The sequence below is a fragment of the Pseudovibrio sp. Ad46 genome (assembly GCF_001623065.1).
In the GTDB taxonomy this organism is placed as follows: domain Bacteria; phylum Pseudomonadota; class Alphaproteobacteria; order Rhizobiales; family Stappiaceae; genus Pseudovibrio.
On sequence record NZ_LMCG01000068.1, the window covers coordinates 1 to 115343 of the forward strand.

General features: G+C 52.0%; 109 protein-coding genes and 2 tRNA genes (1 of these 111 running past the window's edge). 79 read left to right on the forward strand and 32 right to left on the reverse strand.

From position 1 onward, the window contains the following. Window positions 1-818 precede the first annotated feature (818 nt). Window positions 819-1130 (forward strand): hypothetical protein, encoded by a 312-nt coding sequence (locus PsAD46_RS17250; RefSeq protein ID WP_063292269.1) that lies wholly within the window; start codon window positions 819-821, stop codon window positions 1128-1130. Window positions 1131-1455: 325 nt separating this feature from the next. Here PsAD46_RS17250 and PsAD46_RS17260 read toward each other — a convergent pair. Then, window positions 1456-1531, reverse strand: a tRNA-Lys gene (locus PsAD46_RS17260). Between the two features lie 575 nt (window positions 1532-2106). On the opposite strand from PsAD46_RS17260, the gene PsAD46_RS17265 reads away from it, so the two are divergent. The 6 genes from PsAD46_RS17265 to PsAD46_RS17290 are packed head-to-tail and all read left to right on the forward strand — an operon-like array spanning window position 2107 to window position 9821. Continuing rightward, window positions 2107-4314, forward strand: a complete 2208-nt coding sequence (locus tag PsAD46_RS17265) for a NosR/NirI family protein (protein ID WP_063292270.1) — start codon at window positions 2107-2109, stop codon at window positions 4312-4314. 35 nt (window positions 4315-4349) lie between these two features. Further along, window positions 4350-6257, forward strand: a complete 1908-nt coding sequence (gene nosZ / locus PsAD46_RS17270) for a TAT-dependent nitrous-oxide reductase (RefSeq protein ID WP_057463908.1) — start codon at window positions 4350-4352, stop codon at window positions 6255-6257. Window positions 6258-6270: 13 nt separating this feature from the next. Beyond that, window positions 6271-7545: a nitrous oxide reductase family maturation protein NosD gene (locus tag PsAD46_RS17275; protein WP_063292271.1), complete on the forward strand. Its 1275-nt coding sequence runs from the start codon at window positions 6271-6273 to the stop codon at window positions 7543-7545. After that, window positions 7542-8462 carry an ABC transporter ATP-binding protein gene (locus PsAD46_RS17280; RefSeq protein ID WP_063288739.1) on the forward strand — a complete coding sequence of 307 codons (921 nt, stop codon included), beginning with the start codon at window positions 7542-7544 and terminating at the stop codon, window positions 8460-8462. The genes PsAD46_RS17275 and PsAD46_RS17280 overlap by 4 nt, the downstream gene beginning before the upstream one ends. A gap of 4 nt (window positions 8463-8466) precedes the next feature. Then, on the forward strand, window positions 8467-9297 hold the full coding sequence (locus PsAD46_RS17285; RefSeq protein WP_057463905.1) for an ABC transporter permease subunit: 831 nt from the start codon (window positions 8467-8469) through the stop codon (window positions 9295-9297). Continuing rightward, window positions 9294-9821, forward strand: coding sequence for a nitrous oxide reductase accessory protein NosL (locus tag PsAD46_RS17290; protein WP_063292272.1), 528 nt, complete (start codon window positions 9294-9296; stop codon window positions 9819-9821). The genes PsAD46_RS17285 and PsAD46_RS17290 overlap by 4 nt, the downstream gene beginning before the upstream one ends. A gap of 89 nt (window positions 9822-9910) precedes the next feature. Here the strand turns inward: PsAD46_RS17290 and PsAD46_RS17295 are convergent, their stop codons facing one another. Together PsAD46_RS17295 and PsAD46_RS17300 are read right to left on the reverse strand one after the other, a co-directional pair. Then, on the reverse strand, window positions 9911-10207 hold the full coding sequence (locus tag PsAD46_RS17295) for a hypothetical protein (RefSeq protein WP_153040777.1): 297 nt from the start codon (window positions 10205-10207) through the stop codon (window positions 9911-9913). Window positions 10208-10883: 676 nt separating this feature from the next. Further along, window positions 10884-11303, reverse strand: a complete 420-nt coding sequence (locus PsAD46_RS17300; protein WP_063292274.1) for a helix-turn-helix transcriptional regulator — start codon at window positions 11301-11303, stop codon at window positions 10884-10886. Between the two features lie 339 nt (window positions 11304-11642). On the opposite strand from PsAD46_RS17300, the gene speA reads away from it, so the two are divergent. From speA to speB, 4 genes are read left to right on the forward strand one after another with little or no spacing between them, the layout of a single operon-like run. Continuing rightward, a complete protein-coding gene (gene speA / locus PsAD46_RS17305) occupies window positions 11643-13532 on the forward strand; it encodes a biosynthetic arginine decarboxylase (RefSeq protein ID WP_084404451.1) in 1890 nt (629 codons plus the stop codon). A 21-nt stretch (window positions 13533-13553) separates the two neighbouring features. Beyond that, window positions 13554-14765 (forward strand): saccharopine dehydrogenase family protein, encoded by a 1212-nt coding sequence (locus PsAD46_RS17310; RefSeq protein WP_063307469.1) that lies wholly within the window; start codon window positions 13554-13556, stop codon window positions 14763-14765. Further along, window positions 14737-15945, forward strand: a complete 1209-nt coding sequence (nspC, locus tag PsAD46_RS17315) for a carboxynorspermidine decarboxylase (protein WP_208981897.1) — start codon at window positions 14737-14739, stop codon at window positions 15943-15945. Before PsAD46_RS17310 ends, nspC begins: the two co-directional genes overlap by 29 nt. A gap of 9 nt (window positions 15946-15954) precedes the next feature. Then, window positions 15955-16815, forward strand: coding sequence for an agmatinase (gene speB / locus PsAD46_RS17320; RefSeq protein WP_063292278.1), 861 nt, complete (start codon window positions 15955-15957; stop codon window positions 16813-16815). Window positions 16816-16901: 86 nt separating this feature from the next. Here speB and PsAD46_RS17325 read toward each other — a convergent pair whose 3' ends face one another. Next, window positions 16902-17231, reverse strand: a complete 330-nt coding sequence (locus PsAD46_RS17325) for a hypothetical protein (RefSeq protein WP_063292279.1) — start codon at window positions 17229-17231, stop codon at window positions 16902-16904. A gap of 374 nt (window positions 17232-17605) precedes the next feature. Here PsAD46_RS17325 and PsAD46_RS17330 point away from each other — a divergent pair, with 374 nt between their 5' ends. Beyond that, complete coding sequence (locus PsAD46_RS17330) at window positions 17606-18943, forward strand: tyrosine-type recombinase/integrase (protein ID WP_063307471.1); 1338 nt, start codon at window positions 17606-17608, stop codon at window positions 18941-18943. Here PsAD46_RS17330 and PsAD46_RS17335 read toward each other — a convergent pair. From PsAD46_RS17335 to PsAD46_RS17345, 4 genes are read right to left on the reverse strand one after another with little or no spacing between them, the layout of a single operon-like run. Continuing rightward, window positions 18907-19131: a hypothetical protein gene (locus PsAD46_RS17335; RefSeq protein WP_063307472.1), complete on the reverse strand. Its 225-nt coding sequence runs from the start codon at window positions 19129-19131 to the stop codon at window positions 18907-18909. The two genes, PsAD46_RS17330 and PsAD46_RS17335, sit on opposite strands and share 37 nt — an antisense overlap. Next, window positions 19118-19294 carry a hypothetical protein gene (locus PsAD46_RS28170; RefSeq protein ID WP_193776963.1) on the reverse strand — a complete coding sequence of 59 codons (177 nt, stop codon included), beginning with the start codon at window positions 19292-19294 and terminating at the stop codon, window positions 19118-19120. Before PsAD46_RS28170 ends, PsAD46_RS17335 begins: the two co-directional genes overlap by 14 nt. Continuing rightward, window positions 19252-19698 carry a GapR family DNA-binding domain-containing protein gene (locus tag PsAD46_RS28830; protein WP_084404452.1) on the reverse strand — a complete coding sequence of 149 codons (447 nt, stop codon included), beginning with the start codon at window positions 19696-19698 and terminating at the stop codon, window positions 19252-19254. Before PsAD46_RS28830 ends, PsAD46_RS28170 begins: the two co-directional genes overlap by 43 nt. Window positions 19699-19706: 8 nt before the next feature. Then, entirely contained in the window at window positions 19707-19922 is a 216-nt protein-coding gene (locus tag PsAD46_RS17345; RefSeq protein WP_063307473.1) for a hypothetical protein, read from the reverse strand. A gap of 419 nt (window positions 19923-20341) precedes the next feature. Between PsAD46_RS17345 and PsAD46_RS28630 the strand changes: the two genes are divergently transcribed. The 7 genes from PsAD46_RS28630 to PsAD46_RS17385 all read left to right on the forward strand — a co-directional run bounded on the left by PsAD46_RS28630 (window position 20342) and on the right by PsAD46_RS17385 (window position 25595). After that, entirely contained in the window at window positions 20342-20572 is a 231-nt protein-coding gene (locus PsAD46_RS28630; RefSeq protein WP_244271763.1) for a hypothetical protein, read from the forward strand. A gap of 588 nt (window positions 20573-21160) precedes the next feature. Then, window positions 21161-22048, forward strand: a complete 888-nt coding sequence (locus tag PsAD46_RS17360) for a helix-turn-helix domain-containing protein (RefSeq protein WP_063307475.1) — start codon at window positions 21161-21163, stop codon at window positions 22046-22048. A gap of 4 nt (window positions 22049-22052) precedes the next feature. Beyond that, window positions 22053-22706, forward strand: a complete 654-nt coding sequence (locus tag PsAD46_RS17365) for a hypothetical protein (RefSeq protein ID WP_063307476.1) — start codon at window positions 22053-22055, stop codon at window positions 22704-22706. Further along, window positions 22693-23466, forward strand: a complete 774-nt coding sequence (locus tag PsAD46_RS17370; protein ID WP_063307477.1) for a hypothetical protein — start codon at window positions 22693-22695, stop codon at window positions 23464-23466. Before PsAD46_RS17365 ends, PsAD46_RS17370 begins: the two co-directional genes overlap by 14 nt. A gap of 26 nt (window positions 23467-23492) precedes the next feature. Then, window positions 23493-24077 carry a hypothetical protein gene (locus PsAD46_RS17375; RefSeq protein ID WP_063307478.1) on the forward strand — a complete coding sequence of 195 codons (585 nt, stop codon included), beginning with the start codon at window positions 23493-23495 and terminating at the stop codon, window positions 24075-24077. 106 nt (window positions 24078-24183) lie between these two features. Next, a complete protein-coding gene (locus PsAD46_RS17380; protein WP_063307479.1) occupies window positions 24184-24810 on the forward strand; it encodes a hypothetical protein in 627 nt (208 codons plus the stop codon). Window positions 24811-24971: 161 nt separating this feature from the next. Continuing rightward, window positions 24972-25595, forward strand: coding sequence for a DUF1441 family protein (locus tag PsAD46_RS17385; RefSeq protein WP_063307480.1), 624 nt, complete (start codon window positions 24972-24974; stop codon window positions 25593-25595). A gap of 41 nt (window positions 25596-25636) precedes the next feature. On the opposite strand, the gene PsAD46_RS17390 is transcribed toward PsAD46_RS17385, so the two are convergent. Further along, the gene (locus PsAD46_RS17390) at window positions 25637-25918 is read right to left on the reverse strand and encodes a hypothetical protein (RefSeq protein WP_063307481.1); all 282 of its coding nucleotides are present in this window, start codon (window positions 25916-25918) and stop codon (window positions 25637-25639) included. Window positions 25919-25937: 19 nt separating this feature from the next. Next, window positions 25938-26522, reverse strand: a complete 585-nt coding sequence (locus PsAD46_RS28635) for a hypothetical protein (RefSeq protein ID WP_206599633.1) — start codon at window positions 26520-26522, stop codon at window positions 25938-25940. Between PsAD46_RS28635 and PsAD46_RS17405 the strand changes: the two genes are divergently transcribed. The 15 genes from PsAD46_RS17405 to PsAD46_RS17465 all read left to right on the forward strand — a co-directional run bounded on the left by PsAD46_RS17405 (window position 26513) and on the right by PsAD46_RS17465 (window position 38840). After that, on the forward strand, window positions 26513-28753 hold the full coding sequence (locus PsAD46_RS17405; RefSeq protein ID WP_063307482.1) for a terminase gpA endonuclease subunit: 2241 nt from the start codon (window positions 26513-26515) through the stop codon (window positions 28751-28753). The genes PsAD46_RS28635 and PsAD46_RS17405 overlap by 10 nt on opposite strands. Before the next feature lie 3 nt (window positions 28754-28756). Then, window positions 28757-29335: a hypothetical protein gene (locus PsAD46_RS17410; protein ID WP_063307483.1), complete on the forward strand. Its 579-nt coding sequence runs from the start codon at window positions 28757-28759 to the stop codon at window positions 29333-29335. After that, window positions 29335-30735: a phage portal protein gene (locus tag PsAD46_RS17415; protein WP_063307484.1), complete on the forward strand. Its 1401-nt coding sequence runs from the start codon at window positions 29335-29337 to the stop codon at window positions 30733-30735. Before PsAD46_RS17410 ends, PsAD46_RS17415 begins: the two co-directional genes overlap by 1 nt. 13 nt (window positions 30736-30748) lie before the next feature. Continuing rightward, entirely contained in the window at window positions 30749-30907 is a 159-nt protein-coding gene (locus tag PsAD46_RS28175; protein WP_193776964.1) for a hypothetical protein, read from the forward strand. A gap of 7 nt (window positions 30908-30914) precedes the next feature. Next, window positions 30915-32762 carry a phage major capsid protein gene (locus PsAD46_RS17420; protein ID WP_063307485.1) on the forward strand — a complete coding sequence of 616 codons (1848 nt, stop codon included), beginning with the start codon at window positions 30915-30917 and terminating at the stop codon, window positions 32760-32762. A gap of 143 nt (window positions 32763-32905) precedes the next feature. Beyond that, window positions 32906-33109: a hypothetical protein gene (locus PsAD46_RS17425; protein ID WP_063301531.1), complete on the forward strand. Its 204-nt coding sequence runs from the start codon at window positions 32906-32908 to the stop codon at window positions 33107-33109. 77 nt (window positions 33110-33186) lie between these two features. Continuing rightward, window positions 33187-33330, forward strand: coding sequence for a hypothetical protein (locus PsAD46_RS28180; protein WP_193776965.1), 144 nt, complete (start codon window positions 33187-33189; stop codon window positions 33328-33330). Beyond that, window positions 33327-33638, forward strand: coding sequence for a hypothetical protein (locus PsAD46_RS17430; RefSeq protein WP_063289075.1), 312 nt, complete (start codon window positions 33327-33329; stop codon window positions 33636-33638). Before PsAD46_RS28180 ends, PsAD46_RS17430 begins: the two co-directional genes overlap by 4 nt. An 8-nt stretch (window positions 33639-33646) precedes the next feature. After that, window positions 33647-34096 (forward strand): hypothetical protein, encoded by a 450-nt coding sequence (locus tag PsAD46_RS17435; protein WP_063292407.1) that lies wholly within the window; start codon window positions 33647-33649, stop codon window positions 34094-34096. Window positions 34097-34211: 115 nt separating this feature from the next. Further along, window positions 34212-34604 (forward strand): hypothetical protein, encoded by a 393-nt coding sequence (locus PsAD46_RS17440; protein ID WP_063307486.1) that lies wholly within the window; start codon window positions 34212-34214, stop codon window positions 34602-34604. Between the two features lie 87 nt (window positions 34605-34691). Continuing rightward, a complete protein-coding gene (locus PsAD46_RS17445) occupies window positions 34692-35027 on the forward strand; it encodes a hypothetical protein (RefSeq protein WP_063307487.1) in 336 nt (111 codons plus the stop codon). Window positions 35028-35163: 136 nt separating this feature from the next. Then, window positions 35164-36891 (forward strand): hypothetical protein, encoded by a 1728-nt coding sequence (locus tag PsAD46_RS17450; protein WP_063307488.1) that lies wholly within the window; start codon window positions 35164-35166, stop codon window positions 36889-36891. A 20-nt stretch (window positions 36892-36911) separates the two neighbouring features. Beyond that, window positions 36912-37544 (forward strand): DUF2460 domain-containing protein, encoded by a 633-nt coding sequence (locus PsAD46_RS17455; RefSeq protein ID WP_063307489.1) that lies wholly within the window; start codon window positions 36912-36914, stop codon window positions 37542-37544. Beyond that, on the forward strand, window positions 37541-38434 hold the full coding sequence (locus tag PsAD46_RS17460) for a DUF2163 domain-containing protein (protein ID WP_063307490.1): 894 nt from the start codon (window positions 37541-37543) through the stop codon (window positions 38432-38434). The genes PsAD46_RS17455 and PsAD46_RS17460 overlap by 4 nt, the downstream gene beginning before the upstream one ends. Further along, on the forward strand, window positions 38409-38840 hold the full coding sequence (locus PsAD46_RS17465) for an NlpC/P60 family protein (RefSeq protein WP_063307491.1): 432 nt from the start codon (window positions 38409-38411) through the stop codon (window positions 38838-38840). The genes PsAD46_RS17460 and PsAD46_RS17465 overlap by 26 nt, the downstream gene beginning before the upstream one ends. A 13-nt stretch (window positions 38841-38853) precedes the next feature. Here PsAD46_RS17465 and PsAD46_RS17470 read toward each other — a convergent pair whose 3' ends face one another. Beyond that, window positions 38854-39213 carry a hypothetical protein gene (locus PsAD46_RS17470; RefSeq protein WP_153040778.1) on the reverse strand — a complete coding sequence of 120 codons (360 nt, stop codon included), beginning with the start codon at window positions 39211-39213 and terminating at the stop codon, window positions 38854-38856. Between the two features lie 61 nt (window positions 39214-39274). Between PsAD46_RS17470 and PsAD46_RS17475 the strand changes: the two genes are divergently transcribed. The 8 genes from PsAD46_RS17475 (at window position 39275) to PsAD46_RS17510 (ending at window position 50772) form a co-directional block, all read left to right on the forward strand. Beyond that, window positions 39275-43204 (forward strand): glycoside hydrolase TIM-barrel-like domain-containing protein, encoded by a 3930-nt coding sequence (locus PsAD46_RS17475; RefSeq protein WP_063307493.1) that lies wholly within the window; start codon window positions 39275-39277, stop codon window positions 43202-43204. An 11-nt stretch (window positions 43205-43215) separates the two neighbouring features. Then, window positions 43216-43983, forward strand: coding sequence for a DUF2793 domain-containing protein (locus PsAD46_RS17480; protein ID WP_063307494.1), 768 nt, complete (start codon window positions 43216-43218; stop codon window positions 43981-43983). Window positions 43984-44080: 97 nt separating this feature from the next. Beyond that, entirely contained in the window at window positions 44081-44857 is a 777-nt protein-coding gene (locus PsAD46_RS17485; protein ID WP_063307495.1) for a glycoside hydrolase family 108 protein, read from the forward strand. 25 nt (window positions 44858-44882) lie between these two features. Next, window positions 44883-45152 (forward strand): hypothetical protein, encoded by a 270-nt coding sequence (locus PsAD46_RS17490; protein WP_063307496.1) that lies wholly within the window; start codon window positions 44883-44885, stop codon window positions 45150-45152. A gap of 102 nt (window positions 45153-45254) precedes the next feature. Beyond that, window positions 45255-45584, forward strand: coding sequence for a hypothetical protein (locus PsAD46_RS17495; RefSeq protein WP_063307497.1), 330 nt, complete (start codon window positions 45255-45257; stop codon window positions 45582-45584). Between the two features lie 175 nt (window positions 45585-45759). After that, complete coding sequence (locus tag PsAD46_RS17500) at window positions 45760-46029, forward strand: hypothetical protein (protein WP_063307498.1); 270 nt, start codon at window positions 45760-45762, stop codon at window positions 46027-46029. A 333-nt stretch (window positions 46030-46362) separates the two neighbouring features. Further along, complete coding sequence (locus tag PsAD46_RS17505) at window positions 46363-48084, forward strand: site-specific DNA-methyltransferase (RefSeq protein WP_063307499.1); 1722 nt, start codon at window positions 46363-46365, stop codon at window positions 48082-48084. Window positions 48085-48087: 3 nt separating this feature from the next. Further along, entirely contained in the window at window positions 48088-50772 is a 2685-nt protein-coding gene (locus PsAD46_RS17510) for a DEAD/DEAH box helicase family protein (protein WP_063307500.1), read from the forward strand. A 640-nt stretch (window positions 50773-51412) separates the two neighbouring features. Here the strand turns inward: PsAD46_RS17510 and PsAD46_RS17515 are convergent. Next, window positions 51413-51502: transfer RNA gene (locus PsAD46_RS17515), tRNA-Ser, on the reverse strand. A gap of 306 nt (window positions 51503-51808) precedes the next feature. Between PsAD46_RS17515 and PsAD46_RS17520 the strand changes: the two genes are divergently transcribed. The 26 genes from PsAD46_RS17520 (at window position 51809) to wecB (ending at window position 82308) form a co-directional block, all read left to right on the forward strand. Then, the gene (locus PsAD46_RS17520; protein WP_063292280.1) at window positions 51809-52954 is read left to right on the forward strand and encodes a septal ring lytic transglycosylase RlpA family protein; all 1146 of its coding nucleotides are present in this window, start codon (window positions 51809-51811) and stop codon (window positions 52952-52954) included. 109 nt (window positions 52955-53063) lie between these two features. Beyond that, window positions 53064-54281, forward strand: coding sequence for a D-alanyl-D-alanine carboxypeptidase family protein (locus PsAD46_RS17525; RefSeq protein ID WP_208981898.1), 1218 nt, complete (start codon window positions 53064-53066; stop codon window positions 54279-54281). 52 nt (window positions 54282-54333) lie between these two features. Beyond that, complete coding sequence (gene tmk, locus PsAD46_RS17530; RefSeq protein WP_063292281.1) at window positions 54334-54999, forward strand: dTMP kinase; 666 nt, start codon at window positions 54334-54336, stop codon at window positions 54997-54999. Window positions 55000-55019: 20 nt separating this feature from the next. Next, complete coding sequence (locus tag PsAD46_RS17535) at window positions 55020-56081, forward strand: DNA polymerase III subunit delta' (RefSeq protein ID WP_063292282.1); 1062 nt, start codon at window positions 55020-55022, stop codon at window positions 56079-56081. A 74-nt stretch (window positions 56082-56155) separates the two neighbouring features. Next, window positions 56156-57709: a methionine--tRNA ligase gene (gene metG / locus PsAD46_RS17540; protein WP_063307501.1), complete on the forward strand. Its 1554-nt coding sequence runs from the start codon at window positions 56156-56158 to the stop codon at window positions 57707-57709. 145 nt (window positions 57710-57854) lie between these two features. Then, on the forward strand, window positions 57855-58637 hold the full coding sequence (locus PsAD46_RS17545; protein ID WP_063292284.1) for a TatD family hydrolase: 783 nt from the start codon (window positions 57855-57857) through the stop codon (window positions 58635-58637). 49 nt (window positions 58638-58686) lie between these two features. Beyond that, window positions 58687-59505 (forward strand): MBL fold metallo-hydrolase, encoded by an 819-nt coding sequence (locus tag PsAD46_RS17550; protein ID WP_063292285.1) that lies wholly within the window; start codon window positions 58687-58689, stop codon window positions 59503-59505. 294 nt (window positions 59506-59799) lie between these two features. Beyond that, window positions 59800-62097, forward strand: coding sequence for a bifunctional salicylyl-CoA 5-hydroxylase/oxidoreductase (locus tag PsAD46_RS17555; protein WP_063292286.1), 2298 nt, complete (start codon window positions 59800-59802; stop codon window positions 62095-62097). 11 nt (window positions 62098-62108) lie between these two features. Then, window positions 62109-62861: an SDR family NAD(P)-dependent oxidoreductase gene (locus PsAD46_RS17560; protein WP_063307562.1), complete on the forward strand. Its 753-nt coding sequence runs from the start codon at window positions 62109-62111 to the stop codon at window positions 62859-62861. Next, window positions 62858-63340, forward strand: a complete 483-nt coding sequence (locus tag PsAD46_RS17565) for a MarR family transcriptional regulator (RefSeq protein ID WP_063292287.1) — start codon at window positions 62858-62860, stop codon at window positions 63338-63340. Before PsAD46_RS17560 ends, PsAD46_RS17565 begins: the two co-directional genes overlap by 4 nt. Further along, window positions 63340-64161, forward strand: a complete 822-nt coding sequence (locus PsAD46_RS17570; protein WP_082830577.1) for an enoyl-CoA hydratase family protein — start codon at window positions 63340-63342, stop codon at window positions 64159-64161. Before PsAD46_RS17565 ends, PsAD46_RS17570 begins: the two co-directional genes overlap by 1 nt. Continuing rightward, window positions 64162-65373, forward strand: coding sequence for an acyl-CoA dehydrogenase family protein (locus tag PsAD46_RS17575; protein ID WP_063307502.1), 1212 nt, complete (start codon window positions 64162-64164; stop codon window positions 65371-65373). Continuing rightward, window positions 65315-66961 carry an AMP-binding protein gene (locus PsAD46_RS17580; protein ID WP_193776966.1) on the forward strand — a complete coding sequence of 549 codons (1647 nt, stop codon included), beginning with the start codon at window positions 65315-65317 and terminating at the stop codon, window positions 66959-66961. The genes PsAD46_RS17575 and PsAD46_RS17580 overlap by 59 nt, the downstream gene beginning before the upstream one ends. Further along, window positions 66958-68097, forward strand: coding sequence for an ABC transporter substrate-binding protein (locus tag PsAD46_RS17585; protein WP_063307503.1), 1140 nt, complete (start codon window positions 66958-66960; stop codon window positions 68095-68097). The genes PsAD46_RS17580 and PsAD46_RS17585 overlap by 4 nt, the downstream gene beginning before the upstream one ends. Before the next feature lie 107 nt (window positions 68098-68204). Further along, the gene (locus tag PsAD46_RS17590; protein WP_063302031.1) at window positions 68205-69125 is read left to right on the forward strand and encodes a branched-chain amino acid ABC transporter permease; all 921 of its coding nucleotides are present in this window, start codon (window positions 68205-68207) and stop codon (window positions 69123-69125) included. Continuing rightward, a complete protein-coding gene (locus PsAD46_RS17595; RefSeq protein WP_063302030.1) occupies window positions 69112-70137 on the forward strand; it encodes a branched-chain amino acid ABC transporter permease in 1026 nt (341 codons plus the stop codon). The genes PsAD46_RS17590 and PsAD46_RS17595 overlap by 14 nt, the downstream gene beginning before the upstream one ends. Then, window positions 70130-70879 (forward strand): ATP-binding cassette domain-containing protein, encoded by a 750-nt coding sequence (locus tag PsAD46_RS17600; protein ID WP_063302029.1) that lies wholly within the window; start codon window positions 70130-70132, stop codon window positions 70877-70879. The genes PsAD46_RS17595 and PsAD46_RS17600 overlap by 8 nt, the downstream gene beginning before the upstream one ends. Next, complete coding sequence (locus PsAD46_RS17605; RefSeq protein WP_063302028.1) at window positions 70879-71562, forward strand: ABC transporter ATP-binding protein; 684 nt, start codon at window positions 70879-70881, stop codon at window positions 71560-71562. The genes PsAD46_RS17600 and PsAD46_RS17605 overlap by 1 nt, the downstream gene beginning before the upstream one ends. Then, window positions 71552-71974: a thioesterase family protein gene (locus PsAD46_RS17610; RefSeq protein ID WP_082827146.1), complete on the forward strand. Its 423-nt coding sequence runs from the start codon at window positions 71552-71554 to the stop codon at window positions 71972-71974. The genes PsAD46_RS17605 and PsAD46_RS17610 overlap by 11 nt, the downstream gene beginning before the upstream one ends. Next, window positions 71971-72390, forward strand: coding sequence for a RidA family protein (locus tag PsAD46_RS17615; RefSeq protein WP_063302027.1), 420 nt, complete (start codon window positions 71971-71973; stop codon window positions 72388-72390). The genes PsAD46_RS17610 and PsAD46_RS17615 overlap by 4 nt, the downstream gene beginning before the upstream one ends. A gap of 4 nt (window positions 72391-72394) precedes the next feature. Further along, the gene (locus PsAD46_RS17620) at window positions 72395-73204 is read left to right on the forward strand and encodes an alpha/beta hydrolase (protein ID WP_063302026.1); all 810 of its coding nucleotides are present in this window, start codon (window positions 72395-72397) and stop codon (window positions 73202-73204) included. A 426-nt stretch (window positions 73205-73630) separates the two neighbouring features. Further along, complete coding sequence (locus tag PsAD46_RS17625; RefSeq protein WP_063302053.1) at window positions 73631-74770, forward strand: CaiB/BaiF CoA-transferase family protein; 1140 nt, start codon at window positions 73631-73633, stop codon at window positions 74768-74770. Window positions 74771-74944: 174 nt separating this feature from the next. Next, window positions 74945-76414: a glycosyltransferase gene (locus PsAD46_RS17630; protein WP_063307504.1), complete on the forward strand. Its 1470-nt coding sequence runs from the start codon at window positions 74945-74947 to the stop codon at window positions 76412-76414. Then, window positions 76411-80103: a tetratricopeptide repeat protein gene (locus tag PsAD46_RS17635; protein WP_084404454.1), complete on the forward strand. Its 3693-nt coding sequence runs from the start codon at window positions 76411-76413 to the stop codon at window positions 80101-80103. Before PsAD46_RS17630 ends, PsAD46_RS17635 begins: the two co-directional genes overlap by 4 nt. Continuing rightward, window positions 80054-81139 carry a DUF4434 domain-containing protein gene (locus PsAD46_RS17640; protein ID WP_208981900.1) on the forward strand — a complete coding sequence of 362 codons (1086 nt, stop codon included), beginning with the start codon at window positions 80054-80056 and terminating at the stop codon, window positions 81137-81139. Before PsAD46_RS17635 ends, PsAD46_RS17640 begins: the two co-directional genes overlap by 50 nt. A 23-nt stretch (window positions 81140-81162) precedes the next feature. After that, window positions 81163-82308 carry a UDP-N-acetylglucosamine 2-epimerase (non-hydrolyzing) gene (gene wecB / locus PsAD46_RS17645; RefSeq protein WP_063307505.1) on the forward strand — a complete coding sequence of 382 codons (1146 nt, stop codon included), beginning with the start codon at window positions 81163-81165 and terminating at the stop codon, window positions 82306-82308. A 170-nt stretch (window positions 82309-82478) separates the two neighbouring features. On the opposite strand, the gene PsAD46_RS17650 is transcribed toward wecB, so the two are convergent. Further along, window positions 82479-83318 carry an SDR family NAD(P)-dependent oxidoreductase gene (locus PsAD46_RS17650; protein WP_084404455.1) on the reverse strand — a complete coding sequence of 280 codons (840 nt, stop codon included), beginning with the start codon at window positions 83316-83318 and terminating at the stop codon, window positions 82479-82481. Between the two features lie 163 nt (window positions 83319-83481). Between PsAD46_RS17650 and PsAD46_RS17655 the strand changes: the two genes are divergently transcribed. After that, window positions 83482-83946: a MarR family transcriptional regulator gene (locus tag PsAD46_RS17655; RefSeq protein WP_063290808.1), complete on the forward strand. Its 465-nt coding sequence runs from the start codon at window positions 83482-83484 to the stop codon at window positions 83944-83946. Between the two features lie 93 nt (window positions 83947-84039). Here the strand turns inward: PsAD46_RS17655 and PsAD46_RS17660 are convergent, their stop codons facing one another. Further along, entirely contained in the window at window positions 84040-85056 is a 1017-nt protein-coding gene (locus PsAD46_RS17660) for a zinc-dependent alcohol dehydrogenase (RefSeq protein WP_063307507.1), read from the reverse strand. A 534-nt stretch (window positions 85057-85590) separates the two neighbouring features. After that, window positions 85591-86436: a CoA ester lyase gene (locus tag PsAD46_RS17665; RefSeq protein ID WP_208981901.1), complete on the reverse strand. Its 846-nt coding sequence runs from the start codon at window positions 86434-86436 to the stop codon at window positions 85591-85593. 123 nt (window positions 86437-86559) lie between these two features. On the opposite strand from PsAD46_RS17665, the gene PsAD46_RS17670 reads away from it, so the two are divergent. The 5 genes from PsAD46_RS17670 to PsAD46_RS17690 all read left to right on the forward strand — a co-directional run bounded on the left by PsAD46_RS17670 (window position 86560) and on the right by PsAD46_RS17690 (window position 91359). After that, window positions 86560-87912, forward strand: a complete 1353-nt coding sequence (locus PsAD46_RS17670; protein WP_063290898.1) for an acetyl-CoA hydrolase/transferase C-terminal domain-containing protein — start codon at window positions 86560-86562, stop codon at window positions 87910-87912. 17 nt (window positions 87913-87929) lie between these two features. After that, window positions 87930-88973 (forward strand): MaoC family dehydratase, encoded by a 1044-nt coding sequence (locus tag PsAD46_RS17675; protein WP_063290810.1) that lies wholly within the window; start codon window positions 87930-87932, stop codon window positions 88971-88973. A 52-nt stretch (window positions 88974-89025) separates the two neighbouring features. Continuing rightward, complete coding sequence (locus PsAD46_RS17680) at window positions 89026-89751, forward strand: hypothetical protein (protein WP_208981902.1); 726 nt, start codon at window positions 89026-89028, stop codon at window positions 89749-89751. Between the two features lie 183 nt (window positions 89752-89934). Then, entirely contained in the window at window positions 89935-90558 is a 624-nt protein-coding gene (locus PsAD46_RS17685; protein WP_063290812.1) for a LysE family translocator, read from the forward strand. Between the two features lie 177 nt (window positions 90559-90735). After that, a complete protein-coding gene (locus PsAD46_RS17690) occupies window positions 90736-91359 on the forward strand; it encodes a LysE family translocator (RefSeq protein WP_063290899.1) in 624 nt (207 codons plus the stop codon). A 33-nt stretch (window positions 91360-91392) separates the two neighbouring features. On the opposite strand, the gene PsAD46_RS17695 is transcribed toward PsAD46_RS17690, so the two are convergent. From PsAD46_RS17695 to PsAD46_RS17765, 15 genes are all read right to left on the reverse strand, one after another. Continuing rightward, on the reverse strand, window positions 91393-92604 hold the full coding sequence (locus PsAD46_RS17695; protein WP_063290813.1) for an ArgE/DapE family deacylase: 1212 nt from the start codon (window positions 92602-92604) through the stop codon (window positions 91393-91395). 139 nt (window positions 92605-92743) lie between these two features. Continuing rightward, window positions 92744-93280: a 2-oxo-4-hydroxy-4-carboxy-5-ureidoimidazoline decarboxylase gene (gene uraD / locus PsAD46_RS17700; protein WP_063290814.1), complete on the reverse strand. Its 537-nt coding sequence runs from the start codon at window positions 93278-93280 to the stop codon at window positions 92744-92746. 4 nt (window positions 93281-93284) lie between these two features. Continuing rightward, window positions 93285-94466, reverse strand: coding sequence for a urate hydroxylase PuuD (locus tag PsAD46_RS17705; protein WP_063290815.1), 1182 nt, complete (start codon window positions 94464-94466; stop codon window positions 93285-93287). A gap of 118 nt (window positions 94467-94584) precedes the next feature. Beyond that, window positions 94585-95658 carry a BMP family ABC transporter substrate-binding protein gene (locus tag PsAD46_RS17710; RefSeq protein WP_063290816.1) on the reverse strand — a complete coding sequence of 358 codons (1074 nt, stop codon included), beginning with the start codon at window positions 95656-95658 and terminating at the stop codon, window positions 94585-94587. A gap of 374 nt (window positions 95659-96032) precedes the next feature. Next, on the reverse strand, window positions 96033-96962 hold the full coding sequence (locus PsAD46_RS17715) for an ABC transporter permease (protein ID WP_082827144.1): 930 nt from the start codon (window positions 96960-96962) through the stop codon (window positions 96033-96035). Continuing rightward, a complete protein-coding gene (locus tag PsAD46_RS17720) occupies window positions 96955-98043 on the reverse strand; it encodes an ABC transporter permease (protein ID WP_057466297.1) in 1089 nt (362 codons plus the stop codon). Before PsAD46_RS17720 ends, PsAD46_RS17715 begins: the two co-directional genes overlap by 8 nt. Further along, complete coding sequence (locus tag PsAD46_RS17725; RefSeq protein WP_063307508.1) at window positions 98033-99625, reverse strand: ABC transporter ATP-binding protein; 1593 nt, start codon at window positions 99623-99625, stop codon at window positions 98033-98035. Before PsAD46_RS17725 ends, PsAD46_RS17720 begins: the two co-directional genes overlap by 11 nt. A 51-nt stretch (window positions 99626-99676) precedes the next feature. Next, a complete protein-coding gene (xdhC, locus tag PsAD46_RS17730; RefSeq protein ID WP_063307509.1) occupies window positions 99677-100660 on the reverse strand; it encodes a xanthine dehydrogenase accessory protein XdhC in 984 nt (327 codons plus the stop codon). After that, the gene (gene xdhB, locus PsAD46_RS17735) at window positions 100660-103005 is read right to left on the reverse strand and encodes a xanthine dehydrogenase molybdopterin binding subunit (RefSeq protein ID WP_063307510.1); all 2346 of its coding nucleotides are present in this window, start codon (window positions 103003-103005) and stop codon (window positions 100660-100662) included. Before xdhB ends, xdhC begins: the two co-directional genes overlap by 1 nt. Then, window positions 102995-104482: a xanthine dehydrogenase small subunit gene (xdhA, locus tag PsAD46_RS17740; RefSeq protein WP_063307511.1), complete on the reverse strand. Its 1488-nt coding sequence runs from the start codon at window positions 104480-104482 to the stop codon at window positions 102995-102997. Before xdhA ends, xdhB begins: the two co-directional genes overlap by 11 nt. A 4-nt stretch (window positions 104483-104486) precedes the next feature. Further along, window positions 104487-104840, reverse strand: a complete 354-nt coding sequence (gene uraH / locus PsAD46_RS17745) for a hydroxyisourate hydrolase (protein WP_063307512.1) — start codon at window positions 104838-104840, stop codon at window positions 104487-104489. A gap of 116 nt (window positions 104841-104956) precedes the next feature. After that, on the reverse strand, window positions 104957-105886 hold the full coding sequence (locus tag PsAD46_RS17750) for a LysR family transcriptional regulator (RefSeq protein WP_063288777.1): 930 nt from the start codon (window positions 105884-105886) through the stop codon (window positions 104957-104959). Window positions 105887-105912: 26 nt separating this feature from the next. Continuing rightward, window positions 105913-106890: a quinone oxidoreductase gene (locus PsAD46_RS17755; RefSeq protein ID WP_063288778.1), complete on the reverse strand. Its 978-nt coding sequence runs from the start codon at window positions 106888-106890 to the stop codon at window positions 105913-105915. 159 nt (window positions 106891-107049) lie between these two features. Continuing rightward, window positions 107050-107745: a CDP-alcohol phosphatidyltransferase family protein gene (locus PsAD46_RS17760; protein ID WP_063288779.1), complete on the reverse strand. Its 696-nt coding sequence runs from the start codon at window positions 107743-107745 to the stop codon at window positions 107050-107052. Between the two features lie 38 nt (window positions 107746-107783). After that, window positions 107784-108689 carry a DUF2182 domain-containing protein gene (locus tag PsAD46_RS17765; protein ID WP_063288780.1) on the reverse strand — a complete coding sequence of 302 codons (906 nt, stop codon included), beginning with the start codon at window positions 108687-108689 and terminating at the stop codon, window positions 107784-107786. A 271-nt stretch (window positions 108690-108960) separates the two neighbouring features. Here PsAD46_RS17765 and PsAD46_RS17770 point away from each other — a divergent pair, with 271 nt between their 5' ends. After that, entirely contained in the window at window positions 108961-110223 is a 1263-nt protein-coding gene (locus tag PsAD46_RS17770; protein WP_063307513.1) for a UbiH/UbiF family hydroxylase, read from the forward strand. Here the strand turns inward: PsAD46_RS17770 and PsAD46_RS17775 are convergent. Continuing rightward, the gene (locus tag PsAD46_RS17775) at window positions 110220-111170 is read right to left on the reverse strand and encodes an AEC family transporter (RefSeq protein ID WP_063290825.1); all 951 of its coding nucleotides are present in this window, start codon (window positions 111168-111170) and stop codon (window positions 110220-110222) included. The genes PsAD46_RS17770 and PsAD46_RS17775 overlap by 4 nt on opposite strands. 201 nt (window positions 111171-111371) lie before the next feature. On the opposite strand from PsAD46_RS17775, the gene PsAD46_RS17780 reads away from it, so the two are divergent. The 3 genes from PsAD46_RS17780 (at window position 111372) to hspQ (ending at window position 114051) form a co-directional block, all read left to right on the forward strand. Next, entirely contained in the window at window positions 111372-112265 is an 894-nt protein-coding gene (locus tag PsAD46_RS17780; protein ID WP_063288783.1) for a lipid A biosynthesis acyltransferase, read from the forward strand. A gap of 203 nt (window positions 112266-112468) precedes the next feature. Beyond that, window positions 112469-113506, forward strand: coding sequence for a CoA ester lyase (locus tag PsAD46_RS17785; protein ID WP_063290826.1), 1038 nt, complete (start codon window positions 112469-112471; stop codon window positions 113504-113506). A gap of 212 nt (window positions 113507-113718) precedes the next feature. Further along, window positions 113719-114051, forward strand: coding sequence for a heat shock protein HspQ (gene hspQ, locus PsAD46_RS17790; RefSeq protein ID WP_057466287.1), 333 nt, complete (start codon window positions 113719-113721; stop codon window positions 114049-114051). A gap of 114 nt (window positions 114052-114165) precedes the next feature. On the opposite strand, the gene PsAD46_RS17795 is transcribed toward hspQ, so the two are convergent. Next, a complete protein-coding gene (locus PsAD46_RS17795; protein ID WP_063307514.1) occupies window positions 114166-114780 on the reverse strand; it encodes an invasion associated locus B family protein in 615 nt (204 codons plus the stop codon). Between the two features lie 300 nt (window positions 114781-115080). Here PsAD46_RS17795 and PsAD46_RS17800 point away from each other — a divergent pair, with 300 nt between their 5' ends. Then, window positions 115081-115343, forward strand: partial view of an extracellular solute-binding protein gene (locus PsAD46_RS17800; RefSeq protein ID WP_063307515.1) — the 5' end (the start) only. The gene runs 1600 nt beyond the window's last position; the window shows 263 of its 1863 coding nt (coding positions 1-263); the start codon lies at window positions 115081-115083; its stop codon lies beyond the right edge, outside the window.

A 115343-nucleotide genomic window follows, 5' to 3' on the forward strand; every position in this document is an offset into this window, starting at 1 on the left:
AAACAGACCGTAAAGAAACATCCAAACCAGCATAGTATTCCATGGTGCTCTCCCATCCTCGCAGCAATATGCTGCGATCTTAACAGGAGCTGACCTCTCGTGAAGGACGAGCCCGATTACGCATGCTATTGGTCATGAGTAATTGCAGATCGCCAATAAGAGCTATTGTAGAAGCCTACAGGTGAGCGCGATTCAGCTCATAATGGGAACGTCCGATGGTCGAATTTTAGCTCATTCTGAATTGCAGGGCTCATAACTTCTTTACTTCATGAAGCTGTTAGGCCTTTTCAGTAAAAACAGGCATTGACTTTAGCTATCCTAAAGAGCGGCAAATGCTCGTTAGGCTGGATATGATCCAATCTCTTCTTCTTCAAGATTTCACGGGTCCTTCCCAGGCCTTTGCTTGCCTGCGGGTAGTTCGGGACCACGGCGCAAGCGGCTATGTGGTTTTCGCAAGGGCTTGATGTTTATGTTCATGTTGTTGTTCTCAGTTTTTAGCCCCGCTAATCCTATGGGTTTGTGGAGGAATTCAGTTTCCTTGCATTGACACCTTGCGCCAATCATCGCATGGTCAACTTGAGGCGTCGAAACCTCGGTAACGCGGCACCGCAGCCGCTTTCTGCGGTCTTTTTGTGTCTGGAGTTAGCTCTCCAAACGCAACTCTCGCTTATGGGCGGGAGGGCGGTGAATACAATACCCTTCACGGGGGAATAAACCCGCCTGTCGTTACCAGGTTTCGAACCTCCCGCTCGCCAGTGGGTTGTCGAAAGCTCTCTGTTGAGTGGTTTGTTCAACAAGCCTGTAACGAGGGTATTTTGATGACTGATACTGGTAAAGAGAAATGCGCCCATACGTCCCTTCGCAATGAAGTGGACCAGCTTCACCTCACAGCCAACCACCTCAAAAATCTAGTCTATTCCATGAGCGTGGTTTTGAGTGAACGCATGGAGCACACACAGGAATATGAAGCGTTGCTGACGCTGTTTGATACTGTGCGCAATCACATTGAAGATGTGCAGGGAAGTAGCGAGAAGATTTCCGAGCTGCTCGAACCTTGCGCGCTAAGACGAATAATACGGAATGAAGAGGGGCATTGCCCCTCACGGAATATTCTGGCTTGGGAAGCGTGAAGCTTCTCAGGCCCTTTTTGTTGGTCGCTTGAAGCGGGCATGCCCTTTATCAAGAAGCATTAAAGTTGCCCCCTGACGGACGTTGACGACCCTCCGACAACTCTCAAGAGTTAAAACCTCAATGAAAGCCTGTGTCCTGACGACTAATGACGACATTAACAGCTTTTTCAGAATTAATTTGAAAGGGTATTTGCAGGAACTAAGAGAGGTAAAATCGCGCTTTCAAACGCTCTCATTTGCTTACATAGTGCTGACACAGGGCACAAAAGCAAAAAGCTCCCGGGAGGGAGCTTTGCTAAGCCTCTTTATATACCATGAGGTTAAATGGTGAGCCCGCACGGGTTCGAACCGTGGACCTACTGATTAAAAGTCAGTTGCTCTACCAGCTGAGCTACGGGCTCTCGACAGGACCGTTAGGTCGCTGCCTGTGAGGGGGCTTCTAAGGATTGCAGGGGCTTAGCGCAAGCGCTTTTTTTTATTTTCCACACAGTGCATTGAATTTGAATCAAGTATGCATCTTACGCCTCTCACAATCATGAGGAGAAGGCGGCTACACTTAAGTGCCTTCAGCAAAGAATGCGCCTCACGCGTACGAGCGCTCAAAGTTAAGAGTGGGAGTTATCATCAGACTTTCCCTCATAGGGCAAATTGTCTCGCTTTCTCCGTAAAACTACAACCTAAAGCTCATTAGACTACGTATTTCCACGCCAATTCATGAGTTTCAAGTGTCCACCACCGATGCTGACTATTCAATTAAATGCAAACAAAAGCAATAAGTTACGATAATAAAAAACCCCACAGCCCAGAGCGTCATCGTGCAAAATCAATCAAAAGTTGTGAAATATCTAAATACTGTGGAGATGCGTGTTTTGATCGATTAGCGGAGTTTGCTTTTTGATCTGCCGCAAAGAACTCACCTCCGAATAAGCGCACCTACTTAATGTATATTTTTCATGCGAGATAAGGTTTCTCGGAAATGCGAGCTCTCAGGTTGCGCACTGTCTTCCTTCTAATATTTACGTTCTTTCTCAGTGCGTCGAACTACGCGATAGCTGCGTCGGACTCTTCAAACCGTGTTCTCGACTTTGCCAAAAAAGTTGAGGTCACAAAGTTCTTTCCTAAGGCCGACAGGTATGGCGCGCTGCACGAGGACATCGCAGTGTTACCAGCAATGGCCGGAGATGACGTTTTAGGTTGGGTCTTCCTAACCACCGATCTCGTTTCCACAACAGGATATTCTGGCAAGCCTATTGATACGTTGGTTGGTATCAATCCTGAAGGCATGCTCACGAGCGTTCAGCTGGTAAAGCACGCAGAACCAATCGTTCTGATCGGTATCCCTGATAGCGAGATCAAAAAGATCACCGAGAATTATGCTGGTCTCGATATCAAGAAAGAAGCAGAGCAGGGCGGGTCTGCTCACGAGCTGGATATCATCTCCGGCGCGACCGTCACCATTATGGTGATTGATGATTCCGTCGTGAGAGCAAGCCTGAAAGTGGCGCGCACCCTCGGACTTGGTGGCCTGAAAGGCGCTGCTGCTGACACTGGTCCAAAATTTGTCATAGATCCAGACAAAGCAGAGGTTTCTGACTGGATGTCAATGACTGGTGATGGTTCTATCCGTCGTCTGACGCTCGATGTGGGCCAGGTCAACGCCGCATTTGTAGAGCAAGGCAATCCCAAAGCCATCAAACGTCCAGAGAAGGGGCCAGAAACCGACTCTTACGTTGATATGTTTATGGCGCTTGCTGACGTCCCAACTGTAGGTCGTACGATCCTGGGAGACGCAGAGTATGCCAATCTGAAAAATCGTCTGAAAGAAGGTGAGCACGCAATCGTGGTCCTCGGTCGTGGTCGTTATTCTTTCAAAGGCACAGGCTACGTACGTGGTGGCATCTTTGATCGTATTCAGCTGATCCAGGATGACATTTCAGTCCGCTTCAGAGACCGTCAACACAAACGTCTCGGCGTTGTGGCTGCAGATGATGCGCCAACGTTTAAAGAACTGGACATGTTCACCATTCCTGCAGACTCCGGTTTCGATCCAAGTAAACCATTCCGGCTGCAGCTTCTCGTACACCGTACAATTGGTGCGATTGAGAAAACCTTCCTGACATTTGATCTGGGCTATCAGTTGCCGCAGCAATACCTGAAGAAGGTAGAGGATGCACCAGTTGCCGCAGCAGATGCAGGAAAGGGAGAAGGCGCAGTTGCCGCTCCTGCAGAAGAAGGCCGCGTAGAGCTTTGGCAGCGCATTTGGAATGATCGTCAGGTTGATATCGCAATACTAGGCATTGCTCTTACAATCCTGACAGGCGTTTTCTTCTTCCAGATGCAGGTTGCCAAATCAGAGAAGTTTACCTTCTGGTTCCGTATTGGCTTCCTAACCTTCGTCTTGGTCTGGTTGGGCTGGATGGAAAACGCGCAGCTCTCTGTTGTAAACGTTCTGGCGCTCTTCTCAGCGCTGACGACAGAATTCAGCTGGACCGCGTTCCTGATGGATCCACTAGTGTTCCTGCTGTGGTTTGCTGTTGCAGCAGCACTCATCTTCTGGGGTCGTGGCGCATATTGCGGCTGGCTCTGCCCGTTTGGTGCACTTCAGGAGCTAACCAATCGGATCGCGAAGTTCTTCAAAGTTCCTCAAATCTCATTGCCTTGGGGTTTGCATGAACGCCTCTGGGCCGTGAAGTACATGATCTTCCTCGCTCTGTTTGGCTTGTCACTCTACTCCTTGGCAGTTGCTGAGCATTATGCAGAGGTTGAACCATTCAAGACCGCAATCATTTTGAAGTTCCAGCGCGGATGGCCGTTTGTCCTGTTCGCCGTGGCACTCTTGACCGCAGGTTTGTTTATCGAGCGGTTCTACTGCCGTTACCTCTGTCCACTTGGTGCAGCGCTCGCCATTCCAGCACGCCTACGCATGTTCGACTGGCTGAAGCGCTACAAAGAGTGCGGCAATCCATGCGCACGTTGCGAGAAGGACTGCATGGTTGGAGCGATCCACCCAGAGGGCAACATCAATCCAAACGAATGCCTGAACTGCCTGCACTGTCAGGTTCTGTATCAGAGCGACGACAAATGTCCGGTCTGCATTAAGAAGCTTGCCAAGCGCAAGAAATTCGAAGCGCAGACGGGTATTTCAAAGACGGAAAAGGGCACTTCCGTCAAACAACCGGCTTAGGCCAAATCTACTAGAAAGTATCAAGGGAGACTTTCATGACTGATAGAAAAGAGACAGGTCTGTCACGCCGCGCATTGCTCGGTGGTACTGCTAAAACAGCCGCTGTTGCGGGTCTGGGCGCAGTGGCAGTTGCTGGCGCTACTGGTGGCATCACTGCTGCACAGGCAGCTGAAGGTAACGACTTCCACGTTGCTCCGGGCGACCTGGACGAATACTACGGCTTCTGGTCTTCTGGACAGGCAGGCGAGCTGCGCATTCTGGGCATCCCATCCATGCGTGAACTGATGCGCGTTCCTGTGTTTAACCGTTGTTCCGCAACCGGTTGGGGCCAGACCAACGAATCCAAAAAAATTCTGACAGAAAACCTGCTGCCAGAAACCAAAGAGTTCCTTGCAGCTCATAATATGGACACATATGACAACGGTGACCTTCACCACCCACATATGTCCTTCACTGACGGCAAATATGACGGCCGCTACCTGTTCATGAACGATAAAGCAAATACTCGTGTTGCACGTATTCGTCTTGACGTGATGAAAGCAGACAAGATCATCGAAGTGCCAAACGCGCACGACATCCATGGTCTACGCCCTCAAAAATGGCCTCGTACAGGTTATGTTTTCGCAAACGGTGAGCACGAAGCTCCACTCGTAAACGATGGTAAAATCCTTGATAAGCCGGAAGAATATACCTGCATCTTTACCGCGATTGACGGCGATACCATGGAAGTGGCATGGCAAGTGATTGTATCCGGTAACCTTGATAACTGCGATGCGGACTATCAGGGTAAATATGCATTCTCAACCAGCTACAACTCAGAAATGGGTACCAATCTGGCCGAGATGACTGCGTCCGAAATGGACCACTGCGTTGTCTTCAACATCAAGCGCATTGAAGAAGGCGTCAAAAACGGCGACTACGAAATGCTGAATGGTGTGCCTGTTCTTGATGGCCGTAAAGGCTCCAAGTACACCGCATACGTTCCAGTGCCGAACAGCCCACACGGCTGTAACACTTGCCCAGACAAAAAACACGTTATGATCGCTGGTAAACTGTCTCCAACAGTTTCCGTTATCGACGTGGACAAGCTGGATGCAGTGTTTGACGGTGCAGATCCACGTTCCGCAGTTGTTGCAGAACCTGAGCTGGGTCTTGGCCCTCTCCACACAGCATTCGATAACCGCGGTTTCGCATACACCACACTGTTCCTCGACAGCCAGATGGTGAAGTGGGACATCGACAAAGCGATCCGTCAGTACGCTGGTGAAGATATCGACCCAATCCATTCCAAGATTGATGTCGCTTATCAACCAGGCCACAACCACACTTCCATGGGTGAAACTCTGGACGCGGACGGTAAGTGGCTTGTTTCCCTGAACAAGTTCTCCAAAGACCGCTTCTTGAACGTTGGTCCTTTGAAGCCTGAAAACGAGCAGCTGATCGATATTTCTGGCGACGAAATGAAGATCGTTCATGACGGCCCAACATTCGCTGAACCACATGACGTCATCATCGTTCACCGTTCTCTCGTGAATCCAGCTTCTGTTTGGGATCGTAACGACCCAACATTCGCTGATGCAGTTGCACAGGCAAAAGCAGACGGTGTTGATCTGGAAGAAGCAGAACACGTAATTCGCGATGGCAACAAAGTTCGCGTTTACATGCACTCTGCAGCTCCAACCTTCTCTCTTGAGAAGTTTACCGTGAAGCAGGGCGATGAAGTCACTGTTTACGTCACCAACATTGATGACATTGACGATCTGACACATGGCTTCTGTATTTCCAACTACGGTGTAGCAATGGAAGTTGCTCCTCAGGCAACAGCTTCTGTGACCTTCATTGCTGAGCGTCCAGGTGTTCACTGGTTCTACTGCCAGTGGTTCTGTCATGCACTGCACATGGAAATGCGCGGCCGTATGTTCGTTGAGCCTCGCGACGCATAAGGGAGCAGCGGGCATGACAAGGTTGTTCTGGCAAACATTGCTGGGAGCGACGGCTTTGGTTGGCGTGAGCGTTTCTGCTCACGCCGCTGAAATCCCTGTTCCTGCACAGCCTGATGCCTTAGCCCGCGCCTTAGAAAAGGCGCAGGACGGAGACGTTTTGCGCCTTTCTGCTGGAATTCATCAGGGACCGATCATCATCGATCGGTCTTTGGTGCTTAAAGGAGAGCCAGGCGCAGAGCTTAAAGGCAATGGCAAAGGCTCAGTAATAACTGTCGAAGCACCAGATGTGGTCGTCGATGGACTGGTCATTACCGGTTCAGGTCTTTCCAACCAAACAATCGATTCAGGCGTGAAGCTGACAAAAAAAGCAGATCGTGCCCGAATTACAGGCAATAAGTTCCTCAACAATCTGGTGGGTGTGGATGCGCACGGCCCAGATGATGCTTACGTTGCCGATAACCTGATTGAAGGACGTCGCGATCTGCGCCCCAACGAGCGCGGAAACGGCATATATGTCTGGAACTCACCACGACTTGTCGTGGAGTTCAACACCATCAAATATGGCCGTGACGGTATTTTCGTAAACACCAGTCCAAACGATACTCTGAGAAATAATTATTTCGAAAACACACGCTTTGCTGTGCATTATATGTATGGCAACAAAGGGACTATCTCCAACAACGTCTCAGTAGACAATCACATTGGCTACGCTCTTATGTTTTCCGACAAGCTCACCATCACAAACAACATCTCTGATGGGGACCGCGACCACGGCTTGATGCTGAACTATGCAAACAATGCCGTAATCACCGGAAATCATGTGAAAGCATCGCCTGAGAAATGTTTGTTTATGTACAACGCCAATAAAAACAAAGTCGACGGCAACACGTTCGAGCGTTGTGAGATTGGAGTTCATTTCACGGCAGGTTCCGCTAAAAACAAGTTTTCCAACAATGCTTTCATCGGAAATAAAACTCAGGTCAAATATGTGGGCACACGTCATCTTGAGTGGACCTATGAAGGTCGTGGAAACTTCTGGAGCGATCATTCAGCCTTTGACATGAACGGAGACGGAGTAGCCGACACCGCCTACCGGCCAAACGACATGGTCGATCAAATTCTCTGGACGCAACCCGCGGCAAAACTGCTTACCGGAAGTCCTGCGGTTCAACTCCTCAGTTGGACGCAGTCTCAGTTCCCGGCGCTTTTGCCAGGTGGAATCGTGGACACAAAACCATTGATGCATGCACCAGAGTTAGCAAAGCCGAAGGTAGGAGCAAGAAGATGAATAATACAGTTCTTCGAGCTGAAAACGTCCGCATGACCTTCGATGGACGGGATGCTGTAAAAGATCTTTCCTTTGAACTGGGAAGCGCAGAGAGGGTTGCGCTCCTCGGACACAATGGGGCAGGAAAAACGACATTCTTTAAGATGTCACTTGGTTTTCTAACCCCAACGGATGGACGGATTGAAGTTTTGGGTGCAGAGCCCGGCAGTGACAAAGCACGCGCATCCACTGCGTTCCTGCCTGAATCTGTTGCCTTTCAAAGAACATTGACAGGTGTCGAAGTTCTCAAATACTACGCACGACTAAAAGGCGAAGATGCAAAGAAAGCCATTGGTTTGCTCGAACGGGTCGGCCTTGCAGAAGCAGGACGCCGCCGCGTTGGGACATACTCAAAAGGCATGCGTCAACGTCTGGGTCTGGCACAAGCATTGATCGGAACACCGAAGCTTGTCCTACTGGATGAGCCAACAAGTGGCCTTGACCCCATTTCTCGGCAGAACTTCTACGATCTGGTGACTGAGATTTCAGGAAACGGAGCAACAGTATTGCTGTCGTCTCATGCCTTGACGGAAATGGAAGCACGTACTGATCGCATCTTGATCATGTCCAAAGGTAAATTGGTGGCAAACGATACGCTCGACCATTTGCGGACTGCAGCAAGATTACCGATCCGACTCAAGGTGAAGTCGAAAGAAGAGCCGGCAGAGCAACTGGCAAACCGCTTGGGTGGTACTCCGGTCAATTGTCGCTCGGTAGAAATCATGTGTGCGCACGAAGACAAAATCGCAAGAATTGCTGCGGTCACCAGCCTTGGCGCGATGATTGAAGACATCGATGTCCATCTGCCAACTCTGGATGATGTGTATAAGCACTTCTCTGAAAAAGCAGATCTCGAAGATAGTGCAGGGGAGGCATAAAGGTATGTTCCAACGTATCCTCACTGTAGCTCACCAAGAATTCCGGATCGGCTTACGAAATCGCTGGATCCTACTTTCTGTTGTGATCCTGAGCGCGTTCTCCATGGCACTGGCCTTGCTCGGTTCAGCTCCTGCGGGCACGCTTGATGTAAGCCGCATGACAATCACTGTAGCTTCTCTATCCAGCCTGTCAGTCTATCTGGTTCCGCTGATCGCACTGCTGCTCGCTTTTGATGCTGTTGCAGGTGAAATCGAACGCGGGACCTTGCTGCTGATCTTCTCTTCACCAATGACGCGAAGCGAGTTCCTCATTGGCAAGGCTGTCGGACATATCTGCGTTCTAATGCTGGCTCTCACACTCGGCTACGGATCAACCGCATTGATGCTGGCAGCAACCGGTGGCGGCGACACCAGTGGTTTCATCGACTTTGCGCGGCTGATCGCAACCTCAGCCATCCTCGGCTTTGCATTCTTGTCCCTTGGATACATCGTTAGTGCACTCGTGCGCCAGGTGACGACAGCAGCAGCAATGGCGATCGGAATTTGGTTGGTACTGATTGTGCTTTACGATTTGGCACTGTTAGGAGCATTGGTCGCTGATAGCGAAGGCTTCTTTGCTTCCAGTGTGTTCCCATTTGCTCTGCTGGCAAATCCAGCGGATGCCTTCCGCTTGTTCAACCTTTCAGCACTTGATGCCAACGCCATGGTCGGCGGTATGGCAGGTGTCGCTGAAAGCCTTCCATTCCCGCCAGTCGTTGCTCTTGCATCCATCTTTATGTTTGCAGGTGCTGCAATGTCTGGTGCAATCCTTCTGCTTAAGAGGGTTTCCCCATGATGAAGAAACTATTCGCAGTCGTTGGTGTCACGTTGCTTCTGGCAGCGTGTCAGGAGAAAGAAGAAGTCGTCAAACCGGTCGCCATGGAACTTAGTGTCGAAGCTGCTGGTTTCTACTGCCAGATGACTGTTTTGGATCACGAAGGACCAAAAGCTCAGATTCACTTGGCAGGTAGCCCGTTTCCACTGTGGTTCTCGCAGGTACGTGATGCAGTCGCCTTCACACGATTACCTGAAGAATCAAAAGATTACGTCGCGATCTATGTGAACGATATGGACAACGCAGTTAGCTGGGAGCAACCAGGCAACAACAACTGGGTTGATGCCGATGCAGCATATTTCGTTATCGAAAGCACACAGAACGGCGGCATGGGAGCACCAGAAGCAATTCCATTCGGCACACAAGCGGGTGCTGAGAAGTTTTCCTCTGAAAACGGTGGTAAGGTTGTGAAACTGACAGAAATTCCTGATGAGTACGTGCTCAAACCAGTTGAATTCGAACTCAGTGATGCGTCAAGCAACTAGCCCAGACTATAAAATCTGAAAAATACAAAACGCTCCAGAAATGGAGCGTTTTTTGCGTCTAAACCAGTTTCACAGAATGGCAAGTTGTTTCAGTACTTGCAACGCTGCGGATAGCCAACCCTCAGATCCGGATCTCCAACCACAATCAGCTCATCAGGATCACACGTCACACTTTCCGTTGGGGAGCTGTCAAAAGGTCTGAATTTGAGTGCACGATGCCCGCAAATGAGTGTGGTTTCACCGCAAATAAACCCAACTTCTTCAGTGCTTCTATGCTTAACGATTGAACCAAGTTCAGGTTCACCAAAAGACATATCCGCAGTCAGCAAGTTCAAAAAATCAACTTCAGGAGTCGCATCCGCAGCATGCATACTCGCCGTTTTCAAGAGATCCTCAAAAATATCATGCCGCGCAGTCGAATGTTGACTATCTACTTCGTTTGAATGTTCAGCGCGATTTAAGTCGATGGGCATAAGAGTTCTTTCAACTAGAGAACTAAAAGCAAATGTAAAAATACCAATTCAGACGAACAATCTGATTATGTCCAATCCTTATGCGCCTTTCACATAATCAGGAAAGGAGCACAAATTAGAGTTGAATTGGATAATAAATCCATATCGTAGATTTCAACAGCTGGAAAGGTAAATAAACTCAAGTTTTAAATAACCTGAGCAATGCACATTAAAAGTCGAAAAACAGAGGCACGACAAAAAAGCAATTTAACCTTTAAGATACAACACCTTAATTAAATAATATATGGGATCGAAAAGACACATTCATGACGTATGCACAATTATTAAGTCAAATTCACTAGGCCAAAAATTGGAGAGAATAACTTCATATCGGCAGATGGAAATTAGGTAATTTCCCCCAACAATAACTGTGAAGCACTCACATTCACTGAGAAGATTAAACTGAAGGAAGTGAACTCGAAACGACATTGTCGAAAAAAGATTGACACGATATTCAATTTAGAGCGTGATATAACAAGTTGTTTGGAAAAAGACTTTGAATTTCTAACAACAGCGCCAAAGTGTCGGCAAGGCCGCAAGTAAATGCGTCTTATTGCTCATTTCGTTTCAGCATCTCGTGATAAATACGAGCAAACATCATGGAAACGAAATTCATAGGTCCTTTGCTACCCGAGCCATACACCTGTGCTTCGATTTCTAATGCCTGGGTCCACGCCTGATCGATTAAATCCAGATCAGTCTGTTTCACATGCCCTTCCATCTCACTTAGAATCTCAGTGTCTTCTATAAAGTCGATATCATTAACACCGTGAATTCCGAAACGAAGAAACTGTTCGTTGACACCGAGTGCTAGTGCCAACTTTCCCAGAGTATCACCACGCGGATTATCTATTAAACCTTTTTCGATCTTATAAAGATTGTCATAACCAACGTTTGCACGTCGAGCTAAATCTTTGACCGTCAGATCATTCTGTTTTCTTAGTTTTTGAAGCCGCTGTTGCCAAGTCATGGTTGCTCTGCAGTCGCTAAAAACATAGTCCCGTGAAGAAGTATTACAGTTAGTGCAATTAATCTATGACTAGATTGGTCGCAAATAAATAAGCAAATGAGATATCCGCAAGAAATAGGGGAGCTGCCTACTGCATTGTCTTTACCCAATCTCCCTCCTCTTTAAAATTGCTGAAACAGCACTCCCACCAAAATTTTAGATTGTAGTTTTAGTTTCAGCAAAAAGTGACTTGTGCACCTGTTCTCCCACCTCTGATGTTTAGAACACCAATATTGGGCTTGTCAGATGGGTAGACCATGAGTAAATGGGGCGAAATTAATTCTGGAAGGGGATAAATGGTTGCCAAATAATCAAGGTACTGCCCATGCCGTCTATGGTATGGGACGCTGGGGTAAAGATCTTCTCTCTGTGCTGCCAAACGGCGATATAGCACTTAGTAATCCTTTGATGCCGGACGCTCCCAAGGTGAGTCTGCCGGAGATCGTTCACGACCTTGAACAACGTGGTATCCATTCTCCACTTTTGCTGCGCGTCAGTTCGTTCCTGCAAAACGAAATCGCTCACATCAACAACTCCATGGCAGATGCGATCAATCGCGTCGGCTATAAAGGCAAATATCGCGGTGTTTTCCCGATCAAGGTAAACCAGCAGGCGCAGGTTATCGATCGTATCGTTGAGTTTGGCCGTCCATACTCCTACGGTCTTGAAGCTGGCTCAAAGCCTGAGCTTGTTATTGCCCTTGCGCACCGCTTGCCCAAAGAAGCTCTCATTGTCTGTAACGGTGTAAAAGACGAAGAGTTCATTCGTCTTGCAATTCTTTCGCGCAAACTGGGTTTTAACACCATCATCGTGCTGGAAAGCCCGAAAGAACTCGACACCGTTATTAATGTGGTTGAGGAGCTGGGCGAGGAGCCTTTGCTCGGTGTGCGCGTTAAACTGACGAACCAGATTGGCGGCAAGTGGGAAGAAAGCTCTGGTGATCGCTCCACATTTGGCATGAACACTGATCAGCTGGTCTCAGTGATTGACAAACTGCACGATGCGAAACTCTTGCACTGCCTGAAGTTGCAGCACTCTCATCTTGGTTCGCAGGTTCCTGATGTCAATGACGTGCGCCGTGCCGTTGGTGAAGCCTGTCGTTACTTTGTCGAGCTGACAAGGGAAGGGGCGGAGCTAACCCATCTTGATCTTGGTGGTGGCCTTGGGGTTGATTACACCGGTGAGAAGAAGGCGATTGAAAACTCCACCAACTATTCGGTTGAGGAATACTGCGCCAACGTGGTGGAGACCGTTGCTTATGCAATGGATGAGGCAGAACTTACGCATCCCACATTGATCACTGAAAGTGGCCGTGCCGTTGTGGCAACCTCTTCAATGCTGCTCTTCAATGTCCTTGAAGCAACGCTGTTTGATGCGCCAACCGCCCCTGAGCCTGAAAAAGACGATCACCACATGGTTGCAGATCTTGCCGCCGTTGAGGGGTACCTTAGCGCAGAACGGCTTCAGGAATGTTTGAACGACGCCTCATTCTACCGCAATGAGCTGCGTGCGCTCTTCCGCCGTGGGTATATCGACCTGCGCCAGATGGGTCGTTCTGAGCGCATTTATCTGCATTTGATGTCCAAAATTAAAGAGCTGGCGCCGCCGACAGGTGTTGCTCCCGAGATTGACGAGCAGCTGGAGAAGGTGGCAGATATCTACCACTGTAACTTCTCTTTATTCCAGTCCCTGCCAGATGTCTGGGCCATCGATCAGCTTCATCCGATTGTGCCGTTACAACGCCTGAATGAAGCACCGGATCGCCGCGCCGTTCTTTCTGACATCACCTGTGACAGTGATGGTAAAGTAGACAAATTCATTTTGGCGGACGGCATCTCACCATCTTTGCCGGTCCATACGCTCGAAGAAGGCAAGCCATATTATCTTGGCGTTTTCTTTGTTGGTGCCTATCAGGAAACGCTGGGTGATCTGCACAACCTGTTTGGCGATACCAATGTGGCAACCATTGACCTGCGCGCTGATGGCGGATTTGATCTGCTTCAGGAAGTTGAAGGTGATACAATCTCGCAGGTTCTTTCCTATGTGGAGTATGATCCACGCGATTGCGTAGACGCTTTCCGCAAGCTTATCGATGAGGCGGTCTCCGCTGGCACACTGAAGAACGCTGATCGACGCACGTTGGTTGCCGCTTACCGCGACAGCATCAACGGCTACACTTACTACGAATAATCCAAGGACCGGGGAATAGGCATGAGTAAGACTCTGGTAATCGGCGCAGGTGGTGTTTCCTCCGCAGCCGTACACAAAATGGCAATGAATTCGGATATCTTTTCTGAGGTCACGCTGGCATCTCGCCGCAAGTTTAAATGCGATGATATTGCAACAAGCGTGAAGGCAAAGACCGACGTTACCATCAAGACAGCTGAAGTTGACGCGATGGACGTTGCCGCAGTTGTTGCCCTCATCAAAGAGAGCGGCGCAGAGCTGCTGGTAAATCTGGCACTGCCGTATCAGGACCTGAAGCTGATGGATGCCTGTCTGGAAGCTGGCATCAACTATCTGGACACCGCAAACTACGAGCCGGAAGACGAAGCCAAGTTCGAATACCACTGGCAGTGGGCCTATCAGGAGCGCTTCAAAGAGGCTGGCCTTACCGCGATCCTCGGCTCTGGTTTCGATCCGGGGGTTACTTCCGTCTTCGCAACATGGCTGAAAAAGCACAAGCTCGACACCATCCGCCAGATTGACGTTCTTGATTGTAACGGCGGCGACAATGGCAAGGCGTTTGCAACCAACTTCAACCCGGAAATCAACATCCGTGAAGTAACAGCAGATGCACGCCATTGGGAAAAAGGCGACTGGGTCAGCTCACCTGCGATGACCCACAAGGTTGCTTTCGACTTCCCGGGCGTTGGCGAGAAAAACATGTACCTCATGTATCATGAGGAACTGGAAAGCATGAAAACGCATTTTCCCGAGATTGAACGTGCGCGTTTCTGGATGACGTTCGGCGATGCTTACATCAACCACGTCCGCGTGCTTGAAGGCATTGGCATGACCTCAATTGAGCCTGTCATGCATGAAGGCAAGGAAATCATCCCGCTGCAATTCCTGAAGTCCGTTCTGCCGGACCCAAGTGATCTGGGCGAGCTGACAAAAGGCAAGACCTGCATTGGCGACATTGCAACCGGTCAGGCCAAAGACGGCTCCGGCGAGAAAACCTTTTACATCTACAACATCTGTGACCACGAAGAGTGTTATGCAGAGGTTGGCTCGCAGGCTGTTTCCTACACCACTGGTGTTCCGGCAATGATTGGTGCGGCACAGATCCTGAAAGGGAACTGGAACGAGCCGGGTGTTTGGAACATGGAGCAGCTGGACCCGGATAACTTCATGGACATGCTGAACGAGCACGGACTACCCTGGCAGGTGCATGAGCTCGACGGCCCGGTACAGTTCTAAGCTGATGGCCGACATGATGCAGACGCAGGCTGGCGATGCGGGAGCGTTCAGGACATTTGACCTCTCCCGGGTCCCAAGTCCCTGTTTCGTCGTTGATGAGGTTGCGGTCCGCCGCAACCTTTCTGTGCTTAAGGATGTGGCTGATTGCTCTGGCGCGCACGTTCTTTCCGCGTTGAAAGCCTTTTCCATGTTCGCACTGGCCCCTGTGGTGCGCGAATATCTGGAAGGCACCTGCGCCTCAGGCCTTTATGAAGCACGCCTTGCCCGCGAACAATACGGCGGAGAAGTTGCAACGTTCTGCGCGGGTTATAAAGCAAGCGAGATTGATGAGATCATTGGCTACACCGACCATATGATCTTCAACTCTCCTGCTCAAAAAGACCGTTTCCTGCCAAACCTCCGAGCTGCCAGACACAAAGTCGATGTGGGCCTGCGCATCAATCCTGAGCACTCGGAAGGCGAGGTTGCGAAATACGACCCATGCGCCCCATGCTCTCGCCTGGGCTTTCCAATCTCGCAATTAAATGCAGAGGTATTGGAGGGCGTCGATGGCATCCATATGCACACGTTGTGTGAACAGGAGTTTGAACCACTCCAGCGCACATGGGAGGCGGTGAAAGATAAGCTTGCGCCGTATTTCAGTCAGCTGAAATGGATCAACTTCGGCGGTGGTCACCACATCACGCGTGAAGACTACGACCGTGAAGCGCTGATTGCCTTCGTTAAGGATGTGCGGGCAACAACCGGCCTGGAAGTTTATCTGGAACCGGGCGAAGCAGTTGCTCTGGATGCGGGCATTCTGGTAGGTGAAGTGCTGGATCTGCCCCAGAACACCATGAATCTGGCAATTGTCGACATTTCCGCAACCTGCCATATGCCGGATGTGATTGAAGCTCCTTATCGCCCGGCCATGCTGGACGAGGCGGAGGAGGGGCACGCATACCGCCTCGGTGGCCCATCCTGCCTCGCAGGTGACGTGATCGGCGATTACACACGGGCAGAGCCGCTGAATATTGGCGATCGCTTTGCGTTCCTCGATCAGGCTCACTACTCCATGGTGAAAACCAACACCTTCAACGGTGTTCCCCTGCCAGCAATCGCGCTCTGGAACTCTGAAAGCGATGATCTTAAAATCATCCGTGAGTTCTCCTACAACGACTTCCTGACCCGTCTTTCCTAAAGGTACGAAATGTCTGTTTTTCTTGACAGTGAGCTGACTGAAGCAGAACGCAAAGCAGAAGACGCCCTCTTCACAATTATCCCGGTCCCACTGGAACGCACCGTCTCTTACGGCTCAGGTACTATCAAAGGCCCCGAAGCTATCATTGAGGCAAGTAATGAATTGGAACGTGGCTGCAATGGCGTTGAGCCATGCGCCTCCGGCATTGCAACGCAAGCACCAGTCGACTGCGATGGACCTCTGCCAGACGTCATGGAGCGCCTCGCTCAGCGTACGGAAGACGCCGTCAAAGCCGGTAAAATTCCAGTCACACTGGGCGGCGAACACTCGCTGTCTTACGGCGCGGTCTCAGGCGTTGCCCGTGCGCTCGGCAAACCGGTTGGCATTGTGCAGGTGGACGCTCACGCAGACCTGCGCATCGCCTATCAAGGCGAAAAACACTCCCACGCTTCTGTCATGAACCTCCTGGTAGAAGAGGGGAATTCCCTCGCACAATTCGGCGTACGCGCACTCTGCCAGCAAGAAATAGACAGCCGGAAAGACAACAAAGTTTTCTTTGTTGATGCGGAAGAGTTGGTCACCAAAGGATTGCATGCCGTCGATCTACCTGAGGATTTTCCAGAGCACATCTACATCTCCTTCGATGTGGACGGTCTCGACCCCTCCCAGATGCCAGCAACAGGCACGCCCGTGCCCGGAGGTCTTGGATATTACCAATCCCTGCATCTGGTAGAGCATGCACTAAAGGGCCGAAAATGCGTTGGCCTTGACGTGGTTGAGCTGGCACCAGATGGAAATGCTGCATGGGACTTCACAGCAGCTCAGATCACCTATCGCTTGATGGCTGCAGCCTTGATCCACCAGGGCTAAAAATACAGCTTACTCAAAATACACAAAGAGCTGCGATTACAAAATTGCAGCTCTTTTTTTATGAAATTATACATGGGGGTTCCAGATCACTTGGCCACCAGGCCCAGCTCTTTTGCTCGCTCACTCAGTTGGATACATACAACCCCGTTCGCATCTTCCTCTGCATCTTCCAGAGTGTGCTGCACTTCTCCAGCAAGTCGAATACTTTCCTGAACCAGCACAATATAATACGGTGTCGCTTTGAGCTTATTGTCTCGAATGTAATCCAGTGTCCGCTGGTGATTGATGCCGATATCACAAAAATTATCCATAGTATCGACGAGAAAAATTTCTTTGATCCTCTCCTCAGCCGTCTGCGCAGCAACAGGCAACACAAACAAGCAGGTGAAGGCACCAGCTAAAATCAATCGCTTCATGTAAAAATCCCCATAGAGAAAATAACAGTCTGGCGTCGCTGTATTCAGCTGTCCATTCAGCAGATCTCGCGGAGGTGTTCTTTAGCCATTCAGAATGTAAGCGCAACCTGCAACAGGCCGTATGGAGCGTGAAATCAGGCAGGTTTTATGGGAAACAGTCTAATCTGGAAGTTAATTTTCAGATTCCGGACAACAAAAAACCCACCATAAAGGTGGGCTCTTTTTGCTTATCTATCATAAAGATAGATGGCGGAGAGGGTGGGCTTCGAACTGCCATGTCAACCATTGAAATCATTAGGATATATCGTGTTTACAAGTCGATATGTTACCCATAATGTTACCCCGCACGGGTAACAATAGGATTCGGTTGTAAAATGGCTAGAACTATCGGCAGCGGGAACCCTGACTATTTGTCCGTCAAGGATGGACGGTGGATATATGTTAGACGTGTTCCGGAGGTTTTCAGAGCATTCGATAAACGCACATTCGCGAGGGCGTCTACGGGGATTCCTGTTTCAGAAGATCCAAAGGGACTACGTGCGGCGAGAAGTGCCGCAAAGATAAATGCTGATACTGAGGAGTATTGGCGCGGCCTTGCAGATGGTCAAGCGAAAGAGGCAAAGAAGCGATATGAAGCCGCAAGGCGACGGGCAAGGGTATTAGGGTTTGACTACGTGACCTCTGATGAAGTGGCCGGGCGACCTCTCAGCGAAATCATGGCGCGGTTAGCAGCTCTTCAGACAACACAACATAGACCTCAAATCGTGGACGTGGCGGGCGCTCTCGGTGGTGAGAAAGCACCCCAGATCCAGATTGAGGATTTATTCTCTGAGTTTGAGAAGACCCAAAAAACATACCTTTCAAATATGTCCAAGGATCAAGTTAGGCGCTGGAGAAACCCGAAGATACTTGCCTTAAAAAGCCTAACTGAAATCACCGGTAACAAACCTCTCCTAGAATTTACACGTAATGATGCCATTGATTTTCGTGAGTGCCTACAAGATCGCGTGGAGGCGGGGCAAATCCAAATTGGAACCGCCAACAAGCAAATCGGGCACATAAATAAAATGATGCGCACAATTATTAATCATTTCAGGCTGGATCTGGTTTCCCCGTTTGGAGAGTTGCGGCTTGAGGGCGAAAGGACAGAACAACGTCATCCATTTGCCCCTGAGTTCGTTCAAAAGAATATCCTAGCTGATGGTGCGCTTGATGGATTGAACGCAAGCGCTAGGTCTATTCTGTACTTAATCGTTGAGACTGGATTACGGTTGTCAGAAGCGGCAAATTTGAGCGAGAACACGATACACCTTGAAGGGAAGGTGCCTTATATTGAGGTTGTTCCAGAAGAGCGTCTTCTGAAGCAAGATCACACGACCAGAACTATTCCACTTGTCGGTGTGTCCTTTATGGCGATGCAGGAGTTTAAGCGAGGGTTCAGCCGCTATCACGACAATGCTGGAAGCCTCTCTGCAACAGTGAACAAATTTCTGCTTGAAAATGACCTAAGGCCGAATCCGCGAAAGCATACGGCCTATTCGTTGCGTCACACATTCGAGGACCGATTGACTGCGGTTGAAGCGCCGGACAAGATTATTGCAATGCTTATGGGGCATAAATTCCAGCGGCCTAAATACGGTCACGGCCCAACCTTGGAGCATAAGCGGGAGTGGCTTCAGCGGATTGCTTTTACGCCACCTACAAGGGTTTGAGGTGGGTTTGATTTCAAGAACTGTTCTGCCCGGTCGCGTGGTGAAAGCTTGTTGAGTTCTGCTTCCAGCCTATCAAAAATGGGGGCGTACTGCTCGCCGTACTCAACAACTATCCATGCTGCAAAGCGCGTTGCCTGTTCCAGTTCTTGATAGGTTGGGCCTTTCTTCATGGTGTCACGCAGCCCCATCTCTATCTTGTGCTGCCAGGAAGGCTGTTTGCATTTGCCAGCCTTGTTCCCATTTTTTGAAGCGCGGATCTTCGGTCATGTAGAGATTGTCCGTGACTGCTTTGCCTGCGCTTGCTGCGTCTATGCCAAGCTGTTGGGCTTCGTCCAGATCGCCTTCCAGCATGCCAAGGGCTGCATGTAGAGGTCCAGCATGGATTCCTTCTCTTCGCGCTCTGATGGCTTTTGCTTTTTGATTTTCAGAATTGCCCGCATGGTGGGCACATCAAACCCGTTGCCCTTGGCTTCTGCGAATACATCTTTGATGTCGTCTGCAATGCCCTTCTTCTCGCCTTCCAGCCGCTCAATGCGATCAAAGAAGCTTTGCAGGTGATCGGCGGCAATGCCGGAGCTGTTAGACCCGGTTTGTGTTTTGGCTGGTGTTGCCTTTTTTGGGGTGGCCTTTGCCGGGGTGACCTTTGCCGGGGTGGTCTTGGCCTTAGGCTTGGTGGTTGCAGCTTTGGTGCTTTGTGCCTGCTTGGTTTCTTCGGATGCTGATTCCGCTTCTGGGGTGGTTTTGCGAGGTGCCATGTTGAACCTCACTGAGTTGGAGCAATGGAAAGGGCGCGACTTGCCCCGCTGGAAAAGCGGATTGCGATAATTTGCGCAAGTTCGCCGCGCTCGCTCAAAGAGAGGGGCGCAGCCTCAACCAACCGTTCGAGGCTGAATATTTCTGGCTGAAGTAAGCCATAATAGCTTGAAAGGCTGTGCTCGCTTTGAGGGCAATGGGTATTCGTCAAATCAAAAGTACGCATGACTACTCCTGTCATTGATGGCAGAGATTAATCTCGTAATCAGGTTCTTGCTTTGCGAAGCAGATTATCCACAAAATGCAGAACATACAGAAAGCATAAATCTACGAAATGTGGATTGTCAATCAATGTAATCCACGAAACGTAGATTTATTAGTTGACCTTCTTTTGATTGATGCAAATATTTGACGCACTCAAGGGTATAGAGCTGTGCACTTAAATAGCTGCTCTTTGTATGGAAAGAATCTTTAGTGTTGAGGAAATTCAGAGTGTTCTGATGAAGGGTGAAAAGAGTTCACTGATGCGTTGGAATTGCTCAACGAGGGTCTTGTGTGCATTGCAATTCTAATTGGTTTATTAACGCCAAGTAAACGAATCATCGTTGTTAAATATCGGACACTTAGGGGATGTGGGAGGTCGTTTTGGACCAAGAAGAACGCTTCCAGTTGTTGTTAAAAGGGGCTCAATCGTCCCCATTATCGTTCGATTTATTAGAGGCATTGTCTCGTAATATGGACATGAGTTCATTGGCCATTTTGGTGGGCAATGCATCAATGTTGCCTAAATATATGAAGTCCATTGAGATCCCATATCGCTCACGCAGCTTTATTGCGCCGGGTATTGAGACGCGGAAGTCTCCGGTTTCCCATTGATTGTAGGATTTGTATTGAATGTCGGCATTTGCCGCGAAATCCTTCTGGTTCATACCGAAGTATTTTCTCACAGCTCTAAGTCGTATTGCGGAATCCGCGTAACGTCCTGAAATCACTCTTCTAGTCATGGATCGCATTCTATCATAATCCAATAAATGTAGACTATGTTGTATTTATGGTGTTGACTATAATCTATGAAACGTTGATTTTTGTCGCATGTGTAACGCACGCGAAATCGCTCAAACGCTTGGCAGGAAGAATATTCAAGATGCTCTCGGGGTTAAGTCGGGCGCTGTAAGCGCTGCCGTTGTGCGAGGGCAATTTCCTGCTTCGTGGTTTCATGAGATGGAACAGTTGGCGCTTGCCGCCAATATAGAACTGCCACGCCATCTCTTCAATTGGAGACGTGGTAACGGGAGACGGAAAGCTATGGGACCGTGACCGCCACAAGCCGCTAGGGCTGTTCTGAGGGTATAGTTACAAGTCACCTTGTTAGCTTCAATCCCTTTGTAATCAGAGCGCGTATTCCGCCACTGATTTTCTAGTTCTCACTTATCCAATTATCCGCACTGCTCAGGAGGTTTTAAAATGCCTAGTCCCGGAGACGGTTCCCGTTTGTCTATTATCCCGGCCGGTGTGTTTGGGGATTTAACTTTGCGGCCTCGCGATATTCAGGTGCTGGGCGTCCTGTGCTGCTCCACTGATGGCAATGGTTTGACGTATCGCAGCCAGGTGAAGATGGCCCGCCAGCTTGGGGTTGTGCGTTACACAATTCAAAAGGCGATCAGCAATCTGGTGGCTGCAGGCTGGTTGAAGATTTTGCGCGGTGAGCGGCCTGACGGCGGCGATTGCTCCCACACCTACAAAGTCATCAATAAGGATCTGATTGACTGTGAAGAGCCGGACTTGATGGAGAGCGGCCCTATTGGTGAACATGTGACTGCCCGGAGGGAGCAAAAACTATGCAAAAATAGGCAGGGGGTGCCTCCAAAATTAGACACCTATAAGAACGAGTCTTTAATAACTAAAGATGAAGAAGAACAAGCGGCTGCGAGTAGGTCTTTTTGCAAAAATGCTGAGGACACCCAACACCCGACTGAGGATGTGGAGGGCATAGGGCAGCGCTTTATCGTGCCTTTGAGGGCGTTTTTACGCAAAATTGGGCTAGATCCGTCTGCAGGGCGCTTGCGGGGCGGGCTTGAACCTGCCTGGGGCTGGGCCGTGAATGGGTGCGATCTTGAATTAGACGTGAAACCCACGTTGCACATGGTTCTTGGGGCCGCGCCGGACCCTGTGAGAAGCTTAAATTATTTCACGCGGGCTGTGTTAGCCGCGAAAAACAGCCGTTTAGCGCAGGGGCAGCTCAATCCAAAGTTCATTCCAGATGGTCGCAAAGCGGCGCAAGTGCGGGCACGAAAATGTGCTGCAGATGAGCGGGCAACCAATGCCGCTATAGATCGCGTTTTTGGAGGGTGAAGCCATGGCAACGCCCGGCGATCTTGTGAAAACCTGCTTTGTTGAGCCGATGCAGGGCAGCTTTAAGAAAACACCCGGCACGAACCCGGAGGCGTATTTTTCCAGCCTCTCGGCAAAGCTCTCGGGGTTTTCTGAGGATGTGTTGAAGGCGGCGGCGTCCAGTCTGATTGAGCGGGCAACCTCTTCAACATGGCCTTATGTGGGAACAATCACAGCGGCTTGCAAATCAGCACAAGAGCGATTGAGTGCCAAGGATTCCGGGCAGTCTAATCCGGTGCGGGCTGGGTATCCGTGGCCGGAGGATGTGGCGGTGCGGGTTTTGATCAATCAGGATGCAAAGCTTGCCACGTCTGCGGCGTTGGCTGGTTGGCATGCTGACCTGATTGATTTTGTGCGCAGAGAAAAACGGGTGCCTTCCATGGAGGAAGTTGAACCGTTTGTGGTGGCCACACTGCAGCGCGATGCCCGCATTGAAAAGCAGATGGAAGAAGCTCTGGACGTTCTCAGAGGTGAGTACAACAGCAAGCTTGAAAAACTACCGGCAAATCATCGCGTTCAACTCATGGCGAGTTCGATAACGAACCGCAGGAACAGGCTTGCCGTAATGATCGCAGAAGAGATTGAGGCACGTGAAGAGGTGGCAGATGACCAGTTGTAAGCCAAGCCGGAAGAAGAGGAAGCCAGCAGAAGATAAGCGCAGCTACACACGTGCAAGCGCGTTGGAGCACATGCGCAGCAAGGGGTTGCTTTCAGACCTGCAATATCGGGTTGCCTGCCAGATCAGCGCTTTGATGATTGAGCAAGGCGGGCAAACAAGATCCATCGACTATGCGCAGCCGGTTGTTGATGGGGGCGGCGCTGATCGTGACTGGCTGATTGTGAGTGCCAGCGATGCCACCCGGAAAATCAAAGAAATTGCTCAGGCGCTTGGTCCAGATCAAGCCGTTGTCGTGTTCTCCATTGCCGGGCGCTCCATGTCCACGAATGAGGTTGCCTTGCTGTTTGAAGAAAGCAGAGAGCACCGGGAGAACGCAAAACCACTTCGCAAAACTCAGGACTATGTGAGGCAGTTGCTACGGGATGGTTTAACCCGTGCAGCCTTTCATCTGGGTTTGGCGGTAACCGCGCCGGATACCCTTGTTGGCAAGCGCCTGCGGATCTGGCGAAACCTGGGAGGTGAACCCATGGAAGAGCTGCAGAATACCCTTTCTGAAAGTGAGTTTGTGAGCTGCATGGCTGCACGATTTATGCAGCGGGCAGGGTTGAGCGAGGTGGAAGCTGAGAAGCATGGCCGGATTATGCTGGATGCATTTTGTGATGCTGAGAAGTGCCAGTTTGGGGCTGAGGATTACGGCTGGGGCAAGTCAGATGCTGAGGATTTGGCTGATGAAGAGCTGGATTGCTGGGGGGATGGCTAGTGTTAGTTGATGCTTAGAGGTGTTGTATGGGCAAGCACTCAGATTTTCCGCGCCGCAAGTTTGATCAGTATTTCACTTGGGATACACGGGCGGGGCAGGCGCTTGCGCCCTTTCTTGAGGGCGTTGAGACATACTGTGAGCCATGCGCGGGGCGTGGGGATCTGATAGGGCAGCTGGACGCTTTAGGGCTTGAGTGTCTGGCTGCCTATGATCTGGACCCAAAGCGGCGGGGGATCATCAAGAAAAACGCTTTCAGGCTGACAAAAGAGGACCTGCAGGGAGCGCAGGCGATCATCACTAACCCACCGTGGACCCGGCGACTACTGCACGCTCTGATACTGCATTTGTGCCAATTGGCCCCAACTTGGCTGCTTTTCGATTCGGATTGGTTGTTTTCTCTGCAATCTCAAAGGTTTATGGGATGTTGTTCTGATGTTGTTCCCATTGGGAAGATGCGTTGGGTTGAAGGAACCCCAGATGATGAGAAAGGAAATTCAGCCTGGTTCAGGTTTGATGCTCAAAACCAGAAACCGACGATATTTCATAGGCGTAGGAAGTTCTATTTCGGGCTGGATCTTAAAGACTACATAGCTGAGCCGGTGTTGTTGTGAGCCGGTGGGGTTGACGTGTGCGCACTCAAAGCACAATACTCCTCTACATTGGAATTTAGCGCCTTCAAGCCTGTACGGCTTGGGGCGCTTTTTCGTTGGGGGCGCTATGATCCGCTACACCGCAAACTTTGATGAGGTCGCCAAGGGCCTGAGCAAAGCGGAACAACAGCAAGTGCCCTATGCGATCAGCTTAGCGCTGAATGAGACGGCGCGGGATATCAAGACCAATTCAGAGAAGGCGTTAAGCAGGCGATTAGATCGCCCTACACCCTTCACCAAACGCGGCCTTGCACTCAAGCGGGCAAGCAAGCGTAACCTATCGGTCGTTGTCTTCTTCAAGGACAGGCAGGCAGAGTATTTAGAGCTGCAGGAGAAAGGTGGAACCAGAAGGCCAAAGCGGAAAGCGCTGGCGGTTCCGTTCTCGCAGCGGCTCAACAAATACGGCAACCTGCCACGGCGCAGTATTGACCGGCTGTTGAAACGCCCGGATGTGTTTCAAGGTGAGATCAACGGGGTTGAGGGGATCTGGCAACGCCCTAGGCGTGGCAAGCGCCGGGATAGCTCACGAGGCACTAAGGGCCGCACGGGTTTAAAGCTGCTGGTCGCCTATGAGAAGAGCGCAGACTATCAACCGCGTCTGCGCTTTGAAGAGGGTGCGCGAAAGACTGCAGACGCCCGGATGAAACGTAACTTCCGGCGTGCGATGCAGAAGGCTCTGAAAACTGCCCGTTAAAACTTGGGGGCGCGTTTCCGTATTCTGAAAAGCTTTGGGTCCTTCCTGGGCACACCCCGGCCTGCGGGTAGTTCGGAACTGCGGGACATTGGTTTGTGTGGTGTGCGGGAGCACTTGGTGTTTTCGTTTCTGTTGTTGTTCCAGATTGATAGGGGGTGTTCATGGAGAATGTTGAACGCTATCCGCTCCCTGACGGTGTGGAAGATGTGGTGGTGAACAAGCGCCACCTTGCTGAAGCTTTTAAGAAGAGCCTGCCGACCATAGATCAATGGATATCTGAGGGGATGCCTTGTGAGAGCAAGGGCACCAACGGGCAGGCCTATGAGTTCCGGCTTTCGGTTTGCTATGCCTGGCAGAAAGAAAGGGAAGCTTCAGAGGCTGCGGAAGAAGAAAAGATCCAAAGCAATATCCGGCAAATGCAGATGGCGTTGCTTGGTGGTGGATCTGGTAGTTCTGAAATGGCGCTCACACCAAGGCAGCGCAAGGAACTTTACGAGACTGAGGCAGCCTATAACAAGCTGGCGCAATCGCGTGGCGAGCTGATCGGCCGTGCTGATGTTGTGGCGTTGCTGGAACGGTCGTTCTCAGCGGTACGCAATGCGGTGAATGGCATGCCTGACCGACTGTCCAGGGATGTTGGTTTGGATGGTCGCCAGTCAGAGGCAGCGGTTGTGGTTGCTGATGATCTGCTGGCGGAACTTCATCGGGAGCTTTCTGAATTTATGCAGACAATGAACGCGGAAGAGGACACGGGGCAGGCTGCCATGATGGAAGCTGCGGAATAAGTGGGTTAGACGATTTGCGCGGAAGTTCTAGTATCAGATCTTTAGCTAGAGGTGCTATCATCTGCCTTAGCAAAAGCATAACCCATAGCTCCCGCGATAAGAGTGGCTGCCTCTCCATTGAGCATTCCATTTAATGCGAGTGTGCCAATTATAGGCAGCGAAATACTAAGCACGATAAAACGAATGAATTGCCAACCGATGCCCTTTTTTGTTTCGTTCCGGTTCTTAATTCCTCCCAAGATAACAATGGGTACTGATATTGCTAAGACTAACGATACGAGCATTGCTCCATTTTGCTGTACGAATGCAGTAATTTCAGCCATTTGAGTTCCTTGATTATAGTTAGTTTGTTGTAATTACTAGCTTTGTTTTCTTGCACGCAGAGCACTCACCTTTTACTCGTTCAAAGTCACTTGAAGTTTTTGCTAAATGCCGTGTCTTGTGATTTGCGTGTTGGCGGGGAGTGATGCCGATTTTGATTGCTAGGCAATCGTCACAGAATTTTTGCCCATGTTGTTGTCTCAAAAAGTCAACAATCCTTTTGAGGACAGTTTCTTGGTTAGCCGTACCAAGAGGATTGAACTTAGGTGCGTATGGTTCGGCACTTTTATCGTGGCGCCATTTCTGAAGCTCAATATTAATCCAATTGTTGAGTTCCTCAATGGTTGGCTTTTGTTGTGAGAGTAACAACTTCTGAACAGCGTGTGCTCCATGCTGATAACCTGCTCGATATTGCTCTTCAGGATCTGGGCGTAGTTCTTCAAAGCTAGGAGGACGCTTAAATAAGCTCTCTGACATTTTCTTACTCCTTTGTTGGGCTGAGACGGTGGAGTTACATTGGCGATAGATCAGATGATTTTCAACAACTTTACCTTCAATAGACGCAAAACCAATATCTAGGATTGCAGGTTTCCACCATGCCCACATTCGAACTTCCGCCCCGTGCGCATGGTTGGCGGCCGCCTGCGTATGCGAGTGCGGCCGGGTGCCTTGCTGATGCTTTGCCAATTCTTGCGCCGGTGCGGCGTATGTCGGTCTCGAACTGGGCGGGTGGTGAGCGCAAGCTGCGGGACAACGGGGCAATCATCGCGTGGGATAACAAGGTAACGCCTTACATGGTGGAGCCTATGGACATGAGTGCATCGCGGCGCTTCCGGGGGACGGTGTTTGCCGGGCCTGCGCGTACTGGCAAAACGGATGCTTTGATAATCAACCGGATCGGGCAGGCGATCTGCTGTGAGCCGTGTGATATGCGCGTGATCCATATGGACAGAAACGCGGCGCGTGAATTTGCTTTGAAAAAAGTAGGGGCGCTGATCAACTACACGCCTTCAATTAAGCGGCGCTTAGGCCGGGGCCGGTTTGATAACAACATATTAGACAAGCGTTTTCAGGGCGGCATGACGCTGGATATCGGTTGGCCGGTGGTCTCCAAAGTGTCTGCTTCTGACCTGCCTTTAATGCTGCTGACTGACTATGACCGTGCGCCGGAAGACATTGAAGGGGAAGGCAACCTGTTTGACCTTGCCTTGAAGCGTACGGAAACTTTCGGTTCCCGTGGGATGGCGATTGCAGAGAGTTCTCCGGGCCGTCTGATTGAAGATAACGACTTCTTGCCGCCTGAGGGTGCGCCGCATATGGCACCACCGGCAACGGGCATTTTAGCGCTTTACAACAGGGGCACCCGTGGGCGCTATTATTGGACTTGCCCGGATTGCTCTGAAGTTTTTGAACCAGATTATGAGTTGCTGCATTTTCCAGATGAAGGCAGCCCGAAAGAGCGCGGCCTTGCTGCGGTGATGGCGTGCCCGCATTGCGGTGCGATCTTTGAACCACGGCACAAGGTGGAGCTAAACCGGGCGGGCCGCTGGTTGCATGAAAGCAAAACCGGTGAGCTGGTGAGCGTTCATGATGAGGCTTTGCGGGAAACGGATCTTGTCACTTACTGGCTGAAAGGGGCGGCCGCTGCCTTCCAGCCGTGGGCGTCCTTGGTTTCCAGATATGAGACTGCCTGGCAGGAGTTCCAGCAAACCGGAGATGAAACCTCATTAAAGACCACTGTGAACGTTGATCAGGGCAAGCCTTATTCATCGCGCATGGTGGAAGATGAAGACGATTTGAGCGTGAAGCAACTGAAGGACAAGGCAGAGCAGTATCTGCTTAAGGTCGCGCCACCGGAAACCCGCTTTCTTACCATCGCTGTTGACGTGCAAAAGGGCCGCTTTGTTGTGCAGGTGGACGCATGGGGGCCGGGGCTGGAACGCTGGTTAATAGATCGCTTTGACGTTCACGCCCCGCCCGCAGGTGCTCCAAGCGCTGATAGCAGGGCGATAGATCCGGCAAAGTACAAGGAAGACTGGGACGCGCTTTTGCCTTTACTGGAAAAGTACTACCCGGTTGCGGGCAGTGGCTACCAGATCAAACCGGCTGCGCTGATCGTGGACAGTGGCGGCGCGGATGGTGTGACGAAGAATGCTTATGCTTTCTTCCGCAAATCGCGCAAGCTTGGCCTGCGCAGGCGGGTGTTTCTTGCCAAAGGGCTGGACCGTTGGGATAGGGACCGGGCAAAGGAAGTCACACCAGAAAAGGAAGAGGGCAAGCGCGTTAAAAAGCGTTCTGATTTGAGAATTGTTCGTGTGGGCACATGGCGGCTTAAGTCCGAAATTACCGCAAGCCTTGCCCGTGAAGATCCCGGCGCAGATGCCTATCACCTGACCCGCAACCTACCAAGTGAAGTGTTTGAAGAGTTTTGCGCAGAGCGGCGCACCCCGAAAGGCTGGGTGCTTCGCAAAGGGCGCAAGCGAAACGAGGCGCTTGATTTGGGCGTTTATGGGCTGGCGTTGGTGCTGGTTCTTAGAGCTGAAGAAATCAACTGGAAGCGCCCGCCCATTTGGGCGCGACGAATGGAAACCAATAGTTTTGCAGCACTCAGGCCAAAGCAAGAGGCAATCCGTGATGCGGGTTCAAAGGATCTTGCCGGGGAAAGTGTGCCTGAAAATCTGCCAGTACCGGCGCAAACTGAAGCGCCGGAGACGCAAGCGGAAGACAAGGAACAGGCGGTGCAAACAACGGTGAAGCCGAAACGGGCACCTACCAGAAAAGCCCGGAGAAAACCAAGGCGCAGAGGCAACGGTTTAGTGGCCGGGCTGCGGGGGTGATGCATGGCAGTAAATGGATTTGATGAACCGCTGAATCGGGCACCTGCCCAAATTAGAGCGGGTGATTTTGTCTCGTGGTGGTGTGATGAGCTGGCAGAGACTTTCCCGCCTGAGGATTTTACGCTTTCCTATGTGGGAACACTGGAAGGTGAAGCCCCTTCAAGGATTGAGTTTGAAGCAACCGCCGAAAATGGCGGTTTTTTAGTATCTATCTCAGGTGATGACAGCTCAACATGGACCTCCGGGGCTTACCAGTGGGCGGCGTTTATTACGCGCAAGAGTGATGGGGCGCGGAAGACCGTGGGCAGCGGCCGGTTTGAGGTTTTGCTGGATCTGGCAAGCGGGGACGCCATAGACCTGCGCAGCCATAACCGGCGCATGCTGGAACAGATTGAAGCGCTCTTAGAGGGCCGCGCAAAGTCTGGTGTTGCTTCCTATGAGATCGCGGGCCGCAAGCTGACAAAGCTCACCCCAAAAGAGCTGCAGGACTGGCACACCCACTACCGCAAGCTGGTGAAGATTGAAGACCGAAAGCGCACGGGCCGGGGCAGTCATCGTTTGCGGAAGGTGGAGTTTAGATAATGGGTGCATTTGCAAGATTTTTTGGCAGACGTAACAAGCCTGCAGAGCTGCCTGTTAAACAGCCGGGCGGGGCGGTGCGCAAATACAAAGCGGCCCGCCCGGATCGTCTTGTAAAGTTCAAGTTGATGGGGCTCAATTCATCCTTGATGCGCGATGCCCAGGAAGACTTGTTGGGGCTGGTTTCCCATAGCAGGGAGCAAAGCCAGAACAACGATTACCTTAAAGGCTTTTACTCCCATTTGCGGCGCAATGTTGTGGGCCGGACTGGCTTGCAGATTAAGCCGGTTGCCCGGCTTGGTGATGGCAATCTTGACCGGGACAGCAACAAGCTTATCCGTGACGGGTTCCTAGATTGGAGCCGCAAGGGGATCTGCACCACCTGCGGTAAGTTCTCTTTTGCTGATAGCCAGCGCATCGCGCTTACAGCCGCTGCCCGTGATGGGAATTTTCTTGCTCGCAAGTATGTTGGCCCGGAGTTTGGTCCGTTTGGTTTCCAGATCCAGCACCTTGATATCACCATGCTGGATGTTGAGCTAAACAAAGAGCTGGATCACGGGCATTACATCCTTGCCGGGGTGGAATGTAACGCGGTGGATCGCCCGGTTGCCTATCACATGTTTAAGCACAACCGCTCTTATTACGGTGGCCGTGGGACACGTATTCGCATTCCTGCAGAAGAGATCGTGCACCTTTATCTGCCCTTTGATCAAACCGCCCCGGTGATTGGTGTTCCATGGGCGCACACGGCTTTGCGGCGCCTGGCGCAAATGAATAGCTTTGAAGACGCAGCCCTTGCGAACGCTGTTTATGGTGCGCAGAAGATGGGCTTTTACACCCGCTCTGCAGATGCTGACCCGGATGAAGAATTAGGCGGTGGTCAGGCGGCCGGGACCAATGGTGAGGCGGAAGACGTAGAAGAAGAAGAGTTCTTTGATGAGCAGGAACGGCCCCGGCTTGAAGAAATGGAAGCTGGTGTTTTGGAAGAGCTGCCACAGGGCTATGACTTCAAAGCTTTTGACCCGGCCTATCCAAGTGGGGAGATGGAACCTTTCATAAAAATCATGCTGCGCGGCGTTTGCTCGGGGCTTGATGTGGCCTATTCGTCTTTGTCCAGCGACTTGGAAAAGGCCAACTTTTCGTCATTGCGGGCCGGGCTTGGTGAAGAGCGGGAACAATGGGGCGTGCTGCAGGGCTGGCTTGCAGATCATTACTGCGGATCTATCTTTCCTGATTGGTTGCGCATGGCGATGCTGAGCGGGCAAGTGCGATTGCCTATGACGCAGCTTGCCCGGTTTCAGGCGGTGGAATGGACGGGCCGGGGCTGGCAATCCGTCAATCCAAAAGACGATGCGGCCGCCAATAGAACCAATATGGAATCCCGCATTAAAAGCCCGCATTAAAAGCCCGCAGGAAGTGGCTGCAGAGCGTGGGCGCACTCTTGAAGATATCTATGACGATTTTGAAGAGGCAAGGGCACTCGCCAAGGATCGCGGCATAGATCTTGAGGCGGTGCTTTCTGCCTTCATGAAAACGGTTTCGCCTGCTGAAAAAGAGCAGCCTAAAGAGGACTAATCACACCATGCCAACTGAATTTTTGCAGGTGCCGGAAACTCATTTCCGGCAGGGATCTTTCGTGCGTGCTCAGGAGGGCGCGGAAGAGGATCTTTTAGAGCTTTCGTTTTCCAGTGATGCACCCATTCGCACCTATTGGGGCGTTGAAATTCTGGGTCACGATGAAGGCGAGATTGACCTTGATTTTATTGGAAGCGGGCGTGCGCCCCTACTGATTGACCACCGGGCAACCGTTGCAAATCAGGTGGGCGTAATTGAGCGCGTGGAGATCAAGAACGGCAAGGGCCGGGCTTGGGTTCGCTTTGGCAAATCAGAGTTGGCTCAAGAGATTAAACAGCGCGTTTTAGATGGAGAGCTAACCAATGTTTCTGTTGGCTATCAGATCCGCAAAGCCCGTTTGGAAGAAGAGCATGACGATGACTTAAACGTCTATCGTATCACCCGTTGGACCCCTCATGAAATCTCGATTGTCTCCGTCCCTGCAGATCCGTCTGTTGGGGTTGGGCGTTCTCGTTCTGGCGAGAAACTTGTTTCCATTGCACTTGAAAGAAAGGCTGCAGCAATGCCCGCACCACTTGAAATTGAAAACCCAGAGACCGGCCCTTCTGAAGAAGAGCTGGCACAGATCCGCTCAAAAACTGCGGAAAATGAGGCCAAACGCATTCGCGAAATTGAAGCGACTGCAGCGGAATGGAATTGCCGGGACATTGCGGCAGAAGCGATCCGCTCCGGTATGTCTGCAGGTGACTTTTCAACCAAAGTCCTGATGCTTCAAGGCGAACGCGGGCAGGAGAAAATCTCCGGCGCTGCTGATATTGGTTTGAGCCAAAAAGAACGCAAGCAATTCTCATTTGTGCGTGCTTTGAATGCTTTGGGGAATCCAACCAATGCGCAGTACCGTGAAGCAGCTAAATTTGAGTTTGAGTGCTCGGAAGAGGCTGGCAAGAAACGCGGCAAGCAGGGGGAAGGTATTCTTGTTCCTTCTGATGTAATGCGGGCGGATATGAGCGGGCAAACCCGCAACCTGTCAACGGGCACAATCGGGGCTGGTGGTGCTCTGGTTTCTGATAACCTGCTTGCAAGCAGCTTTGTTGAGTTGCTGCGCAAGCGTGCAGTTGTGATGGGCATGGGCGCCCGCATGCTGCATGACTTGGAAGGCAACTTTAAGATCCCGCGTATGGTGGGTGGAGCCACCGCCTATTGGGTAGGTGAAAGCGATGATGTGACCAAAAGCGCAGAGGCTTTTGATCAGATCGAACTAAGCCCGCATACTCTGGGTGCGTTTACCGACTATTCCCGCAGACTTCTTATTCAATCCTCGCTGGATGTGGAAGCTATGGTGCGGGATGATCTGGCGCGGGTGATTGGTTTGGAGATCAGCCGGGCAGCGCTGCACAGTGACGGCTCTGGGGAAACTCCAAAGGGGATCGCTGCCACCACTGGCATTAACTCCACCACCTTTGCAGCAAATGCTCCAACATTTGAAGAAGTGGTTGCCATGGAAACGGCTGTTGCAACGGATGATGCAGACATTGGAGCCTTGGGCTATGTCCTCAATGCTGCGATGCGTGGATCGTTCAAGACCACGGAAAAAGCTGCAGGGACTGCGCAGTTTATCTGGGAACAGGGCAACACGGTGAACGGTTACAACACCGGTATTTCTAATCAGGTGCTGGATCACAACGGCTTCTTTGGCAACTGGGCGGATCTTCTGATTGCGCTTTGGACGGGCGTAGACCTGACGGTTGATCCGTTTACCCAATCCACCAGCGGGACCGTGCGCGTGGTTGCCATGCAAGATGTAGATTTTGCAGTGCGTCACCCGCAGAGCTTCTGTCACTCCTTCAAAGCTTAAGCTTTACGCCAGTTAAGCAGCCGGTTCGCCCGGCTGTTTTTATTTGGACTTCTCATAAAACCTCAAACGCATCTTTATCCGAAAACCGGTGTCCACTTTTCGGAGATGCGCTCTATTCCTTTCATTTCTCAAGAGGGCAGATCATGGCTGCAAAGATGAAGATTGAAATTTTAAAACGCACGGTTTGCGGTGGTGAACCGGTTGCGCCGGGTGATGTGGTGAACGCTTCTGAAAAGGATGCAAAATTCCTGATCAATATGAAAAAAGCAGAAACAACCACAAGGCGGGTTGGCAAGGCTAAGGCGGGAGAAAAGCCAAAAGAAGAAGACGAACCAGCCGGGGACTAAACCCCGGCTCATATGAGAAGCAAACGGGGGGCTGAGCCTCCCGTTTTTCGTTGGCCCTTGGAGGCGAGGATTTACCAGTGAAAAAAGAACTACAGAGCACCACCAGCTTGAAACCACCCAAACCACTCACACCCATCGAGCTTGCGCGGGTGATGGGCAGTGCCCGTGTTAACCGGGCGGTTGGTGTGCCGGGCGGGCAAACAATGGTGAAGCGGCAATGATTGATTTTGACGATGATCTGAATGAGATGCTGCGCACTGATGAGTTTGCAACAACGGCAACCTACGCGCTGCAAAACGGGGACACCGGGCACCTCACCGGGATCTTTACCAATGAGGGGGAGGAAACCTCCTTTGGTGAGGTTGGCATGCTCACTTCCAAACCAGTGTTTGCGGTGAAGGGCTCAGATATTCCGGCTGAGTTTGGCGAGGGTGCAGAGCTGCTGATTGACGGGCAACGCTTCACGGCGGCAAGCAGCCCCATGAGTGACGGAGCAGGCTTAAGCCAGATCCTGCTAGAGCGCGAATAGGGGCAGCCATGGCTCACATTAGAACGCAGGTGCGCGATGCTGTAGAGGCGGCTTTAAAAGGGCTTCCTTCTACAGAAGATCGCTGTTTTGTCACGCGCACCTTTCCGCTGGATCACAAGCGGCTGCCTGCGCTGCTTGTCTATGTGCTGGATGAACAAAGCCAGCCTGCGGAAATGGGTGCAGACCGCGACATTGAACGGCAAATGAGCGTCACTGTTGAAGCCACGGCCGATGGCAAAGGCTTTGATGATGAGCTGGACCAAATTGCGGTGGAAGTTGAAACCGCACTCGCGGGCAGCGGCTTCTTAGGTGGCTTGGTGAAAGAGCTATACCTGCAGTCAACCAATCTGGATATAGCAGTGCGCCGGGACCGGGGCGAGAAGCGCCAAGGGATTTTGACATTGCGGTATATGGCGCTAGCCATTGCCCCGGAGAATGACCCGGAAACCGCGCACTAAAGTTGCTTGCGTATCTTCATCCGAAAACCGGTACCCACTTTTCGGCGATACACAGTAGCCGCGCTTAAGCGTGCGGCTGCGGAACTAACTTTCCAACAATTCAGGAGAACAGAGCATGCCTTTAATTCACGGCAATAAGGGCAGTGTGACTGCTGGCGGTGAGGATGTCGCCAAGGTTCAAAGCTTCAACCTTTCGGTAGAAGCGCCAATCTCGGATGCAACGGCGATGGGTGAAGAGTGGGAAACCCACTTGGAAGGCGCACCAAAACGCTGGTCCGGGTCCATCAGCGCCAAACGGGTGAAAGGGGATGCAGGGCAGGCAGAGCTGAGCGCCGGGGCTTCTGTGGTGTTGCACCTTTATTACAGCGGCAATGAGAGCGGTGAAACCTACGCCTCCGGCACTGCAACGGTTACCAGCGTGCAGCATGCGCAGGGCCGTTCTGAAACCATTGATATGACCTTTGAGTTTACCGGCAACGGCCCATTGACAGAAGAGGCCGTGGCTTAACTCCGGTTTGTTCCAGTGAAGTGAGTGGGGCAGTCTGTTTGTGCAGGCTGCCTTTTTGCTTAGCGCAGAGAGAAGGACCTTAAAAAGATGCGTGCGATTGACCGAGTAAAGAGCCATTACAAGCGGGCGAAAAATCAGATTATCGAGGTGCCGGAATGGGGTGAAAAAGGCGAGGCTTTTAAACTCTTTTATGACCCGATGACCCCAAACCAGCGTAAGCGCGTGAATGACGAAAATGAGGGGCTGGACCCGGAAGCCTTTGTGGATGTGCTTGTGATGAAAGCACAAGATGAAAACGGCGAAAAGCTCTTTAATGCCGATGACAAACACAAGCTTTTAACGGAAGCCGATGGCGCAATTATTGGCCGGATTGCGGTGCAGATGCTTGGCCCGTGTGATGCCAGGGAAATAGAAAAAAACTAAGAGGCGATCCGTGGCGCATGTTCTTATTTAAGCTTGCGGATCGCTTACACATGCGGGTTGCGGATCTTGAAGACTGGCCGGAATCCGAACTTTTAGAATGGTCTATCTACCTAAAATTTGCCGGGGAGCCAAACCCATGACCGTGCCGGATCTTGTCTACAACGTTCGGGCCAATGATAAATCCCGTGCAACCTTTGAACGGAACCGGCGCGAGTTACAAAAGACGCGCCGGGAAACCAAGTTACTCAACATGGATATGGGGTCACTTGGTAAGTCAATGCGTTCAATTCGTCTTTTGCCAGCTGCTGCAGCTGCGGCGGCTATGGCGAAACTAACCGCTGCGATTAAGGGGGCAATCACAGAAAGCTCCAAGCTTGCCAAAGTTGCCGATAAGGTGGGCGTAACGACCGATGAACTGCAGCGCCTGCGCTATGGGTTTGAGCTGACTGGTGTTGCGGCTGGCACAACTGATACAGCGTTGCAACGCTTTTCCCGGCGTGTTGGTGAGGCTGCCAATGGGTCCGGGGTTCTTTATGAGATCCTGAAAGCAAATGGCGTTCAGCTTCGCGATTCCAGCGGCAAGATGAAGACGCAAAGCCAGATTTTGAGCGAATATGCGGACCTGATTAAAAACGCCAGCTCGGAACAAGAGCGGCTTTTGCTGAGCTTTAAGGCGTTTGACCGGGAAGGAGCCGGGCTGGTTCTGGCTTTGAAAAACGGCTCCAAAGGCCTTGATGAGCTGATGGGCAAGGCTGATAAGGCGGGCGGTGTTCTGGAAGAGAAGCTTCTGCGCAAGGCAGAAAAGATTGATGATGAATTTGCAAAGATGTGGCGCACCTTTGAAATTGGTGCGAAGCGGGCCACTCTCGCCGCTGCCAATGCAATGGATGTTATGTTTAATACGCCAGTTGCTGAGCCAACCCTGAAGGATTTGCAGGTAGAGTTTTCGCGCAAGTTGCCGGGGCTTAACCGGGAGTTATCGCTTGCACAAACGCTTGGTGATGAAGCCCGTATTGCTGAAATTCAAGAGCAAATTGATGCGGTAAACGCCCGCCTTGCAGGTATTCAGAGCGAACGTCAGTTACGCCACACTGGTTTTACAGGAGGACCAACCCGGCGTGGTGGTCGTCGTGGGCGGAAAACTGAGAAACCAACAATCATTCCCGACAAGAAAACGGATAGCAGCGGCGGCGGTGGGTCTTCCAAGACAAAGGTGGACCCTTACACCCGTGTTTTAGAGCAGCTTAAGTTTGAGCGCGATCTGCTGAGCATGAACGCACAGGAACAAAAGCGGGCCAATACCTTACGCCTTGCCGGGGTGGAAGCATCCAGCAAGCAGGGGCGTGAGCTGATTAAAGTTACAGATGAGATCTATGCACAAACCCAAGCTCAGAAACAGCACAATGAAGTTGTGAACCTGCTTGGCGGGATGGCACAGGATTCCATGTCGCAATTTATTGACGCTTTGGGGATTGCTGACACGGCAGCCGGGCGGCTGGTGGCAACGCTGGCAGAGGCGGCTGCACAAGCTGCCTTTATGGGACAGGGGCCGCTTGCCGGGATGTTTGGAACATCGCAGCAATCGAACCTATCAACGGCGCTCATGAGCACGTTTCAAGGCTTCTTCGCAGGTGGTGGTGTGCTTGGTGCCGGGCAGTGGGGCCTTGCAGGAGAAAACGGCCCTGAACCGGTTCTGGGGCCTGCTAGGATCGTTTCCAACAAGGACGCCTTTGGAGGCTCTGAGAGGGGTGTGGTGGTCAACCAGTACATCCAAACGCCTGATGTTGAGAGCTTTCGCCAGTCACAAGGGCAAGTATCTGGAATGCTGGTTGATGCTTTGAGCCGTGGGCGGCGCAACAGATAAGCCGTTAAGGATGGGCAGTTATGCTGGAAGAATTTCATGACACACGGTTTCCGCCAGATATCTCATTAGGGGCACGCGGTGGGCCGGAACGTAAAACGCAAGTTGTGGTGCGTGCCAACGGCCGGGAGACGCGCAACCAGCAATGGGCGGATAGCCGGAGGCGATACAACGCGGCTAAGGGTGTTCGCTCCACCAATGATCTGCATAAGGTGGTGGAGTTCTTTGAAGAGCGGCGCGGGCGTATGTTTGCGTTTCGCTGGAAGGATTGGGCAGATTTTAAGAGCTGCCTGCCCGGTGATGCAATCAGCGCCACTGATCAGGTGTTAGGTGTTGGTGATGGCGTGCAAAAGGAATTCCAGCTTGTGAAGACCTACGGCGCAACCTTCCAGCCATATACACGCAAGATCCTTTTGCCTGCAGATACTGCGCCGGTTGTGGTGGCAGTGGGCGGTGCCCCGGCCGTGGGGTTTGTGCTTGATGAGACGTCCGGCCTGATCACATTTGCTTCTGCCCCGCCTGCAGGTGAGGACGTTACAGCGGGCTTTGAGTTTGATGTTCCAGCCCGCTTTGACACCGATATGCTGGAACTGATGCTAAACGCCCATGTACAGGGCAGCGTGACCAATATTCCGATTGTTGAGGTGCTGTTATGAGGCAGCTAAATCCAGCCCTTGCAGAGCACTTGCAGGGCAACTGCACCACCTTGTGTTGGTGCTGGCGGGTCACGCGGCGCGATGGCGTGAAGCAGGGCTTTACGGACCATGACCGGCAATTGATTTTTCTAGGTGTTGTGTTTGAGGCCGCCGCTGGCTTTACCGGAACGGATGTAGAGGCAAATCTTGGCCTTGCCGTTAACAACATGGATGTGGAAGGTGCGTTTTCTTCTGACAAGATCACGGAAGCAGACATTGCAGCCGGGCTTTATGATGATGCGGAAATCGTGCTTTACCGGGTGAACTGGCAAGATACTTCTCAGCGGGAAGTTATGCAGCGCGGCAACATTGGCGAGGTGAGCAGAGGCGAGCTTGCTTTTAACGCAGAGATGCGCAGCCTTGCCCACCGGCTCAACCAGAACACCGGCCGCACTTATCAGTATGGCTGTGATGCTGAGCTGGGGGATAGCCGATGTGGCGTGGACCTGCAGGCACCGGAGAACAACGGGGCGGGCAGTGTAACAGCGGTGAAAGACCGGGTGTTTACGTGTGCCGGCTTAGGTGCGTTCCCGACTGACCGGTTTTCATGGGGGCAGCTTCACTGGACCACCGGGGCAAACAAAGGTGCCCGTGTCAAAATCAAAGTGCACAAGCTGACAGAGGACGGGGCTGCAGAGCTGACCCTTTGGCAAGCGCCTGTGCAGCCCATTGCTGCCGGGGATTCCTTTGACGTGTTTGCCGGGTGCGCTCATACCTTTGCAGCCTGTAAATCAAAGTTTGCAAACGCGGTGAACTATCGCGGCTTTCCGCACATGCCCGGCCCTGATTTTATTTTGTCCTACGCTGAACAGGATGAGCAGAAAAATGACGGTTCCTCCTATATCAAATGAGGTTGTTGCGCTTGCCCGTGGTTGGCTTGGAACGCCTTACCACCATCAAGCCAGCGTGAAAGGTGCAGGCTGCGATTGTCTGGGACTGGTGCGCGGGATCTGGCGGGAGCTTTACGGATCTGAGCCCCAAACGGTTCCGGCTTACTCTCCTGATTGGGGAGAAGTTGGAACACGTGAAACGCTTTTAGAAGCCGGGCAAAAGTACTTCCAGCCCGCAGCGCTGGACCCGCCCGGCCTTGGAGCTGTGGTGGTGTTCCGGGTGCGATCCGGGGCGATTGCAAAACATGCGGGCCTGATCAGTAGGCCGGGTGTGATGATCCACGCGCAGGAGGGTGCGGGGGTTGTTGAGGTGCCCTATTCAGGGTGGTGGCAGCGCCGGGCGGTGGCTGCGTTTGAGTTTCCTTGAAAGAACCCTGCAACTATCTGCTCATGCGGCGGCGGATGAACACAACCAGAGCCGCGATAGCCCAGATGAATGAGCTGAGAAGACAATACAAAATTGCATAGATGATCATTAGGGACATCTGGGACCCCATAGTGAGATGCGCTGTCGCATCAATTCCCAGAATGTTGCAAGCAGGAGAAAGCTTGGTTGAGTAGACTGGTTCGCAATAGACAGTCGCAAATCCCAAAAACAAGATCTCAATTGAAAGAAGTACAGCGGGCCAATAGGCCATCACGAGTACAATCGAGAGATCTCTTCTCTTCTTCCTTTCAAAGTACCAAAGAGCGCCGCTGAAGAGCGCAAGGGTGCCGATTGCGATGCTCAACAACTCCAAATTTATCTCCATTTTTCTTTCGATTTTCATCGGTAATTGACACAAGCTACAGGGTAAAACAATGGCAACGCTTGTTTTAACAGCGGCGGCAACTGCGATTGCAGGGGCAACAGGTGCAGGGCAGGTTGCGGCCTTTGCTCTTTCTGCAGCGGCAAGCATTGCCGGGAGCTACCTGGACAACATGTTGGTTTCTGCCTTCACTCCGGGCAGCAAAAGCCATGTGGAAGGGCAGCGGCTGGATAACCTGCAGGTGATGGGGTCCAGTGAAGGGGCCGTGGTTCCCCTTGTGGCCGGGCGTGCGCGTGTTTCCGGGCAGGTGATCTGGGCAACAAATCTGCATGAGGTTGTGACCACCACAACGGAAAAACATGGCGGTAAGGCGGGCGGTGGTTCGTCTTCTACGGTGACACAAACAACCTACAGCTACTATGCCAACTTTGCGGTTGGGATCTGTGAGGGGCCAATCTCTGACATTTTGCGGGTGTGGGCGGATAGCAAGGAAATAGACACAACCAAAATCACCATGCGCATTTACAAGGGTGATGAGGAACAGGAAGCAGATCCGTTGATTGCTGCCAAACAGGGCAGCCCGGATGTGCCAGCTTATCGCGGCCTGGCTTATGTGGTGTTTGAAGAACTGCCCCTTGCAGACTTTGGAAACCGCTTGCCACAACTGACCTTTGAAGTGGTGCGCTGCGTTGGCTATGAGGAAGAAAAGCTGACGGCTATCTCTCTTATTCCCGGCTCTACTGAATTTGGTTATTCCAAAACACCCGTGAAGGATGGCAAGGACGGCCCCACCACGGCCTATAACAACCGGCACACACTTTCCGCAGCAACTGATTGGGAGCATTCCATAGACTTGCTGCAGAGCACCTGCCCGGAGTGCAAAACCGTCTCTCTGGTGGTGGCGTGGTTTGGTGATGATCTGCGGGCGGGAGAGTGCACGATTGCACCGCGAGTGGAAGCGCGTAAAAACACCAGTCCGATTGAATGGCGCGTCGCTGGACTAAGCCGGGATGAAGCGCGGCTTGTCTCTTATGTGGACGGGAAACCCGCCTATGGTGGCTCGCCTTCTGACAGTGTTGTGATTGAAGCAATCAAGGACCTGAAAGAGCGCGGCTTTAAGGTGATGCTTTATCCGTTTGTCATGATGGATATTCCAGAAGGCAACGGCCTGCCAGATCCTTACGGGGAGGCAGAGCAAAAGGCTTATCCGTGGCGCGGCCGGATCACTTGTCACCCGGCACCGGGGCAGCCGGGCAGCCCGGATGGAACATTTGAAATCGAACCGCAACTTCTTTCATTCTTCGGGGAGTCTGACCGGTTTGATGTTAGTTGGGATGGTGATCAAGTTATCTACACTGGCGAATATCGATGGAGTTATACCCATTTTGCTTTGCACCTTGCGATGTTAGCAAAGGCAGCGGGCGGTGTGGATGCTTTTGTTGTTGGAACGGAAATGCCGGGCATTTCGGCTCTAACATGGGGGTTTGATGACTTTCCGTTTGCATACTTCATGGCCTATATCGCTGAGGAAGCGCGCAAGATCATGGGGCCGGATGTAAAGATAGGTTATGCTGCTGACTGGTCCGAGTTTCACAGCCACCGGCCTAATGATGGTAGCGGCGATGTGTTCTTTCATCTCGATTATCTTTGGGCTCATGACGATATCGACTTTATTGGCATAGATAATTATCTGCCGCTGACCGATTGGCGCGATCATGAAAATCATGAGGACCACGGGCAAGGTGCGCAATCGATCCATGACCTGGACTATCTGAAAGCAGGCATCGAGGGCCGGGAGTATTTCGACTTCTACTATGCCTCTGATGAGGACCGGATAAACCAGAACCGCACCTTGATTGCAGATCAGGACCATGGTGAGCACTGGGTGTTTCGTCAAAAGGATATTCGGAGTTGGTGGGAAAACCCGCACCACAACCGGCCGGGTGGTGTGCGTTCCAATACCTCAACTAACTGGGTGCCAAAATCAAAGCCCATCTGGTTTACAGAGTTTGGCTGCCCTGCGATCGACAAAGGCACCAATCAGCCAAACGTGTTTTATGATCCCAAATCCTCAGAAAGTCAGCTGCCCTATTTTTCCTCCGGGGTGCGTGATGACCTGATACAGCGGCGTTACCTACGCGCCATGCTGGAATACTGGGCTGTAGAGGCTGGCAACAATCCAGTTAGCCCGGTTTATGGCGGGCCTATGGTGGACCCTGTGAACATGTTTGCATGGGCTTGGGATGTGCGGCCGTTTCCATCGTTTCCGGTGGAATCCGATACCTGGGCGGATTGGGGCAACTTCACCACCGGGCATTGGCTTTCCGGCCGTGTGGGCGGTGTCTCAGTTGATGGCATTGCCCGGCTCTTGATGGAGCGGGCGGGCCTGCGTGAAGGCATAGACTTTGAAACTGCCGGGGCAGATGGAGTTGCCGATGGCTTCCTTATCTCTTCCATCACCAGTGCCCGCAGCGTGTTGGAAACCCTTGGTGCTGCTTTCTTCTTTGATGCGGTGGAATCTGGTGGCCGGGTGGCGTTTCGCCCGCGTCGTTCCCGTTATCCCTTAGCTGAGATTGAAGCAGAGCAACTGGTTGATCAGGGCAAGGACAAAGAGCGGGTTTCCATTACAAGAGCGCAAGAAACCGAGTTGCCTGCAGTGGTGCGGGTAACGGCCTATGACAGCTCGAAGGATTTTAACACAGCAACTGCAGAGGCGCTGAAAGGTGCCGTTTCAACTGAAAGGGTTGTCACTTCTGATCTGCCTGTCGTGACCAACTATGAACGCCTGCAGGGCATGGCTGAAAGTTTGTTGCAGGAGGCGTGGGCCTCGCGGGAGCGCTTAAGCTATGTGCTGCCTCCAACGGATCTGCACATAGAACCGGGTGACTATCTTAAACTAACCGTTTCCGGCCGTGTGTTCGCGGTGCGGGTGCTTTCCGTCAAGGATGGAGACGCCCGCATGATTGAAGCGGTGACTTATGATGCACCGGTGTATGAAGCCACCAAGGGAGCAACACGGGCGTTTGTCTCAAAAGGGCAGGTGCTGCAGGCGGCCGCCTTAGGAGTGTTTATTGACGGGCCGCTTTTGCGTGATCAGGACACACCATGGCAGGGCTATCTGACCGGCTACCAGTTGCCGTTTTCTCCGGGCATGGCGTTCTTATCCAGCCCGGTGACAAGTGGCTATGAGCTGCGGGCCGCCCTTAATCAGCAAGGCACATTGGGAGAGTTGTTGGCACCCTTACCTGCAGGGCCGCTGCACCGCTGGGACAAAGGCAACCGGGTAGAGGTGAAGCTCTACAACGGGGCGCTGGCTTCTCTTGAAGAGGATCTGGTTTTCTCTGGTGGCAATGCCATGCTGATTGAAGGGGCAGGCGGTGAATGGGAGCTGTTGCAGTTTGCCAATGCTGAGCTAACCGGAACCCGCACCTATACCTTAAGCAAGCTGCTGCGCGGACAACGGGGCAGTGAGCCGGGCATGGGCGCATCTGCAGGGGCGCGTGTGGTGGTGCTGGATGGGGGTATAACACAGAATGGGCTTTCCCGTTCTGAGCTGGGTTTGCCGCTTAACTGGCAAGCGGGCCGGGCCGGGGCTGGTGTTGGATCTGAGGATTACACCAGTTACCAGAAGACCTTCACCGGCCGTGGAGAGCGGCCGCTTTCGCCTGTGCATCTGCGTGCCCGTGCGCAGACTGATGGCAGCATTGCAATAAGCTGGATAAGGCGCACGCGAACGGGCGGGGATAGCTGGGAGGTGGCAGAGGTGCCTCTTGGTGAGACTGTAGAAAGTTATAGTGTTGAGATCCGTGAAGGGGGCGTTTTAAAGCGCTCCCTTTCTGCTTCCAAAGGGTCTGTTTCCTATACCTCCGCGATGCAGGCGGAAGACTTTGGCGGGCCTGCATCCAGCTTTGACGTGTGGGTCTATCAACTATCCGAAACGTTTGGGCGCGGTGTTCCTGCCGTTGCTCACTATGAAGCGTAAAAGGGGGAAGTATGAGCACAACGGCACACTTGAACCTGCCGATGATTGCGGCTGCGCAATCGCAAAAGCATGTGACCCACAATGAGGCGTTAGCCTTACTTGATGTGGTGGTGCAGCTCTCAGTCATCTCAAACAGCGTCACCAATCCGCCTGCAGATCCTGATGAGGGAGCACGGTATATTGTACCTGCAGGAGCGGCTGGTGCTTTTGCCGGGCATGAAAACCAGATTGCAGCCTTTAGCGCCGGGGCTTGGGAGTTCCTTGAACCGGGCACCGGGTGGGCTGCATGGGTTGAGAGTGAAGGCGCTATGCAGGTCTTTTCTGGTGGGGCATGGGGCAGCTTTTCTTCTGTGGCCGGTCTGGGCACAGATCCGAACACGGGCGGCCTTGCCTTCCAGCAAGAGAAAACCGTTTTAAGTGAAACAGTCAGCAAGGCGCAAAGCCAGTTTGTGACTGTTGATGAAGAGCTAAGCCTTGCAGGTAGCAGCGTTGACAGCTCGGTTTTAATCCCTAACCGGGCAATCGTGTTCTGCGTGTCCACCCGCACGGTGGAGGCTGTGACAGGGGCAGCTTCTTATGACTGTGGCCTTGCCGGTGAACAATCCAAGTTTGGCGGTTCGCTGGGGGCGGCTGCCGGTTCAAACAATGCCGGAGTGATTGGACCTCAGGCGTTTTACGGGGATGCGGCCGTGAGGCTGACGGCCAATGGCGGCGACTTCACCGGGGGCAAGGTGCGCATTGCACTGCATTACTTCCTGCCGGTTGTTCCACAAAGCTGATCTAAAGCCAGCATGTTAATTTTTCGCGCCGCATTTGCGGCTTTTTTTGTACCTGAACGGGGGCTTTTCAGCTCCCGTTTTTTATTAGGGGCAGAGCATGAAAGATACGTTTCGACTGATTATTTTAGACCTGCTTGGAACTGAGGGTGGGTTTGCAAACCGGTCTCGCAAAGCAGATCCGGGCGGCCCTACCAACCTTGGCGTCACTCAAAGAACTTTGTCGGCTTGGCGCGGGCGTGCCGTGAGCGTGGAAGAAGTGAAGCGCCTGAGCCGTGAAGAGGCAATTGATATCTACCGGGCGCAATACTGGGATGCTGTGAAAGGCGATAAGCTGCCGCGTGGGTTGGACTATGCCGTTTTTGATTGTGCCGTAAATTCCGGCCCGGCGCGGGCCGTCAAGATCTTGCAGAAGATCCTCAAAGTCAAAGTAGACGGTGTGTTGGGTGTGCTCACTTTAGCGGCTGTGAAGGCACATTCTACCACGGCTTTAATCAATCTGTTTTCTGCAGCTCGCCTGAAGTTCATGAAGCGGCTGAAAAACTGGCCCTACAATAAAACCGGCTGGTCGCGACGTGTGCGCCATGTACAGGAGCGATCCTTAGAGCTGGTCAACAATGCGATTATCAAGCGTGCTCCTACTCCAGATCTGGAACCTCATGAAAATGAGGAAGGCTCAAAGGCGGTTGATGAGGAAACCAGCGCACTCAGCGCATGGCTTAGCCCGGACGGGATCACCAAGGGCGCAATGGCTGCTTCTGGTTTCTCCGGCATTCTGGCGGGCTCCGGGCCGGTGCAGTGGGGCTTTGCAATCGTTCTGGTTCTCAGTGTGGGCGTTGCTGGCTGGTTACTGATCAATAAAGAACGGGCCGCCTGAGTTGGGGGCGGTTCTTTCCTTCCTGATGAGAACGAAGACAGGGCGGGCGCTGGTGGCCGCCCTTCTTCTTTGTGCGCTTGCGGCCGTTGCCTGGCACCAGATCCGGCAGGGCGCGTTTATCGAAGCAGAGCATGAAGCTTTGCAAGGGACTGTGAAAGCGGAACAGCAAAGGAAGCAGGATGATGCCTTTTTGCAAGGTCTTGAAGATTACCGCTTGTGTCTTGAGTACTTTGATGATTCCGGGCTGCGAAACGTTGCAGAGTGCGAGCAGTTGCAGTGGGTTCACAAAGAATAATCTAAGCCCTGCCGGGTTCGTGGCGCTTGTGCAAACGGATCGGGCCGGGGCGGATAGAGTTGCAGCAAATGATAGGAACGGACAGAGGCAGGGCTGCTGGAAATGACAGATTTTATCTTAGAGATTTTCTATCATTTACCGTTCTGGAAAACGGCCGTCATTGTCGCTTTTGCGGTTGTTGGGGCTTTGATGCATAAAGAGGCGGGTTTTTGGCAAAGGGTACTGACATTTTCATGCGGGGTGTTGGCGGCCGCAGTCTTCACAGATCCGCTGTTGCAGCTCATAGGGCTGCAGGCTGAGCTTGATGATCCAACAGCCGGAGTGCTGGCGTTAAGCGGGCGAAATATTGCAGCGTTTGTGCTGGTGGCTTCAAGAGATCCTGTGAAAGCTGCAAAGGAGATCCTGGGCATTATTCGGAGCTCTGGGAAATAGAGAGTTCCTTTTAAGTCCTGCAAACTCACCTAGGATAATTTGACAATTAATAAGCCCCTCTGCGCTGGACGCAGAGGGGCCTTTTTGATTCACTGAAATAGAAAAGGTTGGAGGTTCAAAACCTTCTCAAGAAATGCGCCAGGACGATTTGAACCGCTAAGATCCGGGGGACAAAATGCAGGAAAAGCGCAATTTGAATAATGGTCTGATGATTGTTTCGCGCTGGCAGTTGCTCTTGTTGCGGATGCAGCGGTTTTTCTGGTTGCTCCCGGCGCTGGCAGCCATGTGTGGGCTCGTTGCTGCTGGTTGGTTTATGTTGTCAGCCGTAGTGAGCTGGGAGCCGTTGGCGATCTTCCTGTGGCTTTGGTGTGGGGTTGTGGCTTTGGCTTATGCCCGGTACTGCATTTGCCGATTTGCTGGATATCGTGGAGAATTAGCTGATTAGTAGCAAACGCAGGCCCCGAGACGTGACGATGGCATCTAGGTGCAGCATGCTGTTTTGACCAATAGTGGCCATTCAACCAGAAACTTAGTGCGTCCAGTCAGTGAGTGACTTCAACCATAGGTCGATCTCTCTAAGTTCCCGATAGAGAGCGGAAAGCTAGACTCCTTAATTGAACGCTGTGTCTCACCACAACACAACAACTGGCAGTCACACAATCAGTTTCTGCACAACTCATATTCATTTGATTATTGCACTCAACCAAAGGGGTAAGATACCAATATTACAACCTTTTACCGGCCCGCCGCAGGCCATTATTGAGAAAAGAATTGCATCATGCCCGTTTTGGATTGGATCGGCAAAAAAGCCGTCGTCAACCATCATCGTGAAACACCTTACCGGTTGATCCATTGTGATAGCGATTTATCAGCAGGAGATCACAACTCAGGCAACTTGCTGGTGCAGGGCGATAATCTGGAAGCACTGAAAGCCTTGCTCCCTTACTATGCTGGTAAGGTGAAATGCATCTATATCGACCCACCTTACAACACGGGTAACGAAAGTTGGATCTACAACGACAACGTCAACTCGCCCGAGATTAAGCAGTGGCTTGGTAAGGTTGTCGGGAAGGAAGCGGAAGACCTGTCCCGCCATGATAAATGGCTTTGCATGATGTACCCGAGATTGCGTCTTTTGAGTGATTTTTTAAGTGAAGATGGGGTGATATTCATCAGTCTTGATGACAATGAGCTTGAAAACCTAATCTCAATAATGCGCGAGCTGTTTGGCAAGGGAAATTGGGTGGGAACGATTGTCTGGAAAAACGCAACAGACAATAACCCTACCAACATCGCCGTTGAACATGAGTATATTATTTGCTTTGCTAAGTCGAAACCTAGCCTTGAAGCTGTGTGGAAAAGTGCTGTTTCACCTGTTCGAGAGAAAATAAAAGAGAAAGCACTTGAGTTGATCACAGAATATGAAGCAGAAAATCAACTCGAAGAAATGCAGCAAGCGTATAAAAAATGGTTCAGAGGGCAAAAACAATATTTGTGGCCGTTTCAAGAATATGATGAGATCGATTTTCAAGGAATTTTTACAGGCAGCCGAAGTGTTCACAACCCAGGTAAAGACGGCTATTTTTACGATATCATACATCCGTCAACTGGATTACCAACGAAGAAGCCGCTGATGGGATATCGGTTTCCTAAAGAAACCAGCGACCGCTTGCTAAGTGAAGATCGATTTATTTTTGGTGCCGATGAGAATAAAATTGTTGAGTTAAAAATATACATTGATGAGTGGAAAGCTAAGCTCCCAAGCGTTTCAGAACTAGATGGACGTCGAGGTTCTAATGAGCTGAAATCCATTATTTATGAGAAGAAACGCGCATTTGATACAGCACCTAAGCCAGTCGAATTGATAACTGATTTACTCAGCTTCGCGGTGGGGCCGCAAGACTTAATTCTCGACTCTTTCGCTGGTTCTGGCACCACAGGTCACGCTGTGCTTGAGCTCAACAAACAAGACGGGGGTAATCGTAAGTTCATTCTGGTAGAAATGGATGAGAAGGTTGCTCCAGAGATCACCGCCGAGCGCCTGCGTCGTGTGGTCAATGGTTATGACAAGGGTGGCAACGCTGCCAAACCTGTCGAAGGACTTGGTGGTGGCTTCCGCTTTTGTCGCATTGGTACACCGCTGTTCAACGAGTTTGGTGATGTGGAAGACGCGGTGATCTTCTCAGACCTAGCGGCCCATGTGTTTTTTTCCGAAACTGGTGTTCCAATACCCAAGAGGGTGGATGGCTCAACGCCATTGATCGGTAATTACCAAGACAAAAGCGTCTATCTGCTGTTCTCTGCAAGTGAGCAGGGTTTTGCCCGTGAAGCTGCTGGCAACGTGTTAACGCCAGATACTTTGGCGAGCTTGCCAGCTGTTCCTGATGGATTTGAAGGCAAACGGATTGTTTATGCAGAGGGCTGTACAGTTACACCAGAGCGGCTAAAAGCCCTTGGGGTCATCTTTAAGCAAATCCCTTACCAGATTGAGGGGCACTAACAGATGGCTGCGACAACTTTTGAACTAAAAGAATACCAGCGCGCTTCATTAAAGCGTTTTCGCCAGTACCTGCGCAATTGCACCAGTGATGGTGCCTCTGTTGCGTTCTATAAAGCAACCAACCTGTCTTACATTGAGGCTCCAATGATTACGCAAGGCACGCCTTATGTCTGTCTGCGTATCCCCACTGGTGGCGGCAAGACGGTTATGGCCGCTCATTCCATCGGTATTGCTGCAAAGACTTTTTTGCAGGCAGGCAATCCGATGGTGCTGTGGCTGGTGCCCTCAACACCAATTCTGGAACAGACGGTTTCTGCACTCAAAAACTTAGAGCACCCCTACAGGGCTGCCCTTGCGAAAGACTTTGGCCGGAATGTTTCAATCCTGACCAAAGCAGAAGCGCTTTCCATGTCCCGTGCTGATGCGGAAGGTGGTGCCTGTATTATCGTTTCGACCATTCAATCCTTCCGCCGGGAGAATGACAAGGGAGTAGAAGATAAAGAAGGGCTGAAGGTCTATCAAGACGCCGGGGCCTTGATGGATCACTTCTCCGGCCTGTCACAGGAACAGGAAGAACGGCTTGATAAGGTAGAAGGCACTAACCGGCCAATTGCATCACTGGCGAACCTTCTTAAGCTTCACAGACCCATGGTGATCGTGGATGAAGCGCACAACGCCCGCACATCGCTGTCATTCGACACGCTGGCCCGTTTTGATCCATCATTGATACTGGAACTTACAGCAACACCACAGAGCGAACATAGGCCAGAGAAAGACCTGTATCCTTCCAACATATTGTATTCTGTATCAGCGGCGGAACTTAAAGCTGAACAGATGATCAAAATGCCGATTAAACTGTCAACAGATCGGGATTGGCAAAAGACCGTTGGTGCAGCATTAGACTGCCAAGCTGCACTGGAAGAAGCAGCAAAGGCGGAACAGGCGCAAACCGGCGAATACATCCGGCCCATTATTCTGTTTCAGGCGCAAGCTGCCAGCAAGAATGATCCTGGCCGCATTACCTATGATAAGGTCGAGGAATTCCTGAAGGTTGACAAAGGTATCCCGGAAGATCAGATCGCCGTGCATTCAGGTCCTCGTAAAGATCTGGATGATCATATCATTAAGGATGCAGAGTGCCGAGTACGTTACATCATCACAGTACAAAAGCTGAAAGAAGGGTGGGACTGCCCGTTTGCCTATGTGTTGTGTTCAGTTGCTGAACAGACTTCTGCAACGGCCATTGAACAGATTTTGGGCCGTATTCTAAGAATGCCCAGGGCAACTCTGAAAAATCGCCCTGCATTGAACGAAGCGTACGCATTTGTCGCCTCAAACAGGTTTCATGAAACGGCCCAACGGCTGAAAGACGGATTAGTGGACGGTGCAGGCTTCAACAGGATTGAAGCAGATGATCTAGTTAAAGTTCAGCCAGACCTTGGCTATGATATCAACGCGCAAGAGACTGAGCATGAGGCTACAGGTTTTGTCGAGGACGAGTTGCCTGCTTTGGAAGTTGAGGAAACCATCCAAAAGCTGCCGGCTGCTGTACGCACACGCCTGAGCTATAAGCCAGAAAGCGGGGCATTGGTCTTCAGAGGGCCGATGACGAAGGAAGCGCGAAATCATATACACCTTGCCTTTGCTAAAGCGCCTTCAGCTGCAGGGAAGATCGACAGGCTCTTCGCAAAATCCAACAACATTCAAACATCTGCTGCAGAAGAGGAAGACAAGCCGCCGTTTATCGTGCCCATGCTGGCATTTAATAAGCAAGGCGTGCTGGAACTCTTCAGCAAAGAGCATTTCCTCGACCTGCCCTGGCCGTTGGATGAATGTGATGCCTCGGATATCGTAGATCGTTTCCGCATCGTTGATGCATCCCAAACAGGCCAGATTGATATTACCGATAAAGGCAAGGTGGAAATCAATTTTGCGAAGAAATTACAAGGTGAGTTGGCAGCCGTTATACAAGAACCAAACTGGACTTTGCCCCGCTTAGCCAATTGGATAGACTCTGGTATCCAACACCCTGATGTAACCAAGCCCAGTGCAGTCGTGTTCATTTCCAACGCCCTCAAAGCGCTTGGGAAGGCTGGCTTTGAGCTTCCTGAGCTTGCACGTCACAAATATGAACTGCGTAAGGCACTAACTCAGTTGATCAATGATTTGCGCACTGATCGCCAAAACACAAGCTATGACGCCCTGTTTGCAGCACATGTTGACCAGTTTCTGACCACCGTTGAGCACCCGATGATTTTTGATGAACAGCGGTACGCTTACAATCAGCCCTATGCTGGAGCGACCAAGTTTAACAAGCATTACACCCGTATCATTGGAGATCTGGACCCCAAGGGAGAGGAATTTAATTGCGCAGCATACCTCGATCAGATGGACGAAGTAAAATACTGGATTAGGAATGTAGACCGTAAGCAAAACTCATTCTGGCTCCAGCTTCCCAAGGACAAGTTTTATCCTGACTTCATGGCGCTGCTTCATGATGGTCGCGTGCTGGCTGTCGAATATAAAGGCGAACAGCACTACACGGACGCAGAAGTGAAACGACAAATTGGTTCGGTCTGGGCCGAGGCAAGTAGTGGCCAATGCCTGTTCTGCATGCCGACAAAACAGGATTTTGAGCTGATTACAAAAACGGTGAAAGCACAAAAAACTTTGGACTTGGCTCACTAACACATCCTGAGGCAAATGATAGTGTGACACCATTTACTAAGAGCATTTCCGTACCCGACGGTGACCCGGAAAACAATCGGGTCATCGACAGGGTGAATTGGACCAACTAAGTGGGTGCGCTTAGCTCGTTAAACTTACGATTGAACTGCTCGAAGGTCCGCAGTTGGCCCTCAGAGTAAAGCTCTCGGAATTTACTCCCGTTTGGAGTGATACTTTATTTTCAACTCACAGGTATGCATATAGATACTGTGAAAGTTCGGTGCGGCTTTTGCCCTACAAATTGCCCTACAAATTGCCCTACATTTAAAGATCTCACTTATTCATATCGTTGTTTTTATTGATAAAAATATTTCATTCGAGTCTTCTCGGCCGCACATAAAAAGCTCTGAGCTCTTTGTGTACTAGCCTGAGCTTAAAGCTTACCCGTACACGTAAGAGGAAACTTCAAAAAAGGGAGGCACAATGGAAATATCATAAGAGTTTAGAGGGGGAGATTTTGGGCTCTTAGAGAGAACTTTGGGGGCCCTAAAAATTTATTTGTTACCCGTTTTGTTACCCGTTCAGGGAAACAAATAGGCAAAAAAAAAGCCCGCTTTCGCGGGTTTTTCTTTAGCAATCAACTACTTAGTAAAAGTAGTGATGGCGGAGAGGGTGGGATTCGAACCCACGAGACGCTTCCACGCCCGCTGGTTTTCAAGACCAGTGCATTCAACCACTCTGCCACCTCTCCGGCTGTGTGGTGTGGGCTCTATTTGGTTCATGCGGCCTCCAAAGTCAAGCCGGCGAAAAACTTGTTCCACAGCCTGAATTTACTTTTTTCACAGCGGAATCAAACAGTCCCACCAAAACCGCTATTTCCCCTAAGGAAGTTAGCCTTGGTAAGAATCTCTCTTTCTTGTGGAGACATTTTGATCGGATTCAGTTAAGGTTTATCGGCTATCTTTTTAATATTGGTTCAGTTTGTAGTGAGCTCGGGTGTTTTTGCTCAACCAGACTGAAATCCGTCAGTGCCGAACATGTAGTGAGTAACAACGGTATGACTTCTTTACTGAATTGGGGCTATTCGGTGAAAGCACCAGCTCCCGAAACGATCAAACGTGTAGCGACTAGCATATCTGTAGTTGCCTTGTGCGCAGGTATTGCAGCCTGTGGCGGCGGCACAGACAAAGTGAAGTTCAGTGAAAAGAAGTACGGCGTGGCTGCAAGTCCTCGTGTGGTGAAAGGCACTAAGCCAGTTCCTAAAGGAGGCGGGCGCGCTGTTGTCGGCAAACCGTATAAAGTGGCTGGCAAGTGGTATTATCCCAAAAGGGACGATAACTACAAGAAAACCGGTAAGGCATCATGGTATGGTCCAACCTTCCATGGTCGCAAAACAGCAAACGGCGAAATCTTTGATCGTAATGCACTGACAGCAGCGCATCCAACAATGCCTCTACCAAGCTATGCTAAGGTGACAAACCTGCAAAATGGTCGCTCCATGATTGTGCGCGTGAATGACCGTGGACCATTCCACGATAATCGCGTGATTGATCTGTCTGAGCGCGTTGCTGGAATGTTGGGCACCAAATCCAGCGGCGTTGCAAAGGTTCGTGTTGAATACGTTAGCCGCGCACCTCTTCACGGACAGGATGAGAAGAAGCTACTGGCATCTTATTCTGGCAATGGCGGAAACTGGAACGGCGGGAACTCTGCACCTCGGACCATGTTTGCCTTTGCAAATCCTGTGAAACGCATTTCCGGCCCGGCTCCAATGCCAAAAAGCAGGCCATACGACACTCCAATTTATGCGGCGCAAAATGTGTTGGCGTTCAATTCCAACCAGCTCGATCCTGCAGTGGTCTACGAACGTAACTTGAGCACGACACAAGTCGCATCCATATCCAGTTTCAAGAACCGCATCAACAGCGCCCTTGCGACAAACGCAAACCCGAATGCGCCCAAACCTGCGATTGCCGCACAGCCAGTTTCTACATCCTTTGGCAGCTCACTCCTTCCACCACCAAGTTCAGGTGTTTACAAAACACCAACAAGTGGCAGTGCACCAACGTTTCAGAGCGGAAATGCAGTTTCCTCCTATACGTCACAGCAAAGGCTCAACAATGCGCATGAGGCATTTAAATCATTTTCAGGTGGAACTGGTTTGAAGAACTTACTGCAATCTCGTACTGGCCAAAAACACTAAGTCATTTAGTTTTAAACGGCTTTACCCAGTCTGCTGACCTGCGTTAGTGTTTGTTTTAGGGGATGAGGCGTAGCATAGCCTCTCTAAAAACATTCAGGGAGACGCAGGCGTGCAGGTTGGGTGGCAGAAGTGCAAACAGCATAAATCTCGAAGCAACTTTAAGCGCTGGCTCTCTCCTGATTGCTGGAAATTCTCAGCGGCTACGGCAATCGTATTCTGCGCACTACTCGCATCTCCAGCAGCTCATGCTGTTGAGATAAAAGCCAAAGCCGCAACGCTTTACGATTTCTCCAACAAGTCATTGATCTTCTCTAAAAACTCTCAGGTTCTGCTTGCGCCAGCTAACCTGACCAAGCTCATGACCGCCGTAACAGTGCAGCAGGCACTGCATGCCGGTGACATCACGCCGCAAACCACATTCAAGGTCAGTGAACATGCATGGCGAACTGGCGGCGCACCCGCACGCGTTACCACCATGTTCGCACGCCTGAACTCCTCGGTTCCCGTGAATGACCTGATGTATGGGCTTATCGTTCAAAGCGCGAACGATGCTGCCATCATTCTGGCAGAGGGACTGACGGGCAGTGAAGCCAACTTTGCGCGGGAAATGAACAAGCTTGCCAAGTCCATTGGTATGGAAAACTCCAATTTCACCAACCCGACGGGTTTCCCTGACGAGAACCATAAAACGACACTGGAAGACCTGACAATCTTGGCGGCGTATGTCTTGGAACATGAGCCTGAATTGCATTCTGTGTTTTCCATGGACCGCTTTACGTGGAACAAGATCACACAGCGCAATAAAAACCCGCTCATTCGGGATATTGAAGGACTGGACGGGTTCGGAGCTGGCTTCTCTGAGAGAGAAGGTTTTGCAGCACTTGGAACACTCGACAGCAACGGTCGTCGCTATGTAGCCGCTATTGCAGCATCCCCGACGATGCAAGACCGTGTTCAGGACATGAAAACTTTATTGCTGCCATCCTTTTCCGGTCTTAAGCTCGAACAGTTTTACCGCAAAGGTGATCTTGTCAGCGATGCACAAGTGTATGGCGGCAAAAGAACAACAGTCTCCTTGAAGACAAATGATGCCGTAGCAACGCTTATCAATCCCAACGAAAAAGACAAATATCAACTGCGCGTTGTTTACAAAGGCCCCATACCCGCACCGATTAAAGAGGGAATGGAAGTTGGAGAACTGCAGGTTCTTTCCAAAAATGACGTGATTTATCGGGCAACACTGGTTACAGGAGAGGATGTAGCCATGGGAGACCTGCAAGGCCGTGCTTGGGACGCGCTAGGCGAGTTCTTCTACCAGTTGTTCTAGCACCGGATTTCAGAACTATTGAATTCCGTAGGTCTTGGAGGCCTGTTCGACGTTGTCGGGTATTTTTATCAGTTTTGAGGGCGGCGAGGGCGCCGGTAAGTCTACTCAAATTCAGCGCTTACGCGACAAACTCGCGGCCAGAGGCATTGAAGCAATCACCACACGTGAACCGGGCGGCTCTCAAGGCGCTGAACTCGTTCGCGAAGTCCTGCTGTCCGGCGCTGCAAAAGATTATGGTGTAACGGCTGAGGCAGTCCTTTTTGCAGCTGCCCGAGCAGACCATATCGACACACTGATCAAACCGGCATTAGATGACGATAAATGGGTCCTGTGCGACCGGTTTGCCGATTCCTCACGCGTCTATCAGGGTGAATCCGGTGTTCCTCCGCAAATTGTAGAAGCCTTGCAACAGGTCGCAATCGCGGGTCATAATCCAGACATGACCTTGCTGATCAACGTGACACCTGAAGTCGGCTTAGCCCGCGTCTCTAAGCGTACCGCTCCTGTCGAATTTGATGGCCCGGATCGCTTTGAAACAGATACGTTGGAAACGCACCGTCGCAGACAAGAAATGTTTCTGGAGATGGCCCGAAAAGAGCCGGACCGCATCACTGTGATTGACGGTGACCAGTCTCAGGACAAAGTGACTGAGGATATCTGGCAAGCTGTCCAAAGCCGTTTTGAAGAGCAGATCAAACAAGATACGGCCCGTCCGTAAGCAATCAGGGAAAAGTGAGTATGGCGAAAGCTCCCATAATCGAAGAAGTCCCTGAGTTCGACGAGCTCGAAGGCCTTCCGCTTCCACGCGAGCAATCCAACCTATACGGCCACGAACTTGCAGAAACCGAACTGCTTGATGCCTACAGATCGCAGCGGTTTCATCATGCATGGATCCTCGGCGGCCCCAAAGGCATCGGCAAAGCCACACTGGCATTTCGTTTCGCACGCTTCATACTGGAGCACCCGGACCGCTTTTCTACGCCGGTGATGGCTGCAAACAGCCTATACGTTCCACCAGAAAGCCATAGTTCTCAAATGATTGCCGCAGGTTCTCATGCAGACCTTCTGCATCTGCGACGTCCATGGGACTTGAAAGGAAAGCGTTTCAAGCGTGACCTTCCTGTTGATGAAGTTCGTAAGACCACAGGCTTCTTTGGGTCAACGGCAGCAGGCGGAAACTGGCGCATCTGCCTTGTTGATTCTGCTGACGACATGAACCAGTCCGCAGCCAACGCTCTGCTTAAGATTCTCGAAGAACCACCAAAGCAGTCGCTCTTTATCCTGCTTTCACACAATCCCGGGCGTCTTTTGTCAACAATCCGTTCCAGATGCCGCAAACTGACTATGCGCAAGCTGGAAGAGCAGACGATTGAGCAAGCGCTAACTGACATGGGCTGCGCTCCATCCGGCAACACACAGGCTCTGCACACGCTCGCTGATGGTAGCCTGCGTCAGGCCGCATTGGCAGCAAACGGCGGAGCGTTGCAAATCGCTCAGGAGTTTACCGGCTTGGTTGAGACAATCGCCAATCTGGACATGATCCGTGCGCACAGCTTTGCAGATAAAGTTTCGGGACGTGGTGCAGAAGACGCGTGGAACACATTTTTGGAGCTGACCCGCACGTTCTTGAGCAATCAACTGCGTAAAGATGCAAGCACAAAGCCGGATGCGCTTGTCAGGTGGGCTGACTTGTGGGAAAAGGTGGGCCGCGCTGCCTCAACAGCAGAAGCTTTAAACCTCGATCGCAAGCAAGTTGTGTTGTCTTTCCTCGTTGACCTGCGGAAAGCAAGCACGAGCTGACCTACGTCTTTTTGGGCCACAAACCCAAAGAACTTTCCAGATTTAGATCCCGGATCAAAAGATCGCTTTAGGATATGACAGAAAAATCGCCTTTCTATATTACAACAGCAATTTCCTACCCAAATGGTGAGCCACATATTGGCCACGCCTACGAGGCAATTGCAACTGACGTGCTGGCCCGCTTCCAGAAACTGGATGGCCGAGAAGTACACTTCCTGACGGGTACCGACGTACACGGTCAGAAGATGCTTCAGACCGCCGTCAAGGAAGGCATGTCACCTTCAGATCTTGCAGATAAGAACTCCAAGCTTTTCCGCGAAATGGTGGAAATGCTGGGCTGCTCTAATGACGATTTCATTCAGACCAACGAAGAGCGTCACTATAAATCCTGTCAGGCAATCTGGCAGAAAATGGCAGATGCTGGCGATATCTACAAAGACAGCTACGCCGGTTGGTACTCTGTACGCGACGAAGCCTACTATCAGGAAGGCGAGACCGAAGTTCGCGAAGACGGTGTTCGTTATGGTCCGCAAGGCACTCCTGTCGAGTGGGTCGAAGAAGAAAGCTACTTCTTCCGTCTCTCAGCTTATGAAGACAAGCTGATCGAGCTGTATGAGAAGAACCCGGACTTTATTGGTCCAAATGCACGCCGCAACGAAGTCATGAGCTTCGTAAAAGGTGGCCTGAAAGACTTGTCCATCTCCCGCACCACCTTTGACTGGGGCATCCCGGTGCCGGGTGATGAAAAGCACGTTATGTACGTTTGGGTCGACGCGCTGACCAACTACATCACTGCGCTTGGTTATCCTGATGTGGACGGCGACATGGCCAAGTTCTGGCCTGCCAACGCACATATCATCGGCAAAGACATTATCCGCTTCCACGCGGTGTACTGGCCTGCGTTCCTCATGTCCGCTGGTGTTCCACTGCCAGAGCGCGTGTTTGCCCATGGTTTCCTGTTCAACTCTGGTGAGAAGATGTCCAAGTCTCTGGGCAACGTCATCGCACCGCGTGATCTGGTAGAAACCTACGGCCTCGACCAAATTCGCTACTTCTTCCTGCGTGAAGTGCCATTCGGTCAGGATGGCAACTACAACCACGAAGCAATGGTAAACCGCATCAACGCTGACCTTGCCAATGACATCGGCAACCTGGCTCAGCGCTCGCTCTCCATGATCTTCAAGAACTGCGAAGGCAAACTGCCGGTTCCAGGCGAATTCTCTGCTGACGACAAGGCGATTTTGCAGCAAGCTGATGAGATGCTGGAAAAATGCCGTGGCTTCATGGCAAAGCAGGAAATCCACCATGCACTGGCGTGCATCTGGTCAACCGTTGGTGAAGCAAACCGCTACTTTGCCTCTCAGGAGCCTTGGGCGCTGAAGAAGACTGACCCTGAGCGCATGAGCACAGTTCTCTATACCACTGCCGAGATCATCCGTCAGGTTGGCATTCTCGCACAACCAGTGATGCCAGGCTCTGCATCTAAACTGCTGGATCTGCTGGTGCTGAATGAAGACGAGCGCTCCTTTGCACTGCTGGGTGAAGCTGGTCGCTTGCAAGGTGGTCGTGATCTGCCGAAGCCACAAGGCGTGTTCCCACGCTATGTTGAGCCGGAAACTGCAGAATAAAGCGCAAGATTATGTAGCTTAAAGGGGAGGCGCGTATGCCTCCCTTTTTTATGAGGGAAATGCGCTCGCATTTTCCGCTGAGATAAAACAAGAGGTCTACCGGACCTATTGACAGAATCGCGCTGGAGGCGCTTTTGCTGTGACCATGTTAGTTGATAGTCATTGTCATCTGGATTTTCCGGATTTCGCAGAAGAACGCGATCAGATCATCGAGCGCGCCCACGAGGCTGGCGTCAAGCTGATGGTCACCATCTGTACTCGCGTCCGCAAGTTCGAGCAGATTAAAGAAATCGCTGAGGCCTATGACAGCGTATACTGCTCCGTCGGAACCCATCCGCACCAAGCGGGTGAGGAAACCGACGTCACCACGGAAGAACTGGTGGAGATTGCTAAGCATCCCAAAGTGGTGGCAATCGGAGAAGCCGGACTAGATTATTTTTACGACAACGCATCTCCAGAAGATCAGGAAAAAGTCCTGCGCACGCATATTGCAGCAGCACGCGAAACCCAGCTGCCGCTGGTTATACATAGCCGAGATGCCGATGAAGACATGATGCGCATTTTGGAAGAAGAGATGAAGGCTGGCAGCTTCCCAGCACTTCTTCATTGCTTTTCCTCTGGCAAAGAGTTGGCAATGAAGGGTCTGGAGCTCGGCCTTTATGTCTCCTTCTCCGGCATTTTGACTTTTAAGCGCTCCACCGAACTGCGCGAGATCGCAGCAGAACTTCCAATGGATCGCCTTCTTGTTGAAACAGATGCCCCGTATCTTGCGCCGCAGCCATGGCGTGGCAAGCGCAACGAGCCTGCCTATGTAGCGCACACCAACAAAGTTCTGGCTGAAGCACTGGGCGTCTCAGAAGATGTAATGGCCAAGGCAACCACACAGAATTTCCTGCGCCTGTTTTCCAAGGTGCCACAGCCAGCTTGATTGACTAAACTGACGCGGATCGTGTTGCCATTGTATTTTGAGAGGACCGATGACCAGCAATTTTAAGGTCACTATTCTGGGCTGCGGCTCATCTACCGGCGTACCAAGGATTGGTGGAGATTGGGGCGAATGTGATCCCAATGAACCGAAAAACCGCCGCCGTAGATGTGCTCTGCTGGTTCAGCGGTTCTCTGAAAATGGCACGACGACCATAATTGTGGATACCGGCCCGGACTTGCGTGAGCAGATGCTGGCAGCCGGTGTCACACACGTGGACGCAGTACTTTATACCCATGCCCACGCAGATCACTTGCATGGTATAGACGACTTGCGCTTCTTTGCGCTCATGCAGCGTGCCAAAGTGCCCGTTTTTATGGATGAGTTCACCTCAAAGCGTGTCCGGTCTGCCTTCGACTACTGCTTTGTCACGCCGCCAGGTTCCGGTTATCCGCCAATCCTGAGCGAAAACCGCCTGACGAATGGCACTCCGGTCACCATCGATGGTGCAGGGGGACCGATCACTGCGCTACCATTTCTTGTCCATCATGGCGACATTGATGCACTGGGCTTCCGCTTTCAGGATCTGGCATACACGCCAGACGTCAACGATATCCCGGAAAGCAGCTTTCATGCATTGAAGGGACTGGATACATGGATTGTGGACGCACTGCGTCAGAAGCCACATCAAAGCCACTTCTGCGTAAATGATGCATTGGCGTGGATTGAGAAGATGAAACCTGCCAAGAGCATCCTCACCAATTTGCATTGCGATCTGGATTATCAGCACTTGCGGACAGACCTTCCAGAAGGTGTTTCACCTGCCTTTGATGGTCAGGAAATCAAATTTCCAGCACATGCGACGGTCTGAAGCCGTCGCATATTTTATGATACCTAAACAGAATCAATGCTTGCCAGACCTCCACGTTTCATGCTGATATAGATATATCAGTGACGCGTGCGAGATAAATATATTTCTCTGCCGAGATAAGGCAGCTCGCTACAAACCAAAAATAAGCATATAAAATACAGCACGTTAGACTGACAATTGGCCACTCTTTGTATATTTTATACTTAGATATTTTATGTTTGAAATAATTTAAAAAACCTGTCACGCTTATCTCAAGTTGGAATTAGGCACTTGCAGCCTAAGGGGGAGAGAGCAATGAAAGTCGCATGTCTTGGAGGCGGCCCGGCAGGTCTTTATTTCGCAATCAGCATGAAGCTGCGAGATCCTCAGCATGAGGTCACAGTCATTGAGCGAAATAAGTTTGACGACACCTTCGGTTGGGGTGTTGTTCTTTCAGATGAGACACTGGACAACTTCAAGGTCAACGACGAGAAAAGCGCTGAAGCCATCCGCGCGCATTTTGCTTACTGGGATGACATCGCGGTTCATTACCGAGATACATGCCACGTCTCCAGCGGTCACGGCTTCTGCGGCATTGGCCGCAAGCAGTTGCTTCTGCTGCTACAAGACCGGGCTAAAGAGCTTGGCGTAAACATGGAATTCGAGCGCAACTACACAAGCGCAAAAGAGCTCATGGGAGATTACGACCTCGTTGTTGCTGCAGATGGTCTGAACTCCACCAGCCGCACAGAGTTTGCTGAGTATTTCAAGCCAGACATCGACACCCGCAAATGCAAGTTTGTCTGGCTCGGCACCCACCAGAAATTCGATGATGCCTTCACCTTCATTTTTGAAGAAACAGAGCACGGCTGGATCTGGGCACATGCCTACCAATTCGATGATGACACTGCGACTTTTATTGTAGAGTGTACAGAAGAGACCTATGAGGCGTTCAGCTTTGCAGATATGAGCCAGGCTGAATCGTGCCGGACTTGTGAGAGGATCTTCGAAAAGCATCTTGGTGGCAATCAGTTGATGACCAACGCAAACCACGTCCGTGGTTCTGCATGGATCAACTTCCCACGCGTGCTCTGTGAGAAATGGTCCCACGAAAACCTCGTTCTCATGGGCGATGCCTCTGCAACCGCACACTTTTCTATCGGATCAGGCTCAAAGCTTGCCATGGAAAGCGCCATTGCACTGGCAGATTATCTGCACAGCGAAAACTCCATTCAAAGTGCATTCCAGAAGTACGAGGACGAGCGCCGCTTGGAAGTTCTTAAGCTCCAGTCCGCTGCTCGTAACTCACTGGAATGGTTTGAAAACGTCGAACGCTACTTGCACCTGGATCCAGTTCAGTTCAATTACTCACTCCTGACACGCTCCCAGCGCATCTCCCATGAGAATCTGCGAGAGCGCGATGCTGAGTGGCTGGGAACAGCAGAAGGCTGGTTCCAAAATCAAGCCGGAGTGTCGGATACTGACAATGCTCCACGCCCGCCAATGTTCGCACCGTTCAAACTTCGCGAGATGGAACTGAACAACCGCGTGGTTGTCTCGCCTATGGCCCAGTACAAAGCAGAAGATGGAACAGTCTCCGACTGGCATCTGGCCCACTATGGCGAACGCGCCAAAGGTGGAGCAGGAATGGTTGTTGTTGAGATGACCTGTGTCAGCGCAAATGGCCGCATCACACCAGGCTGCCCGGGTCTTTACGCACCAGAACATCAAACGGCATGGAAGCGCATCACTAATTTTGTACATGAATACAGCAACGCAAAGATCTGCTGCCAGCTTGGCCATGCCGGTCCAAAAGGCTCAACGCAGCTTGGCTGGGAAGAGATGGACGCGCCGTTGAACGACGGCAATTGGCCGCTTCTTGCCGCTTCTCCAATCGCTTGGTCTGAACGCAACCAGACGCCAAAGCAAATGGACCGGGCAGACATGGACCGCGTCAAGGCAGAGTTCGTGAATGCAGCCAAGATGGCAGACGCATCTGGTTTTCATATGGTCGAGGTCCACTGCGCCCACGGTTATCTTCTGTCCTCCTTCATCTCACCACTCACCAACAAGCGTGAAGACGAGTATGGCGGATCGCTTGAAAACCGCATGAGATACCCACTGGAGGTCATCAAAGCAGTACGCGAAGCATGGCCTCAGGACAAACCAATGTCCGTGCGTATCTCAGCAACGGACTGGGTGGAAGACGAGGGCCTCACACCAGAAGAAGCTGTTGAGATCGCTCGCATGCTGGACGCAGCTGACGTTGATATCTGCGATGTCTCCGCAGGTCAGACCAGCACTCGCGCACAACCGGTTTATGGCCGTATGTTCCAGGTGCCGTTCTCAGACCGTATCCGCAACGAAGCCGGTATGAAAACCATGGCTGTCGGCAACATCTACGAGCCAGATCATGTGAACTCAATCCTGATGGCTGGTCGCGCAGATCTTGTATGTCTTGCTCGTCCGCATCTGTCCGATCCGTACTGGACACTGCACGCAGCTGCTGAACTGGGTGACAAAGGTGTGTACTGGCCAGAACCATATCATGCTGGCCGTGACCAGCTGTACCGTCTGGCAGAGCGCGCCGAGACCATGAAAGTTCGCGTGTGAGGAAGATCGGTTTGGAAAAGCATGCACTCATAACAGGTGGCGGGACAGGCGTTGGGGCTGAAATAGCCCGCCACCTCGCGGGGGCTGGCATCAACGTCACCATTGCAGGGCGCAGACGCGAGCCGCTTGATCTGGTCGCAAGTGCCAACAGCCGCATCAGCGCTGTTACAGCAGACATTACCGATGAAGTATCCGTTGGGCAGATGTTTGAAAAGGCGGCTGAAGCAAACGGACCAGTCAACATCGTGATTGCCAATGCAGGTGCAGCAGAATCTGCACTTTTTGGAAAGATCGAACGGGAAGACTTCCAGCGCATGCTCGACATCAACCTGACAGGTACATTCCTGACCTTCCAAAAAGGACTGGAATGCCTGAAAGGGCAGGAGTATGGGCGTTTGATCGCCATTGCCTCAACAGCGGGGTTGCGCGGTTATTCCTATGTGTCTCACTACGCCGCAGCCAAACATGGTGTCATCGGTATGGTCAGATCACTGGCACTCGAACTTGCCAGCAAGCCATTTACGGTCAATGCTGTGTGTCCAGGATTCACAGAGACCCCAATGCTGCAACGCTCGATCGAAAACATCATGCAAAAAACCGGAATGAACGAAGAGCAGACACGGGCCGCTCTTTACAAGGACAACCCACAGCAACGCTTCATCCAGCCAGACGAAGTCGCCGCCACAGTGGCATGGCTCATCGGAGATGGCGCCCGCTCTGTGACAGGGCAAGCTATTTCAGTATCAGGAGGCGAGACCCAATGACAGCCTCACAGGAAATGCTCAAAGCTGACAGAGCAACCGACGACAAGTCCCGCGTTCGCCTCTGGTTGAGATTGCTCCGTGCCTCTCGTGCGATTGAAGGCGAACTGAGAGAGCGGCTGCGGACAACATACAATGTGACCCTGCCACGCTTTGACGTGATGGCAGCACTTTACCGGGAGCCAGAGGGCATGCTCATGTCACAGCTCTCCAAATACCTGATGGTATCCAACGGCAACGTCACCGGCCTCATTGATCGCCTGACCACGGACGGACTGGTTCAGCGCACCTTGAGAGACGGAGACCGGAGAACCTCTGTGGTTCTGCTCACAAAAGAAGGTCGTAAGAATTTTGAGCAAATGGCAGCAAGTCACCGCGAGTGGATCAATGAGTTGCTCTCTCACTTTTCTCCCGATGAAGCAGAAACCCTTGCTGAAACACTGAAGGTATTTGCAAGCGATTGGGAGGGGGAGGCCCGATAATGCTGACAACCTACAAAATGGCGAATTTGCAGCCAAAGCACTTCATTTGGCGCATGGAAGGCGATGTCGCAGTCATCCAACTGGACCGCCCGGACCGTAAAAATCCACTGACCTTTGAAAGCTATGCCGAGCTGCGCGATACATTCCGCGATCTCGTCTATGCGGATGACGTTAATGCCGTTGTGATCGCCTCCAACGAAGGCAACTACTGCTCAGGTGGAGACGTCCACGACATCATCGGTCCGCTTGTTGCAATGGACATGAAAGACCTGCTGAAGTTCACGCGTATGACGGGTGATCTGGTCAAAGCCATGATCAACTGCACCAAGCCAATCATTTCAGCTGTAGACGGTATCAGCGTTGGTGCTGGGGCAATCATGGCTATGGCATCAGACCTGCGCATTGGTACACCAGACGCCAAAACAGCCTTCCTGTTCACCCGCGTCGGCCTTGCAGGCTGTGACATGGGCGCGTGTGCCATTCTTCCGCGCATTATCGGTCAGGGACGTGCTGCAGAGCTGCTCTACACAGGTCGGTCCATGAGCGCTGAAGAGGGCTACACTTGGGGCTACTTCAACTCTATGTCCACCACAGAAGCACTCGAGGCCGATGCGATCCGCATGGCGCAGCGTATCACGGCAGGGCCAAATTTCGCTCACGGTATCACCAAGACCCAGCTCAATCAGGAATGGAATATGGGTCTGGATCAAGCGATTGAAGCTGAAGCACAGGCGCAGGCCATCTGTATGCAGACCAAAGACTTCGAAACCGCCTACAAAGCTTTTGTTGCAAAAGAAAAACCGGTCTTTGAGGGGGCGTAAATGGCTGACACCACCTTCCTCACATGGCCGTTTTTTGAAGAAAAACACCGAGAGCTTGCCGAAGCCATAGAAAACTGGTGCTGCGAAAACCTTCCAGCTGACCACTCTGACACGGATGCTGCCTGTATCAAGCTCGTTAATGATCTTGGTTCTGCTGGTTTCCTGAATCTCACTGCTGTTGATCCGGCTGATCCCAAACCGCTGGATGTCCGTAGCCTGTGCATCATGCGCGAAACACTGGCCCGTCACGACGGTCTGGGGGACTTCGCCTTCGCCATGCAGGGTCTGGGAACAGGCGCCATCAGCCTGTTTGGCACGCCAGAACAACAGCTGTGGCTCAACAAAACCAGAGCAGGCCAGACACTCTCTGCGTTTGCACTAACAGAACCAGACTCCGGTTCAGACGTTGCAAACATTGAACTTTCCGCCATCCGCGACGGCGATGACTATGTGCTCAATGGCGAAAAGACCTGGATCTCCAACGGCGGCATTGCAGGCCTTTATGTTGTCTTCGCAAGGACGGGCGAAGCACCGGCGGCCAAAGGCATCAGCGCCTTCATAGTACCGGCGGATACACCGGGCTTAACCGTTGAAGAACGGCTGGATGTGATGGCACCTCATCCTCTGGCACGGTTGGGCTTCAAACAACTGCGCATTCCAGAAGCAAACCGCATTGGGGGAGCCGGAGAAGGCTTCAAGATCTCAATGTCGGTTTTGGATGTCTTCCGCTGCACCGTCGGCGCTGCTGCTTTAGGCTTTGCCCGCCGTGCATTGGAAGAAGCCGTAGCACGCGCAACAACCCGCAAACTGGGGGATGGCGTGCTGGCCGATATGCAGATGGTGCAGGGCCATCTGGCGGAAATGGCAATCGACATTGATGCCTCTGCACTCCTGATCTACCGCGCTGCATGGACGAAAGACATGGGGGCAGCACGAGTATCTCGTGAGGCTGCCATGGCAAAGCAATTCGCAACCGATCAGGCCCAACATATCATTGATAAGGCTGTACAAATCCACGGGGGCGAGGGCGTCCGTTCAGGCAATACTGTCGAAAAACTTTACCGTGAAATCAGAGCTCTTCGCATCTACGAAGGCGCATCCGATGTTCAGAAAATAATAGTAGCAAGGCAATTGCTTTCTCAGGAGGGGAGAAATGCTGGGACCAAGCGCGCACAAGGACACCTTCACAAGGGACAGGCTGCCACCAATTGATCAGCAGCCAGTTTTCCAGCTGGAGGGGTTTGAGTACCCAGACTACATCAACGCCGCAGTAGAGTTGACCGACAAGATGGTTGAACGCGGCTTTGGTGACAACATTGCTCTCATCGGCAATGGCAGAAAACGCACTTACAAAGAGCTTGCGGACTGGACGAACCGCATCGCTCGAGCTCTGCAGGAGGATTACGGAGTAGAAACGGGCGACCGCATTCTTATCCGCTCAGCAAACAACCCGGCTATGGTCGCCTGCTGGTTGGCTGCTACAAAAGCAGGTGCTGTGGTGGTCAACACCATGCCAATGCTGCGGGCTGGCGAGTTAAGCCAGATCGTCGACAAGGCCGAAATCAAACTGGCCATGTGCGATCTTCGCCTTATGGAAGAGATGGAGCGTTGCCTTGAGCAGAACGACCATCTGAGCAAAATCGTGAGCTTCGATGGCACGGCCAACTTTGCCGGTGAGATGGATAAGGTCGCACTGTCAAAGCCCGTCCAGTTTGAAGCCGTTCAAACGGGCAGAGATGATGTCTGCCTGCTGGGTTTCACATCTGGCACCACCGGACAGCCGAAAGCAACCATGCACTTCCACCGCGATCTGCTGATCATCGCAGATGCCTACGCAAAGGAAGTGCTGAACATCCAGCCATCGGACGTGTTTGTTGGCAGTCCGCCACTGGCCTTTACATTTGGCCTCGGCGGCTTGGCAATTTTCCCGCTTCGTTTCGGCGCAACCGCTACTCTGCTGGAAACGGCAGGACCCAAACAACTTATTGAGATCATTGAGACTTACAAGGCAACGATCTCATTCACAGCACCAACGGCCTACCGCGCCATGATGGCAGCAATGGAAGAGGGGGCAGACCTGTCCTCACTGCGCATCGCAGTCTCAGCGGGAGAAACATTGCCAGCACCAGTGTTTGAGCAATGGAAAGCAAAAACCGGTATTCCGATGCTGGATGGGATTGGCGCAACAGAAATGTTGCACATCTTTATTTCCAACCATTTGGAAGATGCCATGCCAGCAACCACTGGCCGGGAGATCAAAGGATACTCCGCAAAAGTGGTTGATGAAAACATGCAGGAGGTTCCACGCGGCACAGTTGGCAAACTTGCCGTAAGAGGACCAACCGGTTGTCGGTATATGCAAGATGACCGGCAACAGAAATATGTTCGTGACGGCTGGAATTTGACAGGTGATGCCTTTTATCAAGATGAAAAAGGGTATTTCCACTTCGCAGCCCGCGCAGACGATATGATCATCACGTCCGGTTACAACGTCGCCGGACCTGAAGTTGAGGCTGCTCTGCTAAGCAGCCCGGAAGTGTCCGAGTGTGCGGTTATAGGCGTGCCAGATGAGGACCGGGGACAGATTGTTGAAGCTCATGTGGTGCTGGTGGAGGACCACCCACAAGATGCAGATGTAATCAAACGTCTTCAGGACTATGTAAAATCTACTATAGCGCCTTATAAATACCCTCGTTCACTTAAACTGGTAGATTCTCTACCAAAAACCGCGACCGGTAAAATTCAAAGATTCCGCCTGAAGGAACAGCTGGTCGAGGATAAATCAGGGGAACTTATATGAAAAAACTCGTTTCAGCCGGAGTAGCCGCCCTTCTGTGTTGTACAGCTGGCGTGGCGCAAGCCGAAGTTAAAATTGGCATGATCACCACCTTGTCAGGCGGTGGCTCCACCCTCGGCATCGACGTCCGCGATGGTTTTGAGCTCGCACTCAAACAGGCAAGCGCATCCGATGTAAAGCTGCTGGTAGAAGACGACGCCCGCAAGCCGGACGTTGCCAAAAAACTGGCAGACAAATTCATTCAAAAAGACAAGGTTGATATCCTGACAGGTATCATCTGGTCCAACCTGGCAATGGCTGTGGTTCCTGCGGCAACCCGCAAAGGCACGCTCTACATCAGCCCAAATGCAGGCCCATCTGCGCTGGCTGGTAAAGCCTGTCACGAAAATTACTTCAACGTGGCCTGGCAGAACGACAACCTGCACGAAGCGATGGGGTCTCACGCCAACAAAGCGGGCTACAAGAAGACCTTCATTCTGGCGCCAAACTACCCAGCTGGCACCGACGCTCTGAAAGGCTTCAAGCGGATGTACCAAGGGGAGCTGACAGGTGAACTCTTCACCAAGCTCGGTCAGGATGACTACGCTGCAGAAATCGCACAAATCCGCGCTTCTGGCGCTGACAGCGTGTTCTTCTTCCTGCCAGGTGGCATGGGCATTGCGTTCATGAAGCAGTACGCGCAGTCCGGCGTTGATGTGCCTGTCATGGGGCCGGCTTTCTCCTTCTCACAGGACATTCTGCCTGCGATTGGTGACGCTGCACTCGGCGTGGCAAACTCTTCCCAGTGGGGTAAGGACATTGAGAGCGAGGTGAACGCAAAGTTCGTCAAAGGCTTCAAAGAAGCTTATGGCCGCCTGCCTTCCCTTTACGCATCTCAGGGCTATGACGCTGCAAATCTGATCCTCTCCGCGATGGAAAAGGCAGATGTCAGTGACAAAGACGATTTCCGCGCAGCACTGAAGGGAGCTGATTTTGCTTCTGTGCGCGGTGACTTCAAGTTCGGCAACAACAACCACCCAATTCAGGACATTTATGTTCGCGAAGTGGTGAAAGAAGACGGCCAGATCACCAACAAAATTGTCGGTGTCGCAATCAAAGGCCATCAGGATGCATACGCATCCAAATGCCGGATGAAATAAGCCAACGCGTTGAAGTAAAAAGTTAATCAGCGGGGAAACTCTAATCCTTCTCCGCTGATCCCCTATACTGATGTCACAATGAAAAAGAAGCCTCGGGAATATCATAAATGACGGCAGCTTTGATTTTTGAGCAGGTATTGAACGGGCTGCAATTCGGTCTCACTTTGTTTCTGATGGCAGCTGGCCTCACGCTGGTCTTCGGCGTTATGGGTCTGATCAACCTCGCTCATGGCTCGCTTTACATGGTCGGTGCCTTTTGTTGCGCTTGGATCACTCAGCAGACCGGCTCTTTCTGGCTTGGTCTTGGTGGTGGTGTCCTTGGAGCGGCGGCAGCTGGTGCACTCATCGAAATGCTTGTCATTCGCAGGCTTTATGACCGCGATCACCTTGATCAGGTACTGGCAACCTTTGCTCTTATTCTGATCTTTTCTGAAGGCACCCGCATGGTCTTCGGCTCCATGCCACTTTACCTCAACATTCCGGCAGCTCTGGGGGGCACCATGGCGTTGCCCGGCGTAGAAGCTTATCCGGTCTATCGCCTGTTTATCATTCTGGCAGCGCTGGCTGTTGCCCTGCTTCTCTACCTGCTTATTTCCAAAACGCGCCTTGGCATGCGGATCCGCGCCGGTGAAAGTGACCGCGAGATGATCGCTGCCTTAGGTGTTGATATCAAAACGCTTTACACCATCGTTTTCGCATTGGGCGCCGCGATCGCAGGTCTGTCGGGTGCTCTGGTCGGCGCATTGCGCTCCGTACAGGTCGGCATGGGAGAACCAGTGCTCATTCTGGCCTTCGTGGTCATTGTGATTGGCGGCATTGGCTCAATCAAAGGCGCTCTCATCGGCTCCATCCTGATTGGCCTCGTAGATACTCTGGGACGTATTTTCCTGCCCGTTATCCTGAAGTTCTTCATGGAAAATGCCAGTGCAAACAGCGTCGGGGCAGCTCTGTCATCCATGCTTATCTATCTGATGATGGCAGGCATTCTGGCAGTCAAACCAAAGGGGCTTTTCAATGCAACGAACTGATACAGCTCCAAAATCCATCAACATGCCAAAGCTGAGCCGCGAGACCGTCGTTAACATCGCAGTTATGGCAATCCTGCTGGCTCTGCCGCTCTGGGCGTCTTCCATCGGAGAAGACTACTACGTCAATCTGGCAAGCCTGATCACCATCTTTGCCATTGCTGGCGTTGGCCTCAACTTTGCCATCGGGCAAGGCGGAATGGTCAGCTTCGGCCATGCAGCCTTCTTCGGCATTGGTGGCTACACCACTGGTATTGCAGCCTTTCACAGCTTTGAAGAAACCCTCTTCATGGCCATGCCTTTTGCGATCTCCGGCACCAACCAGATGCTTATTATCTGGATTGTCGCAATGGTCATTTGCGGCATCGCTGCCTTAGCAATTGGCGCAATTTCGCTGAGAACCGAAGGCGTCTACTTCATCATGATCACACTGGCATTTGCCCAGATGATCTACTACTTCGCCATTTCCTGGCCGACATACGGCGGTGAAGATGGGCTTTCAATTTACCTGCGCAACGAATTTCCAATGGTAGATGCAGAAAGCGCTCTGACGTTCTTCCTTGTCTGTTTTGTCCTGCTGCTCGGTGCAATCTTCGTCTCAGCACGCTTGTCTGGCTCCCGTTTCGGTGCAGCTCTTGGCACCGCCCGTATGAATGAGACACGGCTGGCAACCTCTGGCATTGATCCATTCCCGATCAAGCTCACAGGCTTTGTTATCTCCGCGATGATCACCGGCCTTGCAGGAGCGCTGTTTGCCGAGCTAAACGGCTTTGTAGGCCCTTCAATGCTATCCTGGCACCGTTCCGGAGAGATTATGGTGTTCGTCATCCTTGGCGGCGTCGGGCGTCTCTATGGCCCTGTTATCGGCGCCGCCCTGTTCGTACTGCTCGAAACCTATATCGGCGAATGGACAGAGCACTGGCAACTGCTGCTTGGTCTGGCCTTGCTCGGGGTCGTTCTGTTCGCCCGAGGTGGCGTCATGGGCATGATTGCAGGGAGAGCACGCCATGACTAAACCGGTTCTTGAAGTCAAAGGCCTGCACAAATCCTTTGGGGCTCTGCAAGCGACAAAAAACGTATCCTTGGACCTGAAACCCAATGAGATTCATGCGCTTATCGGACCAAACGGGGCTGGTAAATCAACGCTCATCGGTCAGATTGCAGGCTGGATCACACCTGACAGCGGCAGCATCATTCTGGATAGTGAAGACGTAACTTCAGAGACAGTCGCCAGCCGGTCCCGTAAGGGACTGGGCCGCAGTTTCCAGGTTTCTTCGCTGGCCATGGACGTCAGCGCCCGTCGCAATGTCATGCTCTCCGTACAAGCCAGTCAGGGCTCCAGTTTCCGCTTCTGGAAGCAAACCAAGTCCGACGAAGAACTGCGCGAAACCGCTGGAAACTGGCTCAGACAAGTCGGCCTCGGTGGTCGCGAAGATATCGCGGTCTCGGAACTCTCTCACGGTGAGCGCCGTCAGGTGGAAGTCGTCTGCGCTTTGGCTCTCAAACCTAAAGCACTGTTACTGGACGAACCCATGGCAGGCCTTGGCCCGACAGGCTCTATTCAGCTCACTGAATTCCTTGAGGAAATTCGCCCGGAAATCCCAATCCTGCTCATTGAGCACGACATGGATGCCGTGTTCCGTCTGGCAGATCGCATCACGGTTCTGGTGGGCGGTGCAGCCATTCTGTCAGGCTCGGTCGATGATATCCGCGCCAGTGCACTTGTCAGAGAAGCTTATCTTGGGGAGGAAGCCTGATGCTGTTAGAAGTCAAAGGCTTGGAAGCCCATTATGGTGCTGCGCAAGCGCTCTTCGGTGTGAACCTCTCCGTCAATGAAGGCGAAATGGTCGCGATGCTTGGCCGCAATGGCATGGGCAAATCAACCACAATCAGCTCTATTTGTCAGATGGTTACGCCGACCAAAGGTACCATTGAGTTTCGCGGTCAAAGCCTGAACCGCCTGTCCAGCCACAAAGCCGCACGCCTTGGTCTGGGATTGGTCCCGGAAGGTCGTCGCTGTTTCCCGAACCTGTCTGTTCTGGAAAATCTGAGCGCGGCCGCCCGCAAAGGCGCATGGACGCTGAACCGCGTCTATGACTTGTTTCCACGCCTTCAGGAGAGGAAAAGTCAGAGCGCAAACACGCTGTCTGGTGGAGAGCAGCAAATGCTTGCCATCTCCAGAGCTTTGATGACAAACCCAAAATTGCTGATACTCGATGAAGCAACGGAAGGTCTGGCACCTGTGGTGCGCGGGGAAATCTGGCAGGCGATCGCCAGGCTGAAGAAGGAAGGACTGTCCATTCTCATCATCGACAAGACGCTCAAGGAGCTCCTTCCGCTGGCTGATCAGGCCGTCATTTTGGAAAAAGGCGAGTCAGTCTGGGCAGGCCGCCCGGATACACTCACCGAGGAAATGAAGGACAGATACCTTGGTCTTTGAACGCACGATCAAAGTGATCTTCCAGCACTGCGACCCCGCTGGAATTGTCTTTTATCCCCGCTACTTCGAGATGATCAATCAGGTCACCGAAGAGTGGTTCGAGCAATCGCTCGGCACGTCGTTCGTAGAAATTCATATAAATCAAGGGGATGCAGTCCCAACAGCCAAGATCGAAACAGAGTTCAAAAAGCCGAGCAAGCTTGGTGACGAACTCTTATTCACGCTCCAGGTCACAAAGCTGGGACGCTCCAGCGTCCATCTGGAGTTTACGGTGACATGCGAGGACGAGCTTCGTCTCACCAGTCGCTCGGTCATTGTCTACGTCAAAGGCGAGGACAAGAAGCCAGCGAGTTGGCCACAAGCCATTAAGAAACAAATGGAATTTTTCCTGAAGGAAGAGGGACCTTCATGACAACACAACAAGCACTGTTCAAATTTCTCCAGCCGGAAGGTTGGAAGCCTGCTTCTGGATACGCCAATGGCATTATGGCAGAAGGCACACCCATCTTTCTGGGAGGTCAAATCGGCTGGAACGGCCAGCAGGTCTTCGAGAGCGATGATCTCATTGATCAGATCAAGCAAACACTTGAGAACATTAGCGAAATTCTAGCCACAGCTGGCGCTAAGCCAGAGCATGTGGTGCGCCTGACGTGGTATGTGGTCGACAAGAAAGACTACACCGCTCGCCTGCGCGAAGTTGGCGAGGCGTATCGCTCTGTGTTTGGCCGTCATTTTCCATCCATGACCATGATCCAGGTGGCTGATTTGGTGGAAGATCAGGCCAAAGTGGAAATTGAAGCAACGGCAGTACTGCCAAGAACGGAATAACGTGATGCGGGATTGGGACGCGGCCTATCATAACTCCGGTGCAGTACCAAACGCACAAGAGCTTTTTAATCAATGGGTTGAGCGCTCCAAAGCGTTTCGCGAGGCCTCAAAAAACCAACTGGACGTAGCCTACGGAAGCGGGGAGAGAGAAAAGCTCGACCTGTTCTTCCCACAAGGCACTGAGGCGTCCAAAGGGCTCGTCATGATCGTTCATGGCGGGTACTGGAAGGCCTTCGATAAATCCGCCTTCAGCCACTTGGCGAAGGGGGCTGTCGAGATGGGGTACACCGTTGTCGTGCCTTCTTACGACCTCTGCCCGGATGCGAAAATAGATAGCATTACCAATCAGATGCAGCGAGCTCTTGAAGTTGTAGCTGAACAAGTTGAAGGATCGATTCACTTGACCGGTCATTCTGCTGGTGGACACTTGGTAGCGAGGTTGGGCTGCAAAAACCGGATGATACCAGATAGTATCACTGGTCGGATCAAGCACATCCTCGGCATCAGCGGGGTTTACGATCTGCGGCCAATCCGCAGGACAGCAATGAACGACACCCTGCATATCGACGAAGCCGAGGCGCTGGCAGAAAGTCCAGTCCTGCACGAACCTCTTGATAATCTACGCTTTACAGGCTGGGTTGGCGCTGAGGAGCTGGCAGAGTTTCGACGGCAAAATGCAACCCACTGCGCAATGTGGGGCGGTTTCGAAACACACATCACCGCCTATGAGGATCCGGGCAAAAACCATTTTACCGTGGTAGAGGCGCTGGAGCAGCCCAACAGCCTACTCCTCACAACTATGTTGAATACATAATCACAACCTACTGAAATATATAGACATTATAAAAGCCACGCGACTTTGCGTTCTTATGTGTAATTTTGCGTGGTTTAAGTGATTCATGCGTTACTTTAAGTTGCTATGTAACTGCGTTGATGAATTCATTTCATCAGAAAGCACCCCTCACAGCAAACGACACAGCCCAGCGCATCAGATTGAAAAGCCACCCTATAACCTCCACTCGTCTTAACCTATTGGATAGCCTATTCACCAAATGGAGAGTTGTGGAACTACTACCAGCCGCTCTAAGGTTGACCCAACAACGCGAACCAGAGTTATCCGCCCAGCGCGGCTTGCAGGTACACTCATCTGACAAGCCAGCTCTGTAAGGCATCAACTCTGGAAACGGGCACTTTCCAAGTTGCCCGTATGCGCAGGACTTGGCTGACTGGGGAGGCATATGTGACAACAGCAAAAGCGGGACCACTTTCGGGACTTCAGGTGGTGGAGATGGCAGGCCTTGGCCCAGCGCCCATGGCCGGACAATTGCTTGCAGATCTGGGAGCCGATGTCATCGTCGTCGACCGCCGCACCGGCGAGCGGATCGACAAGGATGTCAACCGCCGAGGCAAGAAGTCCATCGCTTTGAACATGAAGAGCGATGAGGCAGTCAAAGTCTTCTTTTCCCTCGTTGAGAAAGCCGACATCCTGATTGAAGGCTTCCGCCCCGGCGTAATGGAGCGCCTTGGCCTTGGGCCGGACGAATGCCTCGCCAAGAACCCGGGCCTGATCTATGGCCGCATGACAGGCTGGGGGCAGGACGGGCCACTGGCTCATGCCGCCGGCCACGACCTCAATTACCTCGCCATGACCGGCATGCTCCACGCCATTGGTGAAGAAGGCCGCCCACCAGTTCCACCACTCAACATGGCGGCAGACTACGGCGGCGGGTCCATGTTCCTGCTGCTAGGTGTCTTGTCAGCGCTGTTTGAGCGCACCAGAAGCGGCAAAGGACAGGTGATCGACGCAGCCATGGTCGATGGCGTGCCAGCCATGATGGGCCTGATCTACTCCTTGCTGGGCCGCGGGCTTTGGCAGGACAAACGCCAAACGAACCTGCTGGACGGTGGTGCCCCGTTCTATCGCTGCTATGAAACCTCAGATGGCCGCTATCTGTCCGTTGGTTCTCTGGAACCTCAGTTCTTCGCTCTCCTGCTAAAAGGGCTGGACCTCCCGCAAGAGCTTTCCAAGATCCAGATGAACATGAAAGAGTGGCCTCAGCTGGAAGAGCAAATCGGCGCTGCCATCAAGGCGAATACGCTGGACCACTGGACCGGCGTCTTTGCGGGAACTGACGCTTGCGTTGCCCCTGTGCTCTCCATTGAGGAGGCAAACGCAGCCTCTCTCAACACCGAGCGCGGCAACCGCATCCGCCTCAACGGCGTCACCCAGGCAGCACCCGCACCGCGCTTCAGCCGTACAGTTCCGCAAACACCTGAACCAGCAGGAAGAACCGGAGACGATACTGCACAGGTTTTACAGCAGCTTGGTTTCTCTGAAGCTGATATCGTTGATATGCAAAAGAGCAAAACTTTGGCCTGAATCTGCGACAATTAACGATGCGAAACAAACTGTAAACGGAGGGGGCCTCAGCACTCCCTCCCACGTCATAACTGCCTCAGCCCAATCCTCTGAGCACATCCCATGACTGAGGACATCCTCTCGAATCTCCTAGGGTAACTTTAATCAGGTTACTGCGAAGGAGTGCACCAGAGTATGCTGGTAACAGATGCATTTGTATTATTGTTTCTTGTTACGCAGGGCCTCTTTCTCGTCGCCTCATACGTTTTTGCTGTATCTGGCGCAGATGACCTGTTCGTTGACACCCTCTATTACACCTTTGTCGCCTGGTATCGCGGCCCATTAGTGGGCAGAACTGAAGAACGCCTGTTTGAAGAAACAGGGCACGTCCCACCCAGACCGCTGGCCATCATGTTGCCCGCGTGGGATGAAGCCACAATCCTCTATCCCGCCGTCACAGGCATCATGCGCAGGCTGGACTATCCATCCTATTGGATCTTCATCGGTGTCTACCCCAATGATGAAGCCACACAGAAGGCTGCAAACCGTCTGGCAGCCGAACATGACAACCTGCGCGTCGTCACCACCAACAATCCCGGCCCAACTTGTAAGGCTGACTGCGTCAACACCATCCTTGCCGAAATCGAGAGGTTCGAACAGGAGCAGAACATCTCCTTCGCCGGCATCGTCATGCAGGATGCCGAAGACATCCTCAATTCCAACGCCCTGCACATCTTTAACGCCAGTCTGGAACTTGCCGATGTGGTGCAACTGCCTGTGCTCTCGTTACCCCGTAGACGCCGGGACCTGACAGCAGGCCACTACATGGACGAGTTCGCCGAGTTCCATTCCAAGGAAGTTCTCGTCAGAGGCTTCTTGACCGGAACAGTTCCGGGTGCTGGCGTTGGTACCTGCTATTCCAAGAAAACCATCGAGACAGCCAAATCCATTTCTGGGACAGATGAAAACGGCATACCGGAAATCTTCAACATCAGCTCCTTGACGGAAGACTACGACCTCGCCATGCGGCTCACAGGGAAGGGGCTCACCCACCGCCTGCTCTGGGTCCACCCGGCAAAGAAAAGCGATCACACAGACTTTGCAGTCACGCAGGAGCTGTTTCCCTCCGGCTTCTGGCAAAGCGTACGCCAGAAAACCCGCTGGACCATCGGCATCGCGTTTCAGGGCTGGGCACAGCTGGGGTGGAAAGGAGGGCTCGCTGATAAATACTTTTATTGGCGCGACAGGAAGATGGTGTTCTTCAGCCACGCCATCATCATCGGGTACATCTCGCTTTTCTTCTACTGGGGCCTTCGCCTCTATGAGCATCTGGCACCGGATGCCTACCATTTGCCGCCACTTCTGCCAGAAGACAGCCCATTTTGGTATGTAATCTGGTTCAACGTGCTCCTGCTCGCCCACCGCCTTATCCAGCGCCATATCTGGACAGGCTACCATTATGGTCTGCGTGCATTGGCACCTGTGACCCTGCGCTACTTCGTATCCATCATCATCAACTACATCGCCATGATGCGCGCCATCAAAACATGGATCCGGCATCTGGGCACTGGCGAAGTCATCGGTTGGGACAAGACCGCGCATGACTATCCGGAGGAAGAAAGTCTGGAGCTTGCAATTCCTGTAGAGCAGGAAGCACAAACATGATCCGGCCCCAAACGCCCCACAACACACGCGGGAATGCCAACCGAAACTCGGCATTCTATCTGCTGTGGGTCATCATGTTTGCGCTTGGCTTATCCATCCCAACACAATCGCAAAATCCAGCGCCGCCTTCACAGAGAGTCAGCCCTGTGCCTTACACTCTCCAGCAAAAAGACGAGTACTACATCAGCCTGCTGAAGGACCGTCAGGACAGCCAATCCCTGCTGCAAAGCACGTGGCGCGGTTACCGCTCCTATCCCTTGCTGGACCTTGCCTACCGCCTGCTGGCAGAGGGGCGAAGTGAAGATGCGCTGAAAGAACTGGATGAGCTGCTGAAACAAGACCCTGATCATCTTGTGGCCCGCTGGCAAAAAATCCAGCTGCTCATCGGCCTCAACCGCCCGATCGCAGCAATTGATCAATTAGAGATCCTCCAATCTCAAGCTCCCGCCTTCAGCCGCGGCTATCTTTCGCTCGGCCACCTGCAAATGCTCACGGGCGAGTATGCGGAAGCCTTTGATGATTTCCGGCTGGCGATAGAGACTGGCAAATTGCTGCCGAGCAACCGGGAAGAAGCCCTTGCAGGCGCAGCAGAAGCAGCCATCAAGCTTGGCAAAACCAAGGAAGCTCTCCATGCACTGAACATTTTGCGAGAACTAGGCGCTGCCACCCCAAGACAAAGGCTCATCAGAGCGGATCTTTTGCGCAACTTCAATCAGCTGGAAGAAGCCCGTAGCGAATGGGACGAGCTTTCCAAGCTGGACAACGCACCAAGAACCCAGCGCACAGCAATTTTGAACGAAGCCTTCCTCTTTCTTGCGCAAGGCAAAGACGAAGAAGCCTACCGCTTGCTGCTGCGTGGTGAAATGAATGGACTGTTTACGGGCCGCCAATCCTCCGCTTTGGAACAACGCACATTCGCCAGAGCTCTGGCCGCCAGCGCGCTCAATTCTGGTCATCTGGATGAGTTACTGACCTTCCTCAACCCCGGGCGCATTGATCAACTGGGACTGTCCACGCGCGTTCAGCTGGCCTACGCTCTGGTGAAAAAAGGCTCCAGCGCCGAGGCAGAAATGGCGCTTCTGACAGCGGATGGCAGGATCCTCGACACCAAAGCCTCCGGTCCGGAAGAAGCCGCCAACTATTATCTGGCACTGGCAGACATCGCCATTCGCGCAGGAGATGATACCAGAGCGGTCACCGCAGGCCGACTGCTGATCAAGCTTACCCGCAGCCCGGAATACGGCCTGCAACTCAGCATGCTCGCTCTTAACAACGGCTGGGAAACACAAGCCATCAACGCGCTGGTGGAACTGCGCGCCATCACCCAGTTCACAGACCAGCAGAAATCTCCGGAAGCCTGGGTAGAGCTGTTGCAAACCCTTTCAGATCTGGCGCGGCGGGCAGGGGATCTGGATCTCGCCAATCAGGTTCTCAAAGAAGCTGAAACGTTGATGCCCAACTGGCGCATCACAGCAAAAAGAGGGCAGGTCGCCCTGCTCTCCAACCATCACCGCATCGCCTCCGCTGTTCTTCAGGATGCTCTTGCACGAGCCCAAAGAGCCCGTGCTGACGGTGCCTTCAATGAAACCGACAAGAAAGCCTATGCACGTCTTCTGTTTGATCTGGCAGCTGTCTCTGCAACCAATGAAGACTGGACCAGCACGCTTGACTATCTGATCGCGGACTGGAAGCTGCAACCGGACCCGACACTGGTTCTGCCAGCATATCTCATGCTCAAGGAAAGCACCGCAGAAGGCATCACGGCACGCATGTGGCTGAACTACGTTTTCAGCTACACCAACACTGCAAACCTGTCAGAGGAAAGCAAAGACATGTTTGCCATGGCTTTCCTCTCACTTGCGCGCCTTCTGAAAACAGAAGGGCAGCTTCAGGAAGCCGTGAAAATGTACCGCCAGTCACTGCGACTGGCCCCAACTGCGGAAACCCGTTTGGAAGCCGCTTATCTTGCACTGGAGCTCAATCACCCCAAAAGAGCTCTGATGTTGCTGCAGCAGCTGGACCAGACCCAAAACACCGATGCAATCTTGGCGATCAGGTGCGAGGCCTACCGCGTGCTTGACCGCAATCTTGAGGCCCTGACATGCGCGCAACAGGAGCTTCAGGCTCAGCCCATGAATGCCGACAAGCACCTGACGCTGGCCAGCCTCTATCTGCGACTGGGAGACAAAGAGAAAGCCAGAGAGGAACTACAGCAAGCGTATGAACTCAGCCCAAACCTCGCCACCGCAAGCCAGCTCGGCTTCCTCTATCAGGAGCTGGGAGAGTATGAGGTCGCGGAAGACTGGTTTCTGGAATCTTTTGAAGAACATGACGATCAGAGCGCTGGTATGGCACTGCTCTACCTCAACCTGCGCCAGATGGACTATGATGAGGCAGCACACCTCCTTGCCAAACTGGATGTCTCCAAGCTCTCTCAAGAGCAAATGGCCGGCTATTACGCCGCCCGGGCCCAGCTCACGCTCCATCAGGGCAATCAATCACCCGAAGCGCTGGCAAGCGCTCTGGTGGACCTGCGCAAGGCACGGTCCATCGCCTCAACACCGGACATTCGCTTTTCCGTGGTTCAGGTTCTGTTCCAGCTGGATCAACTAGAGGAAGCTGAGGCCGAATACGAAAACCTGCCACCAGCCGACCTTAAAAACCCGGCAACACTCGCTTTGGGAGGATACCTTGCCCGCGCTCAGGGCGACAATGATCTGGCAGTAACCCGCTTTGAAACCTCACTGGAGGAAAAACCAGATCAGGCGAACCTGCAGGAAGATCTGGCCTATACCTATCTGGCAGCCTTTGAAAACAAGAAGGCCGCTGAACTGTTTCGCAAGCGGATTGATGTGCTGCACCAGCACCAGCGCGACATCTATGAACAGGACAAGCTGGAGCGCTTCCAGCGCCAGCTCCGCATTCTGGAAATCCCGATCAGCTTTCTGTTCTTCGATGGCGCAAGCCCGTCACGGCAGGATGAGGAGGAGTTTGCAGGCGCCATCCTTGGCATCCCATCCAGCAGCCCGTTCGGCTCACTGGAAGTGGCATGGCGACCTCCGGTCATCGGCTACCAGAATGGCCGCGTGTTTGAGATCATCGCCCGCGCCCAGTGGCTCAACCAACGCTACAGCTTCCGCCCGGACCCTGACACTTACCAGACCATCGTCGGCCTGCGCTTCAAGCCTTTCATGACGCAAAACCTGAAAATCGGTCTGGAGCGGTTCTTCAAAGGCGGCAGCATCACAGAAGACAACTGGCTGGGGAGGGTGCTTTGGTCCTTCACCCGCGGAAACGACTTCCTCCCGCTCTACGATTTTTACTCCGGTGAGCCTATCGACAAAGAACCCTACATCAGCCTGTATCTGGAAGGTGGTCGTTTCTTCGAAAAGGAAAAAACCATTCTATTCTATGGAGATGGCCGACTTGGTTACACTTTTAGGCTCGATCCTAACCTGATTTTGTCGCCCTTTGCGTATTCCATAGGGAGCGGAAACTGGAACTCCCAAACCAGCGCTGTGGCAATTGAAGCAGGGCTGGGAGCATCTTTGAAGTGGAGAGGGTGGTACACCGAGGCCTATGGTGACCTGCTTCAGCTGGAAGTGTTCGGGCGTGTAGGACACGAAGTATTAAACACAGATGACAGTGAGACCAGCCGAGTGCTTCTCGGGCTTCAAGCAAACTTCTAAACTCTTCGTTCTTGGGGTGTTCTGCCTCGCTCTCATCACATTCATGATGATCTTTAAAGCCTATGCGCGGCAGGATTCCAGCGCTAAGGAATGTATTCCTATACGCATGAGCTTCATCCAACCGTGGGGTGATGAATATTTTCCTAACCCCAGATTATGGCGCAGCGAACTCCTTGCACATCAAAGACTTGGCATTGAAGAGGTCATCCTGCAGTGGACCATGTGGGGCAGCGATCTTCAGGATGAAATCAAGCTGCCACTCTGGCTTGAAGCTGCAATCATGGGCGCAGATGAGGCCGGAGCCAAACTCTGGTTCGGCCTGCGGTATGATCCAACATTCATGGAGAAGCTGCAAAAAGATGGCCAGGCCTATCTGGACAATCGCTTAGCGGAAACCAAAAAACTTGCCACCGCGATAAAGGCCCAGATCAGCTATACCGCACATCCCACTGAGGTATTTGCAGGCTGGTATATACCAGATGAAATTGACGGCAATCTGCTGTTGGATAGCAAGCTCAGAAAGCTCGTCACCGGGTACACAAAACAAACCCGCGCAATCTTGAACCGCATCCTCCCGGGGCCTGTTGCCATCTCTGGATACACCGATTTGAAGACCATTCCACGAAAACTGGCCACACAATGGAACAAGCTCATGGCGAAATCATCCATGGACATTTTGTTGTTGCAGGACGGGCTAGGGGCCAAGCTTATGGAACCTTATTCCAGCCGCAACCTGCAACGCGCCATCAGCGCAGCCTTCAGCACGCAAGATCATACGGTTATTCCGGTAGTGGAAATCTTCGAGATCGACCCGAGAACAGCAGATTTCAGCACAATTCCAACCACGCTCGGCACCATGAAAAGCCGTCTGAAGAACGCAAGATTTTCGCCCGCACAGCCGTTGGCCTTGTTCTCATTGTCCAGCCATATTCTGAAATTCGACAACAAACACAGTCGCGAGATCAAAGAGTTCCTTACACAGAACGCTCATGTCTGCGGCGCAAGCACATTGGCGAATGCAGAAGCTGCCGAATAATCACAAGGACCGTAGCGCATAAGATGAAAGAACCAGAGATCATCGGAGGAGGCCCGGACAAAGTGCTGTGCATCATCGGCACTCGTCCCGAAGCCATCAAAATGGCGCCGGTCATCTCTGCAATCGCAAACTGCCCAGGTCTACACGCCCATGTACTGATGACAGGCCAGCACCGCGAAATCGCATCTAACGCACTTGAATCCTTCGACATTCACCAGATCAACTGGCTCGACGTATCCAGCACCAGTCACAGACTGGCCGATCAGGCCGGCGAACTGCTCAAAGGCATAAACGCATACATTGCCGTGCATCATCCCAAATACGCATTGGTCCACGGCGACACCACAACAGGCTTCGTCGGCGCACTGGCCAGTTTTTACAGCGCCATTCCAGTCGGCCACGTGGAAGCCGGATTGCGCAGTGGTGAGCTGCGGGATCCATTTCCCGAAGAAGCCAACCGACGATTGGCAGACCAGTTATGCCATAGGCTGTTTGCTCCAACATCCATCGCCAAAGACAACTTGCTGCGTGAAGGCCTGAGCAACGACAAAATCCTCACCACAGGAAACACGGTGGTCGACGCCGTTCGACATCTGGCACAGAAAATCAAACCGGCACGCGAGCTCGACGAACTGAAAGATGTTCTGGGGCCGCAAAAGCGATTGGTGCTGGTGACCACACATAGACGTGAAAATTGGGGCGATCCCATGCGCCGCATCTGCCAGGCCATAAAACGCATCACAGAAGCGCATGAGGACCTGCAAGTCATTTTGCCAGTCCATCCAAATCCGGTCGTCAAAGACATGATCGAGAACGAGCTCAAAAATATACCGCGCATCCATCTGGTCACGCCATTGTCTTATGAAGCGCTCATCGCACTGGAACGTGACGCCGACCTGATCCTGACCGACAGCGGCGGCATACAGGAAGAAGCACCGGAGTTCGGAACACCGCTGCTGATCCTGCGCAAGACCACCGAGCGACCAGAAGCATTAACCAGCGGTCTTGCAAAACTCGTCGGCACATGCGAGCAAACCATCACGGATGAAGCCGCGCGTATCTTGAAATGCAAACACACAAAGATCGACCGCCAAAACCCGTTCGGCGATGGCCATGCATCACAGCGCATAGCAACGGCCGTAGAAAGCCACATAAACTCAGCAGACTAGCTTCATTCTGACCTTTATCATTTAAGTTCCATAATCTACCTTATGCGTATTTTATATATACGGCCTGTGCGTAGGTATCTGTGTCCTTCGCGCCTCTAAAATGTCCGCTCACCATGTCTGCGATATTGGCATGATGAAGCTCTCAGGCATGGCACACGGCCTTTAGGCAATCAAAAGTAAGCTTCTGTAAGCTGTTCGAGTTGGTTCCAAAGAGCCGCTGATTTTTGCTGATCCATGCTGGCATCTCCATCAGGCAAATCCATAAGGCCCCAGACGTTGTGCCAATAAGTCCCGCTGGGAACATCTTGCGTAGCTGCAATAAGAGCAGCCTGCGCCCCGAGCTCTTCTGATATCAGCAGTCTTTGGGCCAACCAGCTTCTAAGCCCGCCTTGCTCAGCAAACCCACCAAAACCGCTCAAAATAACCCCGGGATGAACAGCATAGCTCTTGAGAGCCGGATAGCGTTTTGTGAGCTCCCGCATCTGCCATAAATTACCCAGTTTGCTGCCACCATAAACCCTGTTGCTTGAGTAGTTTAGCGGGTTCACATCACAGGTTTGGGCCATGATATAGGCGTCTCCCGATGTCATCACAATACGTGCATCCTCCGCAAACTTGCCTTGCTCCATCAGGAGTCGATACAGCAAATGATGACCTAAGACATTGACTGCAAAGGTCATTTCAATATCGTCCGAGGCCATTTTGTGATCATGCAATATAACACCCGAGTTGCAGATCAATATATCAATTTTCTGGTTCCCCACCTTACCAACTGCATCCGCCACAGACTGCAAGCATGATAGATCACACTTAACTTGCTGGAGGTTTGAGCCCCCTCTCTTCCCCTGAGAGATGCCGCGGGACAAAGACACAACCTTAGCGCCTCGTGCAATCAATCCGCGGGAAACATACTCGCCGACACCCGCTGATCCACCTGTTATCAGGGCAGTTTTCCCGTCAAGTCGTGGTCCAGGAGGACACATACGCGTTCTCGCCCCCTGACGAAACATACACCGTAAAAGGCGGAAAACACTGGTTTTGGAGGGTCTATATGGGGTGAGGTCTATGGACACTTTTTTATCCTTGTTTACAGTCGGTCAAGATTGATTGACCATAATACTTGACTAGATTACTAATCCAGTCAAGTATTATCTGTAACACCTCGGATACGTGATGACTCAGTTTGATTTCGCCCCAGAATCACAAAAGGCAACCATTCAGACAGCGCATCTGCTGTTGCAGCAAGCCGCTCGCCTTCGACAGAAGCTACAAACGGCCGTGACTGAGGCGTGTGATCTGACCTTGTCAGAAAAAGAGCTTCTTGGACGCGTCCAGCAATCAGGAGGCGAAGTGCGGATGAGTGATATTTCCAGTGCTCTGATGTTCACCGAAGGTGGCGCAACAAAGATCATCGGCCGACTGGAGAAGCAAGGCCTCGTCACGCGGCATCGCTCGCAAGAGGATAAACGGGTTATCCTGATCAACATCACAGAGGAAGGTGAAAGCAAACTCGCAACCGCTCTCAGCGCCATGGCGAATGTCGCCTATCCGCTTTTGAGCAAAGTGTATTCTGAAGAAGAATGCGCCCAGATGACCCGCCTACTGGAGAAGCTTGGTGCGCATCCCGACCTGTTATGAGCGAGGTGCTAACGGCCTCACCAGGTACGGACAGACAAGCAAATGCCGCAGAACCGATTTGGCATCTGCGGCATTCATTCGTCTTCTCAGGCTTTAAAAGTCCATCACAATACGACCATCAATTTTGCCGTTACGCATACGATCGAAGATGTCATTGACGTTGTCGAGCGGCTCTGTGGTGTAATGCGCCGCCACCTGGCCTTCACCAGCAAACTCTAATGACTCCCGCAGATCATTTCGCGTGCCCACAATGGAACCACGTAATGTTTTGCGGTTGAGCACCATATCAAAGATGTTGAGTGGAAAGTCCTCAGGAGGCAAACCAACAAGGCTCATAGTGCCGCCACGAGCCAGCATGCCAACACCTTGCTGGAAGCTCTTGCCAGCCACTGCTGTGACCAACACGCCTTCAACACCGCCGCCAGCTTGCACTTCAGCCACCGGATCGCACTTGAATGCATTCAGCGTCATATCCGCACCAAGTGATCTTGCAAGCTCCAGTTTGTCCTCTGCAATATCAACCGCAATCACATGCAAGCCCATGGCCTTGGCGTACTGAACAGCCAGATGCCCCAAACCGCCAATACCGGAAATCACAACCGTTTGTCCCGGTTTTGTCTCCGTTTCCTTCAGCCCCTTGTAAACGGTTACACCCGCGCAAAGTATTGGTGCTGCTGGTGCAAATTCAAGTTCCTTCGGCAAATGAGCGACGAAATTCGGGTCTGCCAAAGCATATTCTGCAAAGCTGCCATTGACGCTGTAACCCGTGTTTTGCTGGCTTTCACATAAAGTTTCCCAGCCATCAACACAGTGACGACAGCAGCGGCAAGCGGTGTGCAGCCAGGGAATTCCAACGCGATCCCCCTCTTTCACCGAAGTGACATTCCGGCCTTTCTCAACCACAATGCCCACACCTTCATGGCCCGGAATAAAGGCTGGTGTCGGCTTGACTGGCCAGTCACCTTCAACAGCGTGAAGGTCGGTGTGGCACACGCCAGTGGCCTCAATTTTCACCAGAACACTGTCATCATTTACTGTAGGCTTTTCAACTTCACACACGTCCAACGGTGCACCAAACTCGCGCACAACGGCCGCTCTCATCATAGACATGACGGGCTCCTTGACCTGTTCGGGCCGCAGCGGCCCAGATGCATACAGGGAAAGCTAAATTTTGCAAATGCAGGTATGCAGCACCAGCATTCAACCCGAGCCTAACAAACCTCCAGCCAAGTATAAAAGAGATGATATTTCAAGGATGCAAGCGCGGTTAACAACGTTTCTCGCCGGTCACTCAAAGTTAAAAAGGCTTGTTCTTTAATACAAAACCCGCGGACGACAATCAGGTGTATTCAAGGACATACATTTCCGTAAAGTGAAACAAATTCATCAACTTAGGCTAACTACGTAGCTTTTAGGCGATTTCACCTGAGATCATTTCATCGTCATGAGTCGAGCGGAGACTAGCCACTCTCCCCCTACTCCATGCAACACCACAAAACACTTGCCTCCACCTAGCAATACCAAGTATAAATCAAATGTATGCATAAGGTAGATTATGGAATTACTTACTATTATTCGATCTAAATATAGCAATTATAAGTATTGTATCATTTGAATACTTAAGTATCTAACAGCTAGTTCATACTATGGATGATCATCACCATCACTCAGGCCAAGCAAACGTCTTGCACGCAAAATCACAGGTGCATCGACCATCTTGCCATCAACAACAAAAGCGCCTTGTCCTGCCGTATCCTTTTGCTTTTCAAGCACATTCAAGGCCCACTGAACTTCCTCATCACTGGGTTCAAAGCACGAATTGACAACGCTGACTTGAGAAGGATGAATAGCAAACTTACCGTTATATCCCATATCTCGCGCATTGCGGGCTTCATCCTCAAGTCCTTCAGGATCATTGAAGTCCAGAAACACACCATCAATGGCCCAAAGATGGTTCTGCACAGCTGCATTCAGCAACTGTCCACGGGGCCACACAAGACTGTTCCAGCCCATAGTACCACCTGTTTCTGCCGTATAGTCTGCATACCCAAAAGCCAATGCGTGAAGCGGCGCATGGGTTGAGGCAATCGCTTCTGCGTTGGACAGTCCGGCTGGCGTTTCCAGCAATGCGCAAATCCGTACCATCTCTTTGCCAGGATGTGCGTGAAGGAGATGATCCAGTTGCTCCAGATCACGTGGGCTTTCACATTTGGGCAGAAATATCCAGTCTGGCAGGTGCGCCAGGTCCAGCAGGCACAGCACATCTTCCAGTCCATCCGGCGTGCTCATCGATGAGATGCGAATGCCGATTTCACAGGCCTCATGCTCGCGGATCTCATCTTGAAGGCCGCGCAGCAGATCTCTAGCGGCTGGCTTTTGCTTTTCAGAAACACCGTCTTCAAGGTCAAGCACCACACACCCTGCTCCCGATGCTGTCGCCTTCGGGAAAAGGTGGGCTTTATCTGCAGGTAAGAATAACAGGCTCTTCACACCGGAACTCCAACTTAATCCATCGATGCCGTTGAGTCAGAATGTAGATCAGTAACAATTAATTTCCTGAAAATGGATAGGATCAAGCTGATCTCTTTGACGATGGACCCCGGACATAACCGCATGCCTGCAGACCACTTTGATCAGCTGTATCAACAAAAACTGATAAGCGCAGATGAGGCGATAAAAACGCTTGCAAGAGATACAAAGCTGATCACCTTCGGGTGTTATTGCGGAACCCCTCCTCGCCTTACCCAAGCCTTTTGCGAGGCTGCTGCTGCCGGATACTTCAGCAGCACACCAGATGTTTACCTGCTCCGCTCGCGCAAAGAGATTGTCGATCAGTTTTCAAATGTCGATGTCCTCAAACAGATCAAGCTGCTCTGCCCCTTTTTAGGAGGAAGTTTTCGTCAACTTGCTGATCACGCCAAGGAGTTAAGACAGACCCATCCGGATCTGATCATCCCGCATTACCTTCCAGAGCATTTTAGCCTGTATGCACAAGGTGTTTTCTCCCGTCATGGCAAGCCCAATGTGCATTTGTTTCAGGTCTCTCCCATGGACGAGCACGGCTATTTCAGCTTTGGAGTGGATGGCAGCATGTCCATCCCCCTGGCGTTTGAAGCTGGCCAGATTATCGTTGAAGTCAATCAAAATATGCCACGCACCTTTGGGTCTGGGCTCGTACATATTTCTCAGGTCTCAGCCCTTATTGAGCACAACAGCGACCTCATGGTCCTGCCGAAGAAACCGACAAGCCCTGAGGACCATAAGATTGGAGAATTTGTTGCTGAACTTGTGCCAGATCACGCTTGCATTCAGCTCGGCATTGGCGGTGTCCCGAATGAAGTGGGCAAACGCCTGAAGACAAAATCTGATCTTGGCATTCACACAGAAATGCTGGGTGATACGCTGTTCGAGTTGATACAGGCCGGTAACGTATCCAACCGGTATAAACAGCTCAATGTCGGGCACACCGTTTTTAACATCGCGCTGTTCTCCATTCCCGACTACTACGCCTATCTCGACAACAACCCCACCATGGCCTGTCATCCAGCGCACTACGTCAACAATCCGCACATCATCGCCCAAAATGACCGGATGGTCTCCGTAAACTCCTTCGTGGAGATTGATCTGTTCGGCCAAGTGGCCTCAGAATCCATCAACTGGCGTCAGATTTCCGGCAGCGGTGGGCAGCTGGACTTCGTCCGCGGTGCATTCCGCTCCAAAGAAGGCATTGCCGTGCTGGCAGCCCATTCCACCGCGAAAAACGGCAGTATCTCCAAGATTGTCCCACGCCTGCAGAACATCGTCACTACCCCGCGCAATGACGTCAGTTATGTGGCCACAGAGTACGGCTGCACCAACCTGTTTGGCATGTCCACCTCAGAGCGCGCCCACGCCCTCATTGAGCTCGCCGCCCCGCAATTTCGCGATGAGCTGCGCGAAGAAGCCAAAAACCTGACCATCTACTAGGCTGAAAGGAGCCCATCATGTATTCAGCCTACGCTCAATTCTCGGAAAATCGCTTTCTGGAGATTTACGGCCTCAACTTCGAAGAATTCTCCGTGGGCCAGATCTTTCACCATCGTCCCGGCATGACGGTTTCTCAGCAGGAAAATGCAGAGGAAGCGTTGGACACCTTCAATGCTGCAATGCTGCATTATGATGCTCATTACGCAGCGCAGACGGAGTTCAGGAAACCTCTCGTCGTCTCCACGCTGACACTGCAAAAGATCTTCGGCATGAGCTGGAAGACCTTCGCCAGAAAAGACCGCATCACAGCGTTTGAGAACATCTCCATGACTGCGCCTATCTTCGATGGCGACACGCTCTACTGCTGTAGCCAAATCATCGCAGTGGAGGAGAGCGAAGATAAAACCGGCAACGTCACCGTAAAAGCCTCCAGCACCAATCAGAAAGGTGTTGAGGTCGCCAACCTCACATACACCGTCAGCATCTTCAAAAAAGGCAAGCATCCGGTTTGGGGCAACCTTCCCAACTCTAGCAGTAACCCTTGGTTTTTGGCCTATTATCAACGTGAGGATGGGTCCCTACAGGAAACAACAGGCATCTACTTTGAGGGGTTCGCAGCAGGTCAGGTCTTCGAGCACAGCCCGGACATCACACTCCATTCGTCTTCCATGCTCCGTCACGCCGTCCAGACCATGCAATGGCACCCACTCTACCGTGATCATGAGTTCGCGCGGGAGGTCTACGGCAGAGACCGTCTGCCAGCATCAGAACTGCACGTCCTCTCGTTGGTCACCGCCGCCACCACAACCACCTTTGGCCGTGTGGTTGCCAATCTGGGTTGGACCGATACAAAGCTGTCTCGTCATTTCTATGCAGATGACCGCTTTAAAGTGCAAAGCGAAGTCCTGGCAAAGCGAGAAAGCCGTTCCAGACCAGACCAAGGCATTTTGACCATAAAAACCGTCGCCCACGATCAAACCGGCACCGAGGCCCTCTCCTACACCCGCACCCTGCTCGTCTACCGTCAGGGCGGAGGTCCATACGCAGCCGCTGGCTATTGATCCCACACCACATTCTCCTATGATCCTCTCTTGTGTAAAAGATGGATGACACGTGAAACCAGCTATCATGAGCAAAGCCGCATGGCAGTTGGAAGCCGCTGAAAACAATGCAGATCTTTATCAGCATATGTTTGAAGCCCATGGCATTCCCTATGAGCGCTCCAAGGAGCTGTTTCACACAACTGTGCCGCCCCTTCCGTTTTACTCCAGCATCGTGACCTGCCTCCCGGCAACAAAACCTGAACTCATCAATGACCTCACGCGCACTGCAACATTTGATTTTTATGTCAAAGACAGTCTTGCCGACCTTCCACTGGAGCAATCTGGTTTCAATAAGCTATTCGATGCCTGCTGGTTTCACCTCACTGAGACGATCATAGAAGACACGTCAGGCTGGGAGCAGGTAAAAACGGCTCAGCAATTGGAGCATTGGGAGACAGAATGGAAGGCAAGCGGCAACCTGACAGACCGGCGAATGTTTCCACCTGCTCTTCTCACCAATCCGAGCATGACCTTCTGGGGCTTTGGGAAGGCGGGACAGTACACCAAGAGCTTCATCGGAAACAGTTCTGACAACTCAACCGGCCTCTCCAACATCTTTGCTGGTGCACTGTCCCCTCAAGACTTCAGACAAATGGCGAGCCTGTTGCAAGCATGGCAACCATCAACACCCGTAGTCGGCTATGCACGCGATGAAACGCTCCACTGTGCCATGCAGGCAGGCTTTGAAAGCTGCGGAAACCTGACAGTCTGGGTCAAACCATTCTCATCAAGTTGAGCTCTCGTGCGAGCAACAACACCCAATCGCTCAAACTTTCATCAAACACCATTGCCTCCTGCAATAAAATGTGAGGCGTAAATAATTGTTTCCATTGTTGTATTTCGTCATCACACCCGCAGAATTTTGGTCACAATTCGCCCCTACCTCTCCTGTGCAACACATCGTTTTAGGAGAAAAGCCATGGCCATCGAGGTTTGGCTGACTTACGTCCTTGCCTGCATCATCTTACTCATCATCCCCGGACCAACAGTCCTTATGGTCTCCAGTTATGGCATCAGCCAGGGCCTGAGGGCGGTTGTCGCCTCAGCCCTGGGCGTTAGTTTGGGGAGTATCTTACTGGTCTCGGTCGCATTGGCCGGACTTGGCGCCGTCATCTCAACCTCTGCATTGCTCTATGACATTCTGCAATATGCGGGCGCGACCTACCTCATTTATCTGGGCGTCAGCATGTGGCGCAGGAAATCTGTCCTCAAAGACCAAATGGAGATTGTGGCAACGACCCGCCTGCAAATTTTCAGAGATACGTTTCTGGTCTCAGCCTTCAACCCCAAAGACATGCTGTTCTTCGTCGCCTTTCTCCCGCAATTTGTAGAGGACACGATTCCAGTCATTCCGCAGTTTATATTGCTGGGAACAACCTTCGTGGTCCTCGGTGGCATCAACACCATGTTCTGGACCTCCATGGCAGGCAGTTGCAGTGCCATGCTCACCGGAGGCAAATGCGCAAAACGTCTCAACAGGATCGGAGGCACCGGTCTGCTGAGTGCCGGGCTATTCATCGCGCTGTCAGGAAAGTTTCCATAAAACTCATAGACAGTGGCAAGAACTCAAAGTCTCTCCAGTATTTCTCAAAGGCCGACCTCTACCCAAACAGCATCTACATGGGTAAGCTTCTTATCTGCTGCACACTTTGAGATATCAGCTCAAAGCCTTTCAACTCATCACCTGTTCATGATCGATCAGGCCTTTCCGGAGAACACCATGGCATTTGAAGCATGGATCGCGTTTGCCGCGGCAAGTATCCTACTGTTGATCATACCCGGGCCAACCGTCCTGATGGTCGTCAGTTACAGCCTTAGTCAGGGCAAACGCGCTGCAGTTGCCTCTGTCACTGGGGTGATGTTAGGGGACCTGTTTGCCATTACAGCAGCTCTTGCTGGTCTTGGTGCAGTGCTGGCAACCTCCGTCATACTCTTCCAGATCATGAAATACTTTGGTGCAGCTTATCTGATCTATATCGGCATTAAGATGTGGCGCAGCAATTCCGGCCCATCTACACAAGTTGAGATGCCACAGGTTCCGGCTTTCCAAATCTTCAGAGACACCCTGCTGGTCACCACCTTCAACCCAAAGGGCATGCTGTTCTTCGTGGCGTTCCTGCCTCAGTTTGTTGACCAAACCCAGCCTGTGTTGACCCAGTTTTTCATTCTGGGCCTCACCTTCGTAACGCTTGGCGGTGTGAACACAGTGTTCTGGGTGACCATGGCGGGCGGATTGCGCAAAGTTGTCAACGGACCAAACACACTCAAGCGCCTCAATAAAGTTGGCGGCACAGGCCTTCTGGGTGCAGGCATCTTCACCGCTCTGTCTGGTCGCGTAGGCTAATAAAAAGCCCGGAATTACCGGGCTTTTCACAATCTATCGAAGAAGTGTTTTCAAGGCGTCTGCGACAATAATCGTAGCTGCCTTTAAGTCCGAAAGCTGCAAATGCTCATCCGCCCCATGAGCATTGGCTTCCAGAATGGAACGCGGTCCTGCACCATAAAGCACTGTTGGAATACCGGCCTCAGCATAATGGCGGGCATCGGTGTAAAGCGGAGCGCCCGTGCTTTTCAGCTCAATGCCCAAAACCTCTTTGGCAGGCCATTTTAACGCTTCCACCAGCTTTTTTGCACCCGGCAACTCGCGCAGCGGCTCAGCAATCATAATGCGCCGACACTCCACCTCAACACCGCAATCTTTCGGCACCAAAGCTTCAATCAGCTCAATCAGCTGCTCTTCCACCTGTTCCCCGTTTTCTTCGGGAATCAAACGCCGGTCAACGCGCAGCGAGACGCGCTCTGGCACAACGTTGGTGTTGATGCCGCCTGAGATCAGGCCCACAGTGATCTGAGGTGATCCAATGCCATCCTGTTCACTCTGAATGGACTTGAGCCTTTCGCGTTCCTCATAAAGCGCTGTGAGAACAGGCGTTGCAGCTTGCAGGGCGTCCGCACCACTTTCTGGCATCGCAGCATGTGCCTGACGGCCACGGAAGATCACTTCCATATGCAAACAGCCGTTGTGAGCCGTTGTTGCTGCATAAGAAAAGCCTGCTGAGATCGCATAGTCCGGCTTGGTCAGCTCTTGCTCCAACAACCACTTCGGCCCAACAAACCCGCCGGCTTCCTCATCATACGTCAGATGCAGTTCAACCGAGCCTTCCAGCTCATCCGCATACTCACGCAGAGCTAAAAGCGCAAACGCGTAGGTGGCAAAATCTCCTTTGGAAACTGCAGCTCCGCGCCCATACAAAGCACCATCTTCAATCTCTGCGCCATAAGGGTCTTTGGTCCAACCTTCCCCCGGAGGAACAACATCACCGTGTGCATTTAGAGCAATCACTGGACCAAACCCGTCGCCAAACGTTTCACGAATGATCAAATTGGTCACAGAGACCATGCCGTTCTGGCGCACAAATGGTTCTGGAACAGGGTGCTTTTCAACGGTAAAGCCAAGGCCTTCAAGCAGCTCAGCAGTCCGCAACGCGTGGTGCTCTGTATCCCCTGGCGGGTTGTCGCTTGGCACCTTGACCAATTCGCGCAGGAAGTCGACCTGCTCCGCAAACCGGTTTTCAATCGCGGCCTTCATGAATGCTCCCCTTGAATTTTACAGTAGCATTAATCCAATAGATAACGGTGATGGTTGCAAGCATCTTGTCATGCAGCCCCTCATGTTCCAGTGGATTATTGCCCCTTACGTAACTGTAGTAAGCACTTTCCGGCAAGGATCAGGAACTGCAAGCACTCTGTTCATCTACCACCAGATCCTCCAGCCGGAAGCTGAAGATCCGGCAGATCTGTCGCAAAGCCTCCGCGAACTCATCTTTCGCGCTGTTCTGCAAGCGAAGCTGGAAGGCCTCCAGTATCTGATGCTTGGTTGCCCCTTTCACCGCAAAGATGAAGGGGAAGCCATAGTTGGATTTGTAAGCACCGTTAAGCTGGGTGAATTGCTCATATTCCGCATCACTCAGCTGATCCAGTCCAGCGCCGGACTGTTCATTCACAGAGGCATCAGCCATTTCACCGGCACGCGCCGCTTTGCCTGCAAGGTCGGGGTGTGCACGGATTAACGCCAGCTGCGCGTCTTCATCCGCATGTTGCAGAGCGTTAGCAAACGCCTCAATCAGCGCATCACGAGAGGCAAAAGGTGCATCTCGCTGGGCAACAGCCGCAACCCAGGAAGTGTGCTCCGCAACCCCGCCAAACACCTCGACAAAGGTGTCCAGCGAAAACCGGTTCACCTCATCCAGAGAATAAGTCACCATGGCCTCAATGCCCCTGCAACCAGGCGCCAAGAATTTCACGCTCTTCTTTGGTCATGCCTGTCTCATTGCCAAGTGGCATGGCAGAGGACCGCACCGCCTGCGCCATGATCAGGCTGTCATAGCGTTGCAGATCAGCAATGCTGTCCAGCTCAATGTTTTTAGGCGCTTCGCTAAAAGCCTCATTGGTTGGCGTCGCACTATGGCAGGCCGCACAATGGGTCTGCGCAATCACCAGCACATCACTGTCTGGGATCGGACCATGTCCACCACCAATCTTGGCAGGCTGTGTCACAATGAGAGCTACAAACAGACTGACGGCTGCCGTAGGCAAGGCCCACCAGAAATTGGCAAAGTTGTCATGCGCATCATGACGATTGATGAAGTGGCGCACCATACCACCCATCACCAGGATAAGCGCAACAACCAGCACAGGTTGGCTATGCCCCGTCAGCAATGGATAGTGGTTGGACACCATCATCAAAAGAACCGGCAATGTCAGGTAATTGTTGTGAACCGAGCGCTGCTTGCCAATCAGGCCAAGCGCGGCATCAGGTTTACGCCCTGCCAGCAGGTCTGCGGTAATCTTTTTCTGGTTCGGGATAATCACCATAAACACGTTGAAGGCCATAAACGTGCCAATCAGCGCGCCAACGTGAATGAGAACCCCGCGTCCTGAAAACACCTGAGAATACCCATAGGTCGCACCCAGAATGATCACCAGAAGGCACACGGCCAGCAAAGGTGTATTCTTGCCAATCGCCGAACGGCACAGGCGATCATAAATGATCCAGCCAAGCCCAAGAGAGGCGATGGAAATTGCGACAGCCTCAACAGGCAAAAGCTTCATGACCTCAGGGTCAATGAGATAAACTGTTGCGTTGAAGTAGTACTGAACGCTCAAAAGAGCAAAACCTGAAACCCAGGTGAGATAAGCATCCCACTTGTACCACATCAGGTCTTTCGGCAGCTCTTTCGGTGCCACCATGAACTTCTCAACATGGTAGAAACCGCCGCCATGGACTTCCCAGGCGCTGCCAAAAATGCCCTCTGCCTGCCCTTCCCGTTTGCGCAAGGAAAGGTCGAGAGCGATGAAATAAAAAGAGGTCCCAATCCAGCCCACGCCCACAATCAAGTGAAACCAGCGGAAAAGCAGATTGAGCCATTCACTAAGGAAAGTGGCTGTCATTGTCTTGTTCTTTTAAGTTCAATTGAAATGAGTGGGCAGCGGGAGAAAACCCCCACTGCTGAAATCAGCGGAGAGCACCGTTAAAAAATGTGGCGCTCTCCGAAAACAAGCTTGGAGCTTATTCAGGCAGCTGGTCGTCGATGCCTTTAACGTAGAAGTTCATGGAAAGCAGTGCGCCATCTTCAGCGCTCTCACCAGCTTTCAGGAACTCAGAGCCGTCCTGTTTGGTGATTGGGCCGGTAAATGGCTTCAGCTCACCAGACTTGATTGCAGCAAGAGTTTTGGCAGCTTCTTCTGCAACATCCTGCGGGATGTTGGTGAACGGCGCCATGTGAACCATGTCGACATCCAGACCGCCCCAGGTATCCTGCCCCTTCCAGTTGCCGTCCATCACTGCCTGTACGCGGGCAATGTAGTAAGCGGACCAGTCGTCGATGATCGCAGTTGCTTGTGCCTTAGGCGCAAACTTGATCATGTCAGATGCCTGACCAAAGCCCATGATGCCACGCTCTTCAGCAACCTGCAGAGGCGCTGGGGAGTCAGTGTGCTGAACCATGATGTCAACGCCCTGATCGATCAGCGCTTTTGCAGCATCGGCTTCACGGCCCGGATCATACCAGGAGTTCACCCAGATGGTCTTGATCTTGAAGTCCGGGTTCACAGACTGTGCACCCAGCATGAAGGAGTTGATGCCACGCACAACTTCAGGGATCGGGAAAGAACCGATGTAGCCAGCAGTGCCGGATTTGGAGACCTTTGCAGCGATCTGACCAAGCACATAACGACCTTCATAGAAGCGAGCGCCGTAAGAAGAAACGTTCTTCGCCTGCTTGTAGCCAGTTGCATGTTCAAACTTCACTTTCGGAAACTTGCGCGCAACCTTCAAGGTTGGGTTCATGTAACCAAAGGACGTTGTAAAGATCAGCTCGTGACCGGAGCGAGCCAGACGCTCAATCGCGCGCTCAGCATCCGCACCTTCTGGCACGCTTTCAATGTAAGTGGTTTCAACTTTGTCGCCAAAGTGCTTTTCAATCGCCTGACGGCCCTGATCGTGCTGGTAAGACCAGCCATGGTCAGAAACTGGACCAACATAGATGAAACCCACTTTCAGTGGATCAGCAGCATTTGAAGCCCCTGCGGAAAGACCAAGTGCAACTGCAGCAGTTGCAGCAAGCTTGAAGATAGTGCGCATTGTGCGCTCCCCTTTATAGGTTAACCTGCATTCCTGCCACGCAACACCCTAATAAGCGCGGCGGAACACACCATTGAGAACCAGATGAACGACGGCGCCAAGCAAACACGATAGGAACAAACCCGAAGGCCGTTCTGCGCATTTGTGCGCCCACAAGTTGTTTTTCTGCTTTGTTTTCGCTCGCAAATATTTGCGATCGTTTATTCGTGCGCGTGCAGAAATCCGCAAATTTTGCAGCCGTGAATAAGTTCATATTCACTCAGATATTTAAATCTCTGTTATCTATATCTCCGACCCACCATGTATACGAAGGTCGAAATATTTACAATTTGACCAACGTCTACTATGAGCGCGTCGGTCAAATCAGGTTCTTATTAGCGATCAGGCACAAAGGGCTTACCAAGACAGGCAGGTGTATTCACCTTGGCAAGTGTCTTATTACGCGAGATCATGATCAGCACAATGATAGTTGCCAGATACGGCAGCGCAGACATCAACTGCGTCGGCAAACCAATGCCAGCGGCCTGTGCGTGGAACTGCAAAATGGAAACAGCACCAAACAGATAAGCCCCAATCAGCACACGCGCCGGGCGCCAGCTTGCAAACACCACCAGAGCCAGCGCAATCCAGCCTCGGCCCGCTGTCATGCCCTCAACCCACTGCGGAGTGTAAATGAGTGAAAGGTAAGCGCCTGCAAGGCCAGAACACGCCCCGCCAAACATCACAGCCAAGTAACGCACCTGAATAACGGAGTATCCAAGCGAATGCGCTGAACCGTGATTGTCGCCAACCGCACGGATGATCAGCCCCGTACGAGACCTGAACAGCACAAAGTAAACCGCAATCACAAGACCATAAGAAGCGTAAACCAGAACGTCCTGATTAAAGAGCAGCGGCCCAATGAATGGAATGCCTGACAACACTGGAATAGCAATCGGTTTCAGGCTGATACCCGGCTGACCGATGAAGGCTTCTCCAACCATACCGGAAAGGCCAAGCCCCAGTATAGTCAGCGCAAGGCCTGTCGCCACCTGATTTGCCATCAGATTAAGCGTCAGGAAGCCAAACAACAGGCTCATGGCAACGCCGGAGATCATGGCCGCCACAATGCCGATGTAAGGAGAACCAGTCGCCTGTGTCGCTGCAAAACCCATCACAGCGCCGACAATCATCATCCCCTCAACACCAAGGTTGAGCACACCTGAACGCTCCACCACAAGCTCACCAATAGCAGCAAGCAACAGCGGCGTAGACGCGGTGATGATGGTCAGAAGTACAGCCTCAATCATGGAAAGATCAGACATTGCCTGCCTCCTTCATGTTTTTCACACTGGAAGCAATCTTGAATCTGTAAAGAATGAGCGTGTCACAGGCGAGCACAAAGAACAGCAGCATGCCCTGAAACACACGCGTCACCTTATCAGTCAAACCAAGGCTGACCTGAGCAGACTCGCCGCCGATGTAGGAAAGCCCAAGCAACAACCCGGCAAACAGAATTCCAACAGGATTCAAACGACCAAGGAACGCTACGATAATCGCGGTAAACCCATAGCCAGGAGAAATAACAGGCGTCAGCTGTTCAATAGAACCGGAGACTTCCGCCATACCAGCCAGACCAGCCAAACCACCGGAAACGAGGAAACCGAACCAGACAACCCCATTGCTGGAAAACCCAGCAAAACGGCCAGCACGCGGTGTCTCACCCATCACCTTGATCTCAAAGCCTTTGAGCGTGCGAGACAGCATCCACCAAACCACCAGAACAGCCAGAATGGCGAAGATCATGCCAATATGCAGTCGTCCTTCACCGATTTTCGGCAGCACGTGTGCCGCATCAAAAATCCGGCTTTCCGGGAAGTTGAAACCTTCTGGATCACGCCATGGACCACGGACAAGAAAGTCGAGAATGTACTGCGCGATGTAAACCAGCATCAGGCTGGTCAGGATCTCATTGGTCCCAAACCGCACCTTCAGGAACGCCGGAATAGACGCCCACGCCATACCGCCCAAAATGCCCATCAGCACCATCAAAGGCAGGGCCAGAGGGCTGGTAAAGTCGTAAAACAGTACCGGAATAATGGATCCAGCCAGCGCACCCATGGTGAACTGACCTTCAGCACCAATGTTCCAGGAATTGGACAGGAAACAGACAGACAGGCCAACCGCGATCAGCACCAGCGGACCTGCTTTCACCAGCAGCTCTTCAATGGACCAGCTGGTTGTCAGGGGCTCGATGAAATAGGCATAAAGCGCATCAATCGGATTGTAACCCATGCTGACAAACAAAATAGAGCCACACACAAGCGTAAGCCCAATCGCAATCAGCGGCGAAACAACAGTCATCAGCTGAGAATGCTCAGCCCGTTTTTCAAGTTCAATGCGCATGGGTCTCTCCCGCGTTTGCTGCAGGGGAAGCAGACTTGCCCTCACCCATACCCGCCATCAAAAGACCGATCTTCTCACGCGTCATTTCAGAAGCTGGTTCGGCGACAGAAAGCTCACCACGAGAGATCACCGCAATCCGGTCAGAAAGCTCGTAGATCTCATCAAGATCCTGGGAAATCACCAGAACAGCAGAACCACCTCGGGCCAGATCAATGATCGCCTGACGGATCAAAGCTGCAGCGCCTGCATCAACGCCCCATGTCGGCTGGTTAATCACCAGCACTTTCGGCACACGGTCCAGCTCGCGGCCAACCACAAACTTTTGCAGGTTACCGCCAGAAAGAGAACGAGCCTCAGGATTATCATGAGACATACGCACATCGTAGGAAACGGTGATGCGCTTTTCCATTTCAGTTGCAAGCTTCTGGTTAAGCATGCCGTGCTTGATCAATGACGGCTCAGTTTTATAGCGCGTCAGCAATATATTGTCAGAAAGCACAAAGCCCGGCACCGCACCATGACCCAAGCGCTCTTCAGGCACAAAGGCAGAGCCCAGCAAACGCCGGTCATTGATCTTGCGCTTGCCAACCGGCACACCGCAAATTTCAACCGCATAAGCATCTTTGACCTGCGTCTCGCCAGAGATCGCATCAAACAACTCGCTCTGGCCGTTCGCTGCAATCCCGGCAACAGCAACAATCTCGCCGCCGCGCAAATCCAGATTGACGTCCTTCAGCTCAATGCCAAACGCACCATCCGATGGAATAGACAGATTGCGCAGCTTGAGCATCACATCACCCGGCTGAGCCTCAGTCGCACCGGCAGAGATATCATGTACATCGCCGCCGACCATCATACGGGCAAGGCTAGCCGGTGTTTCTTCAGCCGGGTCACACCCACCCACCACACGGCCATGACGCATGATCGTGGCGTTGTGGCAGATCTTCTTCACCTCTTCCAGACGATGAGAGATGTAAAGGATCGCACACCCTTCTGAGGCGAGGCGCTGCAAGGTGATGAAAAGCTGATCTGCTTCTTGCGGGGTCAATACAGACGTAGGCTCATCCATGATGATGAGACTGGGGTTCTGCAAAAGGCAACGCACGATTTCGATACGCTGACGGATGCCAACCGGCAGATCCGCAACCAGTGCTGCAGGATCCAGAGGCAGGCCATACTTTTGGGAAACCTCAGTAATACGTCTGGAAAGTGCCTCGATTTTTTCGCCTTTAGGCAAGGCCAGCGCGATGTTTTCAACCACACTCAGCGCTTCAAACAAGGAGAAGTGCTGGAACACCATGCCAACGCCCAGTTTGCGGGCAGCCGCAGGGTTCGAGATTGAAACCCGTTTCCCCTTCCAGAGGATCTCTCCCGCACCCGGTTCAAGAGCGCCGTAGAGAATTTTCACGAGCGTGGATTTACCCGCTCCGTTTTCGCCCAGCAAAGCATGAATTTCACCTTGCTTAATGACGAGATCGACATTGTCGTTCGCTAGAATGTCACCAAATCTCTTGGTAATACCCTTGGCTTCTATGAGATCTACGCCCTCTGCCACCGGGCCAGACCTCTGTTCGTTTTCCATCGTGTTATCCGTTCCCCCAAGCAAAATTAGATCGAGATGTTCTCCCTGAACCTAAGAAGCAAAACGAAAACCTCCCTGAGCATTGCTCATTTGCTTTTCCTTTACCACTAGAAGTTGAGCAGCAATGGAAATTGCAATATCAGACGGTTTTTTGCTTTTAATCTCAGTAATTCCGACCGGACAAACAAGCTGTTTGCTCTGCGCCTCCGGTACCCCGGAGTCTTTGAACCGTTTTAGTGTTCGCGCGCGCTTTGTTGCACTGCCTATCAATCCAATAAATGCCAGATCGGTTCTACGAACAGCGGCATCTACTATAGCATGATCACGCTTGTGATCATGGGTCATTACGATGACATAGTTTCCCGGCTCAAGGTTCTTTACGACGACTTGAGGCTCATTTAGATGAATGCAGCGAATATTGGAAGGTACATATTTAGGAAAAATTTCGCGCCGTTCATCAATCCAGCTGATCTGAAAGCCCAATGGGGCCATTGCAAGCATCAAAGCCTTGCCAACATGCCCTGCACCGAACAGATACAGATGGGGTCTATCCTCCCCGAACCTCTCCGTCAATTTGCCTTGATTTAAAACAATTTCAGCGGAATCTGCCCTGCACATTGCAGGGGGTAATACGTGCCTTTCAAGCACCCCGAAACTGCAAGTATTTGCAGTCGTTGAAAAAATCCCCACCCCTTCTTGTGTGGAAAAATCTTGTGCACGACCACGATAATTGAGATCAAATTGCTCAAATGCGATTTCAACCCGCCCGCCGCAGCATTGCCCAAGGTCAGGACCAAGCGCGTATGAGCGTGTTTGGAAGGCGGCACCGCCCTCTTTCATCAATGAAACGGCTTCATGCAAAACATCGTATTCCAGACGCCCACCACCGATGGTTCCTTTAAACGACATATCGGGGCGTACGACCATCCGTGTGCCATTCTCACGAGGAGAGGATCCGGCAACATCCAGTATACTCACCAGCACACAACGGCCAGCAGCATCCAGAGCAGACAGAACTTCACCCCAAACCCGCATCAGCTCACCTCTCCCGCCTTGATCGCTTTAACAGCTTTCAAGATCGCTTCAGGCGTTGCTGGTGCATCCAGTTTCGGCAAAACACCCTTGTTCAGGCTCGCAACCGCATCGTTGATCGCGCAAAAAACAGAGATTGGCAGCATCAAAGGCGGCTCTCCAACAGCCTTAGAACGATAGATCGTTGGCTCAGGGTTCCCGTCACTCTCATAAAGCGCCACATTAAAAATCTCAGGAACATCCGTGGCCGTCGGTATCTTGTAAGTAGACGGAGCATGTGTCCGCAGTCGGCCAGCATCATCAAACCACAACTCTTCCGTGGTCAACCAGCCCATACCCTGCACAAAGCCACCTTCAATCTGGCCAATATCCAGTGCCGGATTGAGCGATTTGCCAACATCATGAAGCACATCAACCCGTTCAACTTTCATTTCACCGGTCAACGTATCAATCACCACCTCAGAACAGGAGGCACCATAAGAGAAGTACAGGAAAGGCCGTCCCTTCACCCGTTCCCGATCCCAGATAATCTTCGGTGTTTTGTAAAACCCGGAGGAGGAAAGATGTATGCGATGCTCATAAGCAAGTTGAGCCAGTTCTTTGATGGAAAGCTTACGTGTCCCATCTATCAGCATCTGATCGTCACAAAGCTCAATATCCCCCTCAGAAACCTCAAAATGTTGAGCGCCGAAGGCTTTCAGGCGACCAACAATCTCACGGCACGCAATCGCGGCAGCCATACCATTCAAGTCAGTACCGGATGAGGCTGCGGTTGGAGATGTATTTGCAACCTTAGAGGTATTGGTCGCGGTGATCTTTACTTTCCCAAGGCTAACACCCATCTCAGTCGCTGCGATCTGGGCAACTTTTTGATAGAGGCCCTGCCCCATCTCTGTGCCGCCATGGTTCAGGTGCACAGAACCATCCCGATAAAGATGCACCAGTGCACCCGCTTGGTTGAGATGGGTCAGCGTGAACGAAATACCAAACTTCACCGGCGTCAACGCGATCCCTTTCTTCAGGATCACGTTCTCAGAATTAAACGCATCTACAGCTTTACGGCGCGCACGATACTCGGAGCTTTCCTCCAGCTCATCCACCAGCGCGGCCAGCACGTCGTGTTCATCAACCGCCTGCCCATAAGGCGTGGTATTCTCACCCTCGCGATAGAAGTTCGCCTTGCGTACATCAAGTGGGTCTTGCCCCATCTTGATCGCAATTGCATCCATCAACCGCTCAGCAGCAAACATCCCTTGCGGGCCACCGAAACCACGGAAAGCTGTATTAGAAACCGTGTTTGTTTTCAGCCTCTTGGAAGCTATGAGAACATCTGGATAGAAATAACTGTTATCCGCATGGAACATCGCACGATCATTGATACCAAGCGACAGATCCGCAGAGTGTCCACAACGCGAATTCAAATCAATCTGAACCGCTTCAATCTTGCCGGATGCATCACACCCCGCTTCCACATCAACCAGAAAATCATGGCGTTTCCCGGTCAGGATCATATCGTCGTCACGGTCCAACCGACATTTACATGGACGACCAGTAGCGTTTGCAGCCAAAGCTGCCAGTGCAGCCCATTGGTTGGCCTGAGATTCCTTACCACCAAATGCCCCCCCCATCCGGCGCACTTCAACGGTCACCGCCGCCTCATCAACACCCAGCACTTTAGCAACGGTATGCTGAACCTCAGTTGGATGCTGCGTGGAGGAATGCACAAGCATATCACCATCTTCACCGGGAACAGCAAAGGCCATCTGCCCTTCAAGATAGAAGTGCTCCTGCCCGCCAAGCGCAAAACTGCTCTTCACCGTGTGTGCAGACCGTTCCATAGTGGCTTCCGGTGTCCCACGGCGAAACTCATAGTCCGGCAACACAGTCTGCTCAGCTTTGAGAGCATCAACAACGCTCACCAGAGGCGTTTCTGCCTCTACCTCAATCCGTGCCAGTTGAACAGCCTTGCGCGCCTGTAAACGGCTCTCAGCTACCACAAGAAACACCAGCTGCCCATGGAATGCGATGCGATCTGATACAAAGACCGGATCATCTCCCATCGCAGGAGAGCAATCATTCACACCAGGGATATCCGCAGCTTCCAGCACGGTAACAACACCGGGAGTTGCTCTGACAGCGCTCAGATCGATTGTCGTCAGACGGCCACACGCTTCATGAAGCGCATACCCCGGCGCCACATGAAGCGTGCCGTACGGCTCAATCATGTCATCAATATATGTCGCAGTTCCAGACACATGCTTTTCTGCACTGTCATGCTTGTAGGATTTTCCCACGACCTGAGAGGTCGAGGTGCCTGCCTCTGTCTTTTCAAGAAGATCAGCTGACATGAGCGCCTCCCTCAACCAGTTCACGTTGCCCGTGGACACGCGTTTTTTGCGAGGATGAAGCAGATATCTCCAGTAAGGCTTTTTCTAAAAGCCCTCGCACAATATCACGCCGATAGGTGCTGGAGGCTCGCATGTCAGTCAGTGGAACGAATTCACTCTCAATAGCATTCAACGCATCCTGCCAACTGCCTGGGTCTTCCAGGGACGCACCAACCAGAGCCGCTTCAGCGCCACTTGCACGTTTTGGAATGCCTGCAACACCACCAAATGCCATGCGCGCACGCTCCACAACACCGTCTTTCACCGTCAGACAGAACGCAGCCATCACTGCAGAGATATCCTGATCAAAGCGCTTGGTGATCTTGTAGGCCCGGAACTGCTCATTTGCGCTCAAACGCGGCACACTGATCGACGTCAGCACTTCGTTCTCAGCGATATCCTGCTTGCCATAGTCAATGAAGAAACTCTCCAGAGGCAAGGTACGCCGCCCACGATTGCTCTGCAGCTCAATTTCCGCCCCAAGAGCAATCAGCATCGGCGGCATATCCCCGATAGGCGATCCGTTTGCGATGTTCCCGCCAACGGTCCCCGATGCCCGAACCTGCTTTGAACCAATCCGGCTGATCACCACCTCAAGATCAGGATCAATAGACTTCAGGAAATGCTCAGCAACCGCATAAGACGCACCCGCACCAAGCCGGATACCCTGTTCATCCTCATAGCAAGTGCTCAATCCATTCACGCGCCCAAGAAAAATAACCTTCGGCAGGTCGCGCAGATGCTTAGTGACCCAAAGCCCAACATCTGTAGAACCAGAAACAAGCGTAGCCTCCGGATGCTCACCATAGGTTTCCAGCAAGCGCTGAAAGCTGCTCGGAGCAAAGAAGAACCGCTCGTCATTGCCCACATGAATATCCTGCGCATCCTGAAGAGCAGCGAGTTTACTCTCTGTTTCCGTTGCACGCGTAGCAAAAGCGTCATTCAAGCCATCGCGACACGCTTCCAGAGCCGCATCAACGATTGGTCGGTATCCGGTACAACGGCACAGATTGCCCGCTATCCAGGTGTTCACATCCTGCCGTGTCAGACCCGGCGTATTCGCATGATAAAGTGTAAACAGGTTCATCACGAAACCGGGCGTACAGAAGCCGCATTGCGATCCATGAAGCTCTACAAGCGCTTTTTGGACAGGGTGTAATCCGTCAGGCCCTTCCAGATCTTCAACCGTCACAAGCTCACAGCCATCAATCTGGCCGAGCAATAGAATACAGCTGTTCACGGGCTCATAAATGAGTTTGCCGTCACGCAAACGCCCAAGCGCAATGGTGCAGGCACCGCAATCCCCTTCACCACAGCCTTCTTTGGTGCCCGTTGAGCGTTCACTCAGACGCAGATAGTCCAGCAAAGTGGTTGTCGGCTCAAAACGATCCAATTCGACGATCTGGCCTTTACGAAGGAAGCGGATTGCCGTGCGCATCAACTCAGCTCCCCCTGTAGGTGGTGTAACCAAAGGGAGAAAGCAGCAGCGGCACATGATAGTGGCTGCTCACATCCGCAATACCAAAGCGGATCGGCACCACGTCAAGAAACGCAGGTTTTGGAAGAGAAATCCCCTCAGCCCGCAAATAGTCACCAGCATGGAACTGCAGTTCATAGGTGCCTGCAGTCAGGCTCTCACCTTCCAGCAGTGGCCCATCCACACGCCCGTCATTATTGGTCGAAAATACACCGATTTTGGAGAAGCTGTCCCCATCGATACGAACCAGCTCAACCCGCAGCCCTGCTGCAGGTTTCCCTTGAGCACTGTCCAAAACGTGGGTGGTCAATCGCCCCATAGTTGCCTCGTCTTTCAAATGGCAACTGCAATAGATGCCAGAATCTAAGTGAAACTACAGAGTGCACGACTATTTGTGATAACAAAAGAACAAAAAAGTGTCATACATGATGCCATTTAGGCATCAACTTTAGGCAAAATCTTCTCCAATCTTGCCTCTGCTTGCTCAAGAAAAATCGCTGGCGCCAGCGCAAGCCCACGCAACGACGAGGTGATGACGCAAAAATGGCCGCGTGTCAGCTGTTCATCAACAAGCGGTTTAAAGAGCAGCCGCTTGTTCGCCAATTCTTCTTCCAAACCAATGACCGTCTGAAACGCCACCATTTCACCAGAGCGCACCAGATGTTTCATAAAGCGCAGAGAATTGGCCTCCACACTGCTGTGCCCACCAATAGAACTGTGAGAGAGCGCCACATCCAGCCGGGCACGAATAGAGATCCCGCGCGCTGGCATGGCAACCGGATACTCAAAACACTGTGCAAGGCTCAACTTTTCTTCGTCGGCAAGCGGATGCGTCGGAGCCATGATTGCGCCAATCTCCAATGCCTTCTTGTAGGTGATGTTAAGCGCATCGGTATCCGGTGGCTCAAATGTGAACCCTACATCCACCTCAGCCTTCTCAACGGCCTGTGCAACGCGCTCAGCCCCCATCACCTGTACATCCACATGAATGCCGCTGTAATCCTTGTGGAACTGCGCAATCACCTCAGGCAACAGCGCTTCGGTCACACTCTCAACCGTTGCAATCGAAACCACACCACGACGAAGACCTTTTAGCGCATCCAGCTCCGCACCGGTCGCTTCCAGATCGGATAGCGTCCGCCGAATATGTGCCAGCAGAATTTCCCCTGCAGAAGACAGACGGATCGTGCGGCCAACTCGCTCAAACAGCTCCATTCCCAACTGCTTTTCCAGTGTGAGAATTTGCCGGTTCACCGCAGAAGACGCCACATTAAGCTTGCGCGCCGCCGCCCGAATGGAATTCTCTTCCGCAGCCGCTGCGAAATAACGAAGCGCTGGGCCGTAAAGATACCGCGACCGATCCATCAATCCTCCCAATCCCTCAAACGTATTTAGGGGATAATCACTGTTGCACCGGTGGTTTTACGCCCCTCCAGATCGCAGTGCGCCTGCGCAATGTCCTTCAGGCTGTAACGCTGGTTGATCTGAATATTAATTGTCCCGTCAGCCACAGCGGCAAACAGGTCCCCAGCTGTCTCTTCCAGCTCCCAACGCTCAGCAATGTAATTGAACAGTGTCGGACGCGTCGCAAAGAGTGAGCCTTTCTGAGACAGGATGGCCATGTTGAACTCAGGGAGCGGCCCGGACGATTGTCCAAAAGAACACCAAAGCCCACGTGGACGAAGGCAATCCAGCGATGCAGGATAAGTATCCTTGCCCACACTGTCATAAACCACATCACAGCCACGCCCATCAGTGATCTGACGCACCCGCGCTACCCAGTCCTCACTCTTGTAATTGATCACATACTCATAGCCATTGGCCTGAGCCAGCCGCGCTTTTTCTTCCGAGCTGACCGTCCCGATCACCCTTGCACCAAGGGCCGACGCCCATTGACCAATAATAAGCCCGACACCGCCAGCCGCTGCGTGGTAAAGCAAAGTCGTATCCGCTCCCACGTTGTAGGTCTCGCGCAGCAGATAGCGTGCAGTCATGCCTTTCAACATTAAAGCCGCCGCTTGCTCATCACTCACACCTTCGGGGATCTTCACAAGCACGCTGGCGGGAATATTACGCTCTTCACTGTAAGCCCCCAGCGGTCCTGCATATGCCACACGGTCCCCAAGAGCGAGCCCGGTCACGCCTTGCCCAAGCGCAACAACAATCCCTGCCCCCTCATTGCCAGGAATAAACGGGACACCATTTGGTGCCGGATAAAGGCCAGAGCGAAAATAGGTATCAATAAAGTTGAGCCCGATCGCAGTGTGCCTGATCCGAACTTCTCCATGCCCCGGATCAGGCAGGTCCACATCCACGTGTGTCAGAACGGACGGATCACCAGTTTTTTCAACGCGAACAGCAAAGACCATATGGATTTTCCCTTACAAAAGCTGGAGGCGGAGTTTGGACAGAATGCCGCTAACTTGCAAGCACCTTTGGGAAAACCATGCTCCACCCTGAGAAATGCAAGCATCAAAGCAAAAAGCCCGACCAATTGGCCGGGCTTCTAAAAACTCACTTATCGAGAATCACATCTTGCGAAACAACTGGTGAACAGCCCCAACACAAAACAGATAAAGGCTCGTTGCCGTGATCAGCGCAAACAACCAGCTATCGATAATAAAATCCTGATAAAGGGCAACCGCAAGTGCAGCACTCCACACAATGAGAATGCCCAGGGTCAGCGGACGCCACTTGACGGTGCGCACCGGGTGGACGAACTCGACAGGAGCAAACGTCAGCACAGAACATAGCACCACCATGCCGATGATGATCCATGGCGGAGACTGCAGTGCAACCAGCACAACAATCACCATATTCCAGACACCAGGGAAGCCAAGAAAGCCACCGCTTTCTGTCTTCATGTTGCCGTCAGCGAAGTAGATCGCGCCGGTAAACACAATGACAGCACCAGACAGAAGCCCCCAGAACTCTGAGAGAAGGCCGCTTTGGTATAGCGCGAAAGCAGGCAGGAAAACGTAGGTCGCGTAATCAATCACTAAATCCAGAATAACGCCGCTCCAGCGCGGCAAACGATTCTGAATGTCATATTTACGTGCTAAAGGACCATCCAGCCCGTCGACAACAAGTGCCACCCAGAGCCAGAAAAACATCATAGGCAGATTGCCGTTCGCTCCAGCGACAAGCGCAAGCAACGCAATGGGGGCCCCCAATGCGGTGAGGATGTGAATGAGGAACAGCCGGGAGTTGGTCTGACCGGTCAACTTTGGGTCCTTTGTTATTCTTTAAGTGAAGGTACCACTTAGAACAATCTATCGCCCAAAACTTCAATAAGAGGTAAGTCCGCCCGAGCGAAATAGATGTTTGCACCGCCCCATAGCAGAAGTGCGATACCTATTCCATAGCTTGTAAACGGTGTTTTGCTCTTTTTTTCAAGTGTCATTATGAGACCAAGCAGCGCGATCCAAATAATATTCATGATTCCCACTGCAAACATAAGCACCATGAGTGCCCAACAGCACCCCAGACAGTACAAACCTTGCTCGATTCCAAACTGGAAGGCACTTTGCTTTTGCTCACCGGAATGCAGGGCCAATGCAACATTGGGCGTCCGGCACCGGTCAAGACAAGCCTGCTTGGCAGGCGTAAACTGATAGATCGCGGCTGCAATAACAGTTGTAATCGTCAGTGTAGAAAACACTGGCATCATCATCGGGCTCATCACACCCAGCTCATGCAGCACGCCCTGAGCAACGGTCGCGACAACGGAAAACGCAACCCAGATAGCCAGATACCCGCCAGCCACCACATAAATAGCCTTGCCACCACGCGCTTCATGATAGGTCTGTAGCATCGGCATAGCAGTCGGCAACATCATGGCGAGCACCATCATGAACCACATCACAAACAGCAGAAAATAGTCGTAAAGGCCCATATTCACCAGCGCTGGCATCCCAAACGCTTCCTGAGCCAATGGCAAACACAGCGAGGCAAGCTGAACACGCACATGTTCCGGCAGGCCTTTGAACATGTTGAACTGATTGAACAACTCCATGCCCGGGCCCATCTCGCCCATATCCATGCGAGAGATCATGTCGATAACCATGGCCGCCAGATAAACCCAGCCCAAAACCACAGCACCAGCCAGCACAATGTACGGGAGCCGATAGGACAACTGTAAATCCGTCTTCGGACTGGTAACTGACATAACCAACCTCAAAATCAATCAGGACGGGCCGAAACTCTGCGGTTCCGGAACCGGCGCAATTTATGCAGCTTCTCTAATAGACCAGTAATAGTCCCAATGCGACATTGATTTAGTTCAAATCTAAACTGGAACCTGCGACATGATGAAGCTGGCGCAACGAGACCTCTCCGCTTTCACTAGGGGACTATCCGCGTGCGGCACCTTGAAACCGATAGGTTTTATCCCCTAGATACTTGGGTAATAGAACGCAAACAAAATGCGGAACGAAAAAATGGCAGCCAATCTTGCAGCAGACAGCACCAAAGGCAAAAACAACAACCTCACGCCGTCGCAGGAAAAGAGCTACGATTGCGCTGTAATCGGCACAGGCCCGGCTGGCATGATCGCCGCCCTTGCCCTTGCCAGCAATGGGCTGGAAACTGTGCTGATCGGCCCGTCAGTCAACCTTAACGACGCCCGCACCACCGCCCTGATGGATGCCTCCCGCCAGTTTCTGGATAACATTGGCATTTGGAAAGACTTGCGTTCAGCGTTTACGCCACTGGAAAAGATGCGTCTGATCGACGGCACTGATCGTCTTTTACGTGCACCTGAAACCACATTCTCTGCCTCAGAACTGGACCTGCCTGCCTTCGGCTACAACATCCTCAACAAGGATCTGAACCGGGTTTTGTTTGATCTTGTGAACAACAACGAGCTCATTGAACTTGTCGAAGACACGATCAAAAACGTCAGCAGCAATGATCATAAAGCCACCATTGAACTGAGCAATACGCCAGACATCAGCTGTCATGTCGTTATCGGCGCAGATGGTCGAAATTCTGTGGTTCGCCGCTCCGCTGGCATTGAGACAAAGAACTGGAAGTATCCGCAAGCGGCACTCGTTCTTAACCTCAAACACGACCTGCCGCATTACAACATCTCTACCGAGTTCCACCGCAACACCGGTCCATTCACCATGGTCCCGCTGCCAGGTAAGACCTCTTCCCTTGTTTATGTGGAAACGCCAGAACGCGCCGAAGAGCTGAACAACTACAAGGACGAAGCTCTCGAAGCCGAACTGGAAAAACTCAGCAAGTTCGTTCTGGGCTCGCTTAAACTGGCAAGCCCCAGGCAGGTCTATCCACTCTCCGGCCTGACAGCCGTTCACATGAGTGGCAATCGCTCACTGCTTATGGGCGAAGCAGCCCACGCCTTCCCGCCAATCGGAGCCCAGGGTCTCAACCTGTCTCTGCGCGATGTAGCCGTTGCGACAGAACTGCTGGCCAACGCAAAGCACACCAAGGCAGATATGGGTTCGGTTGAGCTGCTGCAGAAGTATGATCGCAGCCGCAAAGCAGACGTGATCAGCCGCACAACCGCCGTAGACCTGCTTAACAGATCTTTGCTAACTGATGCCTTGCCTGTTCAGATGTTGCGTTCTCTGGGGCTCTACACAGCCTCCAGAATCCCACTTGTACGTCGTCTGCTGATGCGTGAAGGCATCGCTCCATCCTGGAGCCTGCCAACATTGATGCGCGCACAAAACGATTAAGGCACCAGTATTCCAGATTGAATGAGATAAATGAGCGTTGGCAACGTAATAACAGATGCCAACGTTCCATAAAGCACAGCTGTAGACGCGCGCTCAACATAGCTCGAGTAGTGCTGAGCTAGCACATAAACATTCGCAGCCGGCGGCAATGCCGCCATGAGAACAGCTGTTGAGACCCACAGACTGTCAAAGCCACCAATCCACTCCAGCAGCACAAATACAAGGATTGGGTGCACCACCAGCTTGATAAGCAACAGGACTGGCAGTTCCTTCGCCGTTCTCCGGCTTGGCTGCAAGGCAATCGTCACCCCCATCGCAAACAATGCACAAGGTGCCGCAGCTTGTCGCAAAAACGAGATGGTCTGGTCGAGTGCAACAGGTGGCTTGAACTCTATTGCAGCAGCCAGAATGCCCGCAAACACTGCAAGAATAAACGGGTGAGTGATGATCTTCTTGAAAATCTCAAAGGCCAAAGGCCCAAACTTAATGTTCCGTGCCCCACCAATCGACATCATCATGGGAACGAGAATGAACAACAAGATTGTATCAAAACACAGGATCAAAGCCGTCGGCACCGCCGCCCCTGCCCCAAGAACAGCAAGCGTAACGCCCGGTCCCATGTAACCAATGTTGGAATAGGAACCGACCAGTGCCTGCACAGTCGCCTCACCAATACTGCCGCGCAATATGAAGCGCGCAAAAGCATAAGCCAGCACAAACATGGCGAAGGTGGAAAATGTGGTCGCTGCGACAAAGTCAAAAGTGGCAAGTTCTTCCAGCGGCGTTTCAGAGAGCAACTGAAAGAACAGCGCAGGCAGAGCCAGATAGATCACGAAAAAGTTCATCCATGACAAACCCTCTCGTGAGAGTTTCGCACCGCGACCAGAAACAAACCCTAGGAAGATGAGCAAGAAAAATGGCATTGCCAAATTAACAACATTGAGCATCTAAACCATTTCCCCATGCAATTTTTTAGTGTTCTCCGCATCCAACTGGAGAATGAGTTGCTTTTGAAATGCTGATTGGCTAATCACCATGTCCGAGTTGAGCGTATATAGCCATTCTACAGAGGTTGGCATACCGGCAACTACGACACTATAGTATGCGAGTAAACGGAACTGGAAAGCTCCATCCGCCCAAAGGCCAATATGAAAGCTAAAAAATCCCGTCGCCCACTGACACGTCGCGAGAAGCTCAGCTTTCGAGCTGAATGGCTGGCTCTAAGATTTATCGGCGGAATTCTGCGCTCTATGCCGCTGGATTGGTCCTCCGCTTTCATGGGAAACATGTGGCGTCTGATCGCCCCCATGACCCATAGGCATGCCCGTGCCAAAGCGCACATCATGGCCGCCTATCCGGAAATGACGCTCAATGAAGCGGATAAAATTATCCGGGATATGTGGGAAAACCTTGGTCGGGTCTCTGCTGAAACCGTTTTACTTTCCAAAATCCACAAGGATCCGAGCCGCGTCACCTACGTAAATCCAGAGGTCTTTGAACCCTCTGTTGGTGAAGGCGCCGTTCTTGTAACCATGCACTCCGGCAACTGGGAGGTTGTCTCCGACAAAGCCGAGGAACTTGGTCTCCCGCTCGCTGGTGTCTATCAAAAACTGAAGAACCCTTATTCTGAAGGGTATTTGGTCGAAAAACGCAATTTTCTTTATAAGCTTGGCCTGTTTTGCAAAGGCCACGACACCGGCACAAAGATCATTTCAATCCTACGTAAAAAGGGCTCCGTTGCCTTCGTCGCAGACGTACGCGACCATCGCGGTGTCAAAATTGAGTTCTTCAAACAACCGTCAGCAGCAACGCACATTCCAGCCGCCCTCGCCCGCACCATGAACAAGCGCCTCATCGCTGTGGTTGCTCGCCGCAAAAAAGGCTCCCGCTTCGACATCATTGCCAAAGAAATCCCAGTTGCTCGCACCAAAGACCGTGTACAAGATGCAATCACCACAACGCAGGCAGTACACGATCAGTTCGAAGAATGGATCCGCGAAGAACCATCCCAATGGATGTGGATCATGAAGAAGTGGATTTAGCCAGCTCCCCCACGGTGTATCTCACAAATGCCGGAGCTGGTTTAGATTTAAGACACGCTCCGGCAAAAGCTAAAGCCCTACAATCAGTTCTAACGAAAGGCTGACCGCTTCAGGACTTAGCCCAAAGAGCTGATTTTGCACCGCACAATATTCTGTATACTCCCCTTTGAATTTCAATTTCGGCTCGGGAGGGAGCTAGCCAGATGAAAACCTATCGTTCCTATTATAAGCCTCTGGCCATTGGTGCCCCAACACCGTTTGCTGAGCCGCCTGTCGCACTGGAGCGCATGATCCACTTCGTACCCCCGCATATCGAAAAGATGCGTGCAAAGATCCCGCAGATAATCTCACAAGTAGATGTAATTCTCGGCAATCTGGAGGATGCGATCCCAGCCGACGAAAAGCTCAATGCCCGCGAAGGCTTCATCCAGATGGCCAACGACAGTGACTTTGGCACCACAAAGCTCTGGACGCGCATCAACTCGCTGGAAAGCCCATGGGTTCTGGATGATATTACCGAAATCGTGACCCGCTGCGGTGACAAGCTTGATGTGATTATGCTGCCAAAAGTGAATGGCCCATGGGACATTCACTATCTGGATCAGCTGCTCGCTCAGCTCGAAGCCAAGGCAGGTGTGACAAAACCGATCCAGATCCACGCCATTTTGGAAACGGCTGAAGGCGTCAACAACGTAGAAGCCATCGCCACAGCCAGCCCGCGCATGCATGGCATGAGCCTCGGCCCAGCAGATCTCGCGGCCTCCCGCGGCATGAAGACAACTCGCGTTGGCGGCGGTCATCCTGACTATCAGGTACTTGCAGATGCCGACGGCAACGCGCCACGCACACGCTACCAGCAAGACTTATGGCACTACACTGTAGCCAAAATGGTAGATGCATGCCTTGCTGCAGGCATTAAACCCTTCTACGGACCTTTCGGAGATTTCAGCGACCCAGCCGCATGTGAAGCCCAGTTCCGCAACTCATTCCTCATGGGCTGTCTTGGAACCTGGACATTGCACCCAAGCCAGATTGGCATTGCAAAATCAGTCTTCTCACCAGAGCCAGATGAAGTGAAATTTGCTCGCAGGATTCTGGAAGCAATGCCGGATGGAACCGGCGCGGTGATGCTGGACGGGAAAATGCAGGATGACGCGACGTGGAAACAGGCAAAGGTGATCTGTGACCTAGCTGATCTGGTCATCTCAAAAGACCCGGATTTGGCAGAATCTTTCCAATAATCAATCCTGAAGAGTGGTCGGCGCCACTCTTCAACCATGCGGATGTGCATATCAATGAAATGTGAGGAGCTATTCATCCCCAAACGTCACATTTTGATCGGTTTGTGCTGCCTCTCGCCTCTTTGCTGCGCTATATAGCTTGACAATAAGCGCATGGCATGACCTTTAAGGCGCCCTGACAAGATACAGTATCTTCGAAAGCTTGGTGGATTATGGAGACAATTAGAACCGCGAAATTCAGAATTGGACAGGTCGTACGTCACCGCCTGTACCCGTTCCGTGGCATAGTCTTCGACGTTGATCCCACATTTGACAATACAGAAGAGTGGTGGGAGTCAATTCCCGAAGAAGCACGCCCAAGCAAGGACCAGCCTTTTTATCACCTTCTCGCTGAAAACGCTGAGAGTGAATACATTGCTTATGTCTCGGAGCAGAATCTGGAAAAAGACGACAGTGGCGAACCTGTGAGACACCCGCAGGTCGATGAGTTTTTTGATGAGACCACCGATGGAGACTACATCGTCAAGGATGTGGAAATTCATTAAAACAGGTTCCTGAATTATCTTCATGGAAACCGCATCTTTTCAAAGTCATCAAATCAATAAAAACCCCGAAGGAAAATTCCTTCGGGGTTTTTAATTCTTAACGCGAAAACCAAATTACTGGTTTGCTTGACGCTGCTGCTCAATCAGCTTCTGACGAGCGGCTTCAGCACGCTTCTGAAGTTCAGACTGCAGGCGCTCCTGCTTTGCCTGGAGTTCTTCAGGCTTAATAGCTTCACCATCATAAATACGGGTGAACCCTTTCAAAGTAAGGTCGAATGGACGTGCCTTACCCTGCTGGTTCAACGTAGTAATGATCAGCTTGCCACCTTTTTTCAGGCCACCGATGAAGGTGTTATCAATAACCATCTCGGCAATACAAGCGTTTGGAAAACAAATTGTATATTTAGCTTCAGACTGTTTGCCACCATCAACCTGTACACGAAGACCAGGCTGAATCAGCATTCCTGGAGGAACAGCAAGGTGCAGCAACTTGCGGCTTTCGCCGGTCACTTCACGCACAACAGCTTGAGCTAGGAACTGGCCTGTGTCCGTGCGCAGTTCTTGTGTGATAAGGCAAAATTCTTTCTTGGATTTAGGATCAGTGTTACAAACTTTCACCCAAGCATCGTCTGCCTGTGCATTCTGTGCAACACTGGTGCCTGCAAAGCCAACAGCGGCCATTGCTGCAATAATCCCACCAGTCAGAACGCCCTTAAAATTAACGGCCATCCCAAATTTCCTCAAAGTTTGATCCGGTGCAAAACGATGCCTCCGGCAATTACGCAGCAACCATTTTTTAAGTTCAACAGTGTTTTGACTGCTTGTTCGGCGCCAAGCATACTCAGAACAGAGCTGAAAAAAAGGCAACGCTTCTGTTAAATGCTACTTATGTACTCTTTAAACGCCTCGGAACCATTTTTCCACCTATAGATTGGGGTGGTTACTGTCCTTTTCCAAAGCCTCGTAGGCTGAAATTTCCTCAGAATCGTATTATTGCTAGTTTCTGCGGACGCCCTAGGAGAAATTCGAATGACCAAATTCCGATCCTATGTGAATGGAATAAACAATTTTACGAAAGGGCTTGTTGTCATTTCCGGTATGGCAACATTAGCTTGTTCAACTGCACTGGCTCAGGATACTGTTCCTTGGAGCCATGCTATTGCAATGCATGGGAAACCTGCGTTACCAGCAGATTATACTCACCTGCCCTATGCAAACCCGGAAGCTCCTAAAGGCGGTCGCCTTTCTCTCGGCGTTCAAGGTACATTTGATAGTCTCAATTCCTTTGCTCT

Bases quoted from the DNA above. Each gene is read 5' to 3' on its own strand.
- PsAD46_RS17250 (WP_063292269.1), top strand. From the start codon at position 819: ATGACTGATACTGGTAAAGAGAAATGCGCCCATACGTCCCTTCGCAAT.
- PsAD46_RS17265 (WP_063292270.1), top strand. From the start codon at position 2,107: ATGCGAGCTCTCAGGTTGCGCACTGTCTTCCTTCTAATATTTACGTTC.
- nosZ (WP_057463908.1), top strand. From the start codon at position 4,350: ATGACTGATAGAAAAGAGACAGGTCTGTCACGCCGCGCATTGCTCGGT.
- PsAD46_RS17275 (WP_063292271.1), top strand. From the start codon at position 6,271: ATGACAAGGTTGTTCTGGCAAACATTGCTGGGAGCGACGGCTTTGGTT.
- PsAD46_RS17280 (WP_063288739.1), top strand. From the start codon at position 7,542: ATGAATAATACAGTTCTTCGAGCTGAAAACGTCCGCATGACCTTCGAT.
- PsAD46_RS17285 (WP_057463905.1), top strand. From the start codon at position 8,467: ATGTTCCAACGTATCCTCACTGTAGCTCACCAAGAATTCCGGATCGGC.
- PsAD46_RS17290 (WP_063292272.1), top strand. From the start codon at position 9,294: ATGATGAAGAAACTATTCGCAGTCGTTGGTGTCACGTTGCTTCTGGCA.
- PsAD46_RS17300 (WP_063292274.1), bottom strand. From the start codon at position 11,303: ATGACTTGGCAACAGCGGCTTCAAAAACTAAGAAAACAGAATGATCTG.
- PsAD46_RS17310 (WP_063307469.1), top strand. From the start codon at position 13,554: ATGAGTAAGACTCTGGTAATCGGCGCAGGTGGTGTTTCCTCCGCAGCC.
- nspC (WP_208981897.1), top strand. From the start codon at position 14,737: ATGAGCTCGACGGCCCGGTACAGTTCTAAGCTGATGGCCGACATGATG.
- speB (WP_063292278.1), top strand. From the start codon at position 15,955: ATGTCTGTTTTTCTTGACAGTGAGCTGACTGAAGCAGAACGCAAAGCA.
- PsAD46_RS17325 (WP_063292279.1), bottom strand. From the start codon at position 17,231: ATGAAGCGATTGATTTTAGCTGGTGCCTTCACCTGCTTGTTTGTGTTG.
- PsAD46_RS17330 (WP_063307471.1), top strand. From the start codon at position 17,606: ATGGCTAGAACTATCGGCAGCGGGAACCCTGACTATTTGTCCGTCAAG.
- PsAD46_RS17335 (WP_063307472.1), bottom strand. From the start codon at position 19,131: ATGGGGCTGCGTGACACCATGAAGAAAGGCCCAACCTATCAAGAACTG.
- PsAD46_RS28170 (WP_193776963.1), bottom strand. From the start codon at position 19,294: ATGCTGGAAGGCGATCTGGACGAAGCCCAACAGCTTGGCATAGACGCA.
- PsAD46_RS28830 (WP_084404452.1), bottom strand. From the start codon at position 19,698: ATGGCACCTCGCAAAACCACCCCAGAAGCGGAATCAGCATCCGAAGAA.
- PsAD46_RS17345 (WP_063307473.1), bottom strand. From the start codon at position 19,922: ATGCGTACTTTTGATTTGACGAATACCCATTGCCCTCAAAGCGAGCAC.
- PsAD46_RS17360 (WP_063307475.1), top strand. From the start codon at position 21,161: ATGCCTAGTCCCGGAGACGGTTCCCGTTTGTCTATTATCCCGGCCGGT.
- PsAD46_RS17365 (WP_063307476.1), top strand. From the start codon at position 22,053: ATGGCAACGCCCGGCGATCTTGTGAAAACCTGCTTTGTTGAGCCGATG.
- PsAD46_RS17370 (WP_063307477.1), top strand. From the start codon at position 22,693: ATGACCAGTTGTAAGCCAAGCCGGAAGAAGAGGAAGCCAGCAGAAGAT.
- PsAD46_RS17375 (WP_063307478.1), top strand. From the start codon at position 23,493: ATGGGCAAGCACTCAGATTTTCCGCGCCGCAAGTTTGATCAGTATTTC.
- PsAD46_RS17380 (WP_063307479.1), top strand. From the start codon at position 24,184: ATGATCCGCTACACCGCAAACTTTGATGAGGTCGCCAAGGGCCTGAGC.
- PsAD46_RS17385 (WP_063307480.1), top strand. From the start codon at position 24,972: ATGGAGAATGTTGAACGCTATCCGCTCCCTGACGGTGTGGAAGATGTG.
- PsAD46_RS17390 (WP_063307481.1), bottom strand. From the start codon at position 25,918: ATGGCTGAAATTACTGCATTCGTACAGCAAAATGGAGCAATGCTCGTA.
- PsAD46_RS17405 (WP_063307482.1), top strand. From the start codon at position 26,513: ATGCCCACATTCGAACTTCCGCCCCGTGCGCATGGTTGGCGGCCGCCT.
- PsAD46_RS28635 (WP_206599633.1), bottom strand. From the start codon at position 26,522: ATGTGGGCATGGTGGAAACCTGCAATCCTAGATATTGGTTTTGCGTCT.
- PsAD46_RS17410 (WP_063307483.1), top strand. From the start codon at position 28,757: ATGGCAGTAAATGGATTTGATGAACCGCTGAATCGGGCACCTGCCCAA.
- PsAD46_RS17415 (WP_063307484.1), top strand. From the start codon at position 29,335: ATGGGTGCATTTGCAAGATTTTTTGGCAGACGTAACAAGCCTGCAGAG.
- PsAD46_RS17420 (WP_063307485.1), top strand. From the start codon at position 30,915: ATGCCAACTGAATTTTTGCAGGTGCCGGAAACTCATTTCCGGCAGGGA.
- PsAD46_RS17425 (WP_063301531.1), top strand. From the start codon at position 32,906: ATGGCTGCAAAGATGAAGATTGAAATTTTAAAACGCACGGTTTGCGGT.
- PsAD46_RS17430 (WP_063289075.1), top strand. From the start codon at position 33,327: ATGATTGATTTTGACGATGATCTGAATGAGATGCTGCGCACTGATGAG.
- PsAD46_RS17435 (WP_063292407.1), top strand. From the start codon at position 33,647: ATGGCTCACATTAGAACGCAGGTGCGCGATGCTGTAGAGGCGGCTTTA.
- PsAD46_RS17440 (WP_063307486.1), top strand. From the start codon at position 34,212: ATGCCTTTAATTCACGGCAATAAGGGCAGTGTGACTGCTGGCGGTGAG.
- PsAD46_RS17445 (WP_063307487.1), top strand. From the start codon at position 34,692: ATGCGTGCGATTGACCGAGTAAAGAGCCATTACAAGCGGGCGAAAAAT.
- PsAD46_RS17450 (WP_063307488.1), top strand. From the start codon at position 35,164: ATGACCGTGCCGGATCTTGTCTACAACGTTCGGGCCAATGATAAATCC.
- PsAD46_RS17455 (WP_063307489.1), top strand. From the start codon at position 36,912: ATGCTGGAAGAATTTCATGACACACGGTTTCCGCCAGATATCTCATTA.
- PsAD46_RS17460 (WP_063307490.1), top strand. From the start codon at position 37,541: ATGAGGCAGCTAAATCCAGCCCTTGCAGAGCACTTGCAGGGCAACTGC.
- PsAD46_RS17465 (WP_063307491.1), top strand. From the start codon at position 38,409: ATGACGGTTCCTCCTATATCAAATGAGGTTGTTGCGCTTGCCCGTGGT.
- PsAD46_RS17475 (WP_063307493.1), top strand. From the start codon at position 39,275: ATGGCAACGCTTGTTTTAACAGCGGCGGCAACTGCGATTGCAGGGGCA.
- PsAD46_RS17480 (WP_063307494.1), top strand. From the start codon at position 43,216: ATGAGCACAACGGCACACTTGAACCTGCCGATGATTGCGGCTGCGCAA.
- PsAD46_RS17485 (WP_063307495.1), top strand. From the start codon at position 44,081: ATGAAAGATACGTTTCGACTGATTATTTTAGACCTGCTTGGAACTGAG.
- PsAD46_RS17490 (WP_063307496.1), top strand. From the start codon at position 44,883: ATGAGAACGAAGACAGGGCGGGCGCTGGTGGCCGCCCTTCTTCTTTGT.
- PsAD46_RS17495 (WP_063307497.1), top strand. From the start codon at position 45,255: ATGACAGATTTTATCTTAGAGATTTTCTATCATTTACCGTTCTGGAAA.
- PsAD46_RS17500 (WP_063307498.1), top strand. From the start codon at position 45,760: ATGCAGGAAAAGCGCAATTTGAATAATGGTCTGATGATTGTTTCGCGC.
- PsAD46_RS17505 (WP_063307499.1), top strand. From the start codon at position 46,363: ATGCCCGTTTTGGATTGGATCGGCAAAAAAGCCGTCGTCAACCATCAT.
- PsAD46_RS17510 (WP_063307500.1), top strand. From the start codon at position 48,088: ATGGCTGCGACAACTTTTGAACTAAAAGAATACCAGCGCGCTTCATTA.
- PsAD46_RS17520 (WP_063292280.1), top strand. From the start codon at position 51,809: ATGACTTCTTTACTGAATTGGGGCTATTCGGTGAAAGCACCAGCTCCC.
- PsAD46_RS17535 (WP_063292282.1), top strand. From the start codon at position 55,020: ATGGCGAAAGCTCCCATAATCGAAGAAGTCCCTGAGTTCGACGAGCTC.
- metG (WP_063307501.1), top strand. From the start codon at position 56,156: ATGACAGAAAAATCGCCTTTCTATATTACAACAGCAATTTCCTACCCA.
- PsAD46_RS17545 (WP_063292284.1), top strand. From the start codon at position 57,855: ATGTTAGTTGATAGTCATTGTCATCTGGATTTTCCGGATTTCGCAGAA.
- PsAD46_RS17550 (WP_063292285.1), top strand. From the start codon at position 58,687: ATGACCAGCAATTTTAAGGTCACTATTCTGGGCTGCGGCTCATCTACC.
- PsAD46_RS17555 (WP_063292286.1), top strand. From the start codon at position 59,800: ATGAAAGTCGCATGTCTTGGAGGCGGCCCGGCAGGTCTTTATTTCGCA.
- PsAD46_RS17565 (WP_063292287.1), top strand. From the start codon at position 62,858: ATGACAGCCTCACAGGAAATGCTCAAAGCTGACAGAGCAACCGACGAC.
- PsAD46_RS17570 (WP_082830577.1), top strand. From the start codon at position 63,340: ATGCTGACAACCTACAAAATGGCGAATTTGCAGCCAAAGCACTTCATT.
- PsAD46_RS17575 (WP_063307502.1), top strand. From the start codon at position 64,162: ATGGCTGACACCACCTTCCTCACATGGCCGTTTTTTGAAGAAAAACAC.
- PsAD46_RS17580 (WP_193776966.1), top strand. From the start codon at position 65,315: ATGCTGGGACCAAGCGCGCACAAGGACACCTTCACAAGGGACAGGCTG.
- PsAD46_RS17585 (WP_063307503.1), top strand. From the start codon at position 66,958: ATGAAAAAACTCGTTTCAGCCGGAGTAGCCGCCCTTCTGTGTTGTACA.
- PsAD46_RS17590 (WP_063302031.1), top strand. From the start codon at position 68,205: ATGACGGCAGCTTTGATTTTTGAGCAGGTATTGAACGGGCTGCAATTC.
- PsAD46_RS17595 (WP_063302030.1), top strand. From the start codon at position 69,112: ATGCAACGAACTGATACAGCTCCAAAATCCATCAACATGCCAAAGCTG.
- PsAD46_RS17600 (WP_063302029.1), top strand. From the start codon at position 70,130: ATGACTAAACCGGTTCTTGAAGTCAAAGGCCTGCACAAATCCTTTGGG.
- PsAD46_RS17605 (WP_063302028.1), top strand. From the start codon at position 70,879: ATGCTGTTAGAAGTCAAAGGCTTGGAAGCCCATTATGGTGCTGCGCAA.
- PsAD46_RS17615 (WP_063302027.1), top strand. From the start codon at position 71,971: ATGACAACACAACAAGCACTGTTCAAATTTCTCCAGCCGGAAGGTTGG.
- PsAD46_RS17620 (WP_063302026.1), top strand. From the start codon at position 72,395: ATGCGGGATTGGGACGCGGCCTATCATAACTCCGGTGCAGTACCAAAC.
- PsAD46_RS17630 (WP_063307504.1), top strand. From the start codon at position 74,945: ATGCTGGTAACAGATGCATTTGTATTATTGTTTCTTGTTACGCAGGGC.
- PsAD46_RS17635 (WP_084404454.1), top strand. From the start codon at position 76,411: ATGATCCGGCCCCAAACGCCCCACAACACACGCGGGAATGCCAACCGA.
- PsAD46_RS17640 (WP_208981900.1), top strand. From the start codon at position 80,054: ATGACAGTGAGACCAGCCGAGTGCTTCTCGGGCTTCAAGCAAACTTCT.
- wecB (WP_063307505.1), top strand. From the start codon at position 81,163: ATGAAAGAACCAGAGATCATCGGAGGAGGCCCGGACAAAGTGCTGTGC.
- PsAD46_RS17650 (WP_084404455.1), bottom strand. From the start codon at position 83,318: ATGTTTCGTCAGGGGGCGAGAACGCGTATGTGTCCTCCTGGACCACGA.
- PsAD46_RS17655 (WP_063290808.1), top strand. From the start codon at position 83,482: ATGACTCAGTTTGATTTCGCCCCAGAATCACAAAAGGCAACCATTCAG.
- PsAD46_RS17660 (WP_063307507.1), bottom strand. From the start codon at position 85,056: ATGTCTATGATGAGAGCGGCCGTTGTGCGCGAGTTTGGTGCACCGTTG.
- PsAD46_RS17670 (WP_063290898.1), top strand. From the start codon at position 86,560: ATGCCTGCAGACCACTTTGATCAGCTGTATCAACAAAAACTGATAAGC.
- PsAD46_RS17675 (WP_063290810.1), top strand. From the start codon at position 87,930: ATGTATTCAGCCTACGCTCAATTCTCGGAAAATCGCTTTCTGGAGATT.
- PsAD46_RS17685 (WP_063290812.1), top strand. From the start codon at position 89,935: ATGGCCATCGAGGTTTGGCTGACTTACGTCCTTGCCTGCATCATCTTA.
- PsAD46_RS17690 (WP_063290899.1), top strand. From the start codon at position 90,736: ATGGCATTTGAAGCATGGATCGCGTTTGCCGCGGCAAGTATCCTACTG.
- PsAD46_RS17695 (WP_063290813.1), bottom strand. From the start codon at position 92,604: ATGAAGGCCGCGATTGAAAACCGGTTTGCGGAGCAGGTCGACTTCCTG.
- uraD (WP_063290814.1), bottom strand. From the start codon at position 93,280: ATGGTGACTTATTCTCTGGATGAGGTGAACCGGTTTTCGCTGGACACC.
- PsAD46_RS17705 (WP_063290815.1), bottom strand. From the start codon at position 94,466: ATGACAGCCACTTTCCTTAGTGAATGGCTCAATCTGCTTTTCCGCTGG.
- PsAD46_RS17710 (WP_063290816.1), bottom strand. From the start codon at position 95,658: ATGCGCACTATCTTCAAGCTTGCTGCAACTGCTGCAGTTGCACTTGGT.
- PsAD46_RS17715 (WP_082827144.1), bottom strand. From the start codon at position 96,962: ATGTCTGATCTTTCCATGATTGAGGCTGTACTTCTGACCATCATCACC.
- PsAD46_RS17720 (WP_057466297.1), bottom strand. From the start codon at position 98,043: ATGCGCATTGAACTTGAAAAACGGGCTGAGCATTCTCAGCTGATGACT.
- PsAD46_RS17725 (WP_063307508.1), bottom strand. From the start codon at position 99,625: ATGGAAAACGAACAGAGGTCTGGCCCGGTGGCAGAGGGCGTAGATCTC.
- xdhC (WP_063307509.1), bottom strand. From the start codon at position 100,660: ATGCGGGTTTGGGGTGAAGTTCTGTCTGCTCTGGATGCTGCTGGCCGT.
- xdhB (WP_063307510.1), bottom strand. From the start codon at position 103,005: ATGTCAGCTGATCTTCTTGAAAAGACAGAGGCAGGCACCTCGACCTCT.
- xdhA (WP_063307511.1), bottom strand. From the start codon at position 104,482: ATGCGCACGGCAATCCGCTTCCTTCGTAAAGGCCAGATCGTCGAATTG.
- uraH (WP_063307512.1), bottom strand. From the start codon at position 104,840: ATGGGGCGATTGACCACCCACGTTTTGGACAGTGCTCAAGGGAAACCT.
- PsAD46_RS17750 (WP_063288777.1), bottom strand. From the start codon at position 105,886: ATGGATCGGTCGCGGTATCTTTACGGCCCAGCGCTTCGTTATTTCGCA.
- PsAD46_RS17755 (WP_063288778.1), bottom strand. From the start codon at position 106,890: ATGGTCTTTGCTGTTCGCGTTGAAAAAACTGGTGATCCGTCCGTTCTG.
- PsAD46_RS17765 (WP_063288780.1), bottom strand. From the start codon at position 108,689: ATGTCAGTTACCAGTCCGAAGACGGATTTACAGTTGTCCTATCGGCTC.
- PsAD46_RS17770 (WP_063307513.1), top strand. From the start codon at position 108,961: ATGGCAGCCAATCTTGCAGCAGACAGCACCAAAGGCAAAAACAACAAC.
- PsAD46_RS17775 (WP_063290825.1), bottom strand. From the start codon at position 111,170: ATGCTCAATGTTGTTAATTTGGCAATGCCATTTTTCTTGCTCATCTTC.
- PsAD46_RS17780 (WP_063288783.1), top strand. From the start codon at position 111,372: ATGAAAGCTAAAAAATCCCGTCGCCCACTGACACGTCGCGAGAAGCTC.
- PsAD46_RS17785 (WP_063290826.1), top strand. From the start codon at position 112,469: ATGAAAACCTATCGTTCCTATTATAAGCCTCTGGCCATTGGTGCCCCA.
- hspQ (WP_057466287.1), top strand. From the start codon at position 113,719: ATGGAGACAATTAGAACCGCGAAATTCAGAATTGGACAGGTCGTACGT.
- PsAD46_RS17795 (WP_063307514.1), bottom strand. From the start codon at position 114,780: ATGGCCGTTAATTTTAAGGGCGTTCTGACTGGTGGGATTATTGCAGCA.